At 62.4% G+C, this 113,548-nt stretch carries 107 protein-coding genes and 3 pseudogenes (1 of these 110 cut by a window edge); 38 read left to right on the top strand and 72 right to left on the bottom strand.

Annotation, left to right across the window (positions count from 1 at the left end; genetic code table 11):
* Positions 1–2,002, top strand: partial view of a ribonuclease E gene (gene rne / locus CXP40_RS18115; protein ID WP_106734889.1) — the 3' portion only. It extends 1,049 nt beyond the left edge of the window; only the last 2,002 of its 3,051 coding nucleotides appear in the window; the start codon falls outside the window, past its left edge; it ends in the stop codon at positions 2,000–2,002.
* 113 nt (positions 2,003–2,115) lie between these two features.
* Here the strand turns inward: rne and murB are convergent, their stop codons facing one another.
* From murB to CXP40_RS18075, 8 genes are all read right to left on the bottom strand, one after another.
* Positions 2,116–3,135, bottom strand: a complete 1,020-nt coding sequence (gene murB / locus CXP40_RS18110) for a UDP-N-acetylmuramate dehydrogenase (RefSeq protein ID WP_106734888.1) — start codon at positions 3,133–3,135, stop codon at positions 2,116–2,118.
* Positions 3,132–3,596, bottom strand: a complete 465-nt coding sequence (locus CXP40_RS18105; protein ID WP_106734887.1) for a low molecular weight protein-tyrosine-phosphatase — start codon at positions 3,594–3,596, stop codon at positions 3,132–3,134. Before CXP40_RS18105 ends, murB begins: the two co-directional genes overlap by 4 nt.
* Positions 3,596–4,360: a 3-deoxy-manno-octulosonate cytidylyltransferase gene (gene kdsB / locus CXP40_RS18100; RefSeq protein WP_106734886.1), complete on the bottom strand. Its 765-nt coding sequence runs from the start codon at positions 4,358–4,360 to the stop codon at positions 3,596–3,598. The genes CXP40_RS18105 and kdsB overlap by 1 nt, the downstream gene beginning before the upstream one ends.
* Positions 4,361–4,546 carry a Trm112 family protein gene (locus CXP40_RS18095; protein WP_013714804.1) on the bottom strand — a complete coding sequence of 62 codons (186 nt, stop codon included), beginning with the start codon at positions 4,544–4,546 and terminating at the stop codon, positions 4,361–4,363. It abuts the gene before it with no gap.
* A 22-nt stretch (positions 4,547–4,568) separates the two neighbouring features.
* Positions 4,569–5,570 (bottom strand): tetraacyldisaccharide 4'-kinase, encoded by a 1,002-nt coding sequence (gene lpxK, locus CXP40_RS18090; RefSeq protein ID WP_106734885.1) that lies wholly within the window; start codon positions 5,568–5,570, stop codon positions 4,569–4,571.
* Positions 5,571–5,999 carry a biopolymer transporter ExbD gene (locus CXP40_RS18085; RefSeq protein ID WP_099526424.1) on the bottom strand — a complete coding sequence of 143 codons (429 nt, stop codon included), beginning with the start codon at positions 5,997–5,999 and terminating at the stop codon, positions 5,571–5,573. It abuts the gene before it with no gap.
* A complete protein-coding gene (locus CXP40_RS18080) occupies positions 5,996–6,628 on the bottom strand; it encodes a MotA/TolQ/ExbB proton channel family protein (protein WP_017677620.1) in 633 nt (210 codons plus the stop codon). Before CXP40_RS18080 ends, CXP40_RS18085 begins: the two co-directional genes overlap by 4 nt.
* Before the next feature lie 72 nt (positions 6,629–6,700).
* Positions 6,701–8,926, bottom strand: a complete 2,226-nt coding sequence (locus CXP40_RS18075) for a DNA internalization-related competence protein ComEC/Rec2 (RefSeq protein WP_256579478.1) — start codon at positions 8,924–8,926, stop codon at positions 6,701–6,703.
* 128 nt (positions 8,927–9,054) lie between these two features.
* On the opposite strand from CXP40_RS18075, the gene CXP40_RS18070 reads away from it, so the two are divergent.
* Positions 9,055–9,582 (top strand): DUF2062 domain-containing protein, encoded by a 528-nt coding sequence (locus CXP40_RS18070; RefSeq protein WP_106734883.1) that lies wholly within the window; start codon positions 9,055–9,057, stop codon positions 9,580–9,582.
* 37 nt (positions 9,583–9,619) lie between these two features.
* Here the strand turns inward: CXP40_RS18070 and CXP40_RS18065 are convergent, their stop codons facing one another.
* Genes CXP40_RS18065 through CXP40_RS18055 form a run of 3 tightly spaced genes read right to left on the bottom strand, consistent with a single transcriptional unit; the run spans position 9,620 to position 12,817 of the window.
* Positions 9,620–10,864 (bottom strand): lipoprotein-releasing ABC transporter permease subunit, encoded by a 1,245-nt coding sequence (locus CXP40_RS18065; protein WP_106734882.1) that lies wholly within the window; start codon positions 10,862–10,864, stop codon positions 9,620–9,622.
* A complete protein-coding gene (lolD, locus tag CXP40_RS18060; RefSeq protein WP_370604933.1) occupies positions 10,864–11,550 on the bottom strand; it encodes a lipoprotein-releasing ABC transporter ATP-binding protein LolD in 687 nt (228 codons plus the stop codon). Before lolD ends, CXP40_RS18065 begins: the two co-directional genes overlap by 1 nt.
* Before the next feature lie 19 nt (positions 11,551–11,569).
* Positions 11,570–12,817: a lipoprotein-releasing ABC transporter permease subunit gene (locus CXP40_RS18055; RefSeq protein WP_017677625.1), complete on the bottom strand. Its 1,248-nt coding sequence runs from the start codon at positions 12,815–12,817 to the stop codon at positions 11,570–11,572.
* Between the two features lie 293 nt (positions 12,818–13,110).
* Here CXP40_RS18055 and CXP40_RS18050 point away from each other — a divergent pair, with 293 nt between their 5' ends.
* The 3 genes from CXP40_RS18050 to CXP40_RS18040 are packed head-to-tail and all read left to right on the top strand — an operon-like array spanning position 13,111 to position 14,721.
* Complete coding sequence (locus tag CXP40_RS18050) at positions 13,111–13,677, top strand: PilZ domain-containing protein (RefSeq protein ID WP_021488566.1); 567 nt, start codon at positions 13,111–13,113, stop codon at positions 13,675–13,677.
* Positions 13,678–13,696: 19 nt separating this feature from the next.
* Positions 13,697–14,005: a hypothetical protein gene (locus CXP40_RS18045; RefSeq protein WP_017677627.1), complete on the top strand. Its 309-nt coding sequence runs from the start codon at positions 13,697–13,699 to the stop codon at positions 14,003–14,005.
* A complete protein-coding gene (locus CXP40_RS18040; protein ID WP_106734881.1) occupies positions 14,002–14,721 on the top strand; it encodes a glycerophosphodiester phosphodiesterase in 720 nt (239 codons plus the stop codon). Before CXP40_RS18045 ends, CXP40_RS18040 begins: the two co-directional genes overlap by 4 nt.
* 221 nt (positions 14,722–14,942) lie before the next feature.
* On the opposite strand, the gene sthA is transcribed toward CXP40_RS18040, so the two are convergent.
* From sthA to CXP40_RS17990, 10 genes are all read right to left on the bottom strand, one after another.
* On the bottom strand, positions 14,943–16,337 hold the full coding sequence (gene sthA / locus CXP40_RS18035) for a Si-specific NAD(P)(+) transhydrogenase (protein WP_099526433.1): 1,395 nt from the start codon (positions 16,335–16,337) through the stop codon (positions 14,943–14,945).
* A gap of 97 nt (positions 16,338–16,434) precedes the next feature.
* Positions 16,435–16,665, bottom strand: coding sequence for a (Na+)-NQR maturation NqrM (gene nqrM / locus CXP40_RS18030; protein WP_106734880.1), 231 nt, complete (start codon positions 16,663–16,665; stop codon positions 16,435–16,437).
* Entirely contained in the window at positions 16,662–17,585 is a 924-nt protein-coding gene (locus CXP40_RS18025; RefSeq protein WP_106734879.1) for an FAD:protein FMN transferase, read from the bottom strand. Before CXP40_RS18025 ends, nqrM begins: the two co-directional genes overlap by 4 nt.
* A gap of 104 nt (positions 17,586–17,689) precedes the next feature.
* Complete coding sequence (nqrF, locus tag CXP40_RS18020; RefSeq protein WP_106734878.1) at positions 17,690–18,913, bottom strand: NADH:ubiquinone reductase (Na(+)-transporting) subunit F; 1,224 nt, start codon at positions 18,911–18,913, stop codon at positions 17,690–17,692.
* Between the two features lie 15 nt (positions 18,914–18,928).
* Entirely contained in the window at positions 18,929–19,537 is a 609-nt protein-coding gene (gene nqrE, locus CXP40_RS18015) for an NADH:ubiquinone reductase (Na(+)-transporting) subunit E (RefSeq protein ID WP_013714786.1), read from the bottom strand.
* Entirely contained in the window at positions 19,537–20,211 is a 675-nt protein-coding gene (locus CXP40_RS18010) for an NADH:ubiquinone reductase (Na(+)-transporting) subunit D (protein ID WP_177429694.1), read from the bottom strand. Before CXP40_RS18010 ends, nqrE begins: the two co-directional genes overlap by 1 nt.
* Entirely contained in the window at positions 20,208–20,996 is a 789-nt protein-coding gene (locus CXP40_RS18005) for a Na(+)-translocating NADH-quinone reductase subunit C (protein WP_106734876.1), read from the bottom strand. Before CXP40_RS18005 ends, CXP40_RS18010 begins: the two co-directional genes overlap by 4 nt.
* Positions 20,989–22,200, bottom strand: a complete 1,212-nt coding sequence (locus CXP40_RS18000) for an NADH:ubiquinone reductase (Na(+)-transporting) subunit B (protein WP_106734875.1) — start codon at positions 22,198–22,200, stop codon at positions 20,989–20,991. Before CXP40_RS18000 ends, CXP40_RS18005 begins: the two co-directional genes overlap by 8 nt.
* A 3-nt stretch (positions 22,201–22,203) precedes the next feature.
* The gene (locus tag CXP40_RS17995) at positions 22,204–23,541 is read right to left on the bottom strand and encodes a Na(+)-translocating NADH-quinone reductase subunit A (RefSeq protein WP_106734874.1); all 1,338 of its coding nucleotides are present in this window, start codon (positions 23,539–23,541) and stop codon (positions 22,204–22,206) included.
* 306 nt (positions 23,542–23,847) lie between these two features.
* Positions 23,848–25,314 carry a glyceraldehyde-3-phosphate dehydrogenase gene (locus CXP40_RS17990; protein ID WP_106734873.1) on the bottom strand — a complete coding sequence of 489 codons (1,467 nt, stop codon included), beginning with the start codon at positions 25,312–25,314 and terminating at the stop codon, positions 23,848–23,850.
* 131 nt (positions 25,315–25,445) lie between these two features.
* On the opposite strand from CXP40_RS17990, the gene mfd reads away from it, so the two are divergent.
* Together mfd and CXP40_RS17980 are read left to right on the top strand one after the other, a co-directional pair.
* Positions 25,446–28,883 (top strand): transcription-repair coupling factor, encoded by a 3,438-nt coding sequence (gene mfd, locus CXP40_RS17985; protein ID WP_106734872.1) that lies wholly within the window; start codon positions 25,446–25,448, stop codon positions 28,881–28,883.
* 11 nt (positions 28,884–28,894) lie between these two features.
* Positions 28,895–29,416: a CsiV family protein gene (locus tag CXP40_RS17980; RefSeq protein ID WP_106734871.1), complete on the top strand. Its 522-nt coding sequence runs from the start codon at positions 28,895–28,897 to the stop codon at positions 29,414–29,416.
* A gap of 53 nt (positions 29,417–29,469) precedes the next feature.
* Here CXP40_RS17980 and CXP40_RS17975 read toward each other — a convergent pair whose 3' ends face one another.
* Genes CXP40_RS17975 through CXP40_RS17960 form a run of 4 tightly spaced genes read right to left on the bottom strand, consistent with a single transcriptional unit; the run spans position 29,470 to position 32,510 of the window.
* Positions 29,470–30,207 (bottom strand): S-methyl-5'-thioinosine phosphorylase, encoded by a 738-nt coding sequence (locus CXP40_RS17975; protein WP_106734870.1) that lies wholly within the window; start codon positions 30,205–30,207, stop codon positions 29,470–29,472.
* A 9-nt stretch (positions 30,208–30,216) separates the two neighbouring features.
* Positions 30,217–31,215, bottom strand: coding sequence for a beta-N-acetylhexosaminidase (nagZ, locus tag CXP40_RS17970; RefSeq protein WP_106734869.1), 999 nt, complete (start codon positions 31,213–31,215; stop codon positions 30,217–30,219).
* Positions 31,216–31,219: 4 nt separating this feature from the next.
* Positions 31,220–31,753: a L,D-transpeptidase gene (locus tag CXP40_RS17965; protein ID WP_106734868.1), complete on the bottom strand. Its 534-nt coding sequence runs from the start codon at positions 31,751–31,753 to the stop codon at positions 31,220–31,222.
* Positions 31,754–31,802: 49 nt separating this feature from the next.
* The gene (locus CXP40_RS17960; RefSeq protein WP_106734867.1) at positions 31,803–32,510 is read right to left on the bottom strand and encodes a TetR/AcrR family transcriptional regulator; all 708 of its coding nucleotides are present in this window, start codon (positions 32,508–32,510) and stop codon (positions 31,803–31,805) included.
* Between the two features lie 228 nt (positions 32,511–32,738).
* Here CXP40_RS17960 and lexA point away from each other — a divergent pair, with 228 nt between their 5' ends.
* Both lexA and sulA read left to right on the top strand, forming a co-directional pair.
* Positions 32,739–33,353, top strand: a complete 615-nt coding sequence (gene lexA, locus CXP40_RS17955; protein WP_099526447.1) for a transcriptional repressor LexA — start codon at positions 32,739–32,741, stop codon at positions 33,351–33,353.
* A gap of 9 nt (positions 33,354–33,362) precedes the next feature.
* Positions 33,363–33,836, top strand: coding sequence for an SOS-induced cell division inhibitor SulA (gene sulA / locus CXP40_RS17950; protein ID WP_106734866.1), 474 nt, complete (start codon positions 33,363–33,365; stop codon positions 33,834–33,836).
* 73 nt (positions 33,837–33,909) lie between these two features.
* Here the strand turns inward: sulA and CXP40_RS17945 are convergent, their stop codons facing one another.
* The 6 genes from CXP40_RS17945 to fadB all read right to left on the bottom strand — a co-directional run bounded on the left by CXP40_RS17945 (position 33,910) and on the right by fadB (position 41,352).
* Positions 33,910–34,146: a hypothetical protein gene (locus CXP40_RS17945; RefSeq protein WP_003462072.1), complete on the bottom strand. Its 237-nt coding sequence runs from the start codon at positions 34,144–34,146 to the stop codon at positions 33,910–33,912.
* Between the two features lie 80 nt (positions 34,147–34,226).
* A complete protein-coding gene (locus CXP40_RS17940; RefSeq protein ID WP_099526449.1) occupies positions 34,227–34,745 on the bottom strand; it encodes a DUF6586 family protein in 519 nt (172 codons plus the stop codon).
* 80 nt (positions 34,746–34,825) lie between these two features.
* On the bottom strand, positions 34,826–37,435 hold the full coding sequence (topA, locus tag CXP40_RS17935; protein WP_106734865.1) for a type I DNA topoisomerase: 2,610 nt from the start codon (positions 37,433–37,435) through the stop codon (positions 34,826–34,828).
* A gap of 247 nt (positions 37,436–37,682) precedes the next feature.
* A complete protein-coding gene (locus CXP40_RS17930) occupies positions 37,683–37,925 on the bottom strand; it encodes a DUF1653 domain-containing protein (RefSeq protein WP_099526451.1) in 243 nt (80 codons plus the stop codon).
* Between the two features lie 73 nt (positions 37,926–37,998).
* A complete protein-coding gene (gene fadA / locus CXP40_RS17925) occupies positions 37,999–39,174 on the bottom strand; it encodes an acetyl-CoA C-acyltransferase FadA (RefSeq protein WP_099526452.1) in 1,176 nt (391 codons plus the stop codon).
* A gap of 30 nt (positions 39,175–39,204) precedes the next feature.
* The gene (gene fadB, locus CXP40_RS17920; protein WP_099526453.1) at positions 39,205–41,352 is read right to left on the bottom strand and encodes a fatty acid oxidation complex subunit alpha FadB; all 2,148 of its coding nucleotides are present in this window, start codon (positions 41,350–41,352) and stop codon (positions 39,205–39,207) included.
* 468 nt (positions 41,353–41,820) lie between these two features.
* On the opposite strand from fadB, the gene CXP40_RS17915 reads away from it, so the two are divergent.
* Positions 41,821–42,642, top strand: coding sequence for a hypothetical protein (locus CXP40_RS17915; RefSeq protein WP_099526454.1), 822 nt, complete (start codon positions 41,821–41,823; stop codon positions 42,640–42,642).
* A gap of 149 nt (positions 42,643–42,791) precedes the next feature.
* Positions 42,792–43,241 (top strand): universal stress protein, encoded by a 450-nt coding sequence (locus tag CXP40_RS17910; protein WP_017361528.1) that lies wholly within the window; start codon positions 42,792–42,794, stop codon positions 43,239–43,241.
* 97 nt (positions 43,242–43,338) lie between these two features.
* On the opposite strand, the gene CXP40_RS17905 is transcribed toward CXP40_RS17910, so the two are convergent.
* Together CXP40_RS17905 and CXP40_RS17900 are read right to left on the bottom strand one after the other, a co-directional pair.
* Positions 43,339–44,025, bottom strand: coding sequence for a hypothetical protein (locus CXP40_RS17905; RefSeq protein WP_099526455.1), 687 nt, complete (start codon positions 44,023–44,025; stop codon positions 43,339–43,341).
* A gap of 18 nt (positions 44,026–44,043) precedes the next feature.
* Positions 44,044–45,969: an ATP-binding cassette domain-containing protein gene (locus CXP40_RS17900; protein ID WP_106734919.1), complete on the bottom strand. Its 1,926-nt coding sequence runs from the start codon at positions 45,967–45,969 to the stop codon at positions 44,044–44,046.
* Positions 45,970–46,205: 236 nt separating this feature from the next.
* Here CXP40_RS17900 and CXP40_RS17895 point away from each other — a divergent pair, with 236 nt between their 5' ends.
* A complete protein-coding gene (locus CXP40_RS17895) occupies positions 46,206–48,137 on the top strand; it encodes a transglycosylase SLT domain-containing protein (RefSeq protein ID WP_106734864.1) in 1,932 nt (643 codons plus the stop codon).
* Positions 48,138–48,276: 139 nt separating this feature from the next.
* Here the strand turns inward: CXP40_RS17895 and CXP40_RS17890 are convergent, their stop codons facing one another.
* From CXP40_RS17890 to yegS, 3 genes are all read right to left on the bottom strand, one after another.
* A complete protein-coding gene (locus tag CXP40_RS17890; protein WP_106734863.1) occupies positions 48,277–49,083 on the bottom strand; it encodes an MOSC domain-containing protein in 807 nt (268 codons plus the stop codon).
* 151 nt (positions 49,084–49,234) lie between these two features.
* Positions 49,235–50,167 (bottom strand): chemotaxis protein CheV, encoded by a 933-nt coding sequence (locus CXP40_RS17885; RefSeq protein ID WP_099526458.1) that lies wholly within the window; start codon positions 50,165–50,167, stop codon positions 49,235–49,237.
* A gap of 92 nt (positions 50,168–50,259) precedes the next feature.
* Positions 50,260–51,177, bottom strand: a complete 918-nt coding sequence (gene yegS / locus CXP40_RS17880; RefSeq protein WP_106734862.1) for a lipid kinase YegS — start codon at positions 51,175–51,177, stop codon at positions 50,260–50,262.
* A gap of 176 nt (positions 51,178–51,353) precedes the next feature.
* Between yegS and CXP40_RS17875 the strand changes: the two genes are divergently transcribed.
* The gene (locus tag CXP40_RS17875) at positions 51,354–52,052 is read left to right on the top strand and encodes a pirin family protein (protein ID WP_106734861.1); all 699 of its coding nucleotides are present in this window, start codon (positions 51,354–51,356) and stop codon (positions 52,050–52,052) included.
* A gap of 183 nt (positions 52,053–52,235) precedes the next feature.
* Here CXP40_RS17875 and CXP40_RS17870 read toward each other — a convergent pair whose 3' ends face one another.
* From CXP40_RS17870 to CXP40_RS17860, 3 genes are all read right to left on the bottom strand, one after another.
* A complete protein-coding gene (locus tag CXP40_RS17870) occupies positions 52,236–53,795 on the bottom strand; it encodes an FGGY-family carbohydrate kinase (RefSeq protein ID WP_106734860.1) in 1,560 nt (519 codons plus the stop codon).
* Positions 53,796–53,913: 118 nt separating this feature from the next.
* Positions 53,914–55,494, bottom strand: coding sequence for a glycerol-3-phosphate dehydrogenase/oxidase (locus tag CXP40_RS17865; protein ID WP_106734859.1), 1,581 nt, complete (start codon positions 55,492–55,494; stop codon positions 53,914–53,916).
* 2 nt (positions 55,495–55,496) lie between these two features.
* A complete protein-coding gene (locus tag CXP40_RS17860; RefSeq protein WP_106734858.1) occupies positions 55,497–57,092 on the bottom strand; it encodes an FAD-binding oxidoreductase in 1,596 nt (531 codons plus the stop codon).
* A 125-nt stretch (positions 57,093–57,217) separates the two neighbouring features.
* On the opposite strand from CXP40_RS17860, the gene CXP40_RS17855 reads away from it, so the two are divergent.
* Positions 57,218–58,252, top strand: a complete 1,035-nt coding sequence (locus tag CXP40_RS17855) for an AraC family transcriptional regulator (RefSeq protein ID WP_106734857.1) — start codon at positions 57,218–57,220, stop codon at positions 58,250–58,252.
* On the opposite strand, the gene CXP40_RS17850 is transcribed toward CXP40_RS17855, so the two are convergent.
* Genes CXP40_RS17850 through CXP40_RS17835 form a run of 4 tightly spaced genes read right to left on the bottom strand, consistent with a single transcriptional unit; the run spans position 58,249 to position 60,717 of the window.
* Positions 58,249–58,848 (bottom strand): DoxX family protein, encoded by a 600-nt coding sequence (locus tag CXP40_RS17850; RefSeq protein WP_106734856.1) that lies wholly within the window; start codon positions 58,846–58,848, stop codon positions 58,249–58,251. The two genes, CXP40_RS17855 and CXP40_RS17850, sit on opposite strands and share 4 nt — an antisense overlap.
* Before the next feature lie 4 nt (positions 58,849–58,852).
* Positions 58,853–59,563 carry a DUF2063 domain-containing protein gene (locus CXP40_RS17845; RefSeq protein ID WP_106734855.1) on the bottom strand — a complete coding sequence of 237 codons (711 nt, stop codon included), beginning with the start codon at positions 59,561–59,563 and terminating at the stop codon, positions 58,853–58,855.
* On the bottom strand, positions 59,560–60,402 hold the full coding sequence (locus CXP40_RS17840; protein WP_106734854.1) for a DUF692 domain-containing protein: 843 nt from the start codon (positions 60,400–60,402) through the stop codon (positions 59,560–59,562). The genes CXP40_RS17845 and CXP40_RS17840 overlap by 4 nt, the downstream gene beginning before the upstream one ends.
* Before the next feature lie 21 nt (positions 60,403–60,423).
* Entirely contained in the window at positions 60,424–60,717 is a 294-nt protein-coding gene (locus tag CXP40_RS17835; protein WP_013714751.1) for a hypothetical protein, read from the bottom strand.
* Between the two features lie 514 nt (positions 60,718–61,231).
* Here CXP40_RS17835 and CXP40_RS23710 point away from each other — a divergent pair.
* The 3 genes from CXP40_RS23710 (at position 61,232) to CXP40_RS23700 (ending at position 63,224) form a co-directional block, all read left to right on the top strand.
* Complete coding sequence (locus CXP40_RS23710; RefSeq protein ID WP_157831695.1) at positions 61,232–61,501, top strand: hypothetical protein; 270 nt, start codon at positions 61,232–61,234, stop codon at positions 61,499–61,501.
* 65 nt (positions 61,502–61,566) lie between these two features.
* Positions 61,567–62,031, top strand: a complete 465-nt coding sequence (locus CXP40_RS23705; RefSeq protein ID WP_157831694.1) for a hypothetical protein — start codon at positions 61,567–61,569, stop codon at positions 62,029–62,031.
* 71 nt (positions 62,032–62,102) lie between these two features.
* Positions 62,103–63,224 (top strand): hypothetical protein, encoded by a 1,122-nt coding sequence (locus tag CXP40_RS23700; RefSeq protein WP_157831693.1) that lies wholly within the window; start codon positions 62,103–62,105, stop codon positions 63,222–63,224.
* Positions 63,225–63,464: 240 nt separating this feature from the next.
* Here the strand turns inward: CXP40_RS23700 and CXP40_RS17830 are convergent, their stop codons facing one another.
* The 3 genes from CXP40_RS17830 to CXP40_RS17820 all read right to left on the bottom strand — a co-directional run bounded on the left by CXP40_RS17830 (position 63,465) and on the right by CXP40_RS17820 (position 65,631).
* Entirely contained in the window at positions 63,465–63,698 is a 234-nt protein-coding gene (locus CXP40_RS17830) for an anti-sigma factor (protein WP_041977963.1), read from the bottom strand.
* On the bottom strand, positions 63,692–64,294 hold the full coding sequence (locus CXP40_RS17825) for an RNA polymerase sigma factor (RefSeq protein ID WP_106734918.1): 603 nt from the start codon (positions 64,292–64,294) through the stop codon (positions 63,692–63,694). The genes CXP40_RS17830 and CXP40_RS17825 overlap by 7 nt, the downstream gene beginning before the upstream one ends.
* Positions 64,295–64,509: 215 nt before the next feature.
* Positions 64,510–65,631, bottom strand: a complete 1,122-nt coding sequence (locus CXP40_RS17820) for a beta-ketoacyl-ACP synthase III (protein WP_106734917.1) — start codon at positions 65,629–65,631, stop codon at positions 64,510–64,512.
* A gap of 237 nt (positions 65,632–65,868) precedes the next feature.
* Between CXP40_RS17820 and CXP40_RS17815 the strand changes: the two genes are divergently transcribed.
* Positions 65,869–67,479, top strand: coding sequence for an FMN-binding glutamate synthase family protein (locus tag CXP40_RS17815; RefSeq protein WP_106734853.1), 1,611 nt, complete (start codon positions 65,869–65,871; stop codon positions 67,477–67,479).
* A gap of 70 nt (positions 67,480–67,549) precedes the next feature.
* Positions 67,550–68,281, top strand: a complete 732-nt coding sequence (locus CXP40_RS17810) for an ABC transporter substrate-binding protein (RefSeq protein ID WP_106734852.1) — start codon at positions 67,550–67,552, stop codon at positions 68,279–68,281.
* Between the two features lie 3 nt (positions 68,282–68,284).
* On the opposite strand, the gene CXP40_RS17805 is transcribed toward CXP40_RS17810, so the two are convergent.
* The 5 genes from CXP40_RS17805 to pnuC form a co-directional block, all read right to left on the bottom strand.
* A complete protein-coding gene (locus CXP40_RS17805) occupies positions 68,285–69,376 on the bottom strand; it encodes an extracellular solute-binding protein (RefSeq protein ID WP_106734851.1) in 1,092 nt (363 codons plus the stop codon).
* 9 nt (positions 69,377–69,385) lie between these two features.
* The gene (gene aguA, locus CXP40_RS17800) at positions 69,386–70,498 is read right to left on the bottom strand and encodes an agmatine deiminase (protein WP_106734850.1); all 1,113 of its coding nucleotides are present in this window, start codon (positions 70,496–70,498) and stop codon (positions 69,386–69,388) included.
* A 97-nt stretch (positions 70,499–70,595) separates the two neighbouring features.
* Positions 70,596–71,483: a LysR substrate-binding domain-containing protein gene (locus CXP40_RS17795; RefSeq protein ID WP_106734849.1), complete on the bottom strand. Its 888-nt coding sequence runs from the start codon at positions 71,481–71,483 to the stop codon at positions 70,596–70,598.
* A gap of 247 nt (positions 71,484–71,730) precedes the next feature.
* The gene (locus CXP40_RS17790; protein ID WP_106734848.1) at positions 71,731–72,762 is read right to left on the bottom strand and encodes an AAA family ATPase; all 1,032 of its coding nucleotides are present in this window, start codon (positions 72,760–72,762) and stop codon (positions 71,731–71,733) included.
* Positions 72,763–73,329, bottom strand: a complete 567-nt coding sequence (gene pnuC / locus CXP40_RS17785) for a nicotinamide riboside transporter PnuC (protein WP_106734847.1) — start codon at positions 73,327–73,329, stop codon at positions 72,763–72,765. It abuts the gene before it with no gap.
* 141 nt (positions 73,330–73,470) lie between these two features.
* Between pnuC and CXP40_RS17780 the strand changes: the two genes are divergently transcribed.
* A complete protein-coding gene (locus CXP40_RS17780; protein ID WP_106734846.1) occupies positions 73,471–74,223 on the top strand; it encodes a tetratricopeptide repeat protein in 753 nt (250 codons plus the stop codon).
* A 6-nt stretch (positions 74,224–74,229) separates the two neighbouring features.
* On the opposite strand, the gene CXP40_RS17775 is transcribed toward CXP40_RS17780, so the two are convergent.
* Complete coding sequence (locus CXP40_RS17775) at positions 74,230–75,519, bottom strand: NAD(P)/FAD-dependent oxidoreductase (protein WP_256579477.1); 1,290 nt, start codon at positions 75,517–75,519, stop codon at positions 74,230–74,232.
* A gap of 77 nt (positions 75,520–75,596) precedes the next feature.
* A complete protein-coding gene (locus CXP40_RS17770; RefSeq protein WP_099526486.1) occupies positions 75,597–76,022 on the bottom strand; it encodes a 3-isopropylmalate dehydratase in 426 nt (141 codons plus the stop codon).
* Positions 76,023–76,206: 184 nt separating this feature from the next.
* Here CXP40_RS17770 and CXP40_RS17765 point away from each other — a divergent pair, with 184 nt between their 5' ends.
* Positions 76,207–76,473: a DUF2790 domain-containing protein gene (locus CXP40_RS17765; protein ID WP_106734845.1), complete on the top strand. Its 267-nt coding sequence runs from the start codon at positions 76,207–76,209 to the stop codon at positions 76,471–76,473.
* Positions 76,474–76,526: 53 nt separating this feature from the next.
* Here CXP40_RS17765 and CXP40_RS17760 read toward each other — a convergent pair whose 3' ends face one another.
* Positions 76,527–76,964, bottom strand: coding sequence for an HIT family protein (locus CXP40_RS17760; RefSeq protein WP_106734844.1), 438 nt, complete (start codon positions 76,962–76,964; stop codon positions 76,527–76,529).
* Between the two features lie 335 nt (positions 76,965–77,299).
* Here CXP40_RS17760 and CXP40_RS17755 point away from each other — a divergent pair, with 335 nt between their 5' ends.
* The gene (locus CXP40_RS17755) at positions 77,300–78,001 is read left to right on the top strand and encodes a glutathione S-transferase N-terminal domain-containing protein (RefSeq protein WP_106734843.1); all 702 of its coding nucleotides are present in this window, start codon (positions 77,300–77,302) and stop codon (positions 77,999–78,001) included.
* A 53-nt stretch (positions 78,002–78,054) separates the two neighbouring features.
* On the opposite strand, the gene CXP40_RS17750 is transcribed toward CXP40_RS17755, so the two are convergent.
* Both CXP40_RS17750 and CXP40_RS17745 read right to left on the bottom strand, forming a co-directional pair.
* Positions 78,055–79,365 carry an NTP/NDP exchange transporter gene (locus tag CXP40_RS17750; RefSeq protein ID WP_106734842.1) on the bottom strand — a complete coding sequence of 437 codons (1,311 nt, stop codon included), beginning with the start codon at positions 79,363–79,365 and terminating at the stop codon, positions 78,055–78,057.
* Positions 79,366–79,411: 46 nt separating this feature from the next.
* A complete protein-coding gene (locus CXP40_RS17745) occupies positions 79,412–80,461 on the bottom strand; it encodes an SDR family oxidoreductase (RefSeq protein ID WP_106734841.1) in 1,050 nt (349 codons plus the stop codon).
* A 294-nt stretch (positions 80,462–80,755) separates the two neighbouring features.
* On the opposite strand from CXP40_RS17745, the gene CXP40_RS17740 reads away from it, so the two are divergent.
* The 3 genes from CXP40_RS17740 (at position 80,756) to CXP40_RS17730 (ending at position 83,576) form a co-directional block, all read left to right on the top strand.
* Complete coding sequence (locus tag CXP40_RS17740; protein ID WP_106734840.1) at positions 80,756–81,679, top strand: LysR family transcriptional regulator; 924 nt, start codon at positions 80,756–80,758, stop codon at positions 81,677–81,679.
* A 74-nt stretch (positions 81,680–81,753) separates the two neighbouring features.
* The gene (locus tag CXP40_RS17735; RefSeq protein ID WP_013714733.1) at positions 81,754–82,953 is read left to right on the top strand and encodes an MFS transporter; all 1,200 of its coding nucleotides are present in this window, start codon (positions 81,754–81,756) and stop codon (positions 82,951–82,953) included.
* Positions 82,954–83,018: 65 nt separating this feature from the next.
* Positions 83,019–83,576, top strand: a complete 558-nt coding sequence (locus tag CXP40_RS17730; RefSeq protein WP_106734839.1) for a hypothetical protein — start codon at positions 83,019–83,021, stop codon at positions 83,574–83,576.
* A gap of 821 nt (positions 83,577–84,397) precedes the next feature.
* Here the strand turns inward: CXP40_RS17730 and CXP40_RS17725 are convergent.
* On the bottom strand, positions 84,398–85,699 hold the full coding sequence (locus CXP40_RS17725) for an SLC13 family permease (protein ID WP_106734838.1): 1,302 nt from the start codon (positions 85,697–85,699) through the stop codon (positions 84,398–84,400).
* A 40-nt stretch (positions 85,700–85,739) separates the two neighbouring features.
* Positions 85,740–86,561 carry an amidohydrolase gene (locus CXP40_RS17720; RefSeq protein ID WP_177429693.1) on the bottom strand — a complete coding sequence of 274 codons (822 nt, stop codon included), beginning with the start codon at positions 86,559–86,561 and terminating at the stop codon, positions 85,740–85,742.
* Positions 86,562–86,740: 179 nt separating this feature from the next.
* On the opposite strand from CXP40_RS17720, the gene CXP40_RS17715 reads away from it, so the two are divergent.
* Positions 86,741–87,478 (top strand): GntR family transcriptional regulator, encoded by a 738-nt coding sequence (locus tag CXP40_RS17715; protein WP_106734836.1) that lies wholly within the window; start codon positions 86,741–86,743, stop codon positions 87,476–87,478.
* A 67-nt stretch (positions 87,479–87,545) separates the two neighbouring features.
* On the opposite strand, the gene CXP40_RS17710 is transcribed toward CXP40_RS17715, so the two are convergent.
* Positions 87,546–88,856, bottom strand: a complete 1,311-nt coding sequence (locus CXP40_RS17710; protein ID WP_106734835.1) for a CitMHS family transporter — start codon at positions 88,854–88,856, stop codon at positions 87,546–87,548.
* Positions 88,857–89,155: 299 nt separating this feature from the next.
* Between CXP40_RS17710 and CXP40_RS17705 the strand changes: the two genes are divergently transcribed.
* A complete protein-coding gene (locus tag CXP40_RS17705; protein ID WP_106734834.1) occupies positions 89,156–89,917 on the top strand; it encodes a carbon-nitrogen hydrolase family protein in 762 nt (253 codons plus the stop codon).
* Here the strand turns inward: CXP40_RS17705 and CXP40_RS17700 are convergent, their stop codons facing one another.
* The gene (locus CXP40_RS17700) at positions 89,918–90,448 is read right to left on the bottom strand and encodes a DUF3087 domain-containing protein (RefSeq protein ID WP_106734833.1); all 531 of its coding nucleotides are present in this window, start codon (positions 90,446–90,448) and stop codon (positions 89,918–89,920) included.
* A 65-nt stretch (positions 90,449–90,513) separates the two neighbouring features.
* The gene (locus tag CXP40_RS17695; RefSeq protein WP_106734832.1) at positions 90,514–91,128 is read right to left on the bottom strand and encodes a DJ-1/PfpI family protein; all 615 of its coding nucleotides are present in this window, start codon (positions 91,126–91,128) and stop codon (positions 90,514–90,516) included.
* Between the two features lie 83 nt (positions 91,129–91,211).
* On the opposite strand from CXP40_RS17695, the gene CXP40_RS17690 reads away from it, so the two are divergent.
* Positions 91,212–92,546: a PLP-dependent aminotransferase family protein gene (locus tag CXP40_RS17690; protein ID WP_106734831.1), complete on the top strand. Its 1,335-nt coding sequence runs from the start codon at positions 91,212–91,214 to the stop codon at positions 92,544–92,546.
* On the opposite strand, the gene CXP40_RS17685 is transcribed toward CXP40_RS17690, so the two are convergent.
* The gene (locus CXP40_RS17685; RefSeq protein WP_106734830.1) at positions 92,540–93,370 is read right to left on the bottom strand and encodes an AraC family transcriptional regulator; all 831 of its coding nucleotides are present in this window, start codon (positions 93,368–93,370) and stop codon (positions 92,540–92,542) included. The genes CXP40_RS17690 and CXP40_RS17685 overlap by 7 nt on opposite strands.
* A gap of 122 nt (positions 93,371–93,492) precedes the next feature.
* On the opposite strand from CXP40_RS17685, the gene CXP40_RS17680 reads away from it, so the two are divergent.
* From CXP40_RS17680 to CXP40_RS24270, 4 genes and pseudogenes are all read left to right on the top strand, one after another.
* Positions 93,493–94,011, top strand: coding sequence for a carboxymuconolactone decarboxylase family protein (locus CXP40_RS17680; protein ID WP_106734829.1), 519 nt, complete (start codon positions 93,493–93,495; stop codon positions 94,009–94,011).
* A gap of 18 nt (positions 94,012–94,029) precedes the next feature.
* Complete coding sequence (gene grxC / locus CXP40_RS17675) at positions 94,030–94,284, top strand: glutaredoxin 3 (RefSeq protein WP_106734828.1); 255 nt, start codon at positions 94,030–94,032, stop codon at positions 94,282–94,284.
* Between the two features lie 153 nt (positions 94,285–94,437).
* Positions 94,438–95,226, top strand: a pseudogene (locus tag CXP40_RS24275) (MCP four helix bundle domain-containing protein); the annotation flags it as partial.
* Positions 95,227–95,244: 18 nt separating this feature from the next.
* Positions 95,245–96,084, top strand: coding sequence for a methyl-accepting chemotaxis protein (locus CXP40_RS24270; protein WP_371916971.1), 840 nt, complete (start codon positions 95,245–95,247; stop codon positions 96,082–96,084).
* A gap of 72 nt (positions 96,085–96,156) precedes the next feature.
* Here the strand turns inward: CXP40_RS24270 and CXP40_RS17665 are convergent, their stop codons facing one another.
* On the bottom strand, positions 96,157–97,602 hold the full coding sequence (locus CXP40_RS17665) for a carboxylesterase (protein ID WP_106734826.1): 1,446 nt from the start codon (positions 97,600–97,602) through the stop codon (positions 96,157–96,159).
* A 295-nt stretch (positions 97,603–97,897) separates the two neighbouring features.
* Here CXP40_RS17665 and CXP40_RS17655 point away from each other — a divergent pair, with 295 nt between their 5' ends.
* The 5 genes from CXP40_RS17655 (at position 97,898) to CXP40_RS17635 (ending at position 101,370) form a co-directional block, all read left to right on the top strand.
* On the top strand, positions 97,898–98,254 hold the full coding sequence (locus tag CXP40_RS17655) for a metalloregulator ArsR/SmtB family transcription factor (protein ID WP_106734825.1): 357 nt from the start codon (positions 97,898–97,900) through the stop codon (positions 98,252–98,254).
* Between the two features lie 9 nt (positions 98,255–98,263).
* Positions 98,264–99,547: an arsenic transporter gene (locus CXP40_RS17650; protein WP_106734824.1), complete on the top strand. Its 1,284-nt coding sequence runs from the start codon at positions 98,264–98,266 to the stop codon at positions 99,545–99,547.
* A gap of 14 nt (positions 99,548–99,561) precedes the next feature.
* Positions 99,562–100,032 carry an arsenate reductase ArsC gene (locus CXP40_RS17645; RefSeq protein ID WP_106734823.1) on the top strand — a complete coding sequence of 157 codons (471 nt, stop codon included), beginning with the start codon at positions 99,562–99,564 and terminating at the stop codon, positions 100,030–100,032.
* Positions 100,033–100,042: 10 nt separating this feature from the next.
* Positions 100,043–100,732 carry an arsenical resistance protein ArsH gene (gene arsH, locus CXP40_RS17640; protein WP_106734822.1) on the top strand — a complete coding sequence of 230 codons (690 nt, stop codon included), beginning with the start codon at positions 100,043–100,045 and terminating at the stop codon, positions 100,730–100,732.
* Between the two features lie 83 nt (positions 100,733–100,815).
* Positions 100,816–101,370: a nucleotidyltransferase family protein gene (locus CXP40_RS17635; RefSeq protein ID WP_106734821.1), complete on the top strand. Its 555-nt coding sequence runs from the start codon at positions 100,816–100,818 to the stop codon at positions 101,368–101,370.
* 241 nt (positions 101,371–101,611) lie between these two features.
* Here CXP40_RS17635 and cyoE read toward each other — a convergent pair whose 3' ends face one another.
* The 9 genes and pseudogenes from cyoE to CXP40_RS17590 form a co-directional block, all read right to left on the bottom strand.
* Complete coding sequence (gene cyoE, locus CXP40_RS17630) at positions 101,612–102,568, bottom strand: heme o synthase (protein ID WP_106734820.1); 957 nt, start codon at positions 102,566–102,568, stop codon at positions 101,612–101,614.
* Positions 102,568–102,903 carry a cytochrome o ubiquinol oxidase subunit IV gene (cyoD, locus tag CXP40_RS17625; protein WP_037004643.1) on the bottom strand — a complete coding sequence of 112 codons (336 nt, stop codon included), beginning with the start codon at positions 102,901–102,903 and terminating at the stop codon, positions 102,568–102,570. The genes cyoE and cyoD overlap by 1 nt, the downstream gene beginning before the upstream one ends.
* Positions 102,904–103,530: a cytochrome o ubiquinol oxidase subunit III gene (cyoC, locus tag CXP40_RS17620; protein WP_106734819.1), complete on the bottom strand. Its 627-nt coding sequence runs from the start codon at positions 103,528–103,530 to the stop codon at positions 102,904–102,906.
* A 2-nt stretch (positions 103,531–103,532) separates the two neighbouring features.
* The gene (gene cyoB / locus CXP40_RS17615; protein WP_072426020.1) at positions 103,533–105,521 is read right to left on the bottom strand and encodes a cytochrome o ubiquinol oxidase subunit I; all 1,989 of its coding nucleotides are present in this window, start codon (positions 105,519–105,521) and stop codon (positions 103,533–103,535) included.
* A gap of 2 nt (positions 105,522–105,523) precedes the next feature.
* A complete protein-coding gene (gene cyoA / locus CXP40_RS17610) occupies positions 105,524–106,441 on the bottom strand; it encodes a ubiquinol oxidase subunit II (RefSeq protein WP_106734818.1) in 918 nt (305 codons plus the stop codon).
* 832 nt (positions 106,442–107,273) lie between these two features.
* Positions 107,274–107,849: a DUF6436 domain-containing protein gene (locus CXP40_RS17605; protein WP_106734817.1), complete on the bottom strand. Its 576-nt coding sequence runs from the start codon at positions 107,847–107,849 to the stop codon at positions 107,274–107,276.
* Complete coding sequence (locus tag CXP40_RS17600) at positions 107,846–108,109, bottom strand: hypothetical protein (RefSeq protein WP_106734816.1); 264 nt, start codon at positions 108,107–108,109, stop codon at positions 107,846–107,848. The genes CXP40_RS17605 and CXP40_RS17600 overlap by 4 nt, the downstream gene beginning before the upstream one ends.
* Positions 108,110–108,172: 63 nt before the next feature.
* The gene (gene hrpA / locus CXP40_RS17595) at positions 108,173–112,189 is read right to left on the bottom strand and encodes an ATP-dependent RNA helicase HrpA (RefSeq protein ID WP_106734815.1); all 4,017 of its coding nucleotides are present in this window, start codon (positions 112,187–112,189) and stop codon (positions 108,173–108,175) included.
* 273 nt (positions 112,190–112,462) lie between these two features.
* Positions 112,463–112,702: pseudogene (locus tag CXP40_RS17590) on the bottom strand (transposase); the annotation flags it as partial.
* Position 112,703: 1 nt separating this feature from the next.
* On the opposite strand from CXP40_RS17590, the pseudogene CXP40_RS17585 reads away from it, so the two are divergent.
* Positions 112,704–113,327: pseudogene (locus CXP40_RS17585) on the top strand (transposase); the annotation flags it as partial.
* Between the last annotated feature and the right edge of the window lie 221 nt (positions 113,328–113,548).

Here is a 113,548-nt window from a genome sequence, read left to right as displayed (position 1 = left end):
AGCCAAGAACCAGCGCGCCGTCGAAGAAAAGGTGCGTGAAGCCCTGGAAGCCGACCGCGCCCGCGTTCAGGTCGGCCGCATCTCGCGCTTCGGCCTGCTGGAAATGTCCCGTCAGCGTCTGCGTCCGTCCCTGGGTGAGACCAGCGGCATCGTCTGCCCGCGTTGCAATGGCCAAGGCATCATCCGTGACGTCGAATCCCTGTCGCTGGCCATCCTGCGCCTGATCGAAGAAGAAGCACTAAAGGATCGCACCGCCGAAGTCCGCGCCCAGGTACCGATCCCTGTCGCCGCCTTCCTGCTCAACGAGAAGCGCAACTCGATCACCAAGATCGAACTGCGCACTCGTGCGCGCATCGTGATCCTGCCGAACGACCACCTGGAAACGCCGCATTTCGAAGTGCAGCGCCTGCGTGACGACAGCCCGGAAGCGCTGAGCGGCCAGACCAGCTACGAAATCGCCGCTACTGCAGAAACCGAAGAAGCAGCCGCCCACCCGGCCGCTGCCACGCGCACCCTGGTTCGCCAGGAGGCCGCAATCAAAGCCGCGCCACGCAGCAGTGCCCCGGCCGCAGCCGAGCCGCAAGCGCCGCTGACGCCGACCAAAGCACCTGAGCCGAGCCTGTTCAAAGGCCTGGTGAAGTCGCTGGTCAGCCTGTTCGCCGGCCAGGAAGAAGAAGCCAAGCCAGCTGTCGTCGAGAAGAAGAACAGCGAGCGTCCACCGCGCGAAGAGCGCCGCAATGGTCGTCAGCAGAGCCGCAATCGCGGTGGTCGTCGCGACGAAGAGCGCAAGCCGCGCGAAGAACGTGCTCCGCGTGAAGAGCGCCAGGCACGCGAGCCGCGCGAAGAGCGTCAGCCTCGTGAAGAGCGTGCTCCACGTGAAGAACGCGCCCCACGCGAGCCGCGTGAAGGCCAGGAAAACCGCCGCGAGCGCAAACCGCGCGAAGAGCGCGCTCCGCGTGAAGAGCGCGTACGTGAACTGCGCGAGCCACTGGACGCCGCCGGCAATGAACAACGTGAAGAACGCGCCGAGCGCCAACCACGTGGCGAGCGCCAGGAACGTCAGCGTCCGCCGCGCGAAGAGCGTCAACCACGTGCCGAGCAGGCCGAGGCTCTGCAGGACGAAGCGCTGCCGAACGAAGAGCAACTGCAGGATGACGAGCAGGACAACAACGACGGCGAACGTCCGCGTCGCCGCTCTCGTGGTCAGCGTCGCCGCAGCAACCGTCGCGAGCGTCAGCGTGATGCCGACGGCAACCTGATCGAAAGCGCCAAGAACAGCGAAGCCGCAGGTAACGAAGCCCAAGCCGCCGCTCCAGCTGCCGTAGCCACTGCCGCCGCCGTGGTTGCAGAAAGCGTCGATAGCAGCGAAGCCGTTGCCAGCGAAGCTCCGGTCAACCCAGCACCGGCCGTCGAAGCACCGACTGCTCAGGTTGAAGAAGCCCCTGCTGCTCAACCGGTCGAGGCGCAAGCCGAAGCTACCGTGACTGAAGTGGTCGAAGCTCCGGTCGCGGAGAAAGCAACTGAAGCAGAGCCGGCCGTAGTCGAAGCCCCTGTCGTCGTGGAAGCTCCTGCTGCCGAGCCGGCCGTTCAAGCTGAGCCGGTTGCCGAAGTCGTCCAGGAGCCTGCTCCGGTAGCGGTCGAACAAGCGCCTGCTGCCGCCGCGGTTCCGGCCAATGCCACTGGCCGCGCGCCGAACGACCCGCGTGAAGTGCGTCGTCGTCAGCGTGAAGCTGAGCGCCTGGCGCGCGAAGCTGCACAGTCTGCCGCTGCTGCCCCGGCTGTAGAAGCAGCCCCAGCAGTCGAAGTTGCTCCGGTCACTGAAGCAAGCGCCCCGGTAGAAGCCGAAGCCACTGCAGTCGAAACAGCTCCAGCGGTCGAGCCTGTCGCCGAAGCCGAAACCACTCCTGTCGTCAGCGAGCAAAACGCGAGCGAAGCGGTAGAGCAAGCGCAGCCGGAAGAACAGACGCCAGCCGACGAGGAAGAGGTCAAGCCCCAGGCTTGATCCTCCCGCGGTCACTAAAAAGGGGATGCCTAGGCATCCCCTTTTTCATTTCCGTGTCTGGCGCTGCAGAAGCGTAGCCTGGATGCAATCCGGGAGTGGCAAGCAGGAACAGATCAGAGCACGTTAGGCTCGATCTCCAACTCAACACCGAAGCGCTCGAATACATCAGCCTGGATACGCTGCGCCAACTGCAGCAATTGCGCACCCGTGGCGTTGCCGTAGTTGACCAGCACCAGCGCCTGCAAACGATGCACGCCGGCATCACCCTCACGCGCGCCCTTCCACCCTGCCCGCTCGATCAACCAGCCAGCCGCCAGTTTGGCCAGGCCAGCACCAGCCGGATAGCTGACTAAGTCAGCATGTTCGGCGCGAATGCGTTCGGCCAGTTCGAATGGCACCACCGGATTCTTGAAGAAACTGCCGGCGTTACCCAGCTCGGCGGGATCTGGCAGCTTTTCGCTGCGAATGGCGCAGATTGCCCGGCTGACATCGCTGGCGGTCGGCGCTTCCACGCCCATCTCTACCAGGCGCTGACGTACCGGACCGTAATCCAGACGCAGCGAAGCCAGACGACTCAAACGAAAGCGCACGCGCAGAATCAGCCAACGCCCGACTTCGCGCTTGAACAGGCTGTCGCGATAGGCGAAAGCGCATTCTTCGAGAGAAAAGTCGCGTAGTTCTCCGGTCTGTCGATCCAGCGCGGTCAGGCCTTCGAACAGATCCTTGATCTCCACGCCGTAGGCACCGATGTTCTGCATCGGCGCGGCGCCGACGGTACCGGGAATCAGGCTGAGGTTTTCCAGGCCATTGAGACCTTGCGCCAGGCTCCATTGCACGAAGGGATGCCAGGGCTCGCCAGCTTCGGCCTCCACCAGCACCTGCTCGCCGTCATCCGCCAGAATGCGAATACCACGGCTGGCCATGCGCAGCACCAGTGCCTCGACATCACGCGTGAGCAGCAGGTTGCTGCCGCCACCGATCACCAGCAGCGGCAAGCCGTGCTGTTGCGCCAGGCCTAACGCCTCGCGCACTTCGTCATCGTGACGGGCTTCGGCGAATAGCCGGGCACGCACGTCAACGCCAAAGCTGTTGAAGGCCTTGAGCGACACGTCGCTCTGCAGATTCAGGCTCACAGGCGCCCCTTGATCTCGATTAACAGCGCATCGCTGGCCTGTTCGATCAGGTCCAGGACCTGCTCGAAGCCATCTTCGCCGCCGTAATAAGGGTCCGGCACCTCATCCAATGCCAGCTGATAACGGCGCAGATAGAGATCGAGGTCAGCACCGGCATTGGCAGGACGCAGCGCCTTGAGGTTGCGCAAATTGCTCTGATCCATGGCCAGGATCAGGTCAAAGCGCTGAAAATCGGCGGCCTCGACCTGGCGCGCACGCTGTGCAGACAAATCATAGCCACGGCGCAGCGCGGCTTGGCGCGTACGACTGTCAGGCGCCTTGCCTACATGCCAGTCGCCAGTGCCAGCGGAATCCACCTGCACCCGATCTTCCAGGCCAGCTGCGCGCAGCTTGTGGCGAAACACGCCTTCTGCCGTCGGTGAACGGCAGATGTTGCCCAGGCAGACGAACAGAACCTTCATCAGGCCCCCAGCAGGTGGCGTACCCGCTCCAGGTCTTCGGCGGTATCCACGCCAGCAGCCGGCGCTTCGAGCGCATCGGCGACGTGGATGCGCACGCCGTTGTACAACGCGCGCAGCTGTTCCAGGCACTCGGTGTCTTCCAGCCAGCATGGGCCCCAGGCGACGAAGTCATGCAGGAGGCCGGCGCGGTAGGCGTAGATACCGATATGACGGCGGTATGGCACACCTTGCGGCAGCGCATCACGGCTCTTGGCAAAGGCGTCACGTGCCCAGGCCAGCGGCGCACGGCTGAAGGTCAGAGCCAGGCCGGTCTTGTCGGCGACCACCTTGACCACATTCGGATTGAACAGCGCGGTGACGTCCTCGATGGGCTCGGCCAAGGTGGCGATACCAGCCTGCGGATTGGCCGCCAGGTTGGCCGCCACCTGATCGATGATCACAGGCGGGACCAGCGGTTCGTCGCCCTGTACGTTGACCACGATGGCATCGGCCGGCAAACCGAGCTGGGTGGCGACTTCAGCCAGGCGATCAGTGCCGGAGTTGTGATCCTCGCGAGTCAGCAGCACCTCGGCGCCAAAGGCCTGGCAGGCTTCGACGATACGCGCATCGTCGGTGGCGATGACCACGCGCTGGGCCGAACTCTTCTTCGCCTGCTCCCAGACGTGCTGCACCATTGGCTTGCCGGCGATGTCCTGCAGCGGCTTGCCGGGCAGACGGGTGGAGGCGTAACGGGCGGGGATGACGACGGTGAAGGCTGCGCTCATTTACTTGTCCAGACGCTCATCGGTATTCAGGGTACGGGCTTCGCTTTCCAGCATCACCGGAATGCCATCGCGAATCGGGTAGGCCACGCCGGCGCCCTTGCTGATCAGTTCGGTCTTGTCTTCGGAAAGCTGCAGCGGGCCTTTGCAGATCGGGCAAGCGAGAATATCGAGCAGTTTGAGGTCCATGGCGCAATCCTTGATGGGGTCATCAAGACCCCGGTATGAGGCGGGCCAATTCGTTATCCAGCCAATCGACAAAAGCCGGCGTGGGCACGGCGTCGACGGCCAGGTACCACCAGTCGGCGGCGGCGAAGGCCCGGCATTTCACCGCATCCTTTTCCGTCATCAGTAGGGGCAGCGGTGGCTCGAAACTGAGCTGCGCGGCATCGTACTGAGCATGGTCGGCGAAGGGATGCGGAACCGGCCGCCAGTTTAGCGCTTCGAGGGTATTGAAGAAACGTTGCGGATTACCGATACCGGCCACCGCATGCACCGCCTGGCCAGGTGGCAGATGATCGAGGCCGACGCGCTTACCGCTGGCCAGATTGACCAGTGCGGTCGGCTGCAGGCGAAAGGCGTAGCCATCGGCGCGGTCAGCTTCGGCGCCATTGAACAACACCGCATCCACCTCACTGAGACGCTCGGCCGGTTCACGCAGTGGTCCGGCCGGCAGGCAGCGGCGATTGCCCAGGCCGCGCGCGGCATCGATCAACACCAGTTCCAGATCGCGCGCCAGGCGGTAGTGCTGCAGGCCGTCGTCGCAGAGGATCAGGTCCAATTTTTCTTCGGCCAGCAACGCACGCACGGCGCGACTGCGATCCGGATCGATCATCAAGGGCACGCCCGTACGCTGGACGATCAGCAAGGGCTCGTCACCTGCCTCGGCCGCAGGTTGCTCGGCACGCACGCGCCACGGCAGGCTCGGCGGCGTGGCGCCATAGCCACGGCTGACCACGCCGACCTTGAGGCCACGGGCGCGGCAATGTTCGATGAGAAAGAGGATCAGCGGCGTCTTGCCGGTACCGCCGACGGTGATGTTGCCCACCACCAGCACCGGCACCGGGGCGCGGTAGATATCGCCCTCGCCGGCCAGAAAGCGCTCACGCTTGCTCTGCACCACACGACGGTAAAGCCACTCCAGCGGGCGCAGCAGCGCCAGCGCCGGGTGACCGCGGTACCAGGCCTCGAGCAAGCGATCAGCAGCGCTCACTTAAGGATTTTCCTGTGCTTCCACCGTGGTGATGCGCAGGTGCGAGAAGCCCAGCTTGCCGGCAGCGTCCATGGCCGTAATCACCGCCTGGTGCGGGGTCTTGCCATCGGCACTGAGGATCAACGGCAGGCTGTTGTCGCCGTCGGACTCCTTCTGCAACGCCGCCATCAGGTTGCTCAGGTTGCTCTCCAGCAGCGCGTTGCCATTGACCGAGTAGGCGCCATCGGCACCAATCAGCACCTCGACCTGCTTGAGCTCGGTCTGCTCGGGCGGCGTGCCACTGGCCGCCTCAGGCAGATCGACCTTGAGCTGGGTCTCGCGGGTAAAGGTGGTGGTGACCACGAAGAACAGCAGCAGGATGAATACCACGTCGATCAACGAGGCCAGGTTGATCTCGACGTTCTCCCGCGGTTTGCGCCGGAATTTCACGCCTTGCCCTCACCCAGGTCGACGTCGCGATCACCCTGCACCATTTCCACCAGCTTGATCGCTTCCTGCTCCATGCCGACTACCAGTTCGTCGACACGACGCTGCAGATAGCGGTGGAAGAACAGTGCCGGGATCGCCACCATCAGGCCAGCTGCCGTGGTGATCAGCGCCTTGGAGATACCGCCGGCGAGCATCGGCGCATTGGCCATGCCCGAGCCCATGAAGGAGCTGAAGATTTCGATCATACCCAGTACGGTACCGAGCAGGCCGAGCAGCGGCGCGATCCCGGCAATGGTGCCGAGCGCATTGAGGTAGCGCTCCAGCTCGTGGATGACGCGGGCTGCGGCCTCCTCGATGCACTCTTTCATGATCTCGCGACCATGCTTGGAGTTGGCCAGGCCGGCAGCGAGAATCTGCCCCAGCGGCGAATCCTCGCGCAGCTCCTTGAGCTTCTGGTTGTTGAGTTTCTTGTCCTTGATCCAGCGCCACACCTGAGCCAGCAGATTGGCCGGGGTGACGCGGGCGGGCCGCAGGGTCCACAGGCGCTCGGCGACGATGCCGGCAGCAGCGATGGAACAGAGAATGATCGGCAGCATCATCCAGCCGCCAGCTTTGACCAGTTCCCACACGGTAGAGAATCCCCCTCGAAAAAGTCGCGCCACTCTAGCACAGGGCGTAACGCCCGCCGACCGCCGCCGTTCTCATTTTTCCCGCCAGAAACGTGGCTCGCTTCGCAACCTGCGAGGCGCGACCTGTTCGCCCAGACGTAAATGCAGAGCACCGCGCAACGCCGTGTCATGCACCTCGACGCCTGCCGCCTGATAGCGCGCCAACACCTGCGGGTGAGGATGCCCAAAGGCATTGTGGCGACTGCGCGTGATCAGCACATGCTGCGCACCGACCGCATCGATAAAAGCCTGACTGGATGATGTGCGACTGCCGTGATGGGGTGCCAGCAGCCAACGCGAGGCCAGGGGAAAGTCGGCCTGCATCAGCGCGCGTTCGGCGCGGACATCGATATCACCAGTCAGCAACAGGCGCTCACCCGCCGCCTCGATCTGCAATACGCAAGAACGCTGATTGCCGGATACGGCCTTATCCCACTGCCACAACCTGAACGTCACGTCGTTCCATTGCCAGCGCTGTCCCGATTCGCAATCCTCAGCGCCGAGCGTTCTGGCCAGCCGGTGCGGCTCGCCACTGATGACCCGGCTCACCGGCATACCGGTTTTGATCGCGGCAGCCCCGCCGGCATGATCATTGTCGGCATGGCTGAGCAGCATCAGGTCGAGCCGCCTGAGGTTCATTGCCCGCAAGGAAGGCAGGACGATACGCTCCCCTGTATCGAAATCGCCGAACCGTGGGCCTGCGTCGTACAGCAGGCTGTGTTCCCGGGTCCGCACCAGCACCGCCAGCCCCTGCCCTACGTCCAGCACCCAGACATCGGCGCGGCCATCGCCCAGTTGTTTCGGCGGCAACAGCAATGCAGGCAATAACAGCGCAAGGCCGGGTAGACGCAACGGTATACCGGCCGGCAGCAGGAGCAACAAGGCACCTGCCGCCGCCAGTAACCAGGCCCACAGCGGCAGGTTGCTGGGCAACCAGGCAGGTAGCCAAGCAGCGATCACGCTCAGCAACTCGAACAACAGATACAATGCACCACCGGCCAGCCACAGCAAGCTCTCCCCGATCACCGGGACAGGCAGCAGCAAAGTGCCCAGCAAGGCCAGGGGTACGACTACCAGCCCCACCCAAGGCACGGCAACCAGATTGGCCAACGGCCCGCTGCTGCTAACGGGTAGACCGAGAATCAGCATCATCGGCAGCAGGCCGATGGCCATGGTCCACTGCGCGCGTGTCAGCCCGCGCCACCAACCCCAGACGCCTAGCCGACCGCCAAATACCAGAGCCAGAATCGCCACCGCCGAAAACGACAACCAGAATCCCGGCTGCAACGATGCCAGCGGCTCTAGCAGCAGAACCACGATCAAGGCCAGCAACAATGGCCACCAGGCGCCCAGATGACGAAAGCGCATGCGCCAGAGCAGCACCAGCGCAACCATCACGCAGGCCCTGCGCACCGGCACCTCAAAACCAGCCAACATCCCGTAGACCAGCGCCCCGCTCAAGGCCAACGCACAGGCGCAGGGCAACCAGGGCCAGCGCCTTGGCCAGGCACCGACTCTCGCCAGCAACGCCACCAGTCCGTAAAGAAAGCCGGCTAGCAGGGCAATATGCTGGCCGGAGATGACCATCAGATGCACCGTGCCCGTGTGCTGCAGCAGGCGCCAGTCGCTCGTACTCAGGCCGGAGCCATCACCGAGGACCAGAGCAGCAATGGCACCTTCGCGCCCAAAGGCCGGCACAGCCAGCAGATGCTGGCGAAGGCTGTCGCGCCAGCTACCAAAGCCCGTCGCGGAGGATAACCGTTCGCCAGACTTGATCGTGCCCGTGGCGCCGATACGCTGCGCCAGCAACCAGGCTTCGTAGTCGAAGCTCTGCGGATTGACCAGGCCATGCGGCCGCTTCAGGTTGACCGCCAGACGCCAGCGCTCGCCGCCTTGCACCGGCGGCCCGCCATACCAGGCCAGGCGCATTCTTTTCGGCAGCTCGGCGCGCCGCGAGTGCGCCTCTTCGAACTGGAAGCGCACCACACCATCGGCCACTTCAGGCAGGCCGACCACCCGCCCCTCCAGCCACAGGGTACGGCCATCGAGCTGTGGAGCAAGGCGGTCATCCAGTGCCGATTGCGCCGAGCAGCAGGCCCAGGCCAACCCCAGCAAAAAGAACCCAAGCGGATAGAGGCGCGAGAACAGCAAAGCCAGAGCGACGCAGACCGCCACCAGCAACAACCAACTCGGCGGCAGGCTTGGCAGAAAGCGCAGCGTCAATAGCCCCAAGGCCAGCGCCAACATCCCTGTTCGCATCCCCTTCCTCCCTGCTCATCGAACTGCAGCGAACGCGTCCGGCGCTCACCTTCGGTCACAATATGGAAACGCTGGCCAGACCGAATCCGTGCATAATATCGGCGCTTTTGCCTGCCCAGAGACTCTTCATGCCGCGTCGTTTCTTCAAGCGCTACATGCCCAACCCCGACAGCATCAAGGGTAACAAGTCCCTGCGCTTTCTCGGCAAACTCATTCATGATCCCAATCTCTGGCATCTCAACCGTCACTCGGTAGCTCGCGGCATGGCCATCGGCCTGTTCTGGGCGATGATCCCCATGCCGATGCAGATGCTGGCCGCCGCCGCCGTCGCCATCCCGATGCGCGCCAACCTGCCGATTTCCATCGGCCTGGTGTGGCTGACCAATCCCATCACCATGCCACCGGTTTTCTATTGCACTTACAAACTGGGCGCGTGGATCATGCAGACACCGCCCGTGCGCATGCCGCAGACCCTAAGTCTAGAATGGATCACGGCCGAGGTAGCGGTGCTGTGGAAGCCGCTGTACCTGGGCTCCTTCGTCGCGGGGATCATCCTCGCGATACTGGGCTACGTGCTGACCATGCTCTACTGGCGCTGGTGGGTACAGCGTAGCTGGCGCAAGCGTCAGGAAAAGCGCCGACTGGAGCGCCGCTGAAAAGAAAAAGCCGTCTTAGTTGACGGCTTTTTCGTTCTTACTCGTAGCGCAGCGCTTCGGCCGGCTGCACCTGCGCCGCCCGCCATGAGGGGTAGAGCGTGGCAAGGAAGCTCAGGATCAGCGCCGCCGAGCAGATCAGCACCACATCCAGCCACTGCAGATCCGATGGCAAGCTGCTGATGAAGTACACATCGGAGCTCATCACCTGCTGCCCGGCGAACGATTCCAGCCAAGCCACCAGGGCGCTGACATTGAGCGCCGCCAGCACACCCAACACCGTACCAATCAGCGTACCGACCAGGCCGATCACCGAACCCTGCACCATGAAAATCGCCATGATCTGCCGTGGCGTGGCGCCCAGGGTGCGCAGAATGGCGATGTCGCCGCTCTTGTCGGCGACCACCATGATCAGCGTGGCGATGATGTTGAAGGCTGCGACCGCGACGATCAGCAAGAGCAGCAGACCGATCATGGTCTTCTCCATCTTCATCGCGCTGAACAGGCTGCCCTGAGTGTGAGTCCAGTCATCGGCACGGTAGTCGGCGCCCAACTGCGCCAGCAGCGCCTTGGATACCTGCGGCGCCTGATAGAGGTCTTTCAGCGCCAGGCGAATGCCCGGCACCGTGCCTTCCGGCAGTCGCTGCATGGCAGCGGCGTCGACGACGTTGATCAGGGCCAGCGAGCTGTCCAATTCGGCACCGACCTTAAACACCGCAGCCACGTTCAAGCGCTGCATGCGCGGCGTGACGCCGCCAGGCGCGCTGCTCAGCTCAGGGATGATCAAGGTCAGCTTGTCGCCCACCTGCAAGCCGAAACGCCGCGCGGTGATGTCGCCGATCACCACGCCGAATTCACCGGGTTGCAAATTGTTCAGGCTGCCCTGGCGGATGTGCTTGGGCAGGATCGATACCTTGCCCTCTTCTGCCGGATCGATGCCATGAATCTGGATCGGCTGCATCAGCCCGCGATGCGAAAGCATGCCCTCCAGCTCGGCATAGGGTGCCGCCGCCTGCACCTGCGGATTGGCCATGGCCTTGTCCGCCAGGGCGCGCCAGTCGGCGACCGGCTCGGCGCCGTAGAGCATGGCGTGCGGCACCATGCCGAGAATGCGCGAGCTCATTTCCTTCTGGAAACCGTTCATCACCGACAGCACCACGATCATCGCCAGCACGCCAAGCGCCAGGCCGATCATCGAGGTCAGCGAAATGAAGGAGATGAAATGGTTGCGGCGCTTGGCCCGTGTGTAGCGAGCGCCGATGAAGATACTCAGCGGACGAAACATCAGAGGGTCACCAGTTTGCCGTCCTGCAGACTGAGCACGCGATCCATCTGCCGCGCCAGCTGCATGTCGTGGGTCACCACCAGGAACGCGGTGTTGGAGTCACGGCTGAGTTCGCGCATCAGCTCCTGAATGCCTTCAGCGGTGTGCTGGTCGAGGTTGCCGGTGGGTTCATCGAGCAGCACCAGCCCCGGGCGGTTGACCAGGGCACGGGCAATCGCCACACGCTGGCGCTCACCACCGGACAGTTCTGACGGCTTGTGATTGAGGCGATGGCCAAGCCCGACTCGCTCGAGCAGCTTGGTGGCACGCTCGCGCGCTTCGCTGATCGACGTCTTGCCGATCAACAGCGGCATGCAGACGTTCTCCAGCGCAGTGAACTCGGCCAGCAGGTGGTGAAACTGGTAGACGAAGCCCAGCGCGCGGTTGCGCAGCAGACCTCGAGCGGTCTCGCTCAGCGCCGAGAGTTGCTCGCCGGCCAGCCAGACGCTGCCCTCGCTGGGCGTATCCAGGCCGCCGAGCATGTTCAAAAGGGTGCTCTTGCCGGAACCGGAGCTGCCGACGATGGCCACACGTTCACCGGGAAAGAGTTCCAGCTCGAGGCCATCGAGCACCACCACCGACTCGGGGCCCTCGTCGTAACGCTTGCTCAGGTTGCGACAGCTGAGCACGGCATTGTGCTGTTTCATGGCGTTCTGGTTCATGGACTCACTCATAGCGCAGGGCCTCGGCCGGCTGGGTACGCGCAGCGCGCCAGGCTGGATACAGGGTGGCGAAGAAGCTCAGCAGCAACGCCGCGGTACAGACCATCACCACGTCGGCGCTCTGCAGTTGCGAGGGCAGGTAATCGATGAAGTAGACATCGGCATTGAGAAACTTGATGCCCAGCAGACGTTCGATGCCGGCGATCAGGCTGCTGACGTTGAGCGCTGCGAGAATCCCCAGCACAGCGCCGATGAAGGTGCCGACCACACCGATCACCGTGCCCTGCACCATGAAGATGGCCATGATCTGCCGCGGCGTGGCGCCGAGGGTGCGCAGGATGGCGATGTCGCCCTTCTTGTCGGTCACCACCATCACCAGGGTGGAAATGATATTGAACGCGGCCACCGCGACGATCAGCAGCAGAAGCAGGCCGATCATGGTCTTCTCCATGCGAATGGCCTGGTACAGGTTGCCGTGGGTGCGGGTCCAGTCGCGGGCGTAGAAATCACCGTCGAGGGTCTGGGCGATCTCCCAGGCGCTGCGCGGCGCCTGGAACAGATCATCGAACTTCAGGCGCAGGCCCTGTACCTGATCCGGCTTCCAGCGCTGCAGGCGCGCCAGGTCGCTGATGTTGGCCAGGGCCAGTGCACCGTCGATCTCGCCGGCGCCGACGTGGAAGATGCCGGTCACGGTAAAGCGCTTCAGACGCGGGAACATGCCGGCGGGGGTCACCGTGACCTCGGGCGCGACGAAGGTGACCTTGTCACCCAACTTCAGGCCCAGCTTGGCCGCCGCCTTGTCACCGATGACCATGGCGAAATCACCTGGCTGCAGGCTGTCGAGATTACCCTGCTGGAAGAAACCGTCGATGATCGACACCTTGCGTTCCTGCTCGGGGTCGATGGCATTGATCAGCACCTTCTGCACCTTGCCGTCGTGTGTCAGTAGGCCCTGCATCTGAGTGAAGGGTGCCAGCGCCTCGACGCGCGGATGGCGCTCGACCTGTCGCGCCAATGCCGGCCAGTCGCTGACCGGGGTCGGCGATTCGACCGTGGCGTGAGGAATCATCCCCAACACCCGAGTGCGCATTTCATGGTCGAAACCATTCATCACCGACAGCACCAGGATCATTACCATCACCCCGAGGGTGAGGCCGAGCATGGACGTCAGGGAAATGAAGGAGACGAAGTGGTTGCGACGCTTGGCCCGCGTGTAGCGCGTACCGATGAATACGAACAGAGGTCTGAACATGTCGGAGAGATTCGGGGGAAAGAAAAAACGTCCTTGTGGCAGGGCCAGGTCAGCAGCCTTACACTCAGAAGCAACTCAAAGTCTGCTGCGTATCGGGCATGCTGCGTTAAAGACACTTGGAAAGCCGCTTATGACCAGCGCGCTTCAGTGTGGCCCCGAAGGGGCGAGCGAAGCGAGCAATGCTCGTTTACCATTCGTAACCGAGGCTTGTTCAGCGACGCTTGCCTGGCACGCATCCAGTTCGCGAGACTTTCAACAGGGTCTTCGACCACCACCGCTTTCATGGGTTCGCCATGTCGACTAACGATGTAGATGATCGCCGCGAATACTATCGTATCGACGATACGATCGCACTGGAATTCAGCCTGCTGTCGGGGGCCGAGGCCCATGCCAGCGACGCGCTTCACGATCCATCGCCGCTGTTCAACCTGCTCAGCGACCTGCACCTGATGGACTTCGAATCCCAGCATCTGCTGCGCCATATCACTGAGCGCGACCGTACCCTGGCCAACTACCTGAAGGTGATCAACAAGCGCATCGACCTGCTTGGCCAGGCCGTGGCGCAGAGCCTGCTGCGCGACATCGGCGCGCCACGCCAGGTATCGCTGTCCGAAGGCGGCATCAGCTTCAATAACGCCCAGGCCGTGGCGCCGGGCAGCCATCTGGCGATCAAGATGGTGCTGATGCCCCAGGCGCTCGGTCTCCTCCTGCGTGGCCAGGTGGTGCACTGCAGCCAGCGCGCGGATGGCCAATTCGAGATAGGCACCGAGTTCGAAGCGTTGACCGACGCACAGCGCCAGTTGCTGGCTCGGCATATCCTGCAAAAGCAGGCTTTGGAGCGTCGCCAAGCCCGCGAATGACAGTCGCCAAGGAACCGCCATGTATCGTCTCGCTCTGCTTTTCACCCTGCTCGCCCCTACTGCTCTACTCGCCGATACCCTGACCATTCCCCTGGGCAGCCAGGGCGCCGATCTCGACGCCAGCAACCTGCCGCACAAAGGCCAGTCCAAGCGTTCGGTACTGGAGCGTTTCGGCCTGGCCGATGAAGAGCACAAGCCCGTCGGCCAGCCGCCGATCACACGCTGGGACTACCGCGAATTCAGCGTCTATTTCGAATACGATCACGTGATCAACAGCGTGCGCCATCACCAGCCACGCCACCTCGATACCGCCAAGGAGCAACAGTGACTCTCATCTACGGCCATCGCGGCGCCAAGGGCGAAGCCCCGGAAAATACCCTGGCCAGTTTCCAGCGCTGCCTGGAGCATGGCGTCAATCGTTGCGAGCTAGACCTACACCTGTCACGCGACGGTGAGCTGATGGTGATCCACGACCCAACCTTGAAGCGCACCACGGGCCTGCGCGGCAAGGTGGTCGAGCACGATGCTGCCGACCTGAGCCGATACGACGCGCGCAAGGGCGGCCCGGGCTGGGTGCGTCCCTGCCCGATTCCACGCCTGCAAGACTTGTTCGAGCAGTGCACATTCGAGCATTGGCAGTTGGAGGTGAAAAGCGCCTCCAAGGTCCGCGCCGCACGCACGGTGCTGGCCATCTCGGAACTCGTCGAGCGCTTCGGCCTGCGCGAGCAGATCACCATCACCTCCAGCTCACGCGAGGTACTCAAGGCCGCACGTGAGCTGACTCCGCAGCTGCAGCTGGGTCTGGTTGCCGAGTACGCCTGGCTCGACCCGCTGAAAGTCGCGGCGCATTACGGTTGCCATCTGCTGGCGCTGAACTGGACGCTGTGCACCCCGGAACGCCTGCTCAAGGCGCAGAAGCAAGGCCTGCACGTGTCGGTCTGGACGGTCAACGAGCCGGCGCTGATGCGTCGCCTGGCTGATTTCGGTGTCGACAGCATCATCACCGACTTCCCTGGTCTCGCGGCACAGACATTGCGCGGTTGAGCCCCACAGCCCTCTCCCCCGGCTCCTCTCCCGCAAGCGGGAGAGGAGAGCAAGCCCAGGCTACGAATATAACGCCCAACAACGACAAAACCGGCACTAGGCCGGTTTTGTCGTTTGCTGCCGCCTGAGACGCTAGAAGCTCTCCCGATTCGGCCAGCGCCACTCGGAAGCCACTACCCAGCCTGTCTCCCCGACCGGCTCAGGCCGCCGGCCGGAGCCGCTCAAAAAAGCCGGTTGAGGCCGTCGAACGCGGCAACCCGATAGGCCTCGGCCATGGTCGGGTAGTTGAAGGTAGTGTTGATGAAGTACTTGATGCTGTTGGCTTCACCCTTCTGGTTCATGATCGCCTGGCCGATGTGGACGATCTCCGAGGCCTGATAGCCGAAGCAGTGCACGCCCAGCACTTCCAGGGTTTCGCGATGGAAGAGGATCTTCAGCATGCCCACCGGTTCGACCGAGATCTGCGCACGGGCCATGCCTTTGAAGAAGGCCTTGCCCACTTCGTAAGGCACCTTGGCCTGCGTCAGTTCACGCTCGGTCTTACCGATCGAACTGATCTCCGGAATGGTGTAGATGCCGGTCGGCACATCATCGACGAAACGCCAGCTGCCGTTGTCGACGATGCTGCCGGCAGCGGAACGGCCCTGGTCGGCAGCGGCGCTGGCCAGGCTCGGCCAACCGATCACGTCACCGGCGGCGTAGATGTTGCTGACCTCGGTGCGGTAATGCTCGTCGACCTGGATCTGGCCACGGCTGTTGACCGCGATGCCGATGTTCTCCAGCCCCAGCTGATCGGTATTGCCTGTACGACCGTTACACCAGAGCAGCGCGTCGGCCTTGATCTTCTTGCCCGACTTCAGGTGCAAGATCACGCCGTTCTCCAGCCCCTCGATGCGCTCATACTCTTCGTTGTGACGGATCAGCACGTTGTTGTTGCGCAGGTGATAGCTCAAGGCATCGGAGATTTCCGAGTCGAGGAAGCTGAGCAGTTGATCGCGGTTGTCGATCAGGTCGACCAGCACACCCAGGCCGCTGAAGATCGAGGCGTACTCACAGCCGATCACCCCGGCGCCGTAGATGATCAGGCGGCGCGGCGTGTGGCCGAGGCTGAGAATGGTGTCGCTATCGTAGATACGCGGGTGGCGGAAATCGACATCGGCCGGGCGATAGGGGCGCGAGCCGGTGGCGATAACGATCTGCTTGGCCACCAGCTTTTCCACTACGCCATTGAGGCAGACCACTTCGATCGTCTGCTCGTCGGCGAAGCTGGCTGTGCCGAAATAGGTGTCGATGCGGTTGCGCGCGTAGTAGCCCGTGCGCGAGGTGACTTGCTTGGCGATCACCTTCTCAGCGCTTTTCAGCACATCAGGGAAGGAGAACCAGCGCGGCTCGCCAATCTGGCGAAACATCGGGTTGGTGTTGAACTGCATGATCTGCCGCACCGAGTGGCGCAGCGCCTTGGAGGGAATGGTGCCGAGGTGGGTACAGTTGCCACCGACCAGCGGACGGTTGTCCACCACGGCCACCTTGCGCCCGGCCTTGGCCGCGTTCATCGCCGCGCCCTCGCCCGCCGGGCCGGAGCCCAGCACCACCACATCGTAGTTGTAGACCGCCATGTTTACTCCTTCAGATCAGGCCGGAGCGCTTGTGGCGCACCCTCGGCAGGGCCGGCAGTGGATTACAGCTGCCGGCTATCAAAGCATACCGCCTGGCTTAGCGCTTGCTCGCGTCGTAAGCCAGGTCAGTGTTCGGCGCTTCGCCGTTGTCGCGATTGACCTCTTCGCACCTCTCACGACTACCACCACAGATCGAGCACTCCTTCTCGATACCGAGGTTGGCGATGCCACCGCAGGAACCGGCGATGGGTTTGCGCCCCATGATCACGCCGACGGCCATCATGCCGACGACCAGAATCATGGCCAGAAATACAACCAGAAAAGTCATTGCTCATCTCCTGCAGCGAATAGCTGCTCGAATGCGGCCGTGCCCTGTGTGACGAAACCCTCGCCCTCACGCGTCACGAAAAACGCCGCGATAGCGTTGCGCTCGGCGAAGGCCATACCGGCATCCGGCCCGAGCACCATCAATAGGGTAGACAAGCCATCGGCGCGCAAGGTCGATGGATCGGCCACCGTGACAGCTGCCAGTTTGTGATTGACCGGTTTACCGGTCAGCGGATCGAGCGTATGCGAGTAGCGCTGGCCGTTCTCTTCGAAGTAATTGCGATAGTCCCCCGAGGTGGAGATACCGTAACCATCGAGCTGCAGGATGCGCTGAGCGACACGCTGATCATTACGCGGCGCCTCCAGACCGATACGCCAGTGGCTGCCGTCAGGCTTGAAACCAGCCGCCTTGAGCTCGCCGGTGGCCTCGACCAGGTAACTGGTAACGCCCAGCTCGCCCAGACGCGCGACGATCTGATCGACAGCGTAACCGGCAGCGATGCTGTTGAAGTCGACTTCCACGTCGACGTCCTTGCACAGCTGCTCGCCTTCGATGCTCAGGTGCTGCTGGCCAACCCGCTTACGCACTTCGGCCAGACGTTCGGCATCCGGGACGGCTTCGCCCTGCCCTTTGGGCCCGAAGCCCCAGAGGTCGAGCAGCGGCTCCAGCGTCAGGTCGAAGTAGCCCTGGCTCTCCTCGTGCAGGCGATTGCCGGCACGCACGAGATCCAGCACGCCCTTGGGCATGGCCTGGCAGGTACCGGCCGGCGCCTGGTTGAACTGCTCGATCAGCGAATCATCGCGATAAGTGGACATCTGCAGATCGATCTCGGCGAGGATCGCCTCGGTCGCGGCCTTGAGTTCGGCTTGCGGCGCGACACCTTCACTGCGGACGTATTTGATCGAATAGGTGCTGCCCATGGTCGGGCCACCGAACTCTTCGATCCGTTCAGAATGCAAGCAGCCCGTTAGGGCTGCCGCCAGGGCGACAGCGATAACGGGCTGGAGTACAGCAGACCTCATGCTTAGCCGCCGAAGTCGTCGAGGAGGATGTTCTCCGGCTCGACACCCAGGTCGGTCAGCATCTTGATCACCGCAGCGTTCATCATGGGTGGGCCGCACATGTAGAACTCGCAATCTTCCGGAGCCGGGTGGTCCTTCAGGTAGTTCTCGTACAGCACGTTGTGGATGAAGCCCTTGAGGCCGGTCCAGTTGTCTTCAGGTTGCGGATCGGACAATGCCAGATGCCACTCGAAGTTCGGGTTCTCTGCGGCGAGCTGGTCGTACTCTTCGTTGTAGAACGACTCACGCATGGAGCGCGCGCCATACCAGAAGCTGATCTTGCGCGTGGATTTCAGGCGCTTGAGCTGGTCGAAGATGTGCGAACGCATCGGCGCCATGCCGGCACCACCCCCGATGAAGACCATCTCGGCATCGGTGTCCTTGGCGAAGAATTCACCGAACGGCCCGTACACAGTGATCTTGTCGCCCGGCTTGAGGCTGAACACATAGGAAGACATCTTGCCCGGCGGCAGATCGTCCTTGCCGGGGGGCGGCGAGGCGATACGGATGTTGAACTTCACCAGGCCGCGCTCTTCCGGGTAGTTGGCCATGGAGTAGGCACGGATCACGGTCTCCTCGACCTTGGACACGTACTTCCACTGGTTGAACTTGTCCCAGTCGCCGCGGTACTCCTCCTGGATGTCGAAGTCCTTGTAGTTCACGGTGTGCGGCGGGCATTCCAGCTGCACGTAACCACCAGCGCGGAAGTCGACGTTCTCGCCTTCCGGCAGTTTCAACGTCAGCTCCTTGATGAAGGTCGCGACGTTGGGGTTGGACTCGACGGTGCATTCCCACTTCTTGACGCCGAAGACCTCTTCAGGGACTTCGATCTTCATATCCTGCTTGACCGGGGTCTGGCAGGACAGGCGCCAGCCCTCACGAGCCTCACGCTTGGTGAAGTGCGATTCTTCGGTGGACAGCATCTCACCGCCACCGGACTCGACGACGCACTTGCACTGGGCGCAGGTACCGCCGCCGCCGCACGCGGAGGACAGGAACACGTTGTTGTTGGCCAGGGTCTGCAACAGCTTGCCGCCGGCCGGCACCACGATGGTTTTTTCGCCGTTGATCTCGATGCTCACGTCACCGCTGGAAACCAGCTTGGCACGAGCAGCGAGGATGATCAGCACCAGCGCCAGGACGATGGCGGTGAACATGCCGATGGCGAGGAAGATTTCGTAATTCATCTGTTCATCCTTTCCTTACAGCTGCACGCCGGAGAAGGACATGAAGCCCAGCGACATCAGACCGATGGTGATGAAGGTGATGCCCAGACCCTGCAGGCCAGCCGGTACATCGCTGTACTTGAGTTTCTCGCGAATACCCGCCAGCGCGGCGATCGCCAGTGCCCAGGACAGACCCGAACCAAAGCCGTAGACGGTACTCTCGGCCAGGTTGTAATCGCGCTCGACCATGAACAGGGTGCCGCCCATGATGGCGCAGTTCACGGTGATCAGCGGCAGGAACACGCCCAGCGCGTTGTAGAGCGCAGGTACGTATTTATCCAGCAGCATCTCGAGGATCTGCACGATGGCAGCGATGACGCCAATGTAGCTGAGCAGGCCAAGGAAACTGAGATCAACCTCAGGCAAGCCGGCCCAGGCCAGCGCGCCATCCTTGAGCAGGTAGGTATAGATCAGGTTGTTCGCCGGTACGGTGATGACCTGTACCACGATCACCGCGATGCCCAGACCGATGGCGGTCTCGACCTTCTTGGAGATGGCGATGAAGGTGCACATACCGAGGAAGAAGGCCAGCGCCATGTTCTCGACGAACACGGCCTTGGCCAACAGGCTGAGATAATGCTCCATTAGTAGGCCTCCTTGCTGGATACCTGAGGCGCCATCTTGTAGGCATTGACCTCGATCTGATCCTTCTTCCAGCTACGGATGGCCCAGATGAACAGACCAATCAGGAAGAACGCCGAAGGCGGCAGCAGCAGCATGCCGTTGGGCTGATACCAGCCACCATCGTTGACCACCGAGAAGACCTCGTAGCCCATCAGTTTGCCCGCACCGAACAACTCACGAATGATGCCCAGGGCGATCAGCATGGCGCTGTAGCCTAGACCGTTACCAATGCCGTCGAAGAACGACAGCACCGGCGGGTTCTGCATGGCAAAGGCTTCGGCACGGCCCATCACGATGCAGTTGGTGATGATCAGACCGACGAACACCGACAACTGCTTGGACAGACTGAAGGCGTAGGCCTTGAGCACCTGATCGACCACGATCACCAGCGAGGCGATGATCACCATCTGCACGATCATGCGGATCGAGCCCGGGATCTGGCTGCGAATCATCGAGATGAAGAGGTTGGAGAAACCGGTCACCAGCGTCAGCGCGGCAGACATCACCAGCGCGGTCTGCAGGTTCGAGGTCACCGCCAGGGCCGAACAGATCCCGAGGATCTGCAGGCCAATGGGGTTGTTGTTGAAGATCGGGTTGAGCAGGACTTCTTTAATAGTCGGCTGCGACATGATCAAGCCTCCCCTGCACGCAGGTTAGCGATAAACGGACCGAAGCCGTTCTGGCCAAGCCAGAACTTCAGCAGCTTGTCCACACCGACGCTGGTCAGGGTGGCGCCGGCCAGGCCGTCGACTTGGTGAGTAGCGTTCGGGCTTTGCGGATCGACACCACCCTTGACGATCTGAACGGCGAGCTTGCCGTCTTCGTCGTACAGGGTCTTGCCGGGCCATTGGCCTTTCCATTTCGGATTGTCCACCTCGCCGCCGAGACCGGGGGTCTCGCCATGCTGGTAGAAGCCCATGCCCACGACAGTGTTCAGATCCCCTTTCACCGCGATAAAGCCGTGCAGGGTCGACCACAGGCCATAGCCACGCACCGGAAGAATCAGGGTTTCCATTTCCCCGTCCTTCTCCACCAGGTAAACGGTGGTGTAACGCTCTTGGCGTTTGATCCCGGCGATATCTTCGCTGCCCTTCAGAGCATCGGAGGTTTTCGGGTCCTTCGCGGCCTTGAGGGGATCGAAGGTGATCGGATCGAACTTGTCGGAGAACTTGCCTGTTTCCAGATCTACCAGCTTGGCGGTGATGGTGGTGTCGAACAGTTCCTTGACCTTGGCACCGGACATGCCGGCCTCACCCAGGCCAGCAATGGCCAGGATGCTGCGCTGCTTGTCCAGCAGACGGTTTTCAACCTGAGTCGGTTTCAGCGCCACGGCAGCGCCGGCGACGAACACCGAACACACTAGACACACCAGCACCGCCACCGTCAGCGTGCGGACGGTGGATTCTTTTTGACTAGACATTGCGTGCCAGCCTCCGCTTGATATTGGCTTGAACGACGAAGTGGTCGATCAGCGGTGCAAACAGGTTGGCGAGCAGAATCGCCAGCATCATGCCCTCGGGGAAGGCCGGGTTGACCACACGGATCAATACCACCATCACGCCGATCAGAACGCCGAAGATCCACTTGCCGGTGTTGGTCATGGAGGCCGACACCGGGTCGGTGGCCATGAAGAACATGCCGAAGGCGAAGCCGCCCACTACCAGATGCCAGTACCAGGGCATGGCGAACATCGGGTTGGTGGTGGAGCCGATCAGGTTGAGCAGCAGGCTCAGGCCGATCATGCCCAGCATCACGCCGACGACGATGCGCCAGGAGGCAATGCGAGTCAGCAACAGAACCAGACCACCGATGGCGATGGCCAGCGTGCTGGTCTCACCCATCGAGCCGTGAATGGTGCCGACGAAGGCGTCCATCCAGGTGATGCCGTTATTGATAACGTTCTCGATGCCGCCGCTGGCCGCCAGGCTCAGCGAAGTAGCGCCAGCGAAGCCGTCGACCGCGGTCCAGACCGCGTCACCCGACATCTGCGCCGGATAGGCGAAGAACAGGAATGCACGGCCGGTGAGTGCCGGGTTGAGGAAGTTCTTGCCGGTACCACCGAACACTTCCTTGCCGATCACCACGCCGAAGCTGATGCCCAGGGCGACCTGCCAAAGCGGAATGCTCGGCGGCAGAATCAGGGCGAACAGCACGGAAGTGACGAAGAAGCCTTCGTTGACTTCATGCTTGCGGATCGAGGCGAACAGTACTTCCCAGAAGCCGCCGACGATGAAGGTCACCGCGTAGACAGGCAGGAAATAGGCCGCGCCCTGAATGAAGTTGTCCCATAGGCTGTTCGGGTCGAAACCGGCCAGCGAGCCGATCAGAGCGAAGCGCCAGCCTTCCTGGCTCGCCAGCAGCTCGGGGCTCTGGGCGAAGATCAGGTTGGCCTGGTAGCCGGTGTTCCACATGCCGAAGAACATAGCCGGGAAGGTGCACAGCCACACAGTGATCATCATGCGCTTGAGGTCGATGCCATCACGCACGTGAGCGGTGGTTTTGGTCACGCTGCCAGGACGATAGAAGAAGGTGTCGATGGCCTCGTAGAGGGCATACCACTTCTCGTACTTGCCGCCCTTTTCGAAGTTGTGCTCGATCTTGTCGAGGAATGCACGAATGCCCACGGATTAACCCTCCTTCTCGATGCGGGTGAGGTTGTCCCGCAGGATCGGGCCATATTCATACTTGCCAGCGCACACGTAGGTGCACAGCGCAAGATCTTCTTCGTCGAGCTCCAGGCAACCCAGTTTCTGAGCCATCTCGGTGTCGCCAACGATCAGGTAGCGCAGCAGTTGAGTCGGCAGGATATCCAGCGGCATCACTGCTTCGTAGTTGCCCACCGGCACCATGGCACGCGGGCTGCCGTTGGTGGTGGTGGTGAAGTTGAACAGCTTGGCGCTGGCCAGCTTGGAGACGAACACGTTCAGTACCGAGTGCTTGTTAACCCCGGCACGCAGGTAATGCATCATCTCGCGGTCATTGCCTTCCACCAGGCAGGACACCTGGTTGTGGTAACGACCGAGGAAGGCGAAGGCACCCTGAGCGGTACGACCGCCGAACACCGAGCCGGAAATCACACGATTGAAACCTGGCTTGAGCTCACCGGCGGTGAGTTCTTCCAGGTTGGCGCCCAGGCGGGTGCGCAGCAGACGCGGCTGTTCGGCAACCGGGCCGCCGAGTGCTACCACGCGCTCGACGAACAGCTGGCCAGTGGTGAACAGCTTGCCCACCGCAATCACGTCCTGGTAACCGATCTGCCAGACGCTCTTGCCGATGCTGACCGGGTCGAGGAAGTGGATGTGAGTCCCCGGCAGACCTGCCGGGTGTGGGCCAGCAAAAGCTTCGCTCTGTACCTTGGCCAGCTTCTCGCCAGGCAGATTGGCGCCGTCGGCCTTGCACAGGAAGATCTTGGCCAGGTTACCGAGAACCTTGAGGCCATTTTCGAAATCAGCGGCATATTCACCGATGATCACAGCAGGATCGGCGGCGAGCGGATGCGTGTCGACTGCGGTCACGAAGATCGAACTCGGTACGGCATCGAGCGCCGGCACCTTGCTGAACGGACGGGTACGCAGGGCGGTCCAAAGGCCAGACTGCTGCAGGTTTTCGCGAATCTGTTCGTCAGTCAGCGAATCCAGCTGGTCGGCAGCATATTGAGCGAAGGTTTCCTGCTCGTCGCCATCAATGTCGATGACCACGGATTGCAGGACGCGCTTCTCACCACGATGGATGGCGCTGATCACGCCACCAGCGGGAGCGGTATAGCGCACGCCGGGTGTCTTCTTGTCGGTAAACAGCAATTGACCGAGCTTGACCCGGTCACCGACCTGCACCTCCATCGTCGGCTTCATCCCGTGATAGTCGAAGCCGATGACAGCGACACTGCGTACGGGCCTGGCGGCCTCGATACGCTGTGCCGGCGCACCCGTTATGGGCAAATCAAGCCCATGCTTTAGTTTGATCATAGGTTTGCCTAACCACTGATTTAGAAAGCTTTTTATAGGACAGGCGGCGCTACCGAAGGTCTAATAGACCCGACCACGCCAATACGATATGGGCGTGGAGGAAGGCGCCAAACCTGGGTAAAAAATCCGCTTGATTATAAAGACGCCCCCCGGCACTGACCACCCAAGCGCTTGCTTTTTTTGGCCTTTCGGTAACAGGGCGCAACAAACTCGATACTGCTCGAGATCAACTCGACAACTTCGCCAGGCCAGATTTCAGGCATAAAAAAACGGGAGCCGAAGCTCCCGTTTTTTTGACTCTGACGCTTAGCGCGGGAAGGCTGGCGGGTTGACCCCGGCCATGTCTTCCATCACACGCACCACCTGGCAGCTGTAACCGAACTCGTTGTCGTACCAGACGTACAGTACAACGCGGTTATCGTTGGCGATGGTGGCTTCGGCATCCACTACACCGGCGTGACGCGAGCCGACGAAGTCGGTCGATACCACTTCCTGCGAGCTGACGAAGTCGATCTGCTTCTGCAAATCCGAGTGCATGGCCATCTGGCGCAGGTACTCGTTGATCTCTTCGCGCGTGGTGGCTTTCTCCAGGTTCAGATTGAGAATGGCCATGGACACGTTCGGCGTCGGCACGCGAATGGCATTGCCGGTCAGCTTGCCCTTGAGCACAGGCAGCGCCTTGGCAGCAGCGGTGGCGGCACCGGTTTCGGTGATGACCATGTTCAGCGCGGCGCTACGACCACGACGACTGCCTTTATGGAAGTTGTCGATCAGGTTCTGGTCGTTGGTGTAGGAGTGAACGGTCTCAACGTGACCGTTGACGATGCCGTACTGATCATTGACCGCCTTGAGCACCGGCACGATGGCGTTGGTGGTGCAGGACGCAGCGGAGATGATCTTGTCCTCAGCGGTGATTTCGCTGTGGTTGATGCCGTGCACGATATTCTTCAGCGCGCCCTTGCCAGGCGCGGTGAGCACGACACGATCGACGCCAGGGCAAGCCAGGTGCTGACCCAGACCCTCGGCATCACGCCACACACCGGTATTATCCACCAGCAGCGCGTTCTTGATGCCGTACTGGGTGTAGTCGACTTCTTTCGGGTCCTTGGCGTAGATCACCTGGATCAGGTTGCCGTTGGCCGTCAGGGTGCTGTTCTCTTCATCGATGGTGATGGTGCCGTTGAACTTGCCATGCACCGAGTCACGACGCAGCAGGCTGGCACGCTTGACCAGATCGTTGCTGGCACCCTTGCGCACAACGATGGCGCGCAGACGCAGGCCATCACCACCACCGGTCTTCTCGATCAGGATGCGCGCCAGCAGGCGGCCGATACGACCGAAGCCATACAGCACAACATCGGTACCTTCACGACCAGCGCCGTTCTGCTTGCCGACCACATCGGCCAGCTCGTCCTTGACGAACTGCTCGACGCCGCGACCAGCGCCTTCGGCCTTGAACTTGGCAACCAACTTGCCCAGATCAACCGAGGCAGCGCCCAGCTTGAGCTCGCTCATGGCCTTGAGCATGGGGAAGGTGTCGTGCACCGACAGCTCGGCTTCTTCAGCCAGGCGATGACGGGCAAAACGGTGAGCCTTGAGGATGTCGATGACCGAACGATTGATCAGGCCACGGCCGTAGATCGAGGTCACCACATTGTTGTTGCGATAGAGCTGACCAATCAGCGGAATCATCGCTTCCGCGAGGGCTTCACGATCGATCCATTCACCGAGACACTGGTCGGGCTTCTGAGTCACGGGCAGTACCTTCCACATGTAGGGGCTGAAAAAAGGGGCTACATTATGACGGTGCGCGCTGACATGAGCAATGCGCGCCTGTCGCGACTGACATTGACCAGCAAGCCCCGCTACAATTCCCGGCCTTTCGTCACGACCGTGAGCCGCCCGTGTCCGTACTGCGTCTTCCGTCTCTACCGGCCAGCGCCGGCAAACAACAGTGGGGCAACCTGCCCGGGGCCGCCCTGTCCCTGACCATCGCAGAAGCGGCCAGCGACGCTGGACGCTTCACCCTGGTGCTCACCGAAGGCAGCCAGAGCGCCGAGCGGCTACAGGAAGAGCTGGCGTTCTTCGCCCCCGACCTGCCAGTGCTGCACTTCCCCGACTGGGAAACCCTGCCCTACGATGTGTTTTCGCCGCACCAGGACATCATTTCGCAGCGTATCGCAGCGCTCTATCGTCTACCGCAGCTGAGCCGCGGCATCCTCGTAGTGCCGATCACCACAGCCCTACACCGCCTCGCACCGAAGCGCTTCCTGCTGGGCAGCAGCCTGGTGCTGGATGTCGGCCAGAAACTCGATGTGGAGCAGACGCGCACGCGCCTGGAGGCGGCCGGCTACCGCTGCGTGGACACGGTGTACGAGCATGGCGAGTTCGCTGTGCGCGGCGCATTGATCGATCTGTTCCCGATGGGCAGCGACACGCCCTACCGTATCGACCTGTTCGACGACGAAATCGAAACCCTGCGCACCTTCGACCCCGAAACCCAGCGCTCGGTGGACAAGGTCGAGTCGATCCGCCTGCTGCCAGCGCGTGAGTTTCCGCTGGAAAAGAAAGCCGTCACCGATTTCCGCGGGCGCTTTCGCGAGCGCTTCGACGTGGATTTCCGTCGCTGCCCGATCTATCAGGACCTTTCCACCGGCATCACCCCAGCTGGCATCGAGTACTACCTGCCGCTGTTCTTCGAAGAGACGGACACCCTGTTCGACTACCTGCCGGGCGACACCCAGGTATTTTCCCTGCCCGGTATCGAAAAAGCCGCCGAGCAATTTTGGACAGATGCGCGTAGCCGCTATGAGGATCGCCGAGTCGATCCAGAGCGACCACTACTACCGCCTGCCGACATCTTCCTGCCGGTGGAGGACTGTTTCGCCCGCCTGAAGAGCTGGCCGCGGGTGGTGGTCAATCAGGACGATATCGAGCCTGGCGTCGGCCAGACCCGCTTCGACGCCCGCGCCCTGCCCGACCTGGCGATCCAGGCCAAGGCCGGCGAGCCACTGGCAGCGCTGCGCCGCTTTATCGAGGAATATCCGGGCCGCGTGCTGTTCTGCGCCGAATCGGCCGGGCGCCGCGAAGTGCTGCTGGAGCTGCTCGCTCGCCTCAAGCTCAAGCCCAAGGAAGTCGAGGGCTGGCCAGCCTTCGTCGCCAGCAGCGAGCGCCTGAACATCTGCATCGCACCATTGGACGAAGGGCTGCTGCTCGACGACCTGGCGCTGATCGCCGAGAGCCCGCTGTTCGGCCAACGCGTCATGCAGCGCCGGCGCCGCGAGAAAGGCCGCGAAGGCGGCGACAACGTGATCAAGAACCTCACCGAGCTGCGCGAAGGCGCACCGGTGGTGCATATCGATCACGGCGTCGGCCGCTACCTGGGCCTGGTGACCATGGAGTTCGATGGCCAAGCCGCCGAATTCCTCGCCCTGCAGTACGCCGACGAAGCCAAACTCTACGTGCCCGTGGCCAGCCTGCACCTGATTGCCCGCTACACCGGCAGTGACGATGCTCTTGCGCCGCTGCATCGCCTCGGCTCGGAAGTCTGGCAGAAGGCCAAGCGCAAGGCCGCCGAGCAGGTGCGTGATGTTGCCGCCGAGCTGCTCGATATCTACGCCCGCCGCGCCGCGCGCGAGGGCTTCGCCTTCCAGGACCCGGCGCTGGATTACGCCACCTTCAGCGCCGGTTTCCCCTTCGAGGAAACCCCGGACCAGCAGGCCGCCATCGACGCCGTGCGCAGCGACATGCTGGCCGGCAAGCCGATGGATCGCCTGGTTTGCGGCGACGTCGGCTTCGGCAAGACCGAAGTGGCCATGCGCGCCGCCTTCATCGCCGTGCACAGCGGCAAGCAGGTCGCCGTACTGGTGCCCACCACCCTGCTCGCCCAACAGCACTACAACAGCTTCCGCGACCGCTTCGCCGATTGGCCGGTAAAGGTCGAGGTGATGAGCCGCTTCAAAAGCGCCAAGGAAGTCGGCGACGCCGTGCAGCAACTGGCCGAAGGCAAGGTGGATATCGTCATCGGCACGCACAAGCTGCTGCAGGATGACGTCAAGTTCCAAAACCTCGGCTTGGCCATCATCGACGAGGAACACCGCTTCGGCGTGCGCCAGAAGGAGCAGCTCAAAGCCCTGCGCAGCGAGGTGGATATTCTCACCCTGACCGCCACGCCCATCCCGCGCACCCTGAACATGGCCGTGGCCGGCATGCGCGACCTGTCGATCATCGCCACCCCACCGGCGCGGCGCCTGTCGGTGCGCACCTTCGTCATGGAAGCCAACAAGCCGACCATCAAGGAAGCACTGCTGCGCGAGCTACTACGGGGCGGCCAGGTGTACTACCTGCACAACGACGTGAAGACCATCGAGAAATGCGCCGCTGACCTCGCCGAACTGGTGCCCGAAGCACGTATCGGTATCGGCCATGGACAGATGCGCGAACGCGATCTCGAACAAGTGATGAGCGACTTCTACCACAAGCGCTTCAACGTGCTGGTGGCCTCGACCATCATCGAGACCGGCATCGACGTGCCCAGCGCCAACACCATCATCATCGACCGCGCCGACAAGTTCGGCCTGGCCCAGCTGCACCAGCTGCGTGGCCGTGTCGGCCGTAGCCACCACCAAGCCTACGCCTACCTGCTCACCCCGCCGCGCAAGCAGATGACCACAGACGCCGAGAAACGCCTGGAGGCCATCGCCAACGCCCAGGATCTCGGCGCGGGCTTCGTCCTGGCCACCCACGACCTGGAAATCCGCGGCGCCGGCGAACTGCTCGGCGACGGCCAGAGCGGACAGATTCAGGCCGTCGGCTTCACCCTGTACATGGAAATGCTCGAGCGCGCGGTCAAGGCCATCCAGAAAGGCGAGCAGCCGAACCTCGACCAGCCGCTGGGCGGCGGCCCGGAGATCAACCTGCGCGTACCGGCGCTGATCCCCGAAGACTACCTGCCCGACGTGCACGCCCGCCTGATTCTCTACAAGCGCATCGCCAACGCCAGCGACGAGGATGGCCTGAAGGAGCTGCAGGTTGAGATGATCGACCGCTTCGGCCTGTTGCCGGAGCCAACCAAGAACCTGATGCGCCTGACCCTGCTCAAGTTGCAGGCAGAGAAGCTGGGTATTACCAAGGTCGACGCCGGACCACAGGGCGGCCGCATCGAATTCGCCGCAGAGACCTGCGTCGACCCGCTGACGCTGATCAAGCTGATCCAGGCCCAACCGAAACGCTACAAGTTCGAAGGCGCCACCGTCTTCAAGATCCAGGTGCCCATGGAGCGCGCGGAAGAGCGCTTCAACACCCTGGAAGCCCTGCTCGAGCGCCTCGCGCCCACCACCTGAAGGACTCCCCCATGCGCCCATTGCACCTGATCGCCCTGCTGCTCTGCCTGCTCGCCCCGAGCGCCTTCGCCGAACGCCTGTATCAGGTGGAACTGCTGGTATTCCGCCAGGCCGGTGACGCGGTGATCGCGCCGAAGATCGCCCCCGACGACTGGGCCGGCACCGCCCTGCCGATCGCCGGCAGCGAGCGCCCCACCAGCCTCGACAGCGAAGCAGCCAAGCTCAACCCGGGTAATGGCTATGAGGTTCTGCTGCACAAGGCCTGGAGCCAGACGCTGAGCACCACAGCGAGCCGCGTAGCCGTCAACAGTGGCGAGGCGCACCTCGGCCACTACCCGGTCGAAGGCACCCTCGCCTTCACCCAGGATCGCTTCGCCGATCTGGACCTGGAACTGTGGATCAACCGCTTCAGTGCCGACGGCCTGCTGGAAAGCAGCGAACACATGAAAGTCGCCCAACGCCTGAAGGACAACAGCCTGACCTACCTCGATCACGGCAGCCTCGGCGCCCTGGTGCGCATCAGCCCGCTGTAAGGGGAGGTAACGAAAAGGGCCGCTAAGCGGCCCTTTTCATTTGCTTAGAGAAGCTAGTCACTCAGCACGCGCGCCAATACCGCCTTGATCGTGCCCATGCCCTGCTCCAGCACCCGTTCGATTTCGCCCATGGTGATCAGGCCACTGGTCTTGCCCGCAGCAGGATTCACCACCAGCGCCAGACAGGCATAAGGCAACGCCAGCTCACGCGCCAGTGCAGCCTCGGGCATTGCGGTCATGCCGACCAGATCACAGCCGTCACGCTCCATCCGCACGATCTCCGCCGCCGTTTCCAGGCGCGGCCCCTGCGTGCAGCCGTACACGCCATGGCTGCTGAATGCAGCACCTTCAGCGCTCAACGCCGCGATCAGGCGCTCGCGCAATGCCGCATCGTAGGGGCAACTGAAATCCACGTGCGTCACGTGATCCAGCTCACCCTCGAAAAAGGTGTGCGCACGACCGGCCGTGTAATCGATGAGCTGATGCGGCACGCAAAAATGTCCCGCCCCCATCGCCGCATGAATGCCACCCACAGCATTGACCGCAACAATCTCGCGCGCCCCTGCATGCTTCAACGCCCACAGGTTGGCGCGGTAGTTGATCTGATGCGGAGCAATCCGATGCGGTTGGCCGTGACGCGCCAGAAACAACACCTCGCGCCCGCCGTACTCGCCACGCAGGATATCGGCCGAGGGCGTGCCGTAGGGCGTATCCAGTGTCATCGCCTGACGAATCACCAGGCCTTCGAGCTGCGTCAGGCCGGTACCACCGATGATTGCATAAACGGTCATGTTGAGCCCTCAGTCGAGCAGATGCGCCGCTCTGAGCGCAGCCACCGCCGCAGACCAACGCGGCGCCTGACGATAATCGGTGCACGCGTGGCCGCGCCCACGCATGCGCTGCAGTCGCTCGGCCGGGGTGACCTGCAAGCGCTGCAATGCGCTGAGGGCCAGTTCCGCCGAGCCCCGATCATTGCACACCAGGCCCATGTCACAGCCAGCAGCAAGCGCCGCCTCGATACGTTTGCCGGCATCGCCGACCACGTGCGCACCGGCCATGGACAGGTCGTCACTGAAGATCACGCCGTCGAAGCCCAGCTCGCCGCGCAGGATGTCCTGCAGCCAGCGACGAGAGAAACCCGCCGGCTGCTCATCGACCTGCGGATAGATGACATGCGCCGGCATCACCGCATCGAGCTCGCCAGCCAGACGCTTGAACGGCTGCATGTCACAGGCACGAATCTCATCGAGGCTGCGCTCGTCGACCGGAATGGCCACGTGAGAGTCCGCCTCAGCCCAGCCATGCCCGGGGAAATGCTTGCCGGTCGCTGCCATACCCGCCTGGTGCATGCCGCGGATGAACGCAGCAGCCAGCGTGGTTGCGCGCTGCGGGTCGCCCTCGAAAGCGCGACTGCCGACCACCGCACTGCGCTGATGGTCGAGATCGAGGACCGGAGCGAAGCTGAGATCCAGCCCGACGGCCAGCACCTCGGTCGCCATCAGCCAGCCGCAATGCTCGGCAAGCACTTCGGCATTGTCGTTGTCGGCGATCGCGCGCATCGCCGGCAGACGCAGAAATCCCTGGCGCAGACGCTGCACCCGGCCGCCCTCCTGGTCCACGGCCAGCAGCAGGTCCGGGCGCACGGCACGAATGCTCTGACACAACTCGCGCACCTGGCGTGGCGATTCGATGTTGCGGGCGAAAATGATCAAGCCACCCACCTCGGGCTGGCGCAGCATCTGGCGATCCTCGGCGGTCAGCCAGGTGCCGGCGATGTCCATCATCAAAGAGCCTTGCATAAACCTATTCCTTACGTGAAATCTTGGCCTGCGCCCACTGCGGGCAGGCTGCTTCGTCGATACGCACCCGGCAGTGCGGCGGCACGCGATCAAAAAGCGCCAGCATGTCGGCGTTGCGCAAACGGATGCAGCCATGGGACAACGGCTCGCCCATGGGTTCCGTGTCCGGGGTGCCGTGAAGATAGATGTAGCGACGGAAGGTATCGACCTCGCCCAGGCGATTGCGCCCCGACTCGAGACCGCTCAACCAAAGAATGCGGGTAAGGATCCAGTCACGGCCGGGAAACTGCTCGTGCAGTTGCGGCGACCATACCTCACCGGTCCAGCGACGCCCGCGCAACACGGCCGCCAGAGGCAGACCGGCGCCGATCTTCGCGCGCACTTGATGCAGCCCGCGCGGCGTGCAACCCGAGCCATTACGCTCACCTGCGCCGTTGCGTGCGGTGGATACGGGAAAACACACTATCAGCCGCCCAGCACTGAAGCCGTAGAGCGCCTGATCAGCAATGGAGATGTGGAGTAAATCAAGATCGGACATGGGCCGCTAGCTTAGCCGAAGGACGAAGCCAAGCCCACCTGCCGCCCGGTCAAACCTTGGGGGCAGCGCTTGGCGTCTTGGTCCGGGGCTTGAGTTGTGCGCCGGCCAACGCAGGATCGTTGACCCCGGTTTCCGAACGCATACCGGCGGCGAGGAATGGCACCATCATCCGCATCACCTGCTCGATCGAGGTGTTGACGCCGAAATCGGTCTCGGCCATCGCGCGCAAGGCCTTGATACCGGACATGCTGAACGCCGCAGCACCGAGCATGAAGTGCACACGCCAGAACAGCTCCAGTGGTGGAATACGCGGCGCAGCCTCATGTACCAACAGCATGTAACGACGGAAAACCTTGCCGTAAACCTCTTCCAGGTATTTGCGCAGGTGACCCTGGCTCTGGCTGAAGGCCAAACCGAGCAGGCGCATGAAGATGGAAAGATCGTTGCCGCTGCGCGGCTTGACGGCCAGAGCCTGTTCGACCAGAAGCTCGAGCAACTCCTCCAGGGAAACCTGGGTGTCGGACTTGGCCTGACGGCGATCGAGTTCTTTTTCCAGGCTGGCACAGAAAGGCCCGAGGAAGCGCGAGAAGACCGCTTGAATCAGCGCCTTCTTCGAACCGAAGTGATAATTGACGGCAGCCAGGTTGACCCCAGCCTTGCTGGTGATCAGCCGCAATGAAGTTTCGGCGAAGCCTTTTTCCGCGAACAGCTGTTCCGCAGCATCGAGAATGCGTTCAACGGTTTCCGACTGAGCCATGAGCTATCACCTGACAAACACTTGTTTGAAACATACGTTTCATCCCACTGAATTGTCAAGCCGCACGAGCCGTCTTTTGGCCGGCTGGTCACAGCTTACAACAAGCAGAGACGCAGATTACTCGGCATGGGTAACAAGCCGGAGGACAGGCATCTGCAAAATGGGCGTTGCCAAGAGTCGCTTACTGTATATAATCCCAGCCACTGTATAAAAAGACAGAGCCCAGCCATGCTGAAACTGACGCCACGCCAAGCCGAGATTCTCGCCTTCATCAAACGCTGCCTGGAAGACAACGGCTACCCACCCACCCGTGCGGAAATCGCTCAGGAACTGGGGTTCAAATCACCCAATGCAGCAGAAGAGCACCTCAAGGCCCTCGCACGCAAGGGGGCCATCGAAATGACCCCAGGCGCTTCGCGCGGCATTCGCATTCCTGGCTTCGAGGCAGGCGCGGCGAACGAGGACGAAGGCCTTCCGGTCATTGGCCGCGTTGCTGCCGGCGCACCGATCCTCGCCCAGCAACATGTCGAGGAATCCTGCCAGATCAACCCCGCGTTCTTTCAGCCCAAAGCCGACTACCTGCTGCGTGTGCGCGGCATGAGCATGAAGGATATCGGCATTTTCGATGGCGATCTGCTCGCCGTGCACACCACCCGTGAAGCCCGTAACGGCCAGATCGTCGTCGCCCGTATCGACGATGAAGTGACGGTCAAACGCTTCAAGCGCGAGGGCAACAAGGTCTGGCTGATTGCCGAGAACCCCGAGTTTGCCCCGATCGAAGTGGACCTGGAAAACCAGGATCTGGTCATCGAAGGTTTGAGCGTCGGTGTAATCCGCCGCTGAGGAGACACCATGTACGTGCAGCAGTCGTTCGAGCGCCCACAACTTCCCCTTTTCGACGCGTTCCTTGGCCGAACGCCGAATGAGCCACTGGTCGCAGCCCATGACATCTCTCGCAGTGAGGATGATCAGGCTTTCAGCGAATTGGCTCTACGTGGCGCTGCTGGGCACTGCCTGCACTTACTGGCGCCGATTCTGCGAGAGCTGAGCCAGAATCAGGACGCACGCTGGCTGACCTTGGTAGCGCCGCCGGCAAGCCTCACGCAAAGCTGGCTGCGCGATGCAGGGCTGAACCGTGAACGAATCCTGCTGCTGCATCCGCGACAAGGGCAGAAGGCCCTGGAATTGGCCGAAGAAGCTCTCAAGCTGGGTCGCAGCCATACCGTGATCAGTTGGTTGCATCCGGTCGAGAGCAGCACTCGCCAGCGCCTTGCACAGGCGGCCAACACTGGTGGCGCGCAGAGCCTGAACATCAGCCTGGGTTAGCTGACCACGACTTCGCTTGCGGAAATGAAAACGGGCTCCAATGGAGCCCCGTTTTTCGTTGAGACGCAGTAAATCAGTGGAGAACGCGCGAGCCTTCTTCTTCACCACTGAAATCACCCTCAGCCATTCGGCCAGCCATCTGCACACCAACATTGAGCATGGCCTTGGCCACCTCGATGTGTTGCCCCTGCAGGAAAGCCTTGGCATCAGCGGAGAAATCCAGGGTCACCAACGCCTCTTCATCCTCTGCGCGACGCAGGGCAATGCGCCCATCGGGCAGTTCGACGATTTCCAGGAAGGATGTAGGCATGGCTCAGTCTCTGTGCAAAAACACGACATTGTAACAGCCAGCCGGGATCATCCCCAGCCCACTGGTCCAGTTAAACCCAATCAGCACTCGCTCAGGCCTTCGCGGAAACGTAGCACCAGCGCCTTGAGCTGCTGCCGCCAGGCATCGACATCATCGATGCTCAGCTCGGCCGGCTCCTCGCCAACACTGACGGCGGTGATCAACGGCATGGACGGATCGACCTTGGCCTTGCGCTCCTCACGCGGCGGCTGAAACAAACCAGCATAGGCCGCCAGCAGTTCGGCCAGCCAGGTTTCGCGCTGCTGAGCCAACTCCACCAACTCGGCCAGCTCGGGGCTGGGCGCCCCTTCGAGTACGGCCTGCTGCACGAACGCCTCGACACGCGAAGGCGCGGCGTCGTTCATGCGGTAGTAACCGGCGATCTCATGACACACCCCAAGAAGCCCACCGTACAGGTGAAACAGCGCAGCTTCGCGCTCAGCCTGCACCAGCGCCTGTACGTTGAACGCGGTGGAAGCCTCGGCCTTGCGCCAGTTATCCAGGGCGATACCGGCGAAGAAGATCTTCTGATTGGTGCGGGTATAGATTTCTTTGGCCATTGCGGCGACCTCCACAGCAGATCGGGTCATGATACGCGCGTCGCACCAAGGCAGACGCGCTTCTCGTCAGAGCGCAGAGATCAGCGCTTGTCCTCGACCTTCCACTTGCCGCCATCGAAGAACGCACGCCAGCCGGTCGGTTTGCCATCGACCTCGGACTGCACGTACTGCTCCTTGGTCTTGCGGCTGTAGCGAATCACCGCTGGGCGGCCATCCGGGTCCTTCTGTGGAGCATCGCAAAGAAAGTGGTACTTGGGATCGATCTCGTGCTTGTGCGGAACGATTTCCAGCACCAGAGGTGCACGCGTCTCGCGATTCTTGGGGAACTGGCTGGCCGCGAGGAACAGGCCCGATGCACCGTCACGCAGCACGTAGGTGTCATCCACCTTCTCGCACTTGAGCTCAGGCATCTCCACCTTGTCCATCTTCGGCGGCGCCGCTTCGCCGTTCTTGAGCAGCTTGCGGGTGTTCTTGCAGCTGGCATTGGTGCAACCGAAGAACTTGCCGAAACGGCCCGTCTTGAGCTGCATCTGGCTGCCGCACTTGTCGCACTCCAGACTTGGGCCTTCATAACCCTTGATGCGGTACTGACCCTGCTCGATCTCGTAACCCGTGCAATCGGGGTTGTTGCCACAGATGTGCAGCTTGCGGGTTTCATCGAGCAGGTAGGCATCCATGGCTGTGGAGCAGATCGGGCAGCGATGCTTGCCAAGCAACACGCGGGATTCGGACTCACCCTCGTCGTCGGCAGCAATCTCGTCGCCCGGCACCAGGTTGATGGTGGCCTTGCAACGTTCCTTCGGCGGCAGCGCATAACCGGAGCAACCCAGGAACACGCCGGTGGAGGCAGTGCGGATCATCATCGGCCGGCCGCACTCGCGGCAGGGGATGTCGGTCAGTGTCGGCTGGTTGGCACGCATGCCGCCCTCGCCTGCTTCGGCCACTTCGAGCTTCTTCTTGAAGTCACCGTAGAACTCATCGAGCAGATGCTTCCACTCGCGCTCACCCTGGGCCACATCGTCGAGATGCTCTTCCATGGTGGCGGTAAAGCTATAGTCCATCAGGTTGGCGAAACTCTCGTCGAGACGCTCGGTGACGATATCGCCCATCTTCTCGGCATAGAAGCGACGGTTGTGCACCGTGACGTAACCGCGATCCTGAATGGTGGAAATGATCGCTGCATAGGTGGACGGACGGCCGATACCGCGCTTTTCCAGCTCCTTGACCAGACTTGCTTCGGAATAACGCGCCGGCGGCTTGGTGAAGTGCTGGCTGGGGTCGAGCTGGATCAGCTTGAGGCCCTCGCCCTCTTTCATTTCCGGCAGGACGTCGTCCTCGCCCGGCTTGCTCTGCTGCGGCAGTACGCGGGTGTAACCGTCGAACTTGAGAATGCGGCCCTTGGCGCGCAGCTCGAAGTTGCCGGCAGCCACCGTGACGCTGGTGGACAGGTACTCGGCCGGCGGCATCTGGCAGGCCACGAACTGACGCCAGATCAGGTCATACAGGCGCTCGGCATCGCGCTCCATGCCGGAGAGCTGGGTCGGACGCAAGTTGACGTCGGACGGACGAATCGCTTCGTGCGCCTCCTGAGCGCCTTCCTTGCTCGAATACAGATTGGGCTTACCCGGCAGGTACTTGTCGCCGTACTCGCTGCCGATGAAGCCACGCACCATCTCTACTGCGTCGTTCGACAGGTTGGTCGAGTCGGTACGCATATAGGTGATGTAACCCGCCTCGTAGAGACGCTGAGCCATCATCATGGTCTTCTTCACGCCGAAGCCCAGACGGTTGCTCGCAGCCTGCTGCAGGGTGGAGGTGATGAAAGGCGCCGACGGCTTGCTGCTGGTCGGGCGGTCTTCGCGCTTGACCACGCTGTAGCTGGAAGCCTTGAGCTTCTCCAGCGCCGCCATGGCCTGCGCTTCGTTGACCGGTTTGAATGCCGAGCCGTCTTCGCGAACGACTTCGAAGCGCACCTTGGCGTTCTTCGCGGTGCCGAGATCAGCGTGCACTTCCCAGTATTCTTCCGGGACGAAGGCACGAATTTCTTTTTCACGCGCAACGACCAGCTTCACCGCCACCGACTGTACGCGACCGGCAGACAGGCCACGGGCGATCTTGGCCCACAGCAGCGGCGAAACCATGTAGCCCACTACGCGGTCGAGAAAACGGCGTGCCTGCTGGGCGTTGACGCGGTTGATGTCCAGCTCACCGGGTTTGGAGAAAGCATCCTGAATCGCCTTCTTGGTGATCTCGTTGAACACCACGCGCTTGTAGCGGCTGTCATCACCACCGATGGACTCGCGCAGGTGCCAGGCGATGGCCTCCCCTTCGCGATCCAAGTCGGTTGCGAGATAGATGGTGTCAGCATCCTTGGCCAGGCGGCGCAGCTCTTCGATCACCTTTTCCTTGCCAGGCAGGATCTCGTACTTGGCCTTCCAGCCATGCTCGGGGTCGACACCCATGCGGGTGAACAGCTGGCGTTTGGCCTTTTCCTTGGGCGACAGCGCAGGCGCCTCACCGGCGGCAGCCTTGCCACGCTTGGCAGGCTCCTTGGTGGCGCTTGCCGAGCCGCTGGTAGGCAGGTCACGGATGTGGCCGATGCTCGACTTCACCACGTACTGGCTGCCCAGGTACTTGTTGATGGTCTTGGCCTTGGCCGGGGATTCCACGATGACCAGCGATTTGCCCATGGATCAGAAAATTCCTGAATTGCGAAATATAGAAGGCTGGGAGCCATATGAGCCTGCTCACGAGCTCGTGAGCTAGAGTGATACAAGGCAAAAACAAGCGAGGAAGCGGAGTTTACGAGTGGTAAATGAGCATTCCGAGCTTGTTTTTAACGCAGTAGCGCCGACGCGCAACAGATCGTGAACAGGTTCTAAGGCCCCGCTATATATAGTGGCGACCGAGCGAAGGTCAAGCGCAGGGGTTGCACAGTCAGGCTTGCGAAGCGCCGATAGGGCTGACTTCGGCCTGAATCAAAGCAAAGCGTGGAACGCGCTTGCCGTCCACCTCGATCTCTTCACAGAACATGCTCAGCGGCCGCACCCACAGGCCAAACTCGCCGTACAGGGCCTGGTAAACCACAACCTCTTCCTCGTTCTCGGAATGGCGCGCCACCCCGAATACGCGGTACTGCGGGCCTTTGTAGTGGCGATAGAGTCCTGGCTGCAACTGCATGAGCGGTTCCCGAAATAAAAAGCCGTAAAAAGCAAAACCGGGGCACTAGGCCCCGGTTTCTGTCCGCTGGCGCTTAAACGCGCTCGAAGACGGTGGTGATGCCTTGGCCAAGGCCCACACACATGGTGGAGACACCAAAGGTGCCGCCGTTCTGTTTCATGACGTTGAGCAGGGTACCGGAGATACGGGCACCGGAACAACCGAAGGGGTGACCCAGGGCGATCGCGCCGCCGTGCAGGTTGACCTTCTCTTCCATCTTGTCGAGCAGCTTCAGATCCTTCAGCACAGGCAGGGCCTGGGCTGCGAAGGCTTCGTTAAGCTCGACGAAGTCGATGTCAGCCATGCTCAGGCCGGCGCGCTTGAGCGCCTTCTGCGTGGACGGCACCGGACCGTAGCCCATGATCGCCGGATCGACACCGGCAACGGCCATGGCACGAACCACGGCCATCGGCTGGATACCCAGGTCCTGGGCGCGCTGGGCGCTCATGACGATCATGCAGGAAGCGCCATCGGTGATCTGCGAGGAAGTCCCTGCAGTCACGGTGCCGCCTTTCGGGTTGAACGCAGGCTTCAGCGCAGCCAGGCTTTCAAGGGTGGTTTCCGGACGAATGGTTTCGTCGAAATCGAACATCTTCAGGAAACCATTCTCGTCGTAGCCTTGCATCGGGATGATTTCATCCTTGAACTTGCCTTCGACGGTGGCCTTGTGCGCCAGACGGTGCGAACGCTCACCGAAGGCGTCCTGCTGCTCACGGCTGATGCCATGCATCTTGCCCAGCATTTCAGCGGTCAGACCCATCATGCCGGACGCTTTGGCGGCGTACAGCGACAGGTGCGGGTTCGGGTCGACACCATGCATCATGCCGACGTGGCCCATGTGCTCCACACCGCCGACGACGAACACATCGCCGTTACCGGTCTGGATCGCCTGCACGGCAGTGTGCAGGGCGCTCATGGACGAACCGCACAGGCGGCTGACGGTCTGGCCAGCGCTGGTGTGCGGGATCTGGGTCATCAGCGACGCCATGCGCGCGATGTTCCAGCCCTGCTCCAGGGTCTGGTTGACACAGCCCCAGATCACGTCCTCGACTTCAGCCGGATCGACCTTGGCATTACGCTCCAGCAGCTTGCTGATCAGGTGCGCGGACATGGTCTCGGCGCGGGTGTTGCGGTGCATGCCGCCCTTGGAACGACCCATCGGGGTACGACCGAAGTCGACGATCACTGCATCTCTAGGATTCAGGCTCATATTTCTACTCTCGCTCTGTTCGCTGCACGGTTAACCGAAGAACTTCTGGCCCTTGGCGGCCATTTCGCGAAGTTTTGCGGTCGGGTGGTACAGGGCGCCCAGCTCGGCATACTTGTCAGCCAGGGCGACGAATTCAGCAACACCGATGGAATCGATGTAGCGCAGCGCACCGCCACGGAAGGGAGGGAAGCCGATACCGTAGATCAGGCCCATATCGGCCTCGGCTGCGGTGTCGACGATGCCGTCTTCCAGGCAACGAACGGTTTCCATGCACAGCGGGATCATCATGAAATTGATGATGTCCTCGTCGGTGACTTCACGCTCTTCGACCACGATGGACTTGAGCAGCTCGTAAGCAGCCGGGTCAGTGACCTTCTTCGGCTTGCCGCGCTTGTCGGTCTCGTAGGCGTAGAAACCCTTGCCGTTCTTCTGACCCAGGCGATTGGCGTCGTACATCACGTCGACGGCAGTCTTGCCTTCCACGGCCATACGGTCCGGGAAGCCTTCAGCCATCACGTCACGGCCATGGTGGCCAGTGTCGATACCGACCACGTCGGAGAGGTAAGCCGGGCCCATGGGCCAGCCGAACTTCTCCATCACCTTGTCGATACGCACGAAGTCGACACCGAAGCCCAACAGCTTGGAGAAGCCGCCGAAGTACGGGAACAGCACACGGTTGACCAGGAAGCCCGGGCAGTCGTTGACCACGATCGGGTTCTTGCCCATTTTCTTGGCGTAGGCAACGGTGGTGGCAACGGCCACTTCGCTGGACTTCTCGCCACGGATGACTTCCACCAGCGGCATCATGTGCACCGGGTTGAAGAAGTGCATGCCGACGAAGTTTTCCGGACGCTTGAGCGCCTGGGCCAACAGGCTGATGGAGATGGTCGAGGTGTTGGAGGCCAGGATGGCGTCTTCACGCACCACGCCTTCCACTTCTGCCAGCACGATCTGCTTGACCTTCGGGTTCTCGACCACGGCTTCGACGACGATGTCGACGTTACCGAAATCACCGTAGGACATGGTCGGGCGGATGGCGTTGAGGGCCTCAGCCATCTTCGCAGGGGTCATGCGGCCCTTCTCGACGCGCTTGCCGAGCAGCTTGGAAGCCTCGTTCAAGCCCATCTGGATACCCTCTTCACGGATATCCTTCATCAGGATCGGCGTACCTTTGGAAGCCGACTGGTAGGCGATACCACCACCCATGATGCCGGCGCCGAGTACGGCAGCCAGTTTCACGTCGCGGGCGATTTCGTCGTGGTGCTTGGCTTTCTTTTTCAGCTCCTGATCATTCAGGAACAGGCCGATCAGGCTCTCGGCAACCGAGGTCTTGGCCAGTTTGACGAAGCCGGCAGCTTCAACTTCCAGCGCCTTGTCACGGCCGAAGTTGGCGGCTTTCTGAATGGTCTTGATCGCCTCGACCGGAGCCGGGTAGTTCGGGCCGGCCTGGCCAGCGACGAAGCCCTTGGCGGTCTCGAAGCACATCATCTGCTCGATGGCGTTGAGCTTGAGCTTTTCCAGCTTGGGCTGGCGCTTGGCCTTGTAGTCCAGCTCACCGGAGATGGCGCGCTTGACCAGATCCAGAGCGGCGGCCTGCAGCTTGTCTGCACTGACCACAGCATCGACGGCGCCCACTTTCAGGGCGTCTTCGGCGCGGTTTTCCTTGCCCGATGCGATCCACTCGACGGCGTTGTCCGTACCGATCACGCGCGGCAGACGCACGGTGCCACCGAAGCCTGGGTAGATGCCCAGTTTGACTTCTGGCAGGCCGATCTTGGCGCTATCGCTCATGACACGGTAGTCACCGGCCAGGCACATCTCGAAACCGCCACCCAGGGCGATGCCGTTGATGGCGACGACGGTCGGCACGGCGAGGTCTTCGAAATCACTGAAGATCTTGTTGGCTTCCAGGTTGCCAGCCACCAGTTCTTCGTCGGGCAGTTTGAAGTTGTCGACGAATTCGGTGATATCGGCACCGACGATGAACACGTCTTTGCCACTGGTGACAATCACGCCCTTGATCGAACCGTCAGCCTTGATCGCGTCGACGGAGGCGCGCAGCTCATTGAGGGTAAGACGGTTGAATTTGTTGACGGACTCACCCTTGAGGTCGAACTTCAATTCGACGATGCCACTCTCAAGAGCCTTAACCGTGATGGCTTTACCTTCGTAAATCATCAACTGATCTCCACGGTATGGAAGCTGAACAGTACACATCGGAGCCAACCGGCAGGCTAGCCTGCGGCAGCGCCGCACGAGCATAGCCCCAATCGGTACGACACACCCACCGACGCGATATTCGGGCTGTAATGGCGCGCCTAACAAGGCAAACGCTCAATTCATACGCCCGTTTGATTTGGGTGTGCACACCTTCAGGGAAAACCCTGCGCTTGTCAATTGGCCTCTTTTCGTCGATTTCCCGACGATTTCTGCAGGCCTGGTCATTCGTGGCCTCCAGCCGATTTCGATAAACAGCGTCAATAACGCACTATTGCGAGCGTTTTCCTGCTTGATACGGGCACTCCCGGATGCCTAGCCAAATCGCTACGCTCCGGGTACAGTCGTCTCACTTTCAGCTGGCACAGCGCCACCTGAAGGCAATACAAAAACAAATCGAGCCCCACGATGGGCCATATGGAGTCACCAATGTCGAGCCGCCGTTCGCTTGCATTCCCCCTGAGCGCCCTGCTCGTTTTTCTCTTCACGCTGCTCTCCCCGCCCCTTCTCAGCGCCGCGCCGGCCGATGATCTGCTGCGCTTGCACCAGTTGCGCCTGGCAACGCAAAAAAGCCTGGGCGACTTCTACATGTACAACGGCATGGAAGGTGATCAACGCTACGCGCGGATGATTGGCGAATCCCTGCAGGCAGGCCAATCGCACCTGGACGGCATGGGAGAAATGCCCGGGGATGCGAGCAAGGCGCTGCGCGCGCAGCTGCAAACCAATTGGCAAAGTTACCGCAGCGGGCTCCAGACACTGATGGACGCCATGCGCAGCCAGGGCTTCACTGACCTGCAACCCGTCGCCGATCTGGCCGAGAACAACCAACGCATCATGGCCATTAGTCAGGAGCTGTATCTGAAGATTCAGCAAGAAAGCGGTTTCAGCGTACCGCAGCTGACGCAGAAGAGCCGTGAGCAAAGCCTGCTGATGCAGAATATCGCGCTGGACTATGCTTCACGCAGTGCCTCGGTCGGCGCCAGCTTCTTCGGCGGCGGCGAAGAACGCGCCATCGATGAGCTGGCAGGCGAATTCGCCAGCAAGTTGGACAATCTCAGCACCGCCCAGCAGAACACTCCGGAGATCAGCGCAGCGCTGAACTCCATCGGCACCAAATGGCGTTACATCGAGAAATCCCTGCGCAACTACAACGAAAACACCGTACCTTTCCTGATCAGCAAGTATTCCGACAGCATCATCGAAGGTCTGGAAGGTGTTGCGGCCCAATACGCTGCCTCCCAGCATTGATGCCCCAGATTTCCGGCCTGCCTGGCCCAACTATTGCCCGGTGCTCGCACCGGGCTTTTCTTTGCCTTATTTAACGACCAGTCGCCCTGCCCCACACAATGGGGCCATACTTGATACAGAGCCATTTGCCCCTTTGAGGAGAACTCACCATGCCCTACCAGCACATTCTGGTCGCCGTCGACCTGACCGAGGAATGCGACCCTGTAGTGGTACGCGCGCAGAAACTGGCGCAGGCCAGTGGCGCCAAAATGTCCCTGGTACATATCGTCGAACCGATGGCCATGGCCTTTGGTGGTGACGTACCGATGGACCTGTCGATGCTGCAGCAACAGCAGTTCGAGCAGGCCCGCGAGCGCCTGGACAGCTTCACCGGCAAGTATCCCGAACTGACCGCGGACCAGCGCCACCTGGCTTATGGCCAACCGCGCCAGGAAATTCACCGCCTGGCTGAAGAACAGGGTTGCGATCTGATCGTGGTTGGCAGCCATGGCCGCCACGGCCTGGCGCTGCTGCTGGGTTCCACCGCTAATGACGTGCTGCATGGCGCGCCCTGCGACGTGCTCGCAGTGCGCCTGAAGAAAGGCGAAAAAGGCGCTTAAGTGTAGGGTGCGCCATGCGCACCAGATGCAGCACTGACGGCATCGAGACCTTTGCAACTGTGGTGCGCGCAGCGCACCCTACGAAGGCCGCAGTTGCCTACTCGAACGACTCGCCCGCACTCATGACCAGCGGGCGGATCTTCTGCAGCTGGGTCTCCAGCGACACCGTCATGCTCGATGACATCGAGAAGAAGGTCAGGAAGGCCTTGAGGTTGGAGTCGCCTTCGCAGGTGTCGTGAATACGCTGCCAGAAGGCCTGGTTGACCAGTTTCAGTTGCTGGAACAGGCGCACCAGCCCTTTCAGCTCCCAATCGGCCAGACGCCCCTCGCGCATATTGAAATACTGCCGCGACAGGTACAGCGATACCGCACGCAGGATGAATTCCTGATTGTTGGCAAACGGCAGATGGTGCTGCGCCATCGGCTTCAGGCGCGCCAGCACTGGGCAGGCGCTGGTGGCCATGATCACGCCGAGCAGCGCACGCAGGCCCTCTTCCAAGCCGACGTGCTTGGTGTACTCACGCTCCGGCGTGCGCACCCAGACGCTGGCCTTCTTGAACGCTGGCAGACCACGAAAATCCTCGATCACCCGATGCAGATCGACCGCTGCCGGACAATGGCTGAACTGGTCGCGACTCAATGGGCAATTGCTGCACTGCTGATGTTCAAGGCGCGTCCAGGCGGGAGCCTGTTGCGCCTGAATGGGGTCATATTCGCGATTCAGCTCGATCCGATAGCTGAACTGATGATTGTCGTCGAGAGTAATGCGGTACTCGATGGCCATTGCCCGTTCGTTCCTTCGTCAGCCTTCCAGCTCTGCCCAGCGCTCGAGCAACGCGTCCATTTCCGTCTGCAAGCGCTCGAGACGCGCCAATACTTCCGTGGTGATCTGCACCGGCTGCTGATAGAAGGCAGGATCGGATACCTGCTCCTGTACCGCAGCCATTTCCTGCTCCAGAGCATCGATCTGCCCGGGAATCGCTTCCAACTCGCGCTGCAGCTTGTAGCTTAGTTTCTTCTTCGCAGGCTCTACGCTCTCTTGAGCGGGAGTCACTGCGGCCGGGGTCGGCGCCTCGACGATGGCCGTGGCCAGCTCGGCCTTGCCGGACTTGCTTTCACCCACGCCGAGCAAACGCGGCGAGCCGCCCTGGCGCAGCCAATCCTGATAGCCACCAACGTACTCGCGCACCTTGCCTTCGCCCTCGAATACCAGGGTGCTGGTCACGACGTTATCGAGGAAGGCACGATCGTGGCTGACCATCAGCACGGTGCCAGGGAAGTTGAGCAGCACTTCTTCGAGCAGTTCCAGGGTTTCTACGTCCAGATCGTTGGTCGGTTCGTCCAGCACCAAAAGGTTGGCCGGCTTGCTGAACAACTTGGCGAGCAACAGTCGTGCCCGTTCGCCACCTGATAGTGCTTTTACAGGGGTACGAGCACGTTGCGGACTGAACAGGAAGTCGCCCAGATAGCTCAGCACATGGCGGTTCTGGCCATCGATAGTGATGAAGTCGCGCCCCTCGGCAACGTTGTCGATCACCGTCTTTTCCGGTTCGAGCTGGTGACGTAATTGGTCGAAATACGCCACTTCCAGTTTGGTGCCGACCTCGATCTTGCCACTGCTCGGTTGCAGGTCGCTGAGCAGCAGCTTGAGCAGAGTGGTCTTACCGGTACCGTTGGCACCAAGCAGGCCGATACGGTCACCGCGCTGCAGGACCATGGAGAAATCCTTGACCAGGAAGGGACCGCCGGCGTGAGCGAAGCTGACGTTCTCCGCCACCATCACCTGCTTGCCGGACTTGTCCGCCGTATCGAGCTGGATATTCGCCTTGCCCTGGCGTTCGCGGCGCTCGCTACGTTCCGCGCGCATCGCCTTGAGCGCACGCACGCGCCCCTCGTTACGGGTGCGGCGGGCCTTGATGCCCTGACGAATCCACACTTCCTCCTGGGCCAGGCGCTTGTCGAACAGCGCGTTGGCGGTTTCCTCGGCAGCCAGTTGCTGCTCCTTGTGCACCAGGAAGCTGGCGTAGTCGCCATTCCAGTCGATCAGGCCACCACGATCCAGCTCGAGGATGCGCGTAGCCAGGTTCTGCAGGAAGGAACGGTCGTGGGTGATGAACAGCACGGCGCCGCCAAAGTCTTTCAGCGCCTCTTCCAACCAGGCGATGGCGCCGATGTCCAGGTGGTTGGTGGGCTCGTCGAGCAGCAGCAGATCCGGCTCGGACACCAGCGCCTGCGCCAGCAGCACGCGACGGCGCCAACCGCCGGAGAGCTCGGCCAGGGTCTTGTCCGCCGGCAGTTGCAGGCGGCTCAGGGTACTGTCGACCAGCTGCTGCAGGCGCCAGCCATCTTTGGCTTCCAGCTCCTGCTGCACGTGCATCAGTTGCTCGAGGTCGTCATCGCCCTGGATGTTCTGCGCCAGGTGGTGATAACGCGCCAGCAGCTCGCCAACACCGGCCAGGCCTTCGGCGACCACATCGAACACCGTGCGCTCATCGGCGCGCGGCAGTTCCTGCGGCAGCTCGCCAATCTTCAGCCCCGGTGCACGCCAGATCTCGCCGTCATCCGGCATCTGGTCGCCCTTAACCAGGCGCAGCATGCTCGATTTGCCAGTGCCATTACGGCCGATGATGCACACCCGCTCACCCCGCGCGATCTGCCAGGACACTCCATCGAGCAGGGGCATGGCGCCATAGGCGAGGGATACGTCGGCAAACTTGAGCAGGGTCATGGGCATCTCCAGAAACAGGCGGCGCATTCTACCCGAGTTACAGGTTGGCTGTGGCCGTTTCCACCCCAGCAGCGGGCACCTCGGCAAACACTCGCAATAGCACTGCGCCATGCATTTTTTCTGCATGTGTCCATCTGGCGCGACGGCATTCACCGCGCCCCGCTGAAGCGCTAAGCTAAGGGCATGCAACGATATGGAACCTGTTGCCCCATTCTCTGCTTGCCCCTGGAAATGCCATGCGCGGTCGCCTTCTTTCTGTAGTTTCCTGCTTGATTTTCACCACCACTGCTGGCCTGGCCAGTGCCGAAGCCGCCACTCTGGCGCAGCAGCGCCAGTACTACGATGAAGCCAAGCGCGCCCTGGCCAAGGGCGACAGCGGCCCCTATCGCCAGTACGCCAGCGCCCTGCGCGACTACCCGCTGACGCCATATCTGGCCTATGACGAACTGACCAACCGTCTGCGATCAGCGAGCAATGCGGAAATAGAAAAGTTTCTGGCCGAACATGGTGACCTGCCTCAGGCCAGCTGGATGAAACTGCGCTGGCTGCGCGCGCTGGCCGAGCGTGGTGACTGGAAGCCCTTCCTCGATCACTACGATGCCAAGCTCAACTTCACTGAACTGGATTGCCTGTATGGCCAGTACCAGCTCAGCCACGGCCTGACTGCCGAAGGCAACGCTACCGCCGAGAAGCTCTGGCTGGTGGGCAAATCCCAGCCCAACGCCTGTGACCCCCTGTTCGAGCGCTGGGCCGCCAATGGCCAGCTCACCGAACAGCGCCGCTGGCAGCGCACCAAACTGGCGGTGGAAAGCGGCAACTACGGCTTGGCCAACTTCCTGATCAAGGGCATGCCAACGCTTGGCGAGCGCGGCAAGCTGATGGTCGAGGTCGCACAGAAACCGCAACTGCTGAAAAACACCGCGCGTTTCGCTCCAGCCGATGACGCCATGAGCGACGTGGTCGGCCTCGGCCTGCGCCGCCTGGCCCGGCAGAACCCCGAAGACGCCCTGGCCCTGCTCGACGGCTACGCCCAGCGTATGAAGTTCTCCTCGGACGAGCAGGTCGCCATCGCCCGCCAGATCGGTCTGCGCCTGGCACAACGCTTCGACCTGCGCGGCCTGCAAGTCATGGCCAAGTACGACCCGCAACTGCGTGACAACACCGTCAGCGAATGGCGCGCGCGCCTGCTGCTGCGTCACGGCCGCTGGGAAGAAGCCTATCAGCTGACCCAGAAGATGCCGTCCGATCTGGCCAGCAGCAACCGCTGGCGCTACTGGAACGCGCGCAGCCTGCAACTGGCGCAACCCAACAGCCATCAACCGGAAGTACTGTTTCAGGCCCTGGCCAAGGAGCGCGACTTTTACGGCTTCATGGCCGCCGATCAGGTCAAGGCACCTTACTCGTTGAACAACCAGCCGCTGGCACTCGACCCGAAGGTGGTGCAGAAGGTACGCAACACCGCCGGTATCAAGCGCGCCATGGAATTCCATGCACGCGGCCAGATCGTCGATGGTCGCCGCGAGTGGTATCACGTCAGCCGCCTGTTCAGCCGCGATGAACTGGTGGCCCAGGCGCGCCTGGCCTACGAAATGGAGTGGTATTTTCCAGCCATCCGTACCATCAGCCAGGCCCAGTACTGGGACGACCTGGAAGTGCGCTTCCCCATGGCTCACCGCAGCGAACTGGTGCGTGAAGCCAAGCGCCGCGATCTGCATTCGAGCTGGGTTTTCGCCATTACCCGCCAGGAAAGCGCCTTCATGGCCGACGCCCGCTCCCACGCCGGCGCCATGGGCCTGATGCAACTGATGCCGGGTACAGCCAAGGAAACCGCACGCAAGTTCGGCATCCCCTTGGCATCGCCGCAACAGGCGCTCAACCCTGACACCAATATCCAGTTGGGCGCCGCCTATCTGAGTCAGGTATACGGTCAGTTCAATGGCAACCGCGTACTCGCCTCGGCCGCCTACAACGCCGGGCCCGGCCGCGTACGCCAGTGGCTGCGCGGCGCCAATCACCTCAGTTATGACGTCTGGGTGGAGAACATCCCGTTCGACGAGACCCGCCAGTACGTGCAGAACGTGCTGTCCTACTCGGTGATCTACGGCCAGAAGCTCAACGCACCGCACCCGCTGGTGGCGTGGAACGAGCGCTTCTTTGAGGATCAGTAAAACAAAAGCCCCGATCGGACTGGGTGTCTGATCGGGGCTCGCTGCTCCATACGCCTGGGCCGGACCGCGCTTCGGTTCAGTGCCGCGTTAGCCTCAGCCCAGCGACCGTACGCAGATCACGCGGCGCGCATGGCGCACCCTACTCCAGAATTTCAACCGGCATACCGATCTGTAGCTCACCCACACCTCGTGGCAAAAGATTCTGTCCGAAGTACACATCGCCATCGCGTTCCCGATAGGTCTTGAGCGTGGCCAGCGGCTCACGCTGGGCGTTGCGCTCGCCGGTCTGTGGGTCGATGGTGGTGAGGATGCAGCGCGAGCAGCCCTTGGCCACGTCGAACTCCACCTCGCCAATGCGGATGCGCTTCCAGCTGTCTTCGGCGTAAGGCTCACTGCCGGTGACGACCAGATTGGGGCGAAAACGCAGCATCGACAGCGATTGCCCGACGCGCTGAGAAAGATCGTCCAGCGACGCCTGGCCGATCAGCAGCAGCGGGAAACCGTCGGCAAAGGCCACGCGATCGCCCGGTTGCGCATAGGCGGTATCGACTTGGCGAGTGCGGCCTTCCGGCACCTGCACCAGGCGACAAGACTTACCTAGCATTTCGCTGAGCCAGGCAGCCGCTGCATCGCCCGCATCCGGCACGCGCAGGCTGTCACGCCAGACGATGACGCCACGCAGGTCCTGCTCGGGATCGGGCAACGCCACGGACAGATCCTCACGCCCCGGCGCACTCAGAGTCAGCCCACCGCGCGCATCGTACAGAGCGCTCAGCTGACTCATCTGCGGTAGCAGCCGTTGGGTGATGAAGCGGCCGTTGTCAGCGTCGACCAGCATCCAGCGCCGATCACCCTGCAGGCCGAGACCGTCGACCGCACTGCGCTGCAACACTTCGCCGCGGCCGGACTTGAGCGGATAACGGTACAGCCCCGAGAGACTCAGCATGGGTCAGGTTCCTGTTGGCAAAACGCCGTTATACGAGGTGACGGCGATGCTCACAAGCAACAAAACTCGGGAAATTTTGCAGATCAGTAACGCTCGCTCGGGCACCGGCAGCCATCGACGCTCGGCGGGTTGCACCCACCCTCCAGCAACTTTAGCGGGGTTCGTCCAACTCGAGGCGTTGACGTACCACGTCGACGAGCTTGTCCGGCTGGAACTTGGAGAGGAAGTTGTCGCAACCGACCTTCTTCACCATCGCCTCGTTGAAGCTGCCGGACAGCGACGTGTGCAGCACGACGTAGAGGTCCTTAAGGCGCGGATCGTTGCGAATCTCGCTGGTCAAGCGGTAGCCGTCCATCTCCGGCATTTCGGCATCGGTGAAGATCATCAGCAGCTTGTCGGTCATCACTTCGCCGCTATCCGCCCACTTCTTCAGCAAGTTCAGGGCTTTCAGACCATCGCCCGCCATGTGCAGGCGCATGCCCAGTTGGGTCAGGGTGTCGCGCAACTGGCTCAGCGCCACGCTGGAGTCGTCCACCAGCAGCACTTCACGACCGCGCGCCTTCTCCAGCAACGGATCGGCAAGTTTCTCTTCGGAGACCTTGGTGCTCATCGGCACGATCTCGGCCAGCACCTTTTCCACGTCGATGACCTCGACGATCTGCTCGTCGACCTTGGTGATCGCGGTCAGGTAATGCTGACGACCGGCGCCACCGGGCGGCGGTTGGATCGACTCCCAATTGAGGTTGAGGATGCGATCCACGCTGCCGACCAGGAAGGCCTGCACAGAGCGGTTGTATTCGGTGACGATGATGGTGCTGCGCTCATCCGGCACCAGCGGACGCATGCCGATGGCCTGGGACAGATCGATCACCGGCAGGGTCTGGCCACGCAGGTTGACCACACCGCAGACGAAGCGGTGACGCTGCGGCATCAACGTCAGTTTGGGCATCTGCAGGACTTCCTGCACCTTGAACACGTTGATGGCGAACAACTGCCGACCGGCCAGGCGGAACATGAGGATTTCCAGGCGGTTCTCGCCGACCAGTTGCGTGCGTTGATCTACTGAATCGAGGATGCCAGCCATCATGCGCTCCGAGGTATATAGATTGAGTCTAGTCTGCCGTTCGGGTTATCGGCGAACTGCCGGCATACTGAAGCCTTGCTGGCGCGCCGCCATCATGCCTCAGCCCCAGGCGCCTGACCAGCGAGCAAAGGCGAATGCCGGGGTAGATGCAGACGCAACGCGCCAGGTTGTGCGCTGAAGCGCAGACGCTTGCTTTCCATCGGCTCGCCATCGAGGTTCAAATCCAGCCCTTCCTGCGCCTCCACTTCCAGCCAGGGCAGCCGCGCGCTGACCGCGACGCTCTGCACACCATGCATCCCGCCCGAGAGCAATGTGCCCAGGGTGCTCACCACATCCTGCGCCGCCGGCACGATACAGACGTCCAGCAGGCCGTCGTCAATGGTCGCCTCTGGACAGAGCAGATGCCCTCCCCCAGCCTGGCGCCCGTTGCCGATGCCCAATGCCAGGAATTCGCCCTGCCACTCGAAGTCCGGCCCGTGAAACCGACCGGCGGCCGCACGCACTTCGGAAAAGCGGCTGAGCCCGGTGAGCAGATAGGCGGCGCCACCGAGGACCTTCTTGAGTTCCTCCGGCGTGTTGGCGGTGATGTTGGAGCCGAAACCGCCCGTGGCCATATTGAGGAAAGCGCGTTCACCGGCCATGCCCACGTCAACGGCCACCGGCTCGACCTCCAGCAGTGCCAGCGCGGCAGCCGGCGTCAGCGGTATGCCAGCAGCGTGGGCGAAATCATTGGCCGTGCCCAGCGGCAGCAGAGCCAGGCTCGCATCGGCCTGCGCCTTGACCAGCGCTTCGACCACATCACGCAGGGTGCCATCACCACCACCGGCAATCAGCGTCGGGTAACCAGCAGCCAGCCCTTCCTCGACCAGCCGCTCGGCGTCCCCGCCTTCCCAGGTCAGGCGCACGGCCAAATCCCAGCCACGCTCACGCAGGCCGCTCACGGCCGTCCTCACCTCTTCGTTCAACGCCTGCTTGCCATGCAGGATCAACCAGGCTTTGCGTTCGCGCATTGCACTGCTCCTTGAAGGAATCAGCGAAAGCCTAGTGCCTGGCCTTCGCGAAAATTAATCAAATTAATAGATATTAAAGCCGTAAATATTGCGCTTTTAAATCGATTAAACGGAATAGATCATAGCGCCATCGACGTTGCGCGGGACTCACCTCGCGCACGACTGGAGGATTGACCATGATCGATGTACGTCCGTTCGAACAACTCGGTGGTGCTCATCACGGCTGGCTCAACGCCCGTCACCACTTTTCCTTCGCCGAATATTACGACGCCGAGCGGATGAACTGGGGCCGCCTGCGCGTGTGGAACGACGACGAGATCGCTCCACATTCAGGCTTCCCGCCGCACCCACACCGCGACATGGAGATCATCACCTACGTTCGCGAAGGTGCCATCAGCCATGAGGACAACCTGGGCAACAAGGGCCGCACCGAGGCTGGCGATGTGCAGGTAATGAGTGCTGGGACCGGCATCGCTCACAGCGAGTACAACCTGGAGGATGAAATCACCAAAATCTTCCAGATCTGGATTCAGCCGAACCAGGCTGGCCTACCGCCCTCCTGGGGCGCCAAGCCTTTCCCCAAAGGCGACCGCTCAGGATCGTTCGTCACCCTGGCCAGCGGTTACGAGGAGGATGTCGATGCATTGCGTATCCGCACCGACGCACGCCTGGTGGCCGCCACGGTCAAGGCTGGACAGAGCGCCGAGTACGCCCTGCAGCCGGGTCGCAAAGCCTACCTGGTGGGCGCAACGGGTGCATTCAGCGTCAACGGCGTGAACGTCAAGGCACGTGATGGCGTGGCCATCGCCGATGAAGCGTTGATCCGCATCGAGGCGCAGGAAGACAGCGAGATCGTGCTGGTGGATGTCGCCTGATGCACACACCATCGCCCTCCATTACGGAGGGCGATCTTTTTTGTAGGAGCCAGTGACGTAGGGCGGACTCAGGAGCGAAGCGAACAGTTCACTGTTCCTCGGTGCTACACAAGTCCAGCGGCGTACTGCTTCCGAGCGGCCGGCGTCCCGGTACGCCTTACGTCCATACACCCACCGCATGCCCTACGCCGGGTAGCCGGTGATCTTGCGAATGCGCTGGTACAGCGGCTTGAGCTGGCGGTACATGCGCTGATAGACCTGCGCGTAGAGCTGCTGGTAAACGTGCTGGGCCTCCGGGTTCGGCTGAAACACCTGACCAACCCGAGTCATGGCGGCGATGGCGCTCGGGTAATCCGGGTGCAAGCCCAGACCTACCGCGCAGTTGATCGCAGCCCCCAGCCCGCTGGTTTCGTAGAGGTGCGGTCGCTCGGCCGGCAAGCCGAAGATATCGGCCGTCAGTTGCATCGCCGCATCGCTCTGCGAACCGCCACCGGAAACGCGCAGGCGCTCGATACGGGTGCCTGAACGTTTTTCGATACGTTCCTTGCCCTGACGCAGCGCATAGGCCAGGCCTTCGAGAATGGCACGGTAGATATGCGCGCGGGTGTGTACATCACCAAAACCGATGATCGAACCCTTGGCCTCCAGCCCCGGCTCACGGATGCCCGGCGTCCAGTACGGCTGCAGCATCAGCCCCATGGAACCCGGCGGTACGGCGTTGACCAGCTCGTCGAACAGCGCCTCGGGCGACACGCCCAGCGCCTCGGCACGTTGCATCTCGCGTAGGCCGAACTCGCGCTTAAACCAGCTGACCATCCAGAAGCCGCGATAGATCATCACCTCGGTGTTGAAGTGATCCGGCAGCGCCGCAGGATAGGGTGGAATCAGGCGTACGGTTTCCAGATAACGGCTGCGTGTGGTGTTGATGGTCGCGGTGGTGCCGTACGAGAGGCACGCCGTGCTGGACTCCAATGCACCGGAACCCAGCACTTCGCAGGCCTTGTCGGCGCCAGCAGCAATCAGCGGCAGGCCTTCCGGAATACCGGTATGGCGGCTGGCCTCGGCGCTGATCTGACCCAGTCGTTCCCCCGGTTTGAACAGCTCGGGCAGTTGCTCACGGCGCACCTTAAGCGCTTGCCACTTCCAGTCGCCAGGCGTAGCCCAACGCAGGCGCTTGTAGTCGAACGGCAGGTAGGCCACGCAACTGCTGGTGGAATCGACGAAGCGACCGCACAGGCGATGGGTGAGAAACCCCGAAAGCAACAGCACCTTGTGCGTGCGCGCTGCTATCTCCGGCTGGTGCTGGGCGACCCAGTTGACCTCGGCCTGGCCACGAAAGTGATCGACCGCCTCTTCGGCGCGCACCAGCTTGAATAGCCAGCCCCACAGGCCCTTGATCCGCCCGGCCACCTCGGCACGACGCTGATCGAGCCAGAGAATCGCCGGGCGAAGCGGTGTGCCCTGCTCGTCGACGTGAATGATGCTGCCGCGCTGGGTGGTGACGGCAACGCCCTTGATCTGGCTGCGGTCGATAGCCACCTGCTGCCACAGCTGGCGGCAGGCCTCGCCGAGACTGGCCCAGTAGTACTCGGGGTCCTGCTCGGCCCAGCCAGGCTGGCTGGAGAAATAGGGGTCGAGCTCGACCTTGCCCTTGGCCAGCAGGTTGCCCTGAGTATCGAACAGCAGCGCCCGCACGCTCTGGGTGCCGTTGTCGATGCTCAGCAGGTAGCTTGGTTCGCTCAAGGTGTGACCTCTGCTTGGAATGCACGGTATTGCTGTAGGAGCGAGCTCTGCTCGCGAACGGGGGAGGCGCAAAAGTTTCGCGAGCAGAGCTCGCTCCTACGGATATTTGGCAACGTCATCATTCAGCACCCGGCAAGCTATAGCAGCGTTGCCATAGCGCCAGGTAGTTGGTTTCTTCGTTCTGCCAGCGTGCATCGCTCCAGCCCAGGCGCTGCTGGCACAGTGCGCGGATACGCGGCAGCTCGGCGCGGCCGCCCTCCAACAGCAGCAGACCCAGGCGCGTGCGGCGCAGAAGCAGATCGTCCAGATGCAGCACCAGCTCGCCTTCGGCAGCCCAGGCCAGTTCGGCCCACAAGGTGTCGCTACCGGCGACGCAATCAGCGCCGACTTCGTCGACCAAGCGCAGTACCTCACCCAGCTGACGACCATGGCGCCCAGCCAGACGGCGTTGCTGTGCCGGGCTCAAGGTCGGCATCGGTGTCGGCGTATTCGCAGCGAAGACCGCGCCGCCCTGATCGTCCACCGCTTCGCCGACGAATCCGGCGCAGGCACGCAGCACCTCCAGCGCCAGCAGGCGGAAGGTGGTCAGCTTGCCGCCGGCCAGCGTCACGCTGCCCGGCTCGATCCACAGCGCATGCTCGCGCTTTTCATCGGAGGGTTTCAGTGCGCTGCCACCATCGCTCACCACCGGACGCACGCCCGCCCAGGTCGACAGCACGTCGGCGCGGCTCACCTGTGCAGTGGGAAACTGCTGAGCACAAGCGGCCAGCAGGTAATCGACCTCCTCGGTGCTGATGGCGGCTTCATGATCGAGCTCGTCAGCATGATCCAGATCGGTGGTGCCGATCACCGTTGCGCCTTCCCAGGGGAAGACAAACACCGGCCGGCCATCGGCCGAGTGCATAAAGCTGAAGGCATGCGCCACCGGCAGACGCCAGCTCGGCAACAGCAGGTGGCTGCCGCGCAGCGGGCGGATGCGACCATTGCCAGGCTGACGCAGGCGATCGGCCCAGGCACCAGTGGCTTGCGCCACGGCGCGGCTGCGCAGGCGGTATAGCTCGCCCGTTTCCACATCCTCGGCGAGCACGCCGACCACCTGCCCCGCCTCGCGCAACAACTCGACCACGCGCATACCATTGAGCGCCTCGCCGCCTTCGGCACGCGCCTCGCCTAGCACACGCTGCACCAGGCGGGCATCGTCGGTCACCGCATCGAAGAAGCGCGTGCCACCGAGCAGGCCATCCTCACGAATGCCCGGCGCCAGATAACGCAGTTGCTGCAGCGGATAGAACAGGTGATTGCGCTTTCCGGCCAGGGCGTCGTACAGGCTGAGCAGGCCGCCAAAGACCTTCGGCCCGGGAAAACCGCCGCGGTAATGCGGCATGACAAAACTCAACGGTTCCACCAGCCCCGGCGCCTCGCCGAGCAGGCGCTCGCGCTCGCGCACCGAGTCGCGAGTCAGCCCCAGTTGGCCCTTGGCAACGTAGCGCAGGCCACCGTGCACCATCTTCGACGAGCGACTAGAGGTGCCCCAGGCAAAGTCGCGCTGTTCCAACAGCAGGCAGCGCCAGCCGCGCCGCGCCGCCTCTCGGAGGATGCCGGCCCCGCAGATGCCGCCGCCGATCACCAGCAGATCCCAGTCGCGCGCAGCCAACTCAGGCAGCGCGCGCATGCGCCAGGTGGCGTTCCAGGGTTCCATGCTCAGTCCTGCAGCAACACGCCAGGCGCCAGGCGCTGGTCGGGGTCGAAATGCGTGGCAAGGCTGCGCAGCGTGGCCATGCCCAGCTCGCCCTTCTCTGCCACCAGATAGGGAGCGTGGTCGCGACCGACACCGTGCTGGTGGCTGATGGTGCCGCGATTCTCGGCGATGGTGCGGCTGGCCGCTGCTTTCAAGCGCTGCCAGCGTGCCATCGCCTCGGCGTAGTCGCTGCCGGGGCGGAACACGTAGGTGGTGTAGATGCTCGAACCTTCGCCGTAGACGTGCGACAGGTGGGTGAAGACGTGTACCCGCTCGCCGTCGGCGGCCAGTTCGTCACGCAGGCTGGCCTCGACCTTGTTCAGCAGGTTGTCGACGTTCGACCAGTCGGAGGCGGTTTCCAGGGTATCCACCAGGTAGCCGCTCTCCCACAGACCATGACGCAGATAAGGGAAGCGAAAGCGGTTCTGCTCCCACTTCTTGCCCAGCAGGGTGCCGGTGAACACGCCGCCAAAACCTTTCAGCAGGCGCCGCGCCTGTTTCAGCGAGGCGGCGTTCTGCACCCGGCTGCCGGTGACGCCGAAGGTCAGCATGCACTTGCCGTCGCGGGCGCCGCGCAGGGCCAGGTATTTCTCCAGCAGCGCGATCTGCTGCGGGTGACCGGCCAGGGCCAGTTGGGTACGAGTTTCGATGGCGTTGGACAGGCGCAGCATGGACAGCGGCACGCGTGCCTGGGCCAGGCTGCGAATAGCGCTCAGCGCCTGCTGCCAGTTGGGCAGGAACACCGCGTAGAAACGCTCCTGCTCGGCCAGGCGACTGATGCGCACGCGCACTTCGGAGATCACCCCAAAGCGCCCTTCCGAACCCATCACCAGCTCGCGCAGATCAGGCCCGGCCGCCGAAGCCGGGAAGGTTGGAATCTCCAGGGTGCCAGCGAAGGTTTCCAGTTTGCCGCCGGCGAACAATTGCTCGATCCGCCCGTAGCGCAGCGACTGCTGGCCGCTGGAACGGCTGGCGACCCAGCCACCGAGCGTCGACAGCTCCCAGGATTGCGGAAAGTGGCCCAGCGTATAGCCACGCGCACGCAGCTGGCTTTCTACCTGCGGCCCATTGGCGCCGGGGCCGAAGGTGGCGATCAGGCTGTCCTCGTCGATATCCAGCAGGCGCGTCATGCGCTCCAGCGACAGGGTCAGCACCGGGCGCTGGCCGGCCTGCGGGTTAATGTGGCCGGCCACCGAAGTGCCGCCGCCGTAGGGAATCAGGGTCACGTCATGCTGTTGCGCCCAGGCCAGCAGCTCGCGGATCTGCTCGGCGCTTTCCGGGCAGGCGACGCCATCGGGAAACAGACCGAAGTCACCGGAGCGCATCGCCAGCCAGTCCGGCAGGCTCTGGCCACGGGCGTGGCGCACGCGCACTTCGGCATCCACGCTGATCAGCGGATGCGGCGCAAGGCGCGACGCCGGCACGCGCGCCAGCACATTCTGCAGGCTGGCATCGGCCAGACGCTGGCCAGGCCCGACCAGTTCGGCGAGAAAAGCCTCGCCATGAGCCGGCAATTCCACCTCGGTCCCCTCGTCACCCCATCCGTTCCAGCGTCGCATCGCATCCCCCATTCCGATCAGCACTTATGGCTGCCTATACTAGCCAGCCGCCGATTTCCGTCACTGTCGAATCGGGACAAGCACTATCGCCAATCAAGACAGGCACTCCAGAACAAGAAGAATCCATGGAAAACCTCGGCTATACCTCGGTTCCCGCCCTGCTCAAATACCTGCGTCAGGCCGAACAGCTCGGCCTGGACATCGACCGCGCCCTGGCCGCTGCCGGCATTGCCTCGCAGGACCTGGCCGACAATGGCAAGCGCATGCCCAGCGAAGTACATGAGCGCCTGCTGGCGCATCTGATCGAGGTGTCCGGCGATCCCCTGTTCGGCCTGCACGCCGCGCGTTTCGTCCAGCCCGGCTCGTGGAGCGTGCTTGGCTACATCGCCATGAACTGCGCCACCCTCGGCGAAGCCATGGGCCGCATCGTGCCCTACGAGAAACTGGTGGGCGACATGGGCACCAGCCGTATCGAAGCCGCCGAGGATCACATGCGGCTGATCTGGAGCTGCCGTCATCAGGCACCGGACGTGCGCCGCCATATGGTCGAGAACGTGCTCGCCTCCTGGCTGCTGTACGCCCGCTGGATCGCCGACTCCGAACACTCGCCGCGTGAGGTGTGGTTCGAACACGCGCAACCGGCAGGCACCGACCTGGCTGAATACCAGCAGCTGTTCGGCTGCCCGGTACGATTCGAACAACCCTGCAACGCCCTGCTGGTGCCGCTGGACTACCTTGGCGTGCCGCTGCGCCAGGCCGACGCCAACCTGCTGCGCACGCTGGAAGAACATGCCCTGACCCTGATGGCCGGTCTGGACGACAACGAGCCGCTACCGCGCCGGGTAAAGAACGCCCTGCGCCTGCTGCTCAAGGACGGCCTGCCGCGCAAGGAACGGGTGGCGGAAAAGTTCGACATGACCGTGCGCACCCTGCAGCGCCACCTGCAGCAGGCCGGCACCAGCTACCAGCAGATTCTTGACGAGCTGCGCCAGGAGCTGGCCGAGCACTACCTGCTGCGCAGCGATCTGGCGATCCAGGACATCGCCTGCTACCTCGGTTTCACCGAGTCACGCTCGTTCCACCGCAGTTTCAAGAGCTGGACCGGGCAGACGCCGGGCGAGTTTCGCGAAAGCCGGCGCCGGGACAATCCGCTGGGCTAGCGGGAAATTCTGAAGCGTCGCGCCAGCCAGTAATCGATGCTCAACCAGCGCCCTGCCCCGCTGAAGAACAGCGCCACCAGCATCACCAGGTAGGTGGCGGCGAATTCGATGCCATTGTTCAGCACCACGAACTTGCCGCTGCCGGTCAGCCAGTCGTAATTGCCGTGCTCACGCAGAATCGCCCGCGCCCGTTCGATCTTCTCCGCCGCCGCCAGCACGCGCTCGTTGGCAAAGGGCGCGGATGGGTCGGCAATCGCCTGCCAGCCATAGGGCCAGTGCACGGCGAAGATCGCCACCAGCATGGTGATGATCAGCGGAATGCTGATCCAGCGCACGGCAAAGCCGAACAACAACAGAATGGCGCCACCGGCCTCAGTCAGCGCCGCCGCCCAGGCCAGCAGTTCGGGAAATGGCAGGCCCAGGCCCCAGTCCGGGTTACCGAACCAGGCCGCGGTGGCGTCGATATCGGACAGTTTCTGCAGGCCGGCCATCCAGAACACCGGCACCAGATACAGGCGCAGCAACAGCGGGCCGAGAAAATCCAGGCGCCGGGTAGCCTCCAGCGCGTCCTGGAAGCGATTGAGCAAAGTGATCATGTGGTCAGTCCTCGGGATGCGGAAACCAGATATCGCGCGCCTGCCAGTCATCCAGCAGCGCGCGGGCGTTAGCGAAATAGTTGCGATCAGCGGCCAGGCCATGGGCCGTGGCCAACTCCAGCTGCGCCTGCACAGGCGGCTCGCCGGCCTGCAGCCGCAGCGCCAGCTGATAGGCGAACGGTGCTAGCTGCATGAAGCGCACCTGATCCTGGCGATCACGCCAGACCAGCAGGCAAGTCGGCTCTGCTGGCGGCTGCGTGGGGCAGTGTTCAGCACCGACCCTCTGCACCGGCCAGCGATACGCCAGCGGCCAGACCAATGGCGACCAACCGCGCTCAGGCAACTGCAAGTCGCTGACATCCAGCGCCAGCTGGACCCACTCGTAATGCGCCAGCTCCAGCATGAACGCAGGGTCGTCAGGCTCGGCGCGATAACCCTGCTGCAGCCAGGCAATAAACTCCTGACTGATCTCGAGAAAGTACGGCGTGCTCGCCCGATGCTCGGCGAAGAACGCGCGCAGCAACCGCTGCCAGCGCTCGGCTCCGAGAACCCCGCGCAGCACCGGAAAGGCACCACCCACCAGGCTGGCGACGTTGTTGAAGAACAGCTCCTCGTAGATCGCCATGCGCTCGGCCGTGACACCCGGCAGCAAGGCCTGCGCCTCAGGCTGGCGAATACGTACAGCGAAGTCGCGCTGCTGCTGAACGCCGCTCATGTGCCGTACCTGCTCAGCGGTTGCACGGCCTGTTGCAGGCTGCGGATATGCGCCAGTTCGGCATACAGCTCGGCCAGCGGCGGGAAGTTGAAGTCGCGCTCCAGCAGCGTCGGGCGTACGCCATGCTGCGCGTAAGCGCTGCTCAGCAGTGCCCACACCGGGTCGATCACCGGCGCACCATGGGTGTCGATCTTCAGGTCTGCCGCCTGGTCGTAATGACCGGCGACGTGCAAATAGGCGATGCGCTCACTCGGCATCGCGGCAATATAGGCCTCGGCATCGAAGCCGAAGTTCAGGCTGTTGACGTAGACGTTGTTGATGTCCAGTAACAGCTGGCAGTCGGCACGCTCCAGCACGGCGCGAACGAAATCCGCCTCGTCCAGCTCACCAGGCAGACGTGCATAGGCCGAGACATTCTCGATGATCAGCGGCCGCTCCAGCACGTCCTGCACGATGCGCACGCGCTCGGCGATGCGCGCCACCGACTCGTCGGAAAACGGTAGGGGCATCAGGTCATATAGCTGACCGTCGTCGGCACAGGCCGACAGGTGCTCGCTATAGGCCAACATGCCATGCGCGTCGAGAAAACCCTTGATGGCGTGCAGCAACTCCAGGTTCAGCGGCGCGAAGCCGCCGAGGTTGAGGGACAGACCATGGCACAGCAACGGCCGGCGCTCGCTCAGGGCGCGCAACTGCTTGCCCAACCGGCCACCGACACCGATCCAGTTCTCCGGCGCCACTTCGAGAAAGTCGGCGCCGCTGGCACCATCGCCGACCAACTCGGCGAGCAGTCCGCGACGCAGGCCGAGACCGGCGCCAGTGAGGTTTGCGAGGTGCATGATCCGTCCTCCCCTGCGCCCTTACTCGCTCTTCTCGCCGCCGCACTTACCTTCGCCGCATTTACCCTCGGCGTCGGCTTTTTTCTCGCCACCACATTTGCCCTCGCCGCACTTGCCCTCTGCGTCGCCTTTCATCTCGCCACCGCATTTGCCTTCGCCACAGGAACCTTCCTGCGCCTTCTCGGCAGCGGCCAGGCTGTAGCCGCTGGCCAGTTCCTGTGCCGCGAAGGGGTTGCTCGCGGCATGGGCAGTGAACGCCATGGAAGTCAGCAGCGCAGCGCCCAGGGTGGCAGTCAGGGTATTGAGTTGTTTCATGGCATCTCTCCATCGGTTTCGAATGCGGGGCCGGATTGGCGCCCTCGCAGCAATGGACGAGGCAGGGATGCGGGCGTTACAGCGGGCGAAAAAGTTTTTCGTAGCCCTGATGAAATCCGGGGGTTTTGCCCGCCCCCAGTCGCGGCTACGACTGCATGGATGCAGGAGGCAGAGCGAAGCAGGATGCCAGAGCCGAAAGCCCCTCCCACAGGCACAAAAACATCCACCGCACCCGTGGGAGGCGCTTCAGCGGCGAGGCTTTCGATAGACAGTAGCCCGAACAGCCAGCGCAAACGGTGGATGAAAAAGTGTCATCCACCGCGCGCGGTGCGCCAAGCGTAATGCTGAAGCAAAAAGAGGAGGTCAAGCGAATACAGCGGACTGCCGGAGCACAGCGATAAGGCCATGACGGGAAAGGATTTTTAGTGCGAAGCGAAACGGGATGGTGCGGAGTTAGATGGAAGGCTCTACTATCAGATTAGTATCGCCCTCCATCTAATCACTGTTATAGCCCATGAAGAAAATCTATCTACTTGACAGAAATGCGGTATCTATAATCAAAGACAGTAATTCTGGAAAGCCTCAAGAAGGGGATAAATTAGAATTACTCAAAAAGATTAAATCTCTGGACAACAAAAAGTCCGTATTTAGCCCTTTACTTTCAATTCTTGAAGGCCAGCGAGGAAGACGAGAAACAAAAGAAGAAATAAATGAGACTATAGCAAAAGAATCAAGTCATATAGGACGTTTTTTAAACGTGCAAAAACTGACAGCGACTTCCTAGCAAAGAATAATGCGCTTATATCAGAGCTAATTTCCGGTGAGCGTGAGTTAAATTTTGACGGATACATGAGCTTTCTAGATTACGCAAGAAAACATATTTACCAACCTCTTTCAGAAACCAAAAAACATGAAACACTGGAAGATTTAATCAAGCATGCAAACTCTTTAGGTATTCCGCTAGGACACCCAGTTGTTATGTGTTGCGCAGCCAAAATTTTTGGCAGCCAAGAAGCCAGAAAAGTAGTGAAGCCTAGAATAGCAAAATATAATGCGCACAACGCATTGAGTGACATAATATCAATCTCAAGAATCAACAATATAAAATCCCTAACAAGAAACGACAATATCATATTTAAACTTATTACTCTTGACGCTGCATTGGAAAAATTCATTTCAATGGTGTCAGTTATCGAAGTTACGCCCTCAAACGATGGATGTTTTCAACGCCTATCATATAGTCGTGAGTTATTCCCCGATCTAGGAGAAAGTGAATATCAAAATCTGATGAAGCGGCTAGGAGGCCAGCTATAACAACTGGTTCAAATCGCTCGCTGGGACGAGCTAAAGCCCACCCCTTAACCGAACGTTAATCCGAAGGCTTTATGAGCATAAAAGTTCCTATTTACATAGCTAACCCCAGCCCTTTTCGATTGATCTTGAGGGATGAAAGTGACGCATGGAAGTGTACTATTCAGCAAATTAACAACAACAGCTATGACTACGTTAAGCTCCATAGAGCATCAAAGTTTTTCGACGCTGAAATTGCAAAGCCATTTCCATTATGCGTGGCTTATGATGGGAGTTTCATCTTGCCTGCGATTAAAGAGTATTCTTCTCTTGAGGCAACGCTTAGTGAGTTCAACAGGATTTTTGCGTCAATACTTTTAGGTGGGGTTTACATAGAAAGTGTAGAGCCACAGGATTTGTCACAAGGAGAGATGACAGAGGCTGGGTACTTTCGGCATCTCCGAACCTTTGGAGGGAATGGTGTTTTACACCAAGCATTAGGAAATCAGGATGCTGGTAGTAGCGATAGGATAAAGCTTATAGACCCTCCAGCCATATTGGCGTCAGAGGTTCAGTCTGCCTACCTATACGGGGCTAAAATACTAAAATCCATTGGAAACTTGTCGCCTTCATTGTTGGTTACAGGATTTACAAATTACATCAATAGGCAAACGAAAGAGTCGCTAACTCATTCATGGATATCTATTGAACAACTTCTGGATCATATCTGGCATTGTGTCATAGTAGCCGACTCAAGGCGCAGTCACATTCATAAAAGAAGAAAGTTTTTAGAATCACAACAATGGACAGCCGCACATAAGTCAGAACTACTTTTTCAGAAAGGTATAATTTCGGAAGAAGCATACGATAATTTTAGCTCTGTCCGTGACGAGCGCAATAAATTCATTCATGGAGGGGCCGAGCCTTCGTTTGAAAGCGCTAATGCTGCACTGAGTGTATTGGTCGAGCTCTTGGTATGTGCATGCAAACTTGGCGACATGGATTTCAATAGAAAAAACCTAGATTGTTATTTATCTAAGCACGATTCGAAAAGCCCGGGCCGACACATAGGTAAAGCCGGAGAGATTGATTGGTCTAAAGTCCAGTATTGGAAAGAGATCCCAAGAATCCCAGGGGAAGAAAGGTGGGAGGGAGACTTTGAAAAGTTCGAGGACATTACTCTTCAGCCGATTGACCCGAATAGTTCCAATGGTTAGCAGCAAGTAGCCTGGGTAGAGCACAACGAAACCCAGGGGAGATTCGATGGGTTTCGCGTTGCTCTACCCATCCTACGGTGCTGCTCTTGCATGCGAGTTTTGCCGGAAGTTGCTTAGCTGTGGGGCGCTAGCAAGTAGCCCGAACAACCACCGCAAACGGTGGATAAAAAAGCGTCGGCTACGCGCCCCGATCCACCCTACGCGTGAGGCCGCAGCCAAGCCGTCCAGCAAGCACGCAAATCACCCCTGATTACGCCGATCCTGCGCCAGGCGCTCGGCCAGGGCGTCGAGTTCGGGTAACTCCTCATCCGGCATCTGCCGGATCACCGCCTGGGTCAGCTTCATCTGCCGGATGAAACGCCGGCAGTTGCCGCACATGGCCAGGTGGGCGCGTACGGCCAGGCGCTGGCGGAGGGTCAGTTGGCCGTCGAGATAATCGCTGGAGTGAGCGACCAGTTCCTTGCAGGTCAGCATTGGCCTGTCTCCTCGAAATGTTCCAGGATTGCAAAGACTTTCAGGCGTGCCCGGTGCAACAGCACACGGGCATTGGAGAGTGAGATGTCGAGAAGATTACAGATCGCCTCCAGCTCCAGACCCTGTCGCTCGCGCAGCACCAGCACGCTGGCCTGCAACTCGGACAGGCTGGCCAATGTGTGCTCCAGGCAATCGCGCAGTTCGTCTTCGGTGAGCAGGGCTTCGGGGCTGTCCTGATGCCAGGCATGGGGTGCCAGCAGCCAGTGGCCGTCATCGGAGAAACGCTCGTCACCCACCGTGCCATGGGGCGCAGCCAAGTCATCGAGCAGTACCTCGCGACGGTTGTGCTTGAGACGGGTCTTGGCGGTATTGGCGGTGATGGTCAGCAGCCAGGTCTTGAGGCTGGAGCGCCCCTGGAAGCCTGCCAGGCTGCGCACTACGGCGAGCCAGGCATCCTGCACCACCTCATCGGCGTGGCGGCTGCCGACGATGGCGTAAGCCACCGCTCGCATCGCCCCCTGGTAGCGAGCGACCAGCTCGCGATAGGCCTTCTGCTCACCGGTGAGCAGACGATCCAACAGATCGGTATCGGACATAGAACTCCCATGGTAGGGCCAGGCGCGCACGAGCAAACCCTGTACGAACCTGTTCACGATCTGCTGCGCGTCGGCCATGCTGCGTTGAAACCAACCTCAAAATGCTCATTTACGGCTCGTAAACTGGGCTTTTTCGGCTGCTTTCGCCTTGCCTGGCTCTAGCTCGCTAGATCGTGAAACAGGTTCTACGCGCGTCAGGCATTCCTACAGAGAGTTCAACGCTTGCGCAAAATTACACTGCCGATCGAATAACCGGCACCAAAGGAGCTTAGAACACCCAGGCTGCCCGCCGGCAGGTCGTCCTGGTTCTTGTGCAGGGCGATCACCGAGCCGGCCGAGCTGGTGTTGGCGTAGGTGTCGAGAATCACCGGTGCCTCGTGCGGCTCGGCGTCGCGACCGAGCAGCTTGCGCGCGATCAGCAGGTTCATGTTGAGGTTGGCCTGGTGCAGCCAGAAGCGCTTGACGTCGCTGACGTTGAGCTGGTTTTCCGCCAGGTGCGCGGCGATCAGCTCGGCGACCATCGGGCAGACGTCCTTGAACACCTTGCGGCCTTCCTGCACGAACAGTTTGTCGCGGGCGCCAACGCCCTCTTCCGCGGCGCGGTTGAGGAAGCCGAAGTTGTTGCGGATGTTGTTGGAGAACTGGGTCAGCAGCTTGGTGCTGACTACGTCGAACTGGTGCTGGGAGGTAGCCAGGTCGGCACGCTCGATGATCACTGCGGTGGCGGCGTCACCGAAGATGAAGTGGCTGTCGCGGTCGCGGAAATTCAGGTGACCGGTGCAGATCTCCGGGTTGACCATGAGGATGGCGCGAGCCTGGCCGGTCTGGATCGCGGTAGTCGCAGCCTGAATGCCGAAGGTGGCCGAGGAGCAGGCCACGTTCATGTCGTAGCCCCAACCGTCGATGCCCAGCGCGGCCTGCACTTCGATGGCCACCGCCGGGTAGGCGCGCTGCAAGTTCGAGCAGGCGACGATCACCCCATCTATATCAGCGACGGTCTTGCCGGCCCGCTCCAGCGCCTGCTTGGCAGCGCCCACGGCCATTTCGCAGAGGATGCCCCAGTCTTCGTTGGAACGCTCGGGAATGCTCGGCACCATGCGCTGCGGGTCGAGAATGCCGGCCTTGTCGATGACGAAGCGGCTCTTGATGCCCGACGCCTTCTCGATGAAGCCGCTGCTGGACTCGCTCAGCGCCTCCACCTCACCGCGGGCAATGGCCTCGGCATTATCGGCGTTGAACTGCTGCACATAAGCATTGAAGGATGCCACCAGCTCGTCGTTGGAAATGCTGTTGGCCGGGGTATAGAGGCCGGTACCACTGATGACGACGTTATGCACGCTCATTCCTCTTCTCGGCCGCTGGCGGCCTCAGGCAGTAGGCCGGCGACAATGGCGCAGGCCGAAAATCGGGAGACTTGGGCCAAGCTCTTGCGACGGTTGGCTCCGGGCCACTGAGTGTGCCACAGGGCGATGGGGTTCGTCCTTAGCCCTTGAGAGTGTCTAGGTGGACAGAACATGACCCAATATAGCCGTTTGGTCTAAAGTCTTATCTTGATCCGTGTCTCTGGAGTTTGCATGAACCTCTCCCTGCTCAGCCGCTACGCTTTTTTCGCTTTCTGCGTGCTGTTCACCCTGGCCAGCCTGCCTTTCCTTGGCCACGAGTGGATGTGGCCGTTCACCCTGCTCAGTGGCGTACTCAGCCTGATCGGTATCGGCGACCTGCTGCAGACGCGCCATGCAGTGCGGCGTAACTACCCGATCCTGGGCAACATCCGCTACCTGGTCGAAGGTATCCGCCCGGAGATTCGCCAATACCTGCTCGAAGGTGACGCTGAGCAACTGCCCTTCTCCCGCGCCCAGCGCTCGCTGGTGTATTCCCGCGCCAAGAACGAAGGTGCCGACAAACCCTTCGGCACCTTGAGCGACGTATACCAGAACGGTTTCGAGTTCATCAGCCACTCAATGCGCCCGGCGCCGCTGACCGATCCGTGCAGCTTTCGCGTGGAGATTGGTGGGCCGCAATGCAGCCAGCCGTACTCGGCGTCCCTGTTCAACATCTCGGCGATGAGCTTCGGCTCGCTCAGCGCCAATGCCATTCGTGCCCTCAACGAAGGGGCGAAACTCGGCGAGTTCTACCACGACACCGGCGAGGGCAGCATCAGCCCCTATCACCGTGAGCACGGTGGCGATCTGGTCTGGGAACTGGGCAGCGGCTACTTCGGCTGCCGCGCCTCGGACGGACGCTTCGACCCCGAGCGCTTCGCCGTCCAGGCCGCCAGCCCGCAGGTGAAGATGATCGAGATCAAGCTCAGCCAGGGCGCCAAGCCGGGCCACGGCGGCATCCTGCCCAAGCACAAGATCACCGAAGAGATCGCCAACACCCGCGGTATTTCCATGGGCGAGGATTGCGTCTCGCCGTCGCGCCACAGCGCCTTTTCCACTCCGGTCGAGCTGCTGCAGTTCATCGCGCAATTGCGTGAGCTGTCGGGCGGCAAGCCCGTCGGCTTCAAGTTCTGCCTGGGCCATCCCTGGGAGTTCATGGGTATCGTCAAGGCCATGCTGGAGACCGGCATCCTGCCTGACTTCATCGTCGTCGACGGCAAGGAAGGCGGCACCGGCGCAGCGCCGCTGGAGTTCACCGATCACCTGGGCGTGCCGCTGCGCGAGGGCCTGTTGTTCGTGCACAACACCCTGGTCGGCAGTAACCTGCGCGACAAGATCAAGCTCGGCGCCAGCGGCAAGATCGTCAGCGCCTTCGACATTGCCCGCGTGCTGGCCATCGGCGCCGACTGGGCCAACTCGGCGCGCGGTTTCATGTTCGCCATTGGCTGCATCCAGAGTCAAAGCTGCCACACCAACAAGTGCCCAACCGGCGTGGCGACCCAGGACCCGCTGCGCCAGCGCGCACTGGTGGTCGAGGACAAGGCCCAGCGCGTCTTCAACTTCCACCGCAACACGCTCAAGGCACTGGCCGAAATGCTCGCCGCCGCCGGCCTCGATCACCCGGCACAGATCGATGCCAAGCACCTGGTGCAGCGCATGTCCGCCACCGAGATCAAGCTGTTCTCGCAGCAGCATGTGTTCCTCGCGCCTGGCGAGTTGCTTAGCGGCCAGATCGAAGGCGAGTTCTACGAGCGCATGTGGCGCATGGCGCGCGCCGACAACTTCGAGTCGGCGCCGGCCTGAGCGGCCATCGTCCAGTCTGTTACGGCCAAGCTCGGCGCGACCTCGCTTAACGTCTTGAACCGGTAACCGCATGCGCCTTTCGCTATCCGCTCTGCTGCTTCTGCTGTGCCTCGCAGCCTCGGCCGAGGAGCAGCGCCCACTGCGCTTCTCGGTGACCGAGAGCTGGGCCATGCCGATGATAAAGATCGTCGATGGCCAGGCCGCGGGCGGGATTCTCTACGATCTGCAAATGCGCCTGGCGCAGAAGGTCGGCCGCCGCGTAGAGATGCTGGTGCTACCACGCCTGCGCGTTCAACGTTTGCTGGTCAGCGGCGGAATCGACGTGCGCTGCTACGTCAATCCTGACTGGCTCGTCGAATCCCATCACCAGTACATCTGGAGCCTGCCCTTCATGGTGCAGCGCGACCTGATCGTCGCGCGCAACGCCGACCCTGACTTCAAGCTGGAGCAGTTGCGGGATGAGCGCGTGGGTACGGTGCTGGGCTTCAGCTATCCAAATCTGGAGCCGCTGCTGACCACAGGGGCGATACACCGCGAAGACGCCCGCACCCAGGAACTGGCCCTGGAGAAACTCGGGGCCGGCCGCTACCGCTATGCCATCAGCAATCACCTGGCGCTGGCCTGGTTCAATCGCGACCTGCCGCCCGACCAACACTTGCATGCGCTCGGTGAAATCAGCGCTGACCTGATCGCCTGCATCGTCCGCGACGAGCCGGATGTACCGACCCAGGCACTGCTGCGTGCCCTGGTGCAGATGAGACAGGATGGCGAGTTCGAGGCCATCCTCGCTCGCTATCGCTGACAGCTACCGACCCGACTTCAGCCGACTGAACGCACGGGTCAGGGCCCGGTTGAACTCGCGACTGTTGTCATTCTTGGTGTACAGCGTGGCGCGTAGCTCGGCCGGCGGATAGGTGCCCGGGTCGGCGAGAATCGCCGGATCGACGAAGGCGTCGGCTGCTGGCACCGCATTGGCGTAGTAGATGTTGTTGCTGATGGCGCCGATCACCTCGGGTGTCATCAGGTGGTCCATCAACGCCAGCCCGGCTTCCGGGTGCGGCGCATCACGCGGGATGACCATGGCATCGAACCACAACAGAGCCCCTTCACGCGGGATGCGGTAGCTCAGCTGGAATTTCTTGTTGGCCTGCTCGGCCTGTGCCGCGGCGATGGCGACGTTGCCATTCCAGGCCATCGCCAGGCAGGTGTTGCCGTTGGCCAGGTCGCTGATGTTGCGGTCATTGTCGAAGTAGCGAATGAACGGTCGCACCTTGGCCAGATGGGCCTCGGCCTGTTTCAGGTCATCGAGATTCTGCCGGTTGATATCCAGCCCCAGGTAACGGAACGCAGCGGCGAACACTTCGTTGGGATCATTGAGCAAACTCACTCCGCAATCGGCAAAACGCGCCACCACCTGCGGGTCCATCAGCATCGCCCAGCTATCGGTCGGGGCATCTGCCATGCGCTGAGCGATGGCCTGCGCCTGGTAGCCGAAACCGGTGGTGCCCCAGACGTAGAGTCCGGCGTAGCGATTGCCCGGGTCGAACTTGGCCATGTGCTGGGTGAACTCGTCATCCAGCCCGGCAAAATGCGGCAGCTGCGCCTTGTCCAGCTCACGCAATGCACCGCTGGTGATAGCCCTGCTCAGGTGCTGGCCGGCAGTCAGCACCAGGTCGTAACCACTGCCGCCGGTGAGCAGTTTGGTTTCCACGGTTTCCAGCGAATCGAAGTGATCGACCACCACGCGGATACCGGTCTTCTCTTCGAATGAAGCCAGGGTGTCCGGGGCCAGGTATTCGCTCCAGATATACAGGTTGACCTGCTTCGGCGCCGCGCCGGCCTGCGCGTGTGCGCAGGCGGCAAGGGCCACGGCCAGCAGACTGGCGGGCAGTTTCATCCGGGCCTCCTAGGCGCGCTGGGGCGCGGCGTATTGCGGCATGGTGATGCAGGCGACGTTACCGCCACCCAGCAGGATTTCCCGCGAGTTCTCGATACCGAGGATGCGATGCTGCGGGAACAACTCGGCCAGGGTGGCCTGGGCCACACGGTCGCTGGCATCGCCGAACAGCGGCAGGACGATGGCCGAGTTGCCGGCGTAGTAGTTGATGTACGAGGCGCAGATCTGCGTGCCGGCCTGGCGGGTATGGGTGGCATCGTCCTGATCCAGACCTTCGGCCTCTTCCGCCGTCCACTCCAGTACGCGCGGCTGCGGCAGTTTGTGCACCTCCAGCGCACGGCCACGGGCATCGCGCACGCTGCGCAGGATGTCGTAGGCCTCCTGGTAGATTTCCCATTGCGGGTCGGTGCGGTCGTCGGTCCACTGCATCACCACCACGCCAGGGCGAACGAAGCAGGCCAGGTCATCGATATGACCGTCGGTTTCGTCGAACTTGCAGCCGCGCGGCAGCCAGATCACCTGCTCGGCACCGAGGTAATCCGACAGCCTGCGGGTCATCTCGTCCTTGCCCAGGTGGGCGTTGCGATTGCGGTTGAGCAGGCACTGCTCGGTGGTCAGCAGAGTGCGCTGGCCATCACTCTGGATACCGCCCATTTCGGCAATGAAAGGCGCGCGATAGCGATCGAAGCCTTCGATCTCGAGAATCTTCTGCGCGATCTGATCGTCCTTGTCCCATGGGTAGTAAAGCCCGCCATCAAGCCCGCCATAGGCGTTGAATTCGAAGTCCACGCCGCGCACTTCGGCCGTCTCGTCATGCACCAGAAACGCCGGGCCGCTGTCGCGGAACCAGGTGTCGTTGCAGGTCATTTCCACCACCCGCACATGCGCCGGCAGCATGCGCCGAGCGTTGGCGTACTGCGCCGCCGAGGCGCAGACGGTGACCGGCTCGCTGCTGGCGATGGCCGCAACGATCTCGACCCAGACCTTCTGCGCCGGCTTGCCACCGTTGCGCCAAACGTCCGGGCGCTCCGGCCAGCCGAGCCAGCAGCGGCTCTTGGTTTCGAATTCGCCGGGCAGACGAAAGCCGTCGGCCTTGGGCAGGGAAGTCAGGGTACGGGGCATCTCGCGGCTCCTCGTCAGTGGCTGGAAGTAGCCCGACAGTACGCCCGTCGGTGCCGCCTCGACCAATGACGATAATCGCGGAACCCTTGAATTCAATTCACAGATCGACCAGCTGATCAGTGAGCCATTCGATGAAATGAGCGACTGCCGGCTTGTCCAGACGCAGGCGCTCGCACACCAGCGCGTACTGCCCGAGCGACGGCACCTGAGCCGCAAAGGGACGCACCAGGCGACCACTGGCCAGGTCTTCGGCACTGGTCAGGTTGTCGCCGATGGCCACGCCCTGGCCACGTGCAGCTGCCTCCATGGTCAAGCCGGCATGGCCCAGGTACAGATGCCGAGTCGGCTGGATATCGCCAGCATGAGTGGTCAGCCAGGCGGTCCAGGTCTTGCCGTCCTGATCGTCATGCAGCAGGCAATGACGCGCGAGGTCGCGCGGGTGCTTGAGCGGCGACTGGTTGAACAGGCCCGGGCTGCACACCGGGAAGAATTGCAGGGTCGGCAGCGGCCTTACGAAGTAGGTGCTGGCATCGTCCGGGCCGGTGCCATAGGTGATGGCGATATCGATCTCGCTGCCCGGCAGCGTCGCCTCCAGCGGCTGTTCGTGCAGATGCAGGGTGATCTGCGGGTGGCGCTCGGCGAAGTCGGCCAGGCGCCCGACCAGCCACTTCTGCGCCAACTCTGCGGTAACCGCGACGCGCAGTTGCGCCTGCGAACCGGGATCGCGCAGCTCGTCGCAGGCCTCGCCAATCAGCTCGAAGGCCTGCTGCAGACTGTGCAGCAGGCGCCTGGCCTGCGGTGTCGGGCGTACCTGACGGCCGTCGCGCTCGAACAGCATGCTGCCGAGTTGCTCTTCGAGCTGGCGAATCTGGTGGCTGACAGCGCTGTCGGTGACGCACAGCTCAGCGGCCGCACGGCCGAAGTGGGCATGCCGTGCGGCCGCTTCGAAAGTGCGCAGGGCGGTGAGCGAAGGCAGACGACGCATGGCGATTCCGGTTCGGTCGAAAACGCGCATCCTCGCCCAGCCATGGATGGCCGACAAGTCTCGTAGCGTGTCGCAAGGCCGACCAGAGGTTGCGCGCCGCTGATTGCAGTTATGGCTGACTGAACTCCAGGCGTGTTCCACAAGCCGGTGCGCGCAGAGCACCCTACGCAACACCACCCGCGGCTATCCCGGCAAGTGCTTCGCTCGTTCGAACCTAGGGTGCGCCGTGCGCACCAACTGCCTACGACTAGGTTCCGCTCAGGCTATGCAGTACCTGCTCGATGCGCTGTTGCAGAGAGCCGGTCAGCCGTGTGAATGGCCAGCCGCGCCGCGTCAGCTCCTGCGCGTACCACTGGTTCTGCCGGCGGCGAAAGGTCTGGTCCTGACGGGTGCCGTCCTGCACGAAGGGGAAGTCATCGGCGCACAGGAATAGGTGGTGATAGTGCCGCTCGGCCAACTGCTCCAGCTCGGCCTCGGCACCCCCGAACAGCTCGCGGCAATAGAACAGCGTGGTCAGCGGCGTGGTGTCGCAAACCAGGTAGCGCTGGCACTGCCCGGCCAGGCTCTGCTCACGGTCGACCTGGGTTCGCCCGATACGCAGCAAGTCGTCATAGGCGAGCACGCCGCCCTGCTCTTCCCAGAGTTCGCGTCCGTACTCCGCGGCATGCCGCGTGCCCAAGGCCTCGGCCAATGCCAGGGCGAGGCTGCTCTTGCCGGTGGACTCGCCGCCGAGCAAGGCGATGCGTTCGATGAAATCGCCATACACCTGCGGCGCCAGGTAGTGGCGCAGGCCATGAATATCGGCGCGCAGACGCGTACCGGACACCGGCACCTGAATGCGCGCGCGGTCGATCTCGACGTGCTCCACCGGCCGGCCGAAACACCGGCTCAAATGCGCGGCAAAACCATCGCCGTAAGCCTCGCTGGTAAAGACCGCGTCCACCGGGTGGCCGAGCACTGCCAGGCAAAAGTCGGCGACGAACTGGCGCTGAGCGGCATCGGGATCGGACTCGCGGGGAAGATCTGGCAACGCCAGGCCGCGTGCGCGTTGCTGGGCAACCCACTCGGGCGTGACCACCCAGCTGCGCAGTTCGGGAAAGCGCACCTGCAACCAGTTCGCACGGCGCTCGGGCGCGCAACCGGCAAGCTCCGGACGGGCCCAGCTGAGCAGTACCAGCTGTTCGCATTGCTGTTGCGCCTGGCGGATCAACCATTCGTGCCCCAGGTGCAACGGCGCGAACTTGCCGACCACCAGCCCGCAGGCGAATCGCGTGCTCATTCAGGCGGTCTGCGCGTTAAGTTCACGGCGCCAGCGGTACAGGCCGTACCAGGCGTTGCACCAGAACAGTAGGTAGATGAACGCCGTCAGATACAGCTCGCGCGAGGCGAATAGCGGCACCGCGAGGGTGTTCACCAGCAGCCAGCCGTACCAGGTTTCCAGCTTGCGACGCATCAGCAGCAATTGCGCCAGTACGCTGAAGGTCAGCACCAGCGAATCGATGAAAGGTGCGTAGGCGTCGGTGAAATGGTGCAGCAAGGCGCCGTATGCGCCTGCCACGACCACCGCGAGCAGCAGCGCCAGGCCCAGTCCGGCCGTGCTGGCACGGCTGATCGGCAGCGCCTCGCCCTGGCGACCGCGCATCCAGCTCCACCATCCCAGCAGGCTGGTGGCGATGAAGAAAGCCTGCAAGGTGACATCGGCATACAGCTGCACGCTGAAGAACAGCCAGCCGAACAGCACGCAGCCGACCAGGCCGACGGCCCAGGTGTGCACCGAATTGCGCGCCGCCAGCACGACCGAAACCAGATAAAAGAGGTTGGCGAAAATCTCCAGCGACGACGGCATGCACGCATCCTTATGAACATGGAATCAGCCGCGCAGCCTATCACGTGACACAAGCCACAGCCGTGCATGCGTCACCTGACAACGGGGCTGATCCATGCTCTGATAAGCCTCCCCTCGCACTCCAAAGGACTGGATCGCCCTATGCCTCTGCTCGCTCTGTTAGTCATCGCCTGCCAAGTCACCTGCGGCCTCCACGTAGTGCGCAGTGGCCAGGAACGCTATTGGCTGTACCTGATCATCGCCCTGCCCGGCCTCGGCTGCCTGATCTACTTCCTCGGCATCATGCTACCGGATCTGCTCGGTAGCCGCCGCGGCCGCCGCACGCTCAACCGTCTGCATGACAGCATCGACCCAGAACGTCACCTACGCGCCCTGCGCGATGAACTGGAGATTCGCGACACCCGCGATACTCGCGTCAACCTGGCCGATGAGCTGCTGCGCATGGGTCAGGCCGAAGAAGCGGCCACGCACTACCAGACAGCCCTGCGCGGTATCCACAGCGACGCCCCGGACATTCTCCTCGGCCTGGCCAGAGCACGTTTCGCCCAAGGCGACTTCGCCGGTTGCCAGGCGAGCCTCGATCAACTGATCGCCCACAACCCGGACTTTCGCTCCAGCGACGGCCACCTGCTGTATGCCCGCGCATTGGAAGGCCAGGGCAACGACCTCAAGGCCGAAGAGGAATACCGCGCCCTTGGCAGCTACAGCGCCAGCCCGGAAGCCAACTATCGCTATGCCCTGCTGCTGCAGCGACTGGGACGTGAGCGCGAGGCCATCGAATTGCTGCAACAGATCCAGACCCACGCCCGCCGCTCCGCCCGGCATTATCGAGTGCTACACAAGGAGTGGCTGGACCTGAGCCAGAAGGCGCTGCTCGACCTGCAGCGCAGCTGAGCGGCCTCACTCCCAGGCCTCCCGCTCGCCCGTCCAGGCATGCAACTCGCGCTTCTGCGCGCCCGACCATAGCCAGCCGCCACGTGCACCAACCAGGGTGCTGACGGCATGCTGGCGGCCGAAACGGTTGTGCCGAGCCAACATCAGGGCGATATCGCGTAGCACCGCCAGCGTGTTGCTTTTGGACTGGAACAGCGGCGTCAGCAAGCGGCTGGCCTGGCGGTAGTAGCGCAGGTGATCACGACGGGCATCACCGTAGCGAGTGAAGATGGCATTCCAGTCGAGCGCGTGCTGATGCTCGTCACCGGCATTGCCGAGCGCATCGGCCAGTGCAGCGGCATCGACCAACGCCATATTGGCGCCCTGCCCCAATTGCGGGCTCATGGCGTGGGCGCAATCACCGATGGCCAGCACGCGACCATCGTTCCAGCGCTGCATGCGCACGTCCGCATAGGCCGTCAGGGTCAATTGTGCGGGGTCATCGATCTGCTGCAGATAGGCCTCTGTAGCCTCGCCGGCGAGGTTGCGCACGCGGTTTTTCCAGGCCTGCAGGCCGCTCTTGCGCCACGCTTCATGTTCACTGAGCGGCAGGCTCCAGAACAGGCTGGTCAGCGAAGTGCCACGTGCCTGATGGGTGCAGCCGGTCGGCATCAGCCCGAACATCTCGCGGCAGCCGCGGTACCACTGGCGCAGCTCGCCGGATTCAGTCGCAGGCGAGGTCGGCAACATGCTCCACAGCGCACCCCACGGATAAGGCCGCGACCACTGCCGCACCTGCATCTGCGCGCGCAGAGTCGAGCGTGTGCCATCGGCCAGGATCAGTGCGGCGAAATCGCCCAGGGATTGTTCACTGCCATCCGCCTGCTCCTGCAGCAAGCGAACATGGTCGCTGGCCTGCTCGAAGCGGCTCACCGCCACACCGGCTTCCACCTGCACACCGGCACGCTGCGCTGCATTGAGCAATGCCGTCATCAACACGCCGCGGTGAATGCCAAGGCCGAAACTACCTGGCTGCCAGTCGTGATAACGAGTGTCGAGGATCACCCGGCCCTGGCAACTGGTGCCGTACAGGCGGCTGACCGGAGCCCCTAGTGCGGTGCATTCGGCGAGCAGACCCAGGCGTTGCAGCACAGCCAGACCGGAAGGCTGCAAGAGGATGCCTGCACCCACCGGCTGCAGTTGCTCGACCCGCTCCAGCACGCGCACCTCATAACCCTGGCGGGCGAGGAATATCGCCGTGGCGAGACCCGCGGTACCCGCCCCTACGATGGCTATCGGCAATCCATTCACGTTCATGCTCCCTGTTTTGATGCAGGGAATACTAACCGCCTGGCGTCACGCTCGATATGACCGCTCGCACAGCGGCAAAGCGGTCAGGGCTTGTCCGGGCGGATATCGAAGCCACCCTTGTTCTGGCTGACGATGCGCAGGTGCTGGGTTTCCCCGGCTTTCACCGGCACCGCCACTTCGCGCAGCAAGCGGCCCATGCCGCACAGGGTGTCGTCCATGCGATCCGGCGTGATGCCGACCACGCGCGTGCCTGTCGGCACCTGGAAGGTTGCGACCTCGCCGACGCCGATGCGCGCAGCGACCTTGCGATCCACCTCGATGGCCACGAAGCAGCCGCCCCCCATCATCCCGAAATCGCGGTTGACCACGATCTGCGCGCCGTTCGCCTGCGCCTCCTGAAACGCCAGCAGGCGATCTTCCGGTACCGGTTTGACGTTCTCGGGGTCACCCCGATATGACGAACAACCGGCCAACAGCAACAGCGGTAGAGCGATGAGGATCGAACGCATGAAGCCCTCCATGGGCAGATAAGTGCTGCCTGAGTATTGGGGTTGACGAGCCCGCGGGCAAGGTATCGATAACATCGATGCCCAAAAGCAAAAGCATCGATTTCTGTAATGATCGGCGCAATGTTTTCATCTCTCTCGACCCCAGCGCCAACTTCTTCGGCGCAACTGATCGGAGATTACCCAGATGAAATTCACAGCGCTCAACGCCACCCTCCTCGCCGCTTTCACTCCTATCGCATTCGCCAGCGAGAAAGCGCCAGACAGCACCAAAGTGAACGTACAGGAATATCAGTACGGCATGCAGCTGGACATCGACCAGGTTCTGCAGCGCACCGACAACAGCCGCAAGAGCGGTGTCGTGCCCAGCGTCATGGTCTACCGTGACAGCCAGGGCGAAGTGCACGCCGTGCGTTTCGTGGAATGGGGCGGCCTGAGCAACCAGAACGGCTAAACCACAGGTTGCCTGATGCCCCGGCCGAGTCACTCGTCCGGGGCAATGCCGTTTCAGGCTTGCAGGCGCTTGACCAGTCGTGCCTGCAACGCTTCCAGCTCGGCCGGATCGGCCTTGCTCGCCGCGTGAGCACCCAGGCCTTCGCCCTCGAAACGCGGAATCACGTGCATGTGGATGTGGAACACCGTCTGCCCGGCAGGCGCGCCGTTGAACTGCGCGACTTGCACGCCAGCCGGCTGCAACTCATCGACCACGGCCTGGGTGACCTTCTTCACCACGGCCATGACCTTGGCCAGGCTGGCGTCGTCGATTTCCAGGATATTGCGCGCGGCCGCGCGCTTGGGAATCACCAGGCTGTGACCCTTGGATTGCGGGAACAGATCGAGGAAGGCCAGTACATCGTCGTCCTCGTAGAGTGTGTAGCAGGGCAAGTCGCCACGAATGATCTGGGCGAAGATGTTCTGGGAGTCGTAAGTACCGTGCAGGCTCATGCCGATGGGCTCCGGGCCGGGTGGATGAAAACCGCACCATACCGCCTCGTTCACGTACAGGGAACCGGGCAGGATTGCTCGAGTCGATGACTACTAGCAGCTGGATCGATTTCCTGCGCTCAGGCTACTCGTGTTCTGATCGCTCCTTTCGTAGAGGCTGTTCAGGATCTCGCGAGCTAGAGCGATACAAGGCAAAAACAAGCGAGGAAGCAGAGTGTACTTTTGTACATGAGCATTCCGACCGGGCTGGCGATCCAGCTTGTTTTTAACGCAGTAGCGCCGACGCGCAGCAGATCGTGAACAGGCTCTTAGGCCCATTCGACATGGAACTCCACATGACCGACCTCAGCCCCTTCCACATCACCCGCAAATGGCCCGCCCAGCATCCCGAGCGCCTGCAGCTGTACTCGCTGCCCACGCCCAACGGCGTCAAGGCCTCGATCATGCTGGAAGAAATCGGCCTACCCTACGAACCTCACCTGGTCGACTTTGCCAGCGACGATCAATTCAGCCCCGAGTTTCTCTCGCTGGCGCCGAACAACAAGATTCCCGCCATCCTCGATCCCGATGGGCCCAATGGCCATCCGCTGGCGCTGTTCGAGTCCGGGGCAATTCTGATCTACCTCGCGGAAAAGACCGGCAAGCTGCTGCCACAGGACGCCGCTGCCCGCTACGAGACGATTCAATGGCTGATGTGGCAGATGGGCGGCCTGGGACCGATGTTCGGCCAGCTCGGTTTCTTCGTCAAATTCGCCGGCAGCCAGTTTGAAGACAAGCGTCCACGTGACCGTTACGCCGCTGAATCGGCACGCCTGCTGGGGGTACTCGACCAACACCTGCAAGGCCGTGACTGGATCGCTGGCGAATACAGCATCGCCGACATCGCCGTATTCCCCTGGATTCGCACCCTGGCGGATTTCTACCAGGCCGGTGATCTGGTGCAACTCGAGCGCTTCACCAACGTACGCCGCGTGCTCGATGCCTTCCTCGCTCGCCCGGCGGTGCAGCGCGGCCTGAACATCCCCGCACGAGGCTGATGCAGTTGTGGGAGTCGGCCGCCGACTCCCACATCGTTTCTCTCGCACTTGCCTTAGGTAGTTGCAGCCACCTTTTTCTCGGCACTGCGCTGATCGGCCTGCCCGCCCAGGTACCAACCCAGCAGTCCCCACAGCGCCGCACTGGCAGCCCCCACCAACGCCACCAGCCAGGCGCCCTGGGCCAGCATGTCCAGCAGGCTCTTGAGCCAACCACTCATGGCGTCGCCCGCGCGATAGATCACGGTGTCGATGAAGTTCTTCGCCTTGTACTTGCTCTCGGCATCCAGCGGCGCGAAGAGCATCTCTCGCCCAGGCCGCACGAAGGCATATTCACCGATACGCCGGACGATCATCAGCGCCGCCAGCATGGCGAAGGTCGGCATCAACGCCAGGCCGATGAAACCGACACACACCATTAGCGGCACACAGGCCAACAACACTCGCACGCCCATACGCCGCGCGATACGCCCGGTGATGAACAGCTGGGCAATCAATGCGCCAGCCTGCACCACGAAATCGATCACGCCGAACACCCGCACCTGCGCCGCGCGATCCGGGAACAGCTCGGCCACAAGACGTGCCTGCTCGAAGTAGAGAAAGGTGCTGGCCGTGGCCAGAAGAATCACGAAGCCGGCGATACCCAGCAGAAAGGGCGAAGCCAGTACCCGGGTCAACCCGCTGAACGGATTGCCCGGCACAGGCCGGCGTGGGCTCTCGGCCTGGACCGCACCGGCACGTCCCGCGCCACCCTGCTCTCGCCAGCGCATCAGCACCTGCTTGAGCGTCAGCGCGACAGCCAGCAATACAGCGGACAGCAGAATCAACCCGGCCTGACCAAGAGTGCCGATCAACAGTGTACTGAGCGCGGGTCCTGCCAATCCGCCGACACTGGCTCCCGCGGCGATGAAAGCGAACAACCGCTTGGCCTGTTCGCTGTCGAATACATCCGCCATCAGGCTCCAGGCCACCGACACTACGAACAGGTTGTAGACCGAGATCCACACGTAAAAGCTACGCGCCAGCCATACACTTTCATCAGCGCTGAAAAACAACAGGGCGAACAGCGCGAGGTTCAGGGTGAAGAAACCGTACACCCAGTCGATGAAATGAATCCGCGGCACCCGTGAACTGAGCCAGGCGAACAAGGGCACCGCGATCAGCATCACCACGAAGGTGGCGGTGAATAACCATTGCAGGTTCTCCACGCCGGAGACGATGCCCATCGCCTCGCGGATCGGTCGCAGCATGAAGTAGCCCGAGAACAGGCAAAAGAACAGGGCAAAACCGGCCAGAGCCGGCCACAACTCGTTGCGCTGCGCGTTGATGGCCACGGCCACGCGCTGCGCCATCGTTGACGATGACATGGGAAATTCCTCGAACGGGCGCGCCAGCGTGGCGCGCCGGCATCACTCAGCCGTATCTGACGCCAGTCAGACGCTCGGCTACCGACCACAGGCGCGCCGCAGCATCCGCATCGGCTGCCGCATCCGGCACCTTGGCCAGACCTAACGGGCCGCGTTTTTCCTCTTCGCCGGTCGGGCCGTAATAACGACCGCCCTCGGCTTCGGCCGCCGTCGCCGCGAACAGCGATGACAGCGCACCTTGCGCTGCCGAGTGATACACGTCGCGGTCCTTCGCCCACTCGCGAGCGAACTCGCTTTCCAGTCCGGGCCCGCGTTCGACCAGTTCGGTGACAGCCACACCAGGATGCGCGGCCACGCTGCGGATGCCCCAGTCATTGGCCAAACTGCGCCGCTGCAACTCGAAGGCCATCATCAGACAGGCCAGCTTCGACTGGGCGTAGGCGACATAGGGGTTGTAGTTGTTCTGCGACTGCAGATCATCGAAATTGATGTTGCCGCGGTTCACGGCGATGCTCGCCAGGGTCACCACGCGCGGGTCGGCCGACTTTTGCAGCGACGGCAGGAGCAAACCGGTCAGGGCGAAATGGCCGAGGAAATTGGTCGCCAACTGCATCTCGAAACCATCGCGGGACACGCCACGCTGTGGTGGCGCCATGATCGCCGCGTTGTTGATCAGTACGTCCAGCACCTCACCCTCGGCATTCAGGCGCTGAGCCAGGCTGCGCACCGAGGCCAGGTCGGCCAGGTCCAGCTGTTCGAAACGCAGACGCGCATCCGGTACCTGAGCACGAATACGCTCGATGCTCTCCGCACCGCGCTGTGAATTGCGCGCGGCGATGATCACCTGAGCACCCGCGCGGCTCAGGGCCAGGGCATCCTCGAAGCCCATGCCGCTGCTGCCACCGGTGACCAGCATGCGCTTGCCGATCAGCGCTGGCATGTCACTCGCCTGCCACCCCGGTGAGGTACTGGCCCAGGCGAATGTCGGTACACCGCCCAACACCCCATGCAAGGCCAGGCTGCCGCCCACCATGCCGAACAGTTTCAGGGCATCACGACGCGAATGGCCTCGCCCCACAGCATTCTTCTTGTCCATCGGCTGATTCCTCGTGTCCGTTGACTCAATGCGCCAGACCCGGCGCACGTACAGGACATAGGGTGCAGGCAGATGGCGCGTACGATAAGCCGGCCAAAACCGAACAACGCATACGGTCAGGCGGACAGTTACCGGGTGTTTCGCGGACGCGAAGCGTAATCCGGGAATGAGTGCTGCCACGGCGAAGATCGCGGCTGAAGCCCCTCCCACGCGCTCCCCAGTCTCCACTCAGGATTGGCAAAGTGGCCGCTGCGCCGCATTATCGGACCCTTCGTAATAATCCAGCCGCCACCCATGCGCCAACCGAATCTATCCGATGTTGCCCTGTTCGCTGCCGTGGTCGAGGCCGGCGGCTTTCGCGTCGCCGCGCAACGCCGCGGCATGTCGGCTTCGTCGCTGAGCGATTGCGTGCGCCGCCTGGAAAAGGAGCTGGACGTGCGCCTGCTCAACCGCACCACGCGTGGCCTGACGCCGACGGAAATCGGCGCGCGCCTGCTTGAACGTCTACGCCCCGCGCTGGACGAGATCAACACGGCGCTCAACGACCTGCAGGAAGATCCGCAGAACCCCGTCGGTTCACTTCGCCTGCATGTGCCCGGCGTGATTGCGCGGCACATCCTGCCGCAACTGCTGGATGGCTTTCTCGCTCGCTACCCCGGCATCGCGCTGGAGGTGAACATGGACAACACCTTCATCGACGTCATCGGCGCCGGTTATGACGCCGGCATTCGCTACGAGGAAAGCCTGGCCAAGGACATGATCGCCATCCCTATCGGGCCGCGCCGGCAGTGTTTCATGGCAGTGGCAGCGCCCAGCTACCTGCAGCGCCATGGCACGCCACAACACCCCAGCGAACTGAGCGAGCATCGCCTGCTCGGCTACCGCTTCGCCAGCGGCAAGCTCGGCGTGTGGGAGTTCGAGCAGGATGGACGCACCCTGCGCATCAGCCCCGAGGGTCGCCTGGTCAGCTCGTCGCAGGACCTGCTGATCGCTGCGGCCTGCGCCGGCCACGGCATTCTCTACACCTTCGAGGAATACATCGCGGCGCCCCTGGCCAGCGGCCAGTTGCAACCCTTCATGCAGGACTGGTGGCAGCACTTCAACGGCCCATATTTGTACTACCACAGCAGGCGCAACGTACCGGCGCCGCTACGCGCCTTCGTCGACTACGTGAAAGCCCTGAACAACGCCGACCATTCGTCTCAAAGCCCGATATAGAGCGGTCGCCAATACCCAAGCAAGGCACTGGGAGATTATAATTCCGCGCTTGCTTTCCCCCTTCCAGGTCACTCATGAACACGTCTTCCCCCAGCGCTGCGACGCATCTGTCGCCGGGCGCGATCCTTCTCATTCAACTCGCCCTGGCCCTCGGCGGCTTCGCCATCGGCACCGGCGAGTTCGCCATCATGGGCCTGATGCCCAACGTCGCCGCCGACCTTGGCGTCAGCGAGCCACAGGTCGGCCACGTGATCAGCGCCTACGCCCTCGGCGTGGTGGTCGGCGCACCGGTGCTGGCCCTGCTCGGTGCACGCCTGCCACGGCGCATACTGCTTCTGCTGCTGATGGGCTGCTTCGCCCTTGGCAACTTCGCCAGCGCTCTGGCACCCAGTTATGAGCCGCTGCTGATCTTCCGCTTCATCGCCGGCCTGCCGCATGGCGCTTATTTCGGCATTGCCATGCTGGTGGCGGCGTCCATGGCTCCGCCGCACAAGCGCGCCAAGGCGGTCAGCCGGGTGCTGGCCGGCCTGACCGTGGCCATCCTGATCGGCAACCCGCTGGCCACCTGGCTCGGTCAGTTCATGAGCTGGCGCTACGCCTTCGCCCTGGTCGGCATCATCGCCATCACCACCATTGCCATGGTGGCGATCTTCCTCCCGGCCGACCCCAACGAGCAGCGCAGCAGCCCCTCGGGCGAGTTGCGCGCCTTCAACCGCGCGCCGATCTGGCTGGCCCTGGGCATCGGCTCGATCGGTTTCGCCGGGATGTTCTGCGTGTTCAGCTACATGGCGCCGACCCTGCTTCATGTCACCCAGGTCGGCCCCGGCTGGATTCCCCTGGCCATGGGCGTGTTCGGTGCCGGCTGCATCGTCGGTAACAGCGCCGGCGGCTGGCTGTTCGACCGCCTGCGCCTGCGCGCCGTTGCCTGGATTCTGGCCTGGAGCACGCTGGTGCTGCTGGTCTTCCCCTTCGCCGCGCACAGCCTTTGGACGATCCTGCCAGCGATCTTCGCCCTCGGCACCATGATCGCCCTCGGCCCGGCGCTGCAGACCCATCTGATGGACGTCGCCACTGGCGCGCAAACCCTGGCGGCCGCCTCCAACCATGCCGCCTTCAACATCGCCAACGCCCTCGGCCCCTGGCTCGGTGGCCTGGCCATCAGCGCCGGCATGGGCTGGACGGTGACCGGCTATATCGGCGCCGCCACCGCCATCGGCGGCCTGCTGTTGTTCGTTTGGGCGTGGCAGGTGCAGCAGAGAAACGCAGCGATCTGAACAGGTGCGTGAGGTGACTCGGGCAAGGTATCTTCTACCTCCCGAGCCGCCAACGAACCCGCCCGATGATTGTTCAGCGTTTACGCGTCGCCCTGATCGCCACCACCTTATGCACCGCCCTGAACGTCCAGGCGCAGGTCGAAGTCGAGGCCAATGCCGGCCTGCTGGCAGCGAAAATTTCCGAAGAGATCGTTCCCGGCGACTACGAAAAACTGCTGCAGGGTTTGCGCGCCAACCCAGGTAAGCACACACGCAAGATCGTGCTGCTCGACAGCATCGGCGGCAGCGCGCCGGAGGCCATCCGCATGGGTCGCCTGCTGCGCGAAACCGGCTTCGAGGCGCTGGTGCCTTCAGGCGGCATGTGCCAGGGCAGTTGCATCTATTTGCTGGCGGCTGGCAGCAAACGCACAGTCAACGGCCACGTTGCCCTGCGCCGCCCACCCTTCCCCGCCGGTGACTCGGCATTGGCGCAGGCCGCCCATGGCAGCCAAGCGTTCAGCCCGGCCAAGTACTTTCGCGACATGGGCGTCGACGTGAGCCTGGCCGAAGCGATCTACCAGGCCCCGCCAGGTCGCTTGCGCCTGCTGAGCCAGGATGATTTGCGACGCTATCGGCTGAAATAGCGATACGGACTTGCGGGGATAAAGCCCCTGCATCACTCGATGCCGGTTTTTTTCAGGTTCTTCGCATTCTCGCGGGGAGGATACGCTTGATACCGGACTGGCAAGTTTGTGTGCGTATCTCTTACTGGCTTAGCACGATCCGTTATCGCGTGCGCTGAGCGTTTGGGTTGCGCCCCTTACGGGCGCCACACCTTTCTTGCTTGCCCAAGAAAGGTGTGCCAAAGAAGGGCACCCCGACATCCGGGTTTCGCTGCGCGAAACTTCCCTCGCTCCGGTGCCGCTGCGGGGGCCGGCTTACAAGGGCCGTCCCTGGCCCTTTAAGCCTCTCGCCGCATCCATGCGGCTCGCTCCCCTACGCAACACCTCCGCTCGGCCTCCTGAAGGGGACCAGTTCGCGAGCCTGCGTAATCTTTGCGTAATTGGAATTGGCGGCGTCTGGCCTTTGCCTTTGCTCTTAAACTGCGATGGTGTAGACGACGCCCAAGTCCCCTTCAGGAGGCCGAGTGGAATCGCCATGTAAGGGGTTGAGCGACATGGATGTCGCGAGAGCTGCGATGGGCCAGGGATGGCCCTTCGCAGCGTGCCCCTGGAGTGGTGTTGGAGCGAGGGAACCCCGGCGCAGCCGGGGCCGTATGTAGGGGTGTGTTTCTTTGCTTACTTTCTTTGCACAAGCAAAGAAAGTGAGTCGCCCGTAAGGGGCGAAACCCATCAGATCAGACGACACGCTAACGGATAGTGCCAAACCATGGACAGCTAACACGTAATTGCTAGTCCGGTATCAACTCACGCTCTCCCCATACTATGCAAAGAACCTTTTCTCATCAGAACAGGAAAGTCAGCGCCAGATTGAACAGCATCGCCGCAACGAAGCCAATGGGCGCGGCGCGCAGCAGCAGTTGCGAGAACAGGGTCGAGCGAACCTTGTCGTCCGTGCAGGAGCCCAGCAGTAGACTGCCGCCGGAGGAGAACGGCGAGATCGAGGTAGCCTGAGCACCGACCACGATGGCGATGAAGAGGATCATCGGATCGATCGACATCGACGCCGAAAGCGGCAGCACCATGGGAAACAACGCCGGCGTCACGACGCCGAGCGTACTGGCGAAAATCGACATCAATGCAGCCACCACGCCGAAGGCCACTGGGATCATCAACGGCGGGATATTGCCACCGATCCAGGACGCCAGGGCGTCGATGGTGCCGGCCTTGATCGCGACGGTAATCAGCATGCCGACGCCGCAGATCATGATCAGCGTGGCCCAGGGCACGGAGGCGATGGCCTTGCGCTCGTCACCCAGTTTGAGCAACAGGGCGATCACCGAGAACACGCTGGCGATCAGGCCGATATCCACCTTGCTGTTGATGAACTTGATCGTGGCATTGTCCGGGAAGGCCAGCAGTGCCAGCGGTGCAGCGAGCACCAGCACCATCATCAGCACGGTCAGCAGCAGGGTCAGCTTCTGCTCGCGGTTGAAGGCCTCCGGCAGATCGGCGGCGAGCACAGCATTCTTCAGGTTGCGGCCATGACCACCGAGGAAGACGAACGCGGAAATCACCAGCACCGGGATGATCGCCGTGCTGGCGAAGATCGCCAGGGCATTCACGAAAGCCTCGCTCTCGGGCATGCCGGCGCCGGTCATCAGGCCACGGAAGATGATGCCGCTCTGGCTGGAAACGAAGTTCGCCCCGGCCAGCGCACCGTAGTTCACCGCCATGCCACCGAGAATCAGGCTCATGCCAGTGCGCTGGCACAGCAACAGGGTCAGCGGCGCCATGAAGGCCAGCACGGTGTAGTAACCGGCGCCCATGGCAGCGATCACCCCCGAGGTAAGCAAAATGGCATAGGGCAGCATGTGCGGCACGCCACGGCAGCGATACAGCAGATGCCCGGCGAGTTTTTCCAGGGTGCCGTTGACGGTGGCGAAGCTGTAGAACAGGCAGACCGAGAAGATCACGAAGAAGATCTTCAGCGGCCACATGTTGATGATATCGCCCGGGCTGATGCCCATGCCGAAGCAGCCCAGCAGGTAGGCGAAGGCAATGGCGAACAGGCCGATGTTGATCTTGGTGGTGTAACCCAGCGCGACGGAGAGGACGATCGCGGCGACGACGAGCAAGCTCATCATGATGGTTTGACTCCTTTTGTTGTTCTGATGTGAGCAGTGGTTACGCCGAGGCGAAACCGAACAGGGTTGCGGGGTTGTCCACCAGAACGCGACGGCGCTCCTCGGGGTTGGGCAGCAGAGCCTCGAGCAGCGCGAATTGCTGATCGTAGCGGGTCTGCGACTCGAACTGGGTGTTGGGCCAATCGCTGCCCCAGAGGAAGCGACCGACGCCGCCACAAGCCTCTCGCAGACGTGCCTCGATTGCCTGGGCACGGCTCAGGTCGGACTGGCTGCGGTAGGCTGCCGACAGCTTGATCCATACCGGCGCCTGGCCCAGCAGATCGAAGAACACGGCATGCTGCGCAGCATCCAGTTGCACGCTGGGCGCAGGCAGGCCGAAGTGATCGATCACCACGGTGACGCCGGATTCGAGAATCGCCGGCACGATCAGCGCCAGGTCGTCGAAGCCGCGCTGAATTTCCACCTGCCAGCCACGACGCGCCAGTCGGCGGAACAGACCACTCCAGGCAGGGCCGGTGTAATCCTCCAGCGCCTTGCCGATCAGGTTCAGGCGCACGCCCACCACGCCGGCAGCGGCCAACTCGTCCAGCTCGGCATCGCTGACCTGCGCATCCACCACCGCCACGCCACGCAGGCGCTCAGGGAAGCGTTGCAACGCCTCGACCATGTAGTGGTTGTCGGTGCCGAGAAAGCTCGGCTGGATCAGCACCCCCTGGGACAGGCCACAGGCGTCCAGGTGGGCCAGGTACTGCTCCACGGTGGCGTCATAGCTGGGGCTGTAGCGGCGGCCAGGAACCATGGGTAGGTCCTGGCGAAAGATGTGCGCGTGGGTGTCGATGCCGGTGATAGCGGCATAAGGCATGGGCGTCACGAAGCGATACCTCTGTCGATTCTTGTACGAGCCGCCGGTACGAGCGACTCCTTCTTGTAAGTCATATATTCATATATATGATTAGATGACTGTATCTACAGAGATCGAGTGCTGTCAATCTGCAGGCCAGTGGTAAAGTGACGGCCGGTCGACTTTTGGATTTGAGGTTTATGAGCACCACGGCTCTGGGACAGGACGAGCGCCTGCCGCTGTACCAGCGGTTACGCGACGAAATGCTGGGAAAAATTGCCGCAGGCGAATGGTTGCCGGGTGAGGCCATCCCCACCGAAGCGGAGTTGACCCGCCATTACGGCGTGGCCATGGGCACGGTGCGCAAGGCGGTAGAAACCCTGGTCGCAGAAGGCCTGCTGCTGCGTGCTCAGGGGCGCGGCACCTTCGTGCGGCGACCGAACTTCGATGGCTCGCTGTTTCGTTTTTTCCGCCAGGTCAGCGCCAGTGGCCAGTCTCAGGTGCCGCAGGGTCGCATCCTCGACTGCCGCCAGGTAGCTGCCGATGCCGCCGTCAGCCAGGCACTGCAGCTGAGCGAAGGCGAGCCCTGCGTATTCCTCCAACGCCTGCGTCTGATCGACGGCCGCCCGCTGTTCCATGAACGTATCTGGCTGCCGGCTTCACGCTTCGACGCTCTGCTGGAGCTCGCGCCGGACGACTTTCCACAATTGCTCTACCCCTTCTACGAGCAGCATTGCGGCCAGCGCATCGCGTCCGCCCGGGAAACCCTGACGGTCTCCTCCGCCGATGCCGAACTCGCCGCCATTCTGGATGTGGCCGAAGCCAGCCCAAGCGTGGTGATTGAACGTACCGCCTTGGGCTACGATCGCACGCCGCTGGAATATCGCCTGTCACGCGCGGCGGCGGAGAACTTCCGCTATCAGGTGGAAATCAGCTAAACACCCGCCTCCATATGCAACACGCCCGGGCAAGCCCGGGCGTGAGGTGCGATACAAGCTGGGTTTGTCAGAACAACCCGAGTGCCCAGGCCGCACCGAACAGCACCAGCGAGAAGCCCCACATCCACCACAGCGAGTAGCGGATGTGCCGGCCCAGATCCAGCCCGGCCAGACCCAGTGCCAGCCACAGCGCCGGCGAGAACGGGCTGATGAAGGTGCCGATGATGTTACCGATGGTCAGCGCATAGACCACGCTGGCCGGCTCGACGCCCTGGGCACCGACCACTTCCAGCGTTACCGGCAGCAGGCCGAAGTAGTAGGCGTCGGTGCTCAGCATCAGCTCCATCGGCAGGCCGAACAGGCCCAGCACGATGTGCATCTGCCCTACCAGCGGCGCCGGCAGCACACGCGCCAGGTCCTGGGCGATGGAGGTGAGCATGCCGGTGCCGGTGAAGATGCCGAGCATCGAGCCAGCCGCCAGGATGATCATGCCCATGCTCAGGGCAGCCGGGGCATGCGCCGAGATCCGCTGCATCTGCGCCTTGCCGCCCGGGTAGTTGATCAGCAGCGCCAGGCACAGGCCGATCATGAAGATATAGCCGGCCGGCAGCACGCCAGAAAACAGCGATACCAGCACCGCCAGGAACAACGCGGAGTTGGCCCAGAGCAGACGCGGGCGCTCCAGAGCGAGCTCCTCGGCGCTTGGCTCATGCAAGTCAGTGCTGGTTTCCACCAGTACACCCTCGTCCCCGCTCTTGCCGGCAGCGATACGACGCTGCTCACGCCAGCCCAGCAACGCAGCCAGGGCAATTAACAGCACCACCCCGACACCCTGTACGGCGATCAGCGGACGCCACAGCTCGGTGACCTCGATGCCGGTCACGGCCGAGGCACGGCCCAGCGGTCCAGCCCAAGGCAGCATGTTGAAGATGCCGGCGCCGATCGCCAGCAACAGCAGCATCAGGTACGGGCTCATGCGCAACTGCTTGTACAGCGGCAGCAAGGCGGGAACGGTGAGCAGGAAGGTGGTGGCGCCGGCACCGTCGAGGTGCGCCAGCATGCCGATCACAGCGGTGGCCACGGTGACGGCGATCACGTTGCCGCGGGTCAGGCGCACCATGCCATTGATCAGCGGGCGGAACAGCCCGGTGTCCTGCAGCACGCCGAAAAAGGTGATGGCAAACACGAACATGGTGGCGATCGCCGTCACGCGGCCGATGCCATCAGTGAAGAAACCGGAAATCGCCTCTGGGCCAAAGCCCGCGGCCAGAGCGCCCAAAAGCGGCACTATGATCAATGGCAGAACAGGCGACATGCGCCCAACAAGCAGCAGCACAACCAGGCTGCAGATGGTCAACAGGCCAATCAAGGTCAACAAACCGCTTTCTCCTCTTTTTCTTGTAAAGCACGCAAAAGGCGCGTGCGGAGGCTAAGAGGCGAACCTTTCAAAAACCTTTAAGCGGCGAACATGCGCCTCGCTAAATGTCAGTGGATATGTCGCGAAATCGGGGCGGCAGCCCTGCCGCCCCGACGTCATTTATTGCAGGGTGTAGCCCTTGCCTACCACCCAATCCTGACTGGGACAGGCGCGGTAGAGCTCGCGAGTGCGAGTAAGCGCAAGTCCCTGCGAGAGCAATCCATGCTCTACTGTCGCGACCCAAGGTGACAGCAAGCCCCATGACCGACCTCGATCTCTGCGCCGCCCAATACTGCGCCATCGCCGGCGACCTCGACGCCAACCTCCAGCGCCACCTGCAGGTCATGCGACTCGCCGCCGAGCAGCGCATCGATTTTCTGCTGTTCCCCGAACTATCGTTGACCGGCTACGAGCCCTCGCTGGCACGCGAACTGGCGCAGACGACGGACGCTGCCCTACTGCAGCCTGTGCGCACATTGGCCAAGCAGCTGCGCATGACCACGGTGGTCGGCCTACCGCTGCGAACAGCCGAAAGCGACGCCATCCTGATCGGCTCAGTGCTGTGCGGCGCCGATGGTTCGCAGGCCATCTACACCAAGCAGCATCTGCATGCGGGTGAAGAACGGGTGTTCAGCCCGGGCGCTGGCGGTGCGCCGCTGCACCTCGGCGACGAGCGCATCGCCCTGTCAATCTGCGCGGACTTCACTCACGCCAGCCATGCCAGGGCTGCCGTCGAGCGCGGCGCGGGGATCTACGCGACCAGTGTGCTGATCAGCAAAAACGGCTACCCGCATGACAGCGAATTGCTCGAAGGCTATGCCCGTGAACTGTCACTCGGGGTGTTGATGGCCAACCATGGCGGTCCTTCCGGCGGCTGGTCCTGTGCCGGACGCAGCGCGTTCTGGGCGCCCGGTGGACGACAGGTGGTAAGTGCGGTCGGCACGGGTGACTGCCTGGTGATCGCGCGCCGTCGCCAGGGCATCTGGCAAGGTCAGACGCTGGAGTTGTCGCTGGACAACTGATCAGGCCGCTTTGAACGCCTTCACCCGCTCCAGCCAGGCCGGGTCGAGCCGCGTCTGCTCGATATCCAGCCCCTGCTGCTCCATCGCCTCACGATGGCTGTCGATCTCGCGCACCATCTGGCTCAGCTCGCTGGAATTGCCATCGAGCTGATGCATCTGGGTCACCCCCAGGTGGTAAAAGCGCAGCAGTTTCATCGCGCTGTCATCGCCCTGCGCCACGCCCGCCTTGACGTGGTGCATAACGTTGGTGACGCGCATCAGGCTGCGTTTTAGCCGCCAGCCGTAGACGGCCGGCGCCATGAATGGCCGCGACCAGAGTTGCTGGCGCACCAGGACGATGGTCAGGCCGAGCCCCACCACCACACCGAGCAGATTCCACTTGAAGTTGTCACCACCGGGCGTACCGAACAGCTGCGTACTCAGCGTGGCGCAAAGCATGGCCAGCGCTACGAAGATGACCGCGATAACCGCAGTACTGCGACGGGTCTGCTGGCGGTAATGGGCTGGATCGATGGGCTGGATTTCGAACATGCGCGAAGGCTCGTGGCGGGGTCAGTCGGCGATGGTACGACAGCTTGCCACGATGCACGAACCGGTCACGCCTCTGTACGGCCTTGAAGATATGGACCGATCGCCGCCATCGCCCCCGCCAGGTACTGCGCCTTCTCACCCACAGGCGCCACGTAGTGCAGCGCCTGGCGCGCCTCGTCGAGGCCGACCAGACGGGCGATGACCCAGGCGGCTAGATAGGTCGACGCCAGGCAGCCGCCCGCCGTGGCGACATTGCCACGGGCGAACAGCGGCTGGTCGAGCACCTGCACACCCGCCTCCTGCACCCAAGGCTTGCTGGTCAGGTCGGTGCAGGCGGGCACGCCGTCGAGCAGGCCGAGCCGGGCCAGTAGCAACGTGCCGGAACACTGCGCCGCCAGCAGTTGGCGCGCCGGGTCGAGGCGCAGCTGCGCCATCAGCGCTTCGTCCGCCACCACCTCACGGGTGCGCATGCCACTGCCGACGATCACCGCATCGGCCGCGCAGGCCTGCTGCAGGTCGATGTGGCTATCGATCACCAACCCGTTCATGGATGTCACGCGCGCAGCTGGGCTGGCGATGCTGACGCGCCAGTCGGGCCGGCGGACGCGGTTGATAATGGCGAAGGCGATCAGCGAGTCGAGCTCGTTAAACCCCTCGAAGGTCAGAATGGCGATGTGCATGGCAGCTCCTGTGATGAAACGGGTTGCCACGCAGCTTCGGGGCAAAGATCATTACAATCAAATAATTGTCATGGATACAACCCATGCCCCGCGCGCGCTACAAGCAACTGGTCGATCAGTTGGCCGCCGACATCCGCTGTGGCGCGCTCGCGCCCGGCACACGCCTTCCCACGCACCGCGAACTGGCCGCACAGCACGGCATCGCCCTGGTCACCGCGTCCAGGGTCTACACCGAGCTGCACGCCATGGGCCTGGTGAGTGGCGAAACCGGACGCGGCACCTTCGTGCGTGAGACCAGCCTGGCGCCTGGCCACGGTATCGACCAGCCGGCGACCGAGGGTGGCATGCTCGACCTCAACTTCAACTACCCCACGTTGCCGGGCCAGGCCGACCTGCTGCGCCAGGCCCTGCGCCAGTTGGCATTGTCCGGGGATCTGGAAGCACTGCTGCGCTACCAGCCGCATGCCGGGCGCCCCCATGAGCGGGCATTGCTGGCCAGGCACCTGACGGATCAGGGGCTCCCGGTCACGGCGCAACAGGTGCTGATCGTCAACGGCGCCCAACACGGCCTGGCGCTGACCCTGCAGACCCTGCTCAAACCCGGTGACGTGGTAGCGGTAGACACACTTACCTACCCCGGTTTCAAGGCCGCCGCCGCCGCGCGCGGCGTGGAACTGCTGGCAGTACCCTGCGATGCCAGCGGCCCCGATTTCGACGCACTGGCGGCGCTGTGCAGAACTCGCCGAGTGCGGGCTATCTACAGCATGCCAACCCTGCACAACCCGCTGGGTTGGGTACTCGACCTGCTACAGCGCGAGCGCCTGATCGACATCGCCCGCCAGCACGATCTGCTGATCATCGAGGATGCCGCCTACGCCTTCCTGGCCAGCTCGGCGCCAGCACCACTGGCCGCTCTGGCGCCCGAACGCACGGTGCATGTATCTGGCTTCTCGAAGAACATCGCCACCGGCTTGCGGGTTGGCTACCTGACTGCGCCTGCCGTCTGGGTCGCCGCACTGGAGCGCAGCATCCGCGCCAGCACCTGGAACACCCCGGGCATCATGACGGCGCTGGTCTGCGCCTGGACCGAAGACGGCACACTGGCCCGCCTGCAAGCGCAGAAGCGCGAGGACGCCCGCTGCCGACAAGCACTGGCTCGGCGCGTGCTGGCCGGCCTGCAACCGGTCGGCCATGAGGCAAGTTATTTCCTCTGGCTGCCGTTACCGGCCGAGGTGCGCGCCGATCAGGTCGTGGCGCGTCTGATGCACGAGCAGGTGGCGGTCTCCACCGCTGAGCCGTTCAGCACCTCGGAGCAGGTGCCCCATGCGCTGCGCCTGGCCCTTGGCTCGGTCACCCTGGCGCAACTTGAAGACGCGCTGAACAGAGTCAGGCAAGCCATCACCCACTTCGCCTATTGAGCGACCTGACGCAGCCACTCGCTGGGACTCGCCCCCACCTTGCGGCGAAACGCGCGGGCCAGGGCCGAGGGGCTTTCGTAGCCAACCTCGTCGGCGATCAATGCCATGGGCCGGCCCTCGCGCAGACGCTTTTGCGCCAGGCTGACGCGCCAGCCCACCAGATAATCGGCCGGCGTAGCACCCACCACTTGGTGAAAGTGCGCGGCGAAACTGGCCCGTGACATACCCGCTAGCGCCGCCAGCTCGGCCACCGACCAGCCATGCTGCGGTTTCTCGTGCAGCTGATTGAGCGCACGGGCCAGGCGTGGTTCGGCCAGGCCCGCCATCATCCCCGAGGCCAGTTCGCGGCTGTTCATCAGATGACGCAGCAGTTGGATCACCATCAACTCGAACAGGCGGTTGAGCACCAGCTCGCGCCCGCAATCGTCTCCTGCCGCCTCGGCGAACAGCCAGTCCAGGCAACCGCTCAGGCTCGGCAATTCACGCAGGGGTTTGACGATGGCACCAGGCAATGCCCGCGACAGTGGATTGTCGATTCCGCCATCGAAGGCCAAGGTGGCGCAGACCAACTCGGCGCCATCGGCCTCGCTGGCCGTCATCTGGTGCAGGCGCGGTCTGGCCACCAGCATCAGGCTCGGCTCCTGCAGACGCAGCTCGCGGCCATCGCCTTCGCGAAAGCTCATGCGCCCGGCACGCAGCAGGTGAATGTAGCCATGCGGCTCATGCTCGCCATGGCTGCTGGTGCCGCAGAACCCACCGCGGTGGAAGGTGCTGGCGTGCAGATTGAAGTGATGCAGCAGGCTGGACAGGCGATCCATGGTCATCTCGCACTCTTGGACGATCTGTCGCATAACATCGACGATCTGAATCCGAAAAGCCAGCTCGCTTCACTAATCTGGCTCCAGGCTTGAACGACAAGCTCCCCACCCAAGACTGGAGAATCACCATGACTCGTATCGCCGCACTGCCCTTCGAACAAACCGCTGCCAGCGCCCAGGCGCAACTGGAAGGCATCCGCAAGGGCCTCGGTTTCATCCCCAACACCTTCGCCACCCTGGCTAACGCCCCGGCCGCGTTGAGCGGCTATCTGGCGCTGTCCCAGGCGCTCGGCAAGGGTACGCTGAATGCCAAGGCGCGCGAAGTGGTCGCACTGGCCAGCTCGCAGGTCAACGGCTGCGAATACTGCCTGGCCGCGCACACCCTGTTCGCCGGCAAGGCCGGTTTGAGCGAGGCGGACATCCGCAGCGCCCGCGATGGCGAGTTCGATGCCGTGGCGCGTCTGACCCGGCAGATCATCGACAGCAGCGGGCGCATCAGCGATGCGCAGCTACAGGCTGCACGCGAGGCCGGGCTGAGTGACGCCGCCATCGTCGAGGTGGTGGCCAATGTCGCCCTGATGACGCTGACCAATTACCTCAACAACCTGGCCGAAACCGCCGTCGACTTTCCGCCCGTAGCCGTCTGACAAGACAGGAGGTGCGCCATGCAAGCCGTCACTCTTTACGCCACCGACCATTGCCCCTACTGCGTCAATGCCAAGAGCCTGCTGACGCGCAAGGGCGTGACCTACGAGGAGATCGACGTGAGCAGTTCGCCGCAGCGTCTGGCGGAAATGCTACAGCGCAGCAACCGCCGCAGCGTGCCGCAGATCTTCATCGGCGAACGCCACGTCGGCGGCTTCGATGACCTCGCCGCACTGGAACGTGGCGGCAAGCTGGATGCGTTACTGCAAATCTGAGTGTTGAAGGCCGGCCTGATGGTCGGCCTACTCCTTTTCGCCAAAGTGGTCGCCTTCGCTCTCATGTTGCGGGCCATCGCGGCCGATACAGGAGCGGCAACATCGGTCCGATAGGCTGATGCGCTGCGCCCTCTCTCGAAATGGAGTTTTCCCATGCGTCTCGACGCCCTCTCTTTGAAATCCCGCCTGATCATCGCGGTGGCGATTCCCTGCATCGCCCTGTTGCTGGTCGCGCTGACCAGCCTGAGCAGCATGTCGAGCATGCATCGAGACACTGAGGTGCTTTATCTCAATACCGCCGCGCCCATGCGCGCCATGGCCGAGGTGGCCTCACGCATCCCACGCATGCGCGTCGGCATCGACATGATGCTGCTGCAGGAAACCCCGCTGCGCGACGAACGCGGTGTGAAATCCCGCGTGCAGGATGCTCGCAACGAAGATGTGCCCGGCATGCGCGAAGCGATGCGCCAGGCCGTGGCAGCGCAGGTCAACCCGGAGCGCAAGGCGCAGGCGCAACAACTGCTCGATCAGTTCGAGGCAATGGTCAGCAACGAACTGAACCCGATGCTCGCCGCCTTCGATGCGGGTGACATGGCCAAGGCGCAGCAGATCTACCGCGACCAGTACGCCAAGACCTACGGCGTGATGCGCCAGGGTGCCAACGACCTGCTCGATGCCCTGCTCAAACAGGCTGAGCAGCAGAACCTGCACAGCGCACAAAGCTACGACGATGGCCTGACTCGCCAGATCGCCATCATCGCCATCGGCCTGTTGGTGTCGATCATCATTTCCTGGCTGATCGTCATCCAGCTGCGTCGCCGCGTCAGCGTGCTGCAGAACAGCCTCGGCCAGGCGGCCGACAACCTGGCCCTGGACACCCGCATCGACCTGCCCGGCCAGGACGAGTTGAGCGAGATCGCTCGTAGCTTCAACCAGTTCATCGACAAGGTGCACGGCGCCATGCGCCAGCTCGCCGACAACTCGCGTCAGCTCTCGGGCATGGCCCGTGACGTGGCCGAACGCGCGCGCCTGACCCAGAGCAACTGCACCGCGCAGAGCGACCGTACGGTGCAAGTGGCCACTGCGATCAACGAGCTGGGCTCGACCGTCAACGAGATTGCCCATAACGCCGAGAACGCCGCAGAAGTCGCCCGCGAAGCGACCCAGCACGCCAGCGACGGCAGCGCCGTGGTCAGCCAGGCGCATCGCCAGGTCGATGCCCTCAACGGCGAACTGGAACAGGCCGCCAAGGTGATCGAGGCGCTGGCTGCCCAGACCGACGCCATCAGCACCACGCTCAACACCATCCGCAGCATTTCCGAACAGACCAACCTGCTCGCCCTCAACGCCGCCATCGAAGCAGCGCGCGCTGGTGAACAAGGCCGTGGCTTCGCCGTGGTGGCCGACGAGGTGCGTACCCTGGCCAGCCGTTCCGGCGCATCCACCGAGGAGATCCAGCAGGTCATCGACCGCCTGCAGAACGAATCACGCTCGGCCGTCGAGGCCATGGCCAAGGGGCAACGGCAGAGCGCGCTGGTGGTGGAATATGCGAGCAAGGCGTCGGCCGCGCTGGAGCAGATCAACAGCCATATCGGCCAGATCAGCGATCAGAACATCCAGGTCGCCACCGCTACCGAGGAGCAGTCCAGCGTGGTCGAGGACATCAACCGCAATATCGTCGACATCAACGAGCTGACCGTCGGCACCACCCATATCGCCGATCAGCTCAACCAGGCCAGCAGCGACCTGCAGGCGCTATCGACCCAGCTCGATGGCCTGGTTGGGCGTTTCCGGTTGTGACCTGAATCCGCCATTACGACCGACGCACCCTACGCGAGGCAACCGTAGGGTGCGCCGTGCGCACCGAGCCACCTACAGGTCTTCGTCGATGCGCTCGCGCAAATAGGCGTAGAAGGGGTTGGACGTCGCCCGCTGCAGGCTGTCCAGCCCCACCACCAATACGCCGTGCTCACCGCGCGGCGCCAGGGTACCGAGGGCTACGCCGTAGTCTTCGCCCGCAGCAGGATCACTGCCATACAGCGGATCACTGGGCGGAAACGGCAAGGCCACGTGCGACAGCGAGAACAGCTGGCGCGGGTAATCCACCCCCAACGACACGCGCTGCACCTGCTGGCTACCTGCAGCGATGCGTCTGGCTTCCACCGCACGCCCCTGCTCCGGCGCCACGCCAACCACAGTGAGGTCGTAGTCACGCTTGGCCGGTGGTAGCAGTTGCTCCAGCAACCCGCTCATGTCCGTGCGCAACAGCGAACTGGCCGCCTGCGAGCGATTGATATCGAACACCACCAGCTCACTGCCATTGGCCGGTAGGCGCTCGAACAGCTGGCGCACAACGGCCGGTGTGCTCACGGTACTGTCAGCCAGCGACTGGAAGGCCAGTACCGGCGGCAGTCGTGACAGACGGCCATCGGCCTCGGCAACGTCGAAGGCGCTCTGCACCTCATGGGTCAGCTCGTAGGTCTGCCGCGCCGCATGCACCGGGAAGGAGTTGTACTTGAACGGGTTGAACTCCGGCAGCACGTTCATCCAGGCCGACTTGGCGAAGGCCGGCAGCAACGCCGGTAAAGCCGCCAACCCGGCGTAACGCGCGTAGCTGGTGACGCCGATCATCGGCGAGATCAGCACCAGGCGTTGCGGCATGGCCAAGCGCTCGTCTTCCAGCGCCGCCAGACTGTAACGCAGCGCAAGAGCACCGCCATTGGAATAGCCGAGCAGATACAGCGGCCCGTCCGGCACCTGGCGCCGCGCTTCGCGTACAGCCAGGCGCGTGGTGGCCAGCCATTGTTCCCAGTGCGCAGCAGTGAGCGCCGCCGGCACCGTGCCATGGCCGGGCATGCGCGGCACCACGGCGAGCAGCCCCTGCTCGCTCAGATGCTGGGCGATATGGCGCAGGCTGTAGGGTGAATCGGTGAGGCCGTGCAGCAACACCACCACGCCCCGCGCCGGACCTGGCGACTGCAGGATGAAGGAGCGGTTCCAGTCACGCGGCAGATTGCCGGGGTAGACCGGGCTATCGCTGGCGTAACGGCTGTAGGGCGCCGTGCCGGAGGCCGTGACCGGCTCGATCAGCTCACGCTGCAGACGCTCGAACAGAGCCGCCTCGGCAGCCACGTAGGTCTGCCAGTCGCCCTCGTCCAGCTCACTGACCTCAAGCTCCTGCGGCACCAGGCGGTGCCAGGTTTCCAGCTCGGGCAACGACGATAGCCCGGCGATACGAATGCCGAGCAAGGCCACCACGATCAACAACAGCACCACCAGCGTCCAGGCCATCACATTGCGCATGCGCGGTAAACGCATCAAGCGCCTCCCTCAAAATCTCTGGCCGGGAAAATCCGTCCCGGCGACCGGAGGGCGCCTCTAAAAACGTAGGCGAGGCAGTCAGCGCAAGGCAAAAACAGGCGAAAAAGCGCAGTTTACGAGTTGTAAATGAGCATTTTGAGTCTGATTTTAACGCAGCGATGGCAACTCAGGTAGTTTTTAGAGGTGCCCTGACTCGGGGACTGTAGTGCAAAGCCGCCCAAAACCACCACCAACTTGCCTAGAACATATGGATTTCCGTATATTTGCCAACCCGCATATATGGACTTACCCAATGTCCGAGCACCTCTCACCAACCGCGCTGTTCAAATCCCTGGCCGACGAAACCCGCGCCCGCGCCGTGCTGCTGATCGCCGAGCAGGGCGAGTTGTGCGTGTGCGAGCTGGTCTGTGCGCTGGGCGACAGCCAGCCGAAGATCTCCCGCCACCTGGCACAACTGCGCAGTAGCGGCCTGCTACAGGATCGTCGCCAGGGCCAATGGGTCTACTACCGCCTTGCGCCCGATCTGCCGCAGTGGGTGCGCGACGTACTGGCCGCCACCCTGGCCGCCAACCGCATGTGGTTGCAGCAGGACGCCAGCCGTCTCGCCAACATGGGCGACCGCCCTGCCCGCCTCGCCACCTGCTGCTGAGAACACCGCATGCTGATCGCCGTCGCCATCTTCCTGTTCACCCTGATTCTGGTCATCTGGCAACCCAGAGGCCTCGGCGTTGGCTGGAGCGCCTCGCTCGGCGCAGTACTGGCCCTGGCTGCCGGCGTGGTTAGCTTCGCCGACATCCCTACCGTGTGGGACATCGTGTGGAACGCCACGGCGACCTTCATCGCGGTGATCATCATCAGCCTGTTACTCGATGAGGCCGGCTTCTTCGAATGGGCTGCGCTACACGTGGCGCGCTGGGCCAACGGCAGCGGCGCGCGCCTGTTCGCCTTCAGCATCCTGCTTGGCGCGGCGGTGTCGGCGTTGTTCGCCAACGATGGCGCGGCGCTGATCCTCACCCCCATCGTGATTTCCATGTTGCTGGCGCTGCGTTTCTCGCCGGCTTCGACCCTGGCCTTCGTCATGGCTGCCGGCTTTATCGCCGACACCGCCAGCCTGCCGCTGGTGGTGTCCAACCTGGTCAACATCGTCTCGGCCGACTACTTCGGCATCGGCTTCGGCGCCTACGCGGCGGTGATGGTGCCGGTGAACCTGGTCAGCGTCGCCGCCACCCTGCTGGTGCTGTGGCTGTTCTTCAGACGCGACATTCCGGCGCGCTATGAGGTGACGGCGCTGCAGGCACCGAGCCAGGCGATCCGTGACCTCAGCACCTTCAAGGTCGGCTGGGTGGTGCTGCTGGCGCTGCTGATAGGGCTGTTCGCCCTGGAGCCGCTTGGCATCCCCATCAGCGCCGTAGCAGCGGCCTGTGCCGCGTTGCTGTTCGCCGTCGCCGCGCGCGGCAAGCGCATCGCCACCGGCAAGGTGCTGCGCGAGGCGCCCTGGCAGGTAGTGATCTTCTCCCTCGGCATGTACCTGGTGGTCTACGGCCTGAGCAATGCCGGCCTGACTACCGAGCTGACGCGCCTGCTCGACGCCTTCGCAGCCTATGGCATCTGGGGCGCGGCGCTGGGCACCGGCCTGCTCAGCGCGCTGCTGTCGTCACTGATGAACAACATGCCCAGCGTGCTGATCGGCGCGCTGGCCATCGACGCCAGCCAGGCCAGCGGCGCGGTGCGCGAGGCGATGATCTACGCCAACGTGATCGGCTGCGACCTGGGGCCGAAGATCACCCCCATCGGCAGCCTGGCCACTCTGCTCTGGCTGCACGTACTGGCGCGCAAGGGCATCCGCGTGACCTGGGGTTACTACTTCAAGGTCGGCATCGTGCTCACCCTGCCGGTGCTGCTGCTCACCCTTTCGGCACTGGCCCTGCGCCTGAGCCTCTGATCTGGAGCCTTCCAATGAAAGTCCTGTTCATGTGCACGGCCAATAGCTGCCGCAGCATCCTCTCCGAAGCCTTGTTCAATCACGTGGCGCCCAGCGAGCACCAGGCGGTGAGCTCCGGCAGCTTCCCGCGCGGCGAGGTGCTGCCGCGTACGCTGGTAACGCTGCGCGACGCCGGCATCGACACCGAGGGCCTGAGCAGCAAAGGCAACGACGCCTTCGAAGATTGCCCGCCGGATATCGTCATCACCGTCTGCGACAAGGCGGCCGGCGAAGCCTGCCCGGTGTACTTCGGCCCGGCGCTGAAAGCCCACTGGGGCCTGGAAGATCCGTCCCACGTGGAAGGCGACGAGGCCAGCATCAACGCCGCGTTCCACGCCACCCTGGCACATATCGAACGACGCTGCCGCGCCTTCCTCGCCCTGCCCCTGGCGGACATGAGCCGCGACGAGCTGCAACAGGCGCTCAACCGTATCGGTCAGGAGTGAGGACGCGCGCATGAACGACGAACTACCCAATCTCGACCTCGCCCTGCTGCCGGCACAAGGCAGCGACTCGGCCCCGGCACCGCGCATTCTGCTGCTGTACGGCTCCACCCGGCCGCGCTCGTTCAGCCGCCTGCTGGTGCAGGAAGCGTCGCGCCTGCTGCAGCATCTGGGCTGCGAGACGCGCATCTTCGACCCGTCCGGCCTGCCACTGCCGGACGACGCCCCGGTCGAGCATCCCAAGGTGCAGGAACTGCGCGACCTGATGCAGTGGTCTGAAGGCCAGGTGTGGTGCTCGCCGGAACGCCACGGCGCCATGTCGGCGGTATTCAAGGCGCAGATCGACTGGGTGCCGCTGGCCGTGGGCGCGATGCGCCCGACTCAGGGCAAGACCCTGGCGGTGATGCAGGTGTGTGGCGGCTCGCAGTCGTTCAACGTGGTCAATCAGTTGCGCGTACTCGGCCGCTGGATGCGCATGTTCACCATCCCCAACCAGTCTTCGGTACCCAAGGCCTTTCTCGAATTCGGCGATGACGACCGCATGCAGCCGTCGCCCTACTACGACCGCCTGGTCGATGTGATGGAAGAGCTGGTGCGCTTCACCTGGCTACTGCGCGACCACCCCGAATTGGTGGACCGCTACTCCGAACGCAAGGAGTCGGCCGAGGCGCTGTCGCAGCGGGTCAATCAGCGCAGTATCTGAAGCGCTTCAGTACGGCGACAATCGCGGCTGAAGCCGCTCCTACGTTGTGGAGCCGCAACAGGCACCACTGATAGGCTGCGCGCATGAACCTCGTTGCTCGCCTCCGGACCCTCATCATCAACGACCCTCGGCGCCTGCGCATCCTGCAGCAGGTGCGCGGGCTCGACTTGCCCGATTGTTGGGTGGCCGCCGGTTTCGTACGCAGCGCAGTCTGGGATCACCTGCACCAACGCACGCCCTCGCCGCTGCCGGAAGATATCGACGTGATCTGGTTCGACCGCAGCCAAACCGCCCCCGCTCGCGATGCTGAGCTGGAGACGATCCTGCGCCAAGAGGACGAATCGCTGCAGTGGTCGGTGAAGAATCAGGCGCGCATGCATCTGCGCAATGGCGATGCGCCCTACGCCTCGGCTACCGAAGCGATGCGGTATTGGCCGGAGACTGCGACGGCGGTAGCCGTGCGGCTGGATGCGCAGGGTGAGGTTGAAGTGGCCGCACCACTTGGCCTGGAAGACCTTTTCGACCTCGTGGTGCGCCCGACCGGAAGGTTCAAGGGCGAGAAACTGCCGATCTACCAGCAACGATTGCGCAGCAAGAATTGGCTGGCGACTTGGCCCAAGCTGAAGGTGCTGCCGTAGGGTGGATCACGCCTTACCGATCCACCGGCTGGTGGATGTAAAGAGCGACATCCACCCTACGACAGGAACACCGTGAGAGGCGGTTCAGCGATGACAATCGCGGCTGAAGCCGCTCCTACGAAGTTGACTACATGCCCACCGGCGAGGGATGTGAAGCGCGAATCCAATCCACGACAGGAACACCGTGGGAGGCGCTTCAGCGGCGACAGTCGCGGCTGAAGCCCCTCCCACGGAGTCAGGATCAGATACCCGCGACCACCGCACAGATGCCCTGCGCGCTGCCAGCGAACTGGCTGCACAGGTGATTGATGGAGGTCACCAATACCTGCTCGGGCGAGGAGATGAAATCCACCGACATCATCACGCTGAGCATGGTGATGGTGACGATGGAGAAGGTGAACAGCTTGCGCGCCCACACCCGATCATCGACGGCCTTGTAACCCGACACGCCCATCCACAGCCAGTAGGCGCCGCTCAGCGCGGCGACCACGAAGTAGCTGTAGCCGGCGTAACCGCTGAGCGTCAGCATCAGGGTCGCGACCACGAAGGCGGCGATGTACAGCACGATCTGCCGCTTGGCCGCCGAAATCCCCTTGATGACGGGCAGCACCGGAATGTTCGCGGCCTGGTAGTCATTGAAACGGAAGATGGCGATGGCATAGGAATGCGGCATCTGCCACAGGCTGAAGATCAACAACAGGATGGCCGCGCCAGCATCGAACTCGTTGCTCACCGCGCAGTAGCCGACCACGGGCGGAGCCGCCCCGGACAGGCTACCGACCAGGGTGCCATACACCGAGCCACGCTTGAGCCACAGGCTGTAGAGGCCGACGTAGACCACGAAACCCATGAGCACCAGCATCACCGCCAGGGTGTTGGTGGCGGCGTACAGCACGGCCACCCCGGCTAACCCGAGCGCGAAGGCATAGACGATGGCGTGCGCAGGTGAAACCAGCCCCTGCGCCAGAACGCGATTACGCGTGCGCTCCATCTTCTGGTCGATGTCCCTATCGATGTAGTTGTTGAACACGCAGCCTGAGGCGATCACCAACGAAACCCCCAGCGCTGTCGCGAAAAACAGCGCCAGGTTCACATCGCCGCGCGAAGCCAGGAAGAAACCGCCCGTCACGGAAATCAGATTCCCGAAGACGATGCCCGGCTTGGCGAGGTTGAGGTACTGCTTCAGGAGCGCCAGCATCAGTTGATCATCATGTGATAGTGCATGCTCCACATGATCCAGACCGACAGGCCGACCACGAACGCGATGATCAGCACGGTGAAGATCATCGAAACGACGTTCCAGCGGCCTTCCGCGTCAGTCTTCATGTGCAGGAAGTACACGAGGTGCACGAGCACCTGCGCCAGGCCGAAGAGCACCACGGTGATCAGCGTCGCACCACGGCTCAGGCCCAGCACGTCAGGATGCATGACCAGCATGAAAGGGATCACGGTGAGGATCACCGACAGGATGAAACCGGTCAGGTAATCCTTGAAGCCCACGGCGTGGGCGGCGTGATTGTCTTGGTGAGCCATTTACAGCACCCCCAGCAGATAGACGACGGTAAACACGCAGATCCACACCACGTCGAGGAAGTGCCAGAACAGGCTGAGCAGCCCGACGCGAATCTTGTTGGTGTCGGTCAGGCCACGGCTGCCGACCTGGAACATCAGCACCAGCATCCACAGCAGACCGGCACTGACGTGCAGGCCGTGAGTACCGACCAGGGTGAAGAACGCCGACCAATAGGCGCTGACCTGCGGCCCGGCACCTTCATGGATCAGGTGGCGGAACTCGTACAGCTCGATGCTGATGAAGGCCACACCGAACAGGAAGGTGATGCCCAGCCAGCGCAGTGCCGCAGCCTTGTCACCACGGTAAGTGGCGAGCATGGCCATGCCGTAGGTGATACTGGAAAACAGCAGTGCGAAGGTTTCCACCAGCACCAGGTGCAAGCCGCCACCGAGCATTTCCTTCGCGGTGGGGCCACCGGCGAAGGAGTTGCTGAGTACCGCGAAGGTGGCGAACACCGTGGCGAAGATCAGCAGGTCGGTCATCAGGTAGACCCAGAAGCCGAACAGCTTGATCCCACTGGTGTCGTGGTGGTGCTCATGGCCGTGACCATGAGCGTCATGCGGAAAATGGGGTTCGTAAGCGGTCATGGTTAGGCCTGTACGACTGCGTTGGCTTTGGTTTGGTGGTGCGCCTGCTCGATCCGCGCGATCTCTTCGGGCTGCACGTAGTAGTCGATGTCTTCGTCGTAGGAACGCACGATGAAGCTGACTACCGCGCCGACCAGACCGACGATGGCGAGCCACCAGATATGCCAGATCATGGCGAAGCCGAAGGCGATGACGAACGCCGACACCACCAGGCCGTTACCGGTGTTCTTCGGCATGTGGATCGGCTCGTAGTGCTCCGGCGCAGGCATCAGCTCGACACCGTTCTTCTTCGCCTCATAGAAGGCGTCGATCTTGTCCGCCGTCGGGATGACCGCGAAGTTGTAGAACGGAGGCGGCGAGGAAGTCGCCCATTCCAGGGTGCGGCCATCCCAGGGGTCGCCGCTCACGTCGACGTTTTCCTTGCGCTTGATGTAGCTGGTGACGAACTGCACCACGGTGAACACGATGCCGATACCGATCAGCACAGCGCCGACCACGGCCACCTGCACCCACGGCACCCAGGCCGGGTTGTCGAAGTGGTTGAGGCGACGGGTCATGCCCATGAAGCCCAGTACGTACAGCGGCATGAAGGCGAAGTAGAACCCAATCAGCCAGCACCAGAAGGAGTAGCGGCCGAAGCGGTCGAGCAACTTGAAGCCGAAGGCTTTCGGGAACCAGTAGATGATGCCGGCCAGGTAGCCGAACACCGCACCGCCGATGATCACGTTGTGGAAGTGGGCGATCAGGAACAGGCTGTTGTGCAGCACGAAGTCCGCCGCCGGTACCGCCATCAGCACGCCGGTCATGCCGCCGATGGAGAAGGTCACCAGAAAGCCCAGGGTCATCCAGGTCATGGCGTTCAGTTGCAGACGGCCACGGAAGATGGTGAACAGCCAGGTGAAGATCTTCACCCCGGTGGGGATGGCGATGATCGAGGTCATGATGCCGAAGAAAGCGTTGACGCTGGCCCCCGAGCCCATGGTGAAGAAGTGGTGCAGCCACACCACGAACGACAGCACGCCGATGGCCGCGGTCGCCCAGACCATCGAGGCATAACCGAACAGGGTCTTGCGCGAGAAGGTCGCCACCACTTCGGAGAACACGCCGAACGCCGGCAGGATGAGGATGTACACCTCAGGGTGACCCCAGATCCAGAACAGGTTGGCGTACATCATCGGGTTGCCGCCCAGTTCATTGGTGAAGAAGTGGAAATCCAGGTAGCGGTCCAGCGACAGCATCGCCAGGGTCGCGGTCAGCGGAGGGAAGGCGCCGCAGATCAGCACGCAGGTCACCAGGATGGTCCAGGTGAAGATCGGCATCTTCATCAGGCTCATGCCCGGTGCACGCATCTTGAGGATGGTGGCGATGAAGTTCACCCCCGTCAGCGTCGTGCCCAAGCCCGATAGCTGCATGCTCCAGATGTAGTAGTCCATCCCCACGCCGGGACTGTACTGAATCCCTGACAACGGCGGATAAGCCACCCAGCCGGTCTTGGCGAATTCGCCCAGGCCCAGCGACAGGTTGATCAGCAGCGCGCCGCCGACGAACAGCCAGAAGCTCAGCGAGTTCAGATAGGGAAAGGCCACGTCACGCGCGCCGATCTGCAGCGGCACGACGATATTCATCAGGCCGGTGACCAGTGGCATGGCCACGAAAATCAGCATGATGATGCCGTGCGCGGTGAAGATCTGGTCGTAGTGTTCCGGCGGCAGGTAGCCCTGGCCGTCACCGTGGGCCATCGCCAGGTGGGTGCGCATCATGATCGCGTCAGCGAAGCCACGCACCAGCATGACCAGCGCGACGAGGATGTACATCACGCCGATTTTCTTGTGGTCCACCGAGGTGAGCCACTCGCTCCACAGGTAGCCCCACTTCTTGAAGTAGGTCACCGCCGCGAACAGCCCCAGACCGCCCAGCGCCACGATGGCCAGGGTGATCATGATGATTGGCTCGTGGTACGGAATCGCGTCCAGAGTCAGTTTTCCAAACATATTCACTCCTGCACCTCCGCTGCTTCGTGCATGGCCGTGCTGTGGGAATCTTTCAGGGTCACGTACTGCCCGATCACCTTGTTGAACAGGTTCGCCTCGACCTGGCCGAAGTAACGGATCGGGTAGATCGGGTAACGGTGATGGACCATCTCGCCAGGCTCGCCCACCTGCTTGAAGGCGGCAAAGTCCATGACCTCGGGCGACTGCTTGACCTTGTCGACCCACTGCGCGAAGCCTTCATCGCTGACCGAGTGGGTGGTGAAGCGCATGGCCGAGAAGCCTTCGCCGCTGAAGTTGCCGGACTGGCCGAAGAACTCACCCTGTTCGTTGGCGATCAGGTTGAGCTGGGTGCGCTGGCCGCCCATGGCGTAGATCATCCCGCCCAGTTGCGGGATCGACAGCGCGTTCATCACCGTGTCGGAGGTGATGTGGAAGGTCACCGGGGTCTTCTCCGGAATTACCAGCTCATTGACCACCGCCACGCCTTGGTCCGGGTAGATGAACAGCCATTTCCAGTCGAGCGAGACGACTTCGATGTTCAGTGCCGGCTTGTCCGATTCGATCGGGCGATAGGGGTCGAGCGAATGCGAGGTTTGCCAGATGATGACTGCCAGAACGGCGACGATGATCAGGGGAACGCCCCAGACGACCAGTTCGATCTTGTGCGAATGTGCCCAGTCGGGCATGTAGGTGGCCTTCTCGTTCGACTCGCGATAACGCCAGCCAAACCAGAAGGTCATGACGATCACGGGAATGACCACGATCAGCATGAGACCAATGGAGATCAGGATGAGGTTGCCCTGCTCGACACCGATCTGCCCTTTCGAGTTGAACAGTGCCCAGTCACATCCACCGAGCGCCGAGAAGGCAATCGCCATCACCAGCCAGCGCACACAACGATGGTATTTCTCTTCTTTCATGTCACGACCTTCAACTGAGTGAGCCCCACAATCGGCTTCAGTTGCCGTGCGGCCCATCGAGCAAAGGCCGGCAGCGAGAACTCAGAGCTTGAGCATCCGTGCAAGCGAAGCGGTAAAACCGTGGGATTCGACGATGTTGCCGGCTAAAAAGGCCTCATTCAATTCGTTAGCGGCCTACTTATGAGCGAACTTACAGCATCTCTGCGACATGTTTCGAAACATTTACGCAAAGATTTGAAACACTTTGCAGCAAGAAGCCAGCAAAGAATCGCAGGGGTGCGACAAATGATCACAGGCCCGTTTTAGAGCTGTTTGTCAGCAAATTGACAGGAATCATTGCAAGGAAAGATGCCGCTAGCTCACAGCACGGCCTGCCTTGACATTGAGGAGATTTCGAGGTTTTCGAATGCGCAGGTGATGAGCGTCAGCCTCGCGAAAGGCTGAGCGCAGAGCGGGGTCAAGTAGAGGCCGAAGGCGGCTGGTGTTGTAGCCCGGATGCAATCCGGGGCAATTGAGCGCGGCCAAAAGCATCGCGGCTTAAGCCGCTCCTACCCCTATTCCGTAGGAGCGGCTTCAGCCGCGATGGCTTCACCTAACCCTCACGCAACCCGGAACGATTGGATATGTGCCCCGGCTTGCATCCGGACAACACAGTTGAAAACCCGGACATGCGACCATCCTGTAGGAGCCGCGCCCTCGCGGCGAATCGGCCACAACCCCGGTAATCCTGGCGAACGCTTCGCCCCGAGGCGGGGCTCCTACACGGAACGCTCTTCAAGACGGACAAACATCCGGAGAAGCGAGGCGCCTGTAGGCAGATCAGCCTACCCCACTACTTCCAAGCGCAATAACACCCCACCGCCAACCCACTGGCCAGCGACACATGGCGCCCCTGGGTCAGCGCATCGAGCACCGGCTCGACGAAGCTGTTGCTGGAGTTGCACACCAACCCTTCGCTGTATGGCCCGGCATAGGCCAGCTTGCCGTCACGATCCCAGATCGCCAGGGCCGGGCTGGCCGGCAGCGACTCCATGCCCTCGATACCCGGCAGAGGCTTCATCCGCCCCCGCAGAAACGGCGCGATCTCGCCTGTGCTGCCCGGCCTCTGCACGCTGTAGAACTCGACATCGGCATTGCGGTGCAGGCCGATCAGGTAGCGCAGGTGCGCGTCGGTTTCTGCATTGCAGGGGCAATCTGGGTCCCAGAAGTGCACCACGCGAATGGGGCCGGGGCCCGCCAGTTCAGGCGGCAGCTTCAACTCGCCCTGACCGAAGATCACCGTCTGCTCAGCATAGGGCCGCAGGTAGGCCGCGCCGCTAAGCCACCAGATCAGCACCACAATCCCCAGCGCCAGCACGCAGAAACCCACCACCAAATGCTTGAAGCTCAAACGCTCCAGCAGGTTCATGGCTGATGGCCGAACTTGCGCAGGAACTGCTTCTCCATTTCCTGGCAACTCTCCTCGGTAAAGCTGCGCTCGGTGGCCTGCGCGCTCTTCCAGCAGGCCTCGATGGCCGCGCGCTCGCCGGCCTCGATCTCGGCGTCCTGCGGACGGGTCATGATGTAGATCAGCCCGGCGAAAATCAGTACGACAAAGGCCAGGCCGACCAGAAACAGGCCGAGGCAGCCACGGCGCCCCAGCCCGGAATTATCTTCACTTGCGCTCATCTTTCTCGGTTTCCGCATTTATCAGTGGTTGGCTCGTCCCTGCACCGGGGCGAGCGCCGATCATCAACCTTCAACCAGCGTCCACTGCTTGCTCAGGCGCTTGTCCGATACCGCCATCTTGGTGCCCAGTTGCTGGGCGAACAGCGACACCCGGTACTCCTCCAGCATCCAGCGATACAGCGTGAGCTGCGCATCGCGCTTGCCTTCCTGGACATGTTTGGCCGCACGTGCCTTGTACTGTTCCCAGTAGCCGGTGAGCTCGCCCGTCCATACGCGGTCACGCTGCACCTGCGCACCCACCTTGTCCAGACGCTGCTCGATGGCCTTCAGATAACGCGGAATCTCCTTGAGCCACTCGCCCGGCGTCTCACGCACGAAGCCGGCATAGACCAGATTGGCCAGTTGCAGCTTGATGTCATTGAGCGCCATGGCCTGGGCCAGGTCGATCTTGCCCTTGAAGCGCTTCTGCAAGCCGTGGTTGAGCTTGAGAATCTCCAGCACCAGGCGGGCGATGCGCTCAGCATGCGCGGTCCAGCCGCCGCGCTTGCGCTCGGCCAGTTGCGCCAGGGCCGCACCGTCGCGCGGCAACGTCGCTTCGCCGTCGAGGATGCAAGCATCCAGGCTGGCCAGCAGAATGTCCTCGACCAGCGCCTCGACACGGCCAATATCGCGGTACAGCAGGCCCAGCTCGGTCAGCCCCGGCAGCTTGCCGCGCAGAAACTTGGCCTGCTCGGACAGCTGTTGCAGGAGCAGGCGTTGCAACGCACGGCGATGCTGGAAGTCGGCCTCGGCCTGGGTCGGGAAGCGCCCTTCCTTGATCACCCCGCCCTCCTCTACCAACGCCGGGTAGACCGTCATGGAGAGGCCGGCGATCTTCTGCTGGGCCTTCTCGGCCACCTCGGCAAAGGCCTTGGCCTCCACCGCTTTCGGCGTCTTGTCCTGCTGCGGAATGGCCAGCGCAGCCTGGCTGGCTTCGGCGAAACGTGCGGTCAGCTCGGCAAGGTCGCGGCCTTCGCCGAGGAACTTGCCCTGGGCATCGACCACCTCGATATTCATCTTCAGGTGGTTTTCGATGCTTTCAGCCGCTTCCGCCCAGGCCTCGTCGAACACCCGCGCGCCAGTCATGCGCAGCAGCTCGGCACCAAGTGCCTGCGGCAACGACCCCTGGCCGAACACCAGCTTGCCCAGCGCGGCGCCGACGAAGTCCGGCACCGGCACGAAGTTCTTGCGCAGCGCCTTGGGCAGGCCGCGCACCAGGGCAATGCACTTGGCTTCCAGCAGCCCTGGCACCAGCCATTCCAGACGCTCGGGCTGCAGTTGCGGCAACAGCGGTGCCGGCACGCGCAGGGTCACGCCATCACGCGGGTGGTTGGGCTCGAAGTGATAGCTCAGCGGCAGTTGCAGTTCGCCGATGCGCAAAGTGTCCGGGTACTGCGCGGCGGTGACTTCCTTGGCATCGCGGGCCAGGGCGTCTTCCTCGCGCATGATCAGCAGTTGCGCGTCAGCGGCGCTGCCCTTCTTGTACCAACTCTCGAAACTCGCGGCCTGGTAGATGTCCTGCGGGATGCGCGCTTCGTAGTAGCCGAACAGGGTTTCCTCGTCGGCAAGAATATCGCGGCGGCGCGACTTGGCCTCCAGCTCGTCGAGGCGTTCGAGCAACTGGCGGTTGGCAGTCAGGCAGCGTGCGCGGCTGTTGATATCGCCACGCACCAGCCCCTCGCGAATGAACATCTCGCGCGCCACCGGCGGGTCGATGGGGCCGTAATGCACCGGGCGGCGGCCGACGATGATCATGCCGTACAAGGTGACCTGCTCGTACGCCACCACCTGGCCGCGCTTCTTCTCCCAGTGCGGTTCCAGATGGTTCTTCTTCACCAGATGCGCGGCCAGCGGCTCGATCCAGTCCGGCTCGATCTTCGCCACCATACGGGCGAACAGCTTGGTGGTTTCCACCAGCTCGGCGGCCATGATCCAGTTGGGCTTCTTGCGCCCGATCACGCTGGACGGGTGAATCCAGAAACGCCGCTGGCGCGCGCCGAGGTAGTCGCCCTCCTCGGTCTTCTGGCCGATCTGGCTGAGCAGGCCGGCGAGAATCGCCTTGTGCACGGCGGCGTAATTCTTCGCCCGCACTGCCGCCTCGCTGGCCTCGGCCTGCTGGCGGGCGATGGCGTTGACGCGGGTGTCCTTGGTCGGCTGCGGCGTGTTCGCCGTTTGCTCGCCCTGCGCCTCCGGGCGGTTCTGGCTGCCTTTGCCCATCAATTGCAGATCACGGGCGATCAGCACCAGTTGCCGGTGCGCATCGCGCCATTCGCGCAGGCGCATGTAGTTGAGGAAATTCTTCTTGCACCAGGTGCGCAGCGGGTTGCTGCCCAGCTCCTGGCGTTTTTCCTCGAAGCCGCGCCACAAGTTGATCAACGCGGCGAAGTCCGAGTCCACATCCTTCCACTGCGCATGCGCCTGGTCGGCGGCCTGCTGGCGATCCATCGGTCGCTCGCGCGGGTCCTGCACCGACAGCGCGGCAGCGACGATCAGAATTTCCTCCAGGCTGCCCTGCTTGGCGCCTTCCAGCACCATGCGCCCCAGACGCGGGTCGATGGGCAGGCGCGCCAGTTGCCGGCCAATGGGCGTGAGCTGGCTTTCGCGGTTGACCGCCGACAGCTCCTGCAACAGGTTGAAGCCGTCGCTTATGGCCTTGCCGTCTGGCGGCTCGATAAAGGGGAAGTCCTCGATACTGCCCAGGCGCAGGTGCAGCATCTGCAGGATCACCGCCGCGAGGTTGGTACGCAAAATCTCCGGATCGGTAAATTCCGGGCGGCCGAGAAAATCCTCCTCGCTGTACAGCCGAATGCAGATGCCCGGCTCGACCCGCCCGCAACGGCCCTTGCGCTGGTTGGCGCTGGCCTGCGACACCGGCTCGATGGGCAGACGCTGCACCTTGGCGCGATAGCTGTAGCGGCTGATGCGCGCGGTGCCGCTGTCGATCACGTAGCGAATGCCCGGCACGGTCAGCGAGGTCTCGGCGACGTTGGTGGCCAGCACGATCTTGCGCCCGGCCATGGGCGCGAAAATCTTCTGCTGCTCAGCCGGCGTCAGCCGCGCATACAAAGGCAGCACCTCGGTAAAACGCAGGTTGGCCTTGCGCAGCACCTCGGCAGCCTCACGAATCTCGCGCTCGCCGGGCAGGAACACCAGCACATCACCGGGGCGCTTGCCCACGCTGCGCTCGTGCTCGGCGATCTCGTCCAGCGCCGCGAGAATGCCCTGGTCGATGGACAGGTCATCGAGCAGACGCTCGCCCTCCTCGTCCACCTCCGCCGCCAGCGGGCGGTACCAGGTTTCCACCGGGTAGGTACGCCCGGACACCTCGATGATCGGTGCGTCGTTGAAGTGCTTGGAGAAGCGCTCCAGATCGATGGTCGCCGACGTGATGATCAGCTTCAGATCCGGGCGACGCGGCAGCAGGGTCTTCAGGTAACCGAGCAGGAAGTCGATATTGAGGCTGCGTTCGTGCGCCTCGTCGACGATGATGGTGTCGTACTTTTCCAGAAAGCGGTCATGCTGCGTCTCGGCGAGCAGGATGCCGTCGGTCATCAGCTTGATCAGCGTGCCGTCCTTGCTCTGATCCTCGAAGCGCACCTGATAGCCGACCAGCTCGCCCAGCGGCGTGCCAATCTCCTCGGCCACCCGCGTTGCCACACTACGCGCCGCCAGCCGTCGCGGCTGGGTATGACCGATCAGCCCATGCACGCCCCGACCGATCTCCAGACAGATCTTCGGCAACTGCGTGGTCTTGCCCGAACCGGTCTCACCGGCAATCACCACCACCTGACTCTTCTCCAGCGCGGCCTTGATCTCGTCGCGCTTGGCGGCAATCGGCAGCGCATCGTCGTAGCGCATCACCGGGATGCTGCTACGCCGCGCCGCCACCTTGTCGCTGGACGCCTGAAAACGCTCCAGCCACTGCGCCAGCTTGGCCTCATCGGGCTGCTTCTGCAGCTCATGCAACTGCCGGCGCAAACGATGGCGCTCGGCGATCATGACGTGGTCGAGGTTCTTCTGCAGGGTGGCGAGATCAGTCATCTGGATCGGGGCAATCAGGGCAAAGGCGGGATTGTCGCAGATTACGGTGTGGGGCGGGCAGGCTATGCCGCTAGGAAGAACGAGAGATTAAGGCGTATAGAGCGGGGGCTTTCGGCCCAGAGTGTGTAAAAACACTTTCGCATCTTGTATGCCCCAGCCCACTGCTCCTGGGCGTAGTGATTTCCTAAGCATTTGCCACGATCAGCGCCGGTGGCGAGTCAGAGCGCTTATGAAGCACTGTGGTACCTCTTGGGACAGTAAAAGCCGGGGCTTTTACGCCGTCATCGCCTTCAACAAGCCTTCGGTACCCATGATTTTCATCGCCCGTTTCAAGTTATAGGCGAGCACATTCAAGCTCATTTCTGCACTTACCCCGTTCAGCTTTCGGGTCAGGAAGTGCGTTGCGCCCATCCACTGCTTGAGCGTCCCGAAGGGGTGCTCAACAGTCCGTTTTCGAACCTTCATCATCTCTGGTGCTTGGTTCAAGCGGCTCTGCATTTCGTCCAGTGTTGCCGCTGACCGCGACCAACTCAGCTCGATGGCAAAGCAGGCGCGGGAAGCCATTGGTTCAGAAACGCTGTCGGTCGTGGCTGATCGGGGCTACTTCAAAAGCGAGGAAATCCTGGCCTGCCATGATGCAAAAATTACCGCCTATGTACCCAAGCCGATGACTTCAGGAGCTAGAGCGGACGGGCGTTTCAACAAAGATGCCTTCGTTTTTAACGCAGCTAAAAATGAATACGTTTGCCCAGCTGGTGAGGCATTGATTTGGCGTTTCTCCAGCGTCGAGAAAGGCCTGAACATGCACTGTTACTGGAGTTCGAACTGCCAGAGCTGCGCCCTGAAAACTCAGTGCACGCCGAGCAAGCAGCGACGAGTGCGGCGTTGGGAGCATGAAGCCGTGCTAGACGAAATGCAGAACCGGCTGAACCATGCGCCAGACATGATGCGAGTCCGAAAGCGCACTGTTGAGCATCCCTTCGGGACGCTCAAACAATGGATGGGATCCACGCATTTCCTCACACGTAGGCTGGCCGGCGTCAGTGCGGAGATGAGTCTGAATGTGCTCGCCTACAACATGAAGCGGGTCATGAGAATCATCGGTGTCGAAGGCTTGTTGAAGGCAATGGCGGCGTAAAAGCCCTTGGCTTTTGCTGCTCCAGGTGGCGCTAAAATGTTTCATAAGCGCTCCGGAGCGTTACCGGTGCTGATCGTGGCAAATGCGTGGGCAATCGACTCGCCCAACTGCGCTGAGCTGAGGCATCCACGATACGAAAGTGTTTTTACACACTCTGGGCCGGTAGCTGCCCGTCGTCATCGACTGCAACCGGCCGATTCTGTTGAAAAAGTAGCTGCTTC

It is taken from the genome of Pseudomonas sp. YY-1 (assembly GCF_002843095.1).
Lineage (GTDB): Bacteria > Pseudomonadota > Gammaproteobacteria > Pseudomonadales > Pseudomonadaceae > Aquipseudomonas > Aquipseudomonas sediminis_A.
Note: the sequence above shows the minus strand (reverse complement) of the source record. Positions and strands in the feature narration are given on the sequence as shown.

Bases quoted from the DNA above. Each gene is read 5' to 3' on its own strand.
- CXP40_RS17830 (WP_041977963.1), bottom strand. From the start codon at position 63,698: ATGCTGACCTGCAAGGAACTGGTCGCTCACTCCAGCGATTATCTCGAC.
- nagZ (WP_106734869.1), bottom strand. From the start codon at position 31,215: ATGCAAGGCTCTTTGATGATGGACATCGCCGGCACCTGGCTGACCGCC.
- CXP40_RS18075 (WP_256579478.1), bottom strand. From the start codon at position 8,926: ATGCGAACAGGGATGTTGGCGCTGGCCTTGGGGCTATTGACGCTGCGC.
- CXP40_RS17940 (WP_099526449.1), bottom strand. From the start codon at position 34,745: ATGGCCAAAGAAATCTATACCCGCACCAATCAGAAGATCTTCTTCGCC.
- CXP40_RS17725 (WP_106734838.1), bottom strand. From the start codon at position 85,699: ATGATGAGCTTGCTCGTCGTCGCCGCGATCGTCCTCTCCGTCGCGCTG.
- CXP40_RS17990 (WP_106734873.1), bottom strand. From the start codon at position 25,314: ATGTGGAAGGTACTGCCCGTGACTCAGAAGCCCGACCAGTGTCTCGGT.
- CXP40_RS17730 (WP_106734839.1), top strand. From the start codon at position 83,019: ATGATTGTTCAGCGTTTACGCGTCGCCCTGATCGCCACCACCTTATGC.
- CXP40_RS17690 (WP_106734831.1), top strand. From the start codon at position 91,212: ATGCCCCGCGCGCGCTACAAGCAACTGGTCGATCAGTTGGCCGCCGAC.
- CXP40_RS17885 (WP_099526458.1), bottom strand. From the start codon at position 50,167: ATGGCTGGCATCCTCGATTCAGTAGATCAACGCACGCAACTGGTCGGC.
- CXP40_RS17695 (WP_106734832.1), bottom strand. From the start codon at position 91,128: ATGCACATCGCCATTCTGACCTTCGAGGGGTTTAACGAGCTCGACTCG.
- CXP40_RS17790 (WP_106734848.1), bottom strand. From the start codon at position 72,762: ATGAGCACGCGATTCGCCTGCGGGCTGGTGGTCGGCAAGTTCGCGCCG.
- CXP40_RS17655 (WP_106734825.1), top strand. From the start codon at position 97,898: ATGTCCGAGCACCTCTCACCAACCGCGCTGTTCAAATCCCTGGCCGAC.
- CXP40_RS18050 (WP_021488566.1), top strand. From the start codon at position 13,111: ATGTCGACTAACGATGTAGATGATCGCCGCGAATACTATCGTATCGAC.
- CXP40_RS17975 (WP_106734870.1), bottom strand. From the start codon at position 30,207: ATGACCGTTTATGCAATCATCGGTGGTACCGGCCTGACGCAGCTCGAA.
- CXP40_RS17860 (WP_106734858.1), bottom strand. From the start codon at position 57,092: ATGCGACGCTGGAACGGATGGGGTGACGAGGGGACCGAGGTGGAATTG.
- CXP40_RS18045 (WP_017677627.1), top strand. From the start codon at position 13,697: ATGTATCGTCTCGCTCTGCTTTTCACCCTGCTCGCCCCTACTGCTCTA.
- CXP40_RS17635 (WP_106734821.1), top strand. From the start codon at position 100,816: ATGAACCTCGTTGCTCGCCTCCGGACCCTCATCATCAACGACCCTCGG.
- CXP40_RS17900 (WP_106734919.1), bottom strand. From the start codon at position 45,969: ATGACCCTGCTCAAGTTTGCCGACGTATCCCTCGCCTATGGCGCCATG.
- topA (WP_106734865.1), bottom strand. From the start codon at position 37,435: ATGGGCAAATCGCTGGTCATCGTGGAATCCCCGGCCAAGGCCAAGACC.
- lexA (WP_099526447.1), top strand. From the start codon at position 32,739: ATGCTGAAACTGACGCCACGCCAAGCCGAGATTCTCGCCTTCATCAAA.
- CXP40_RS24270 (WP_371916971.1), top strand. From the start codon at position 95,245: ATGCGCCAGCTCGCCGACAACTCGCGTCAGCTCTCGGGCATGGCCCGT.
- CXP40_RS17825 (WP_106734918.1), bottom strand. From the start codon at position 64,294: ATGTCCGATACCGATCTGTTGGATCGTCTGCTCACCGGTGAGCAGAAG.
- kdsB (WP_106734886.1), bottom strand. From the start codon at position 4,360: ATGAGCGCAGCCTTCACCGTCGTCATCCCCGCCCGTTACGCCTCCACC.
- CXP40_RS17650 (WP_106734824.1), top strand. From the start codon at position 98,264: ATGCTGATCGCCGTCGCCATCTTCCTGTTCACCCTGATTCTGGTCATC.
- CXP40_RS17645 (WP_106734823.1), top strand. From the start codon at position 99,562: ATGAAAGTCCTGTTCATGTGCACGGCCAATAGCTGCCGCAGCATCCTC.
- CXP40_RS17960 (WP_106734867.1), bottom strand. From the start codon at position 32,510: ATGGCTCAGTCGGAAACCGTTGAACGCATTCTCGATGCTGCGGAACAG.
- lolD (WP_370604933.1), bottom strand. From the start codon at position 11,550: ATGAAACAGCACAATGCCGTGCTCAGCTGTCGCAACCTGAGCAAGCGT.
- cyoA (WP_106734818.1), bottom strand. From the start codon at position 106,441: ATGAAAGAAGAGAAATACCATCGTTGTGTGCGCTGGCTGGTGATGGCG.
- CXP40_RS17930 (WP_099526451.1), bottom strand. From the start codon at position 37,925: ATGCAGTTGCAGCCAGGACTCTATCGCCACTACAAAGGCCCGCAGTAC.
- arsH (WP_106734822.1), top strand. From the start codon at position 100,043: ATGAACGACGAACTACCCAATCTCGACCTCGCCCTGCTGCCGGCACAA.
- CXP40_RS17755 (WP_106734843.1), top strand. From the start codon at position 77,300: ATGACCGACCTCAGCCCCTTCCACATCACCCGCAAATGGCCCGCCCAG.
- CXP40_RS17705 (WP_106734834.1), top strand. From the start codon at position 89,156: ATGACCGACCTCGATCTCTGCGCCGCCCAATACTGCGCCATCGCCGGC.
- CXP40_RS18065 (WP_106734882.1), bottom strand. From the start codon at position 10,864: ATGTTTCGTCCGCTGAGTATCTTCATCGGCGCTCGCTACACACGGGCC.
- CXP40_RS17735 (WP_013714733.1), top strand. From the start codon at position 81,754: ATGAACACGTCTTCCCCCAGCGCTGCGACGCATCTGTCGCCGGGCGCG.
- CXP40_RS18025 (WP_106734879.1), bottom strand. From the start codon at position 17,585: ATGGGCAGCACCTATTCGATCAAATACGTCCGCAGTGAAGGTGTCGCG.
- fadB (WP_099526453.1), bottom strand. From the start codon at position 41,352: ATGATTTACGAAGGTAAAGCCATCACGGTTAAGGCTCTTGAGAGTGGC.
- CXP40_RS17855 (WP_106734857.1), top strand. From the start codon at position 57,218: ATGGAAAACCTCGGCTATACCTCGGTTCCCGCCCTGCTCAAATACCTG.
- CXP40_RS17840 (WP_106734854.1), bottom strand. From the start codon at position 60,402: ATGCACCTCGCAAACCTCACTGGCGCCGGTCTCGGCCTGCGTCGCGGA.
- CXP40_RS23705 (WP_157831694.1), top strand. From the start codon at position 61,567: ATGAGCTTTCTAGATTACGCAAGAAAACATATTTACCAACCTCTTTCA.
- sulA (WP_106734866.1), top strand. From the start codon at position 33,363: ATGTACGTGCAGCAGTCGTTCGAGCGCCCACAACTTCCCCTTTTCGAC.
- CXP40_RS17680 (WP_106734829.1), top strand. From the start codon at position 93,493: ATGACTCGTATCGCCGCACTGCCCTTCGAACAAACCGCTGCCAGCGCC.
- CXP40_RS17765 (WP_106734845.1), top strand. From the start codon at position 76,207: ATGAAATTCACAGCGCTCAACGCCACCCTCCTCGCCGCTTTCACTCCT.
- CXP40_RS17865 (WP_106734859.1), bottom strand. From the start codon at position 55,494: ATGGAACCCTGGAACGCCACCTGGCGCATGCGCGCGCTGCCTGAGTTG.
- pnuC (WP_106734847.1), bottom strand. From the start codon at position 73,329: ATGCCGTCGTCGCTGGAGATTTTCGCCAACCTCTTTTATCTGGTTTCG.
- CXP40_RS17775 (WP_256579477.1), bottom strand. From the start codon at position 75,519: ATGAACGTGAATGGATTGCCGATAGCCATCGTAGGGGCGGGTACCGCG.
- hrpA (WP_106734815.1), bottom strand. From the start codon at position 112,189: ATGACTGATCTCGCCACCCTGCAGAAGAACCTCGACCACGTCATGATC.
- CXP40_RS17965 (WP_106734868.1), bottom strand. From the start codon at position 31,753: ATGTCCGATCTTGATTTACTCCACATCTCCATTGCTGATCAGGCGCTC.
- CXP40_RS17895 (WP_106734864.1), top strand. From the start codon at position 46,206: ATGCGCGGTCGCCTTCTTTCTGTAGTTTCCTGCTTGATTTTCACCACC.
- sthA (WP_099526433.1), bottom strand. From the start codon at position 16,337: ATGGCGGTCTACAACTACGATGTGGTGGTGCTGGGCTCCGGCCCGGCG.
- CXP40_RS17685 (WP_106734830.1), bottom strand. From the start codon at position 93,370: ATGACCATGGATCGCCTGTCCAGCCTGCTGCATCACTTCAATCTGCAC.
- grxC (WP_106734828.1), top strand. From the start codon at position 94,030: ATGCAAGCCGTCACTCTTTACGCCACCGACCATTGCCCCTACTGCGTC.
- nqrF (WP_106734878.1), bottom strand. From the start codon at position 18,913: ATGAATTACGAAATCTTCCTCGCCATCGGCATGTTCACCGCCATCGTC.
- CXP40_RS18070 (WP_106734883.1), top strand. From the start codon at position 9,055: ATGCCGCGTCGTTTCTTCAAGCGCTACATGCCCAACCCCGACAGCATC.
- CXP40_RS17795 (WP_106734849.1), bottom strand. From the start codon at position 71,483: ATGCGTCGTCTGCCTTCGCTCACCGCCCTGCGCACTTTCGAAGCGGCC.
- CXP40_RS17995 (WP_106734874.1), bottom strand. From the start codon at position 23,541: ATGATCAAACTAAAGCATGGGCTTGATTTGCCCATAACGGGTGCGCCG.
- CXP40_RS18055 (WP_017677625.1), bottom strand. From the start codon at position 12,817: ATGTTCAGACCTCTGTTCGTATTCATCGGTACGCGCTACACGCGGGCC.
- cyoC (WP_106734819.1), bottom strand. From the start codon at position 103,530: ATGACCGCTTACGAACCCCATTTTCCGCATGACGCTCATGGTCACGGC.
- aguA (WP_106734850.1), bottom strand. From the start codon at position 70,498: ATGCCCCGTACCCTGACTTCCCTGCCCAAGGCCGACGGCTTTCGTCTG.
- yegS (WP_106734862.1), bottom strand. From the start codon at position 51,177: ATGCGCGAACGCAAAGCCTGGTTGATCCTGCATGGCAAGCAGGCGTTG.
- CXP40_RS18095 (WP_013714804.1), bottom strand. From the start codon at position 4,546: ATGGACCTCAAACTGCTCGATATTCTCGCTTGCCCGATCTGCAAAGGC.
- CXP40_RS17745 (WP_106734841.1), bottom strand. From the start codon at position 80,461: ATGGACAAGAAGAATGCTGTGGGGCGAGGCCATTCGCGTCGTGATGCC.
- CXP40_RS17890 (WP_106734863.1), bottom strand. From the start codon at position 49,083: ATGCTGAGTCTCTCGGGGCTGTACCGTTATCCGCTCAAGTCCGGCCGC.
- CXP40_RS17600 (WP_106734816.1), bottom strand. From the start codon at position 108,109: ATGAGCGCAAGTGAAGATAATTCCGGGCTGGGGCGCCGTGGCTGCCTC.
- CXP40_RS17740 (WP_106734840.1), top strand. From the start codon at position 80,756: ATGCGCCAACCGAATCTATCCGATGTTGCCCTGTTCGCTGCCGTGGTC.
- CXP40_RS17720 (WP_177429693.1), bottom strand. From the start codon at position 86,561: ATGCCTTATGCCGCTATCACCGGCATCGACACCCACGCGCACATCTTT.
- CXP40_RS17915 (WP_099526454.1), top strand. From the start codon at position 41,821: ATGTCGAGCCGCCGTTCGCTTGCATTCCCCCTGAGCGCCCTGCTCGTT.
- CXP40_RS17835 (WP_013714751.1), bottom strand. From the start codon at position 60,717: ATGAAACAACTCAATACCCTGACTGCCACCCTGGGCGCTGCGCTGCTG.
- CXP40_RS17945 (WP_003462072.1), bottom strand. From the start codon at position 34,146: ATGCCTACATCCTTCCTGGAAATCGTCGAACTGCCCGATGGGCGCATT.
- CXP40_RS17980 (WP_106734871.1), top strand. From the start codon at position 28,895: ATGCGCCCATTGCACCTGATCGCCCTGCTGCTCTGCCTGCTCGCCCCG.
- cyoE (WP_106734820.1), bottom strand. From the start codon at position 102,568: ATGCTGGCGCTCCTGAAGCAGTACCTCAACCTCGCCAAGCCGGGCATC.
- CXP40_RS23710 (WP_157831695.1), top strand. From the start codon at position 61,232: ATGAAGAAAATCTATCTACTTGACAGAAATGCGGTATCTATAATCAAA.
- CXP40_RS17700 (WP_106734833.1), bottom strand. From the start codon at position 90,448: ATGTTCGAAATCCAGCCCATCGATCCAGCCCATTACCGCCAGCAGACC.
- CXP40_RS17750 (WP_106734842.1), bottom strand. From the start codon at position 79,365: ATGTCATCGTCAACGATGGCGCAGCGCGTGGCCGTGGCCATCAACGCG.
- cyoB (WP_072426020.1), bottom strand. From the start codon at position 105,521: ATGTTTGGAAAACTGACTCTGGACGCGATTCCGTACCACGAGCCAATC.
- CXP40_RS17875 (WP_106734861.1), top strand. From the start codon at position 51,354: ATGATCGATGTACGTCCGTTCGAACAACTCGGTGGTGCTCATCACGGC.
- CXP40_RS17815 (WP_106734853.1), top strand. From the start codon at position 65,869: ATGAACCTCTCCCTGCTCAGCCGCTACGCTTTTTTCGCTTTCTGCGTG.
- nqrE (WP_013714786.1), bottom strand. From the start codon at position 19,537: ATGGAGCATTATCTCAGCCTGTTGGCCAAGGCCGTGTTCGTCGAGAAC.
- CXP40_RS23700 (WP_157831693.1), top strand. From the start codon at position 62,103: ATGAGCATAAAAGTTCCTATTTACATAGCTAACCCCAGCCCTTTTCGA.
- CXP40_RS17665 (WP_106734826.1), bottom strand. From the start codon at position 97,602: ATGCGTTTACCGCGCATGCGCAATGTGATGGCCTGGACGCTGGTGGTG.
- CXP40_RS17810 (WP_106734852.1), top strand. From the start codon at position 67,550: ATGCGCCTTTCGCTATCCGCTCTGCTGCTTCTGCTGTGCCTCGCAGCC.
- CXP40_RS17805 (WP_106734851.1), bottom strand. From the start codon at position 69,376: ATGAAACTGCCCGCCAGTCTGCTGGCCGTGGCCCTTGCCGCCTGCGCA.
- CXP40_RS17760 (WP_106734844.1), bottom strand. From the start codon at position 76,964: ATGAGCCTGCACGGTACTTACGACTCCCAGAACATCTTCGCCCAGATC.
- CXP40_RS17715 (WP_106734836.1), top strand. From the start codon at position 86,741: ATGAGCACCACGGCTCTGGGACAGGACGAGCGCCTGCCGCTGTACCAG.
- CXP40_RS18105 (WP_106734887.1), bottom strand. From the start codon at position 3,596: ATGAAGGTTCTGTTCGTCTGCCTGGGCAACATCTGCCGTTCACCGACG.
- CXP40_RS17605 (WP_106734817.1), bottom strand. From the start codon at position 107,849: ATGAACCTGCTGGAGCGTTTGAGCTTCAAGCATTTGGTGGTGGGTTTC.
- CXP40_RS17845 (WP_106734855.1), bottom strand. From the start codon at position 59,563: ATGAGCGGCGTTCAGCAGCAGCGCGACTTCGCTGTACGTATTCGCCAG.
- fadA (WP_099526452.1), bottom strand. From the start codon at position 39,174: ATGAGCCTGAATCCTAGAGATGCAGTGATCGTCGACTTCGGTCGTACC.
- CXP40_RS17910 (WP_017361528.1), top strand. From the start codon at position 42,792: ATGCCCTACCAGCACATTCTGGTCGCCGTCGACCTGACCGAGGAATGC.
- cyoD (WP_037004643.1), bottom strand. From the start codon at position 102,903: ATGGCTCACCAAGACAATCACGCCGCCCACGCCGTGGGCTTCAAGGAT.
- CXP40_RS17905 (WP_099526455.1), bottom strand. From the start codon at position 44,025: ATGGCCATCGAGTACCGCATTACTCTCGACGACAATCATCAGTTCAGC.
- CXP40_RS17780 (WP_106734846.1), top strand. From the start codon at position 73,471: ATGCCTCTGCTCGCTCTGTTAGTCATCGCCTGCCAAGTCACCTGCGGC.
- nqrM (WP_106734880.1), bottom strand. From the start codon at position 16,665: ATGACTTTTCTGGTTGTATTTCTGGCCATGATTCTGGTCGTCGGCATG.
- CXP40_RS18005 (WP_106734876.1), bottom strand. From the start codon at position 20,996: ATGTCTAGTCAAAAAGAATCCACCGTCCGCACGCTGACGGTGGCGGTG.
- CXP40_RS17770 (WP_099526486.1), bottom strand. From the start codon at position 76,022: ATGCGTTCGATCCTCATCGCTCTACCGCTGTTGCTGTTGGCCGGTTGT.
- CXP40_RS17850 (WP_106734856.1), bottom strand. From the start codon at position 58,848: ATGATCACTTTGCTCAATCGCTTCCAGGACGCGCTGGAGGCTACCCGG.